This window comes from Thauera sp., from assembly GCF_035444905.1.
In the GTDB taxonomy this organism is placed as follows: domain Bacteria; phylum Pseudomonadota; class Gammaproteobacteria; order Burkholderiales; family Rhodocyclaceae; genus Thauera.
The window spans coordinates 26,474-138,294 of record NZ_DAOMPS010000002.1 but is presented as its reverse complement, the minus strand read 5'-3'; the positions used below and the strand labels follow the sequence as shown (position 1 = coordinate 138,294).

Annotated in this window: 106 protein-coding genes and 3 tRNA genes (1 of these 109 cut by a window edge); 21 read left to right on the top strand and 88 right to left on the bottom strand. The window is 67.7% G+C overall.

The genetic code is table 11. From position 1 onward, the window contains the following. From PLC66_RS01870 to flgB, 12 genes are all read right to left on the bottom strand, one after another. Nucleotides 1-449: the 5' portion of a hypothetical protein gene (locus PLC66_RS01870; RefSeq protein ID WP_324537336.1), read on the bottom strand. 52 nt of this gene lie to the left of the window's left edge; 449 of the gene's 501 nt are visible here — the first part of the coding sequence; the start codon lies at nucleotides 447-449; its stop codon lies beyond the left edge, outside the window. A 4-nt stretch (nucleotides 450-453) separates the two neighbouring features. Continuing rightward, nucleotides 454-1,377: a flagellar hook-associated protein FlgL gene (gene flgL / locus PLC66_RS01865; RefSeq protein ID WP_324537402.1), complete on the bottom strand. Its 924-nt coding sequence runs from the start codon at nucleotides 1,375-1,377 to the stop codon at nucleotides 454-456. 14 nt (nucleotides 1,378-1,391) lie between these two features. Then, the gene (gene flgK / locus PLC66_RS01860; protein WP_324537334.1) at nucleotides 1,392-3,419 is read right to left on the bottom strand and encodes a flagellar hook-associated protein FlgK; all 2,028 of its coding nucleotides are present in this window, start codon (nucleotides 3,417-3,419) and stop codon (nucleotides 1,392-1,394) included. 71 nt (nucleotides 3,420-3,490) lie between these two features. Next, a complete protein-coding gene (gene flgJ, locus PLC66_RS01855; RefSeq protein WP_324537332.1) occupies nucleotides 3,491-4,558 on the bottom strand; it encodes a flagellar assembly peptidoglycan hydrolase FlgJ in 1,068 nt (355 codons plus the stop codon). Between the two features lie 10 nt (nucleotides 4,559-4,568). Further along, complete coding sequence (locus PLC66_RS01850; RefSeq protein WP_324537330.1) at nucleotides 4,569-5,693, bottom strand: flagellar basal body P-ring protein FlgI; 1,125 nt, start codon at nucleotides 5,691-5,693, stop codon at nucleotides 4,569-4,571. A gap of 10 nt (nucleotides 5,694-5,703) precedes the next feature. Continuing rightward, on the bottom strand, nucleotides 5,704-6,369 hold the full coding sequence (locus tag PLC66_RS01845) for a flagellar basal body L-ring protein FlgH (protein ID WP_503012166.1): 666 nt from the start codon (nucleotides 6,367-6,369) through the stop codon (nucleotides 5,704-5,706). Between the two features lie 18 nt (nucleotides 6,370-6,387). Next, nucleotides 6,388-7,170 carry a flagellar basal-body rod protein FlgG gene (flgG, locus tag PLC66_RS01840; RefSeq protein WP_324537326.1) on the bottom strand — a complete coding sequence of 261 codons (783 nt, stop codon included), beginning with the start codon at nucleotides 7,168-7,170 and terminating at the stop codon, nucleotides 6,388-6,390. Between the two features lie 176 nt (nucleotides 7,171-7,346). Continuing rightward, entirely contained in the window at nucleotides 7,347-8,084 is a 738-nt protein-coding gene (gene flgF, locus PLC66_RS01835; RefSeq protein ID WP_324537324.1) for a flagellar basal-body rod protein FlgF, read from the bottom strand. Between the two features lie 29 nt (nucleotides 8,085-8,113). Beyond that, entirely contained in the window at nucleotides 8,114-9,508 is a 1,395-nt protein-coding gene (gene flgE / locus PLC66_RS01830; RefSeq protein ID WP_324537322.1) for a flagellar hook protein FlgE, read from the bottom strand. 15 nt (nucleotides 9,509-9,523) lie between these two features. Next, entirely contained in the window at nucleotides 9,524-10,195 is a 672-nt protein-coding gene (locus tag PLC66_RS01825) for a flagellar hook assembly protein FlgD (RefSeq protein WP_324537320.1), read from the bottom strand. Nucleotides 10,196-10,217: 22 nt separating this feature from the next. After that, a complete protein-coding gene (gene flgC / locus PLC66_RS01820) occupies nucleotides 10,218-10,622 on the bottom strand; it encodes a flagellar basal body rod protein FlgC (protein WP_324537318.1) in 405 nt (134 codons plus the stop codon). An 11-nt stretch (nucleotides 10,623-10,633) separates the two neighbouring features. Then, nucleotides 10,634-11,038, bottom strand: coding sequence for a flagellar basal body rod protein FlgB (flgB, locus tag PLC66_RS01815; protein ID WP_324537400.1), 405 nt, complete (start codon nucleotides 11,036-11,038; stop codon nucleotides 10,634-10,636). A 195-nt stretch (nucleotides 11,039-11,233) separates the two neighbouring features. On the opposite strand from flgB, the gene flgA reads away from it, so the two are divergent. The 5 genes from flgA (at nucleotide 11,234) to parC (ending at nucleotide 17,441) form a co-directional block, all read left to right on the top strand. Beyond that, nucleotides 11,234-11,974, top strand: a complete 741-nt coding sequence (gene flgA / locus PLC66_RS01810) for a flagellar basal body P-ring formation chaperone FlgA (RefSeq protein ID WP_324537316.1) — start codon at nucleotides 11,234-11,236, stop codon at nucleotides 11,972-11,974. 111 nt (nucleotides 11,975-12,085) lie between these two features. Next, nucleotides 12,086-12,385 (top strand): flagellar biosynthesis anti-sigma factor FlgM, encoded by a 300-nt coding sequence (flgM, locus tag PLC66_RS01805; protein ID WP_324537314.1) that lies wholly within the window; start codon nucleotides 12,086-12,088, stop codon nucleotides 12,383-12,385. Nucleotides 12,386-12,404: 19 nt separating this feature from the next. After that, complete coding sequence (locus tag PLC66_RS01800) at nucleotides 12,405-12,896, top strand: flagella synthesis protein FlgN (RefSeq protein WP_324537312.1); 492 nt, start codon at nucleotides 12,405-12,407, stop codon at nucleotides 12,894-12,896. Nucleotides 12,897-12,976: 80 nt separating this feature from the next. Then, a complete protein-coding gene (locus tag PLC66_RS01795; protein ID WP_324537310.1) occupies nucleotides 12,977-14,965 on the top strand; it encodes a DNA topoisomerase IV subunit B in 1,989 nt (662 codons plus the stop codon). 31 nt (nucleotides 14,966-14,996) lie between these two features. Continuing rightward, complete coding sequence (gene parC / locus PLC66_RS01790) at nucleotides 14,997-17,441, top strand: DNA topoisomerase IV subunit A (RefSeq protein ID WP_324537308.1); 2,445 nt, start codon at nucleotides 14,997-14,999, stop codon at nucleotides 17,439-17,441. Between the two features lie 64 nt (nucleotides 17,442-17,505). On the opposite strand, the gene motD is transcribed toward parC, so the two are convergent. The 9 genes from motD to PLC66_RS01745 form a co-directional block, all read right to left on the bottom strand. Continuing rightward, nucleotides 17,506-18,357 (bottom strand): flagellar motor protein MotD, encoded by an 852-nt coding sequence (gene motD / locus PLC66_RS01785; protein WP_324537306.1) that lies wholly within the window; start codon nucleotides 18,355-18,357, stop codon nucleotides 17,506-17,508. 39 nt (nucleotides 18,358-18,396) lie between these two features. Then, on the bottom strand, nucleotides 18,397-19,137 hold the full coding sequence (locus PLC66_RS01780; RefSeq protein ID WP_324537304.1) for a flagellar motor protein: 741 nt from the start codon (nucleotides 19,135-19,137) through the stop codon (nucleotides 18,397-18,399). Between the two features lie 32 nt (nucleotides 19,138-19,169). Continuing rightward, nucleotides 19,170-19,940 carry an RNA polymerase sigma factor FliA gene (locus tag PLC66_RS01775; protein WP_324537302.1) on the bottom strand — a complete coding sequence of 257 codons (771 nt, stop codon included), beginning with the start codon at nucleotides 19,938-19,940 and terminating at the stop codon, nucleotides 19,170-19,172. 125 nt (nucleotides 19,941-20,065) lie between these two features. Continuing rightward, on the bottom strand, nucleotides 20,066-20,854 hold the full coding sequence (locus tag PLC66_RS01770) for a MinD/ParA family ATP-binding protein (RefSeq protein ID WP_324537300.1): 789 nt from the start codon (nucleotides 20,852-20,854) through the stop codon (nucleotides 20,066-20,068). Between the two features lies 1 nt (nucleotide 20,855). After that, nucleotides 20,856-22,379 carry a flagellar biosynthesis GTPase FlhF gene (gene flhF, locus PLC66_RS01765; protein WP_324537298.1) on the bottom strand — a complete coding sequence of 508 codons (1,524 nt, stop codon included), beginning with the start codon at nucleotides 22,377-22,379 and terminating at the stop codon, nucleotides 20,856-20,858. Nucleotides 22,380-22,534: 155 nt separating this feature from the next. Then, entirely contained in the window at nucleotides 22,535-24,631 is a 2,097-nt protein-coding gene (flhA, locus tag PLC66_RS01760) for a flagellar biosynthesis protein FlhA (protein ID WP_324537296.1), read from the bottom strand. A 10-nt stretch (nucleotides 24,632-24,641) separates the two neighbouring features. Beyond that, entirely contained in the window at nucleotides 24,642-25,784 is a 1,143-nt protein-coding gene (gene flhB / locus PLC66_RS01755; protein ID WP_324537294.1) for a flagellar biosynthesis protein FlhB, read from the bottom strand. Nucleotides 25,785-25,927: 143 nt separating this feature from the next. Then, nucleotides 25,928-26,386 (bottom strand): DUF192 domain-containing protein, encoded by a 459-nt coding sequence (locus tag PLC66_RS01750; RefSeq protein ID WP_324537293.1) that lies wholly within the window; start codon nucleotides 26,384-26,386, stop codon nucleotides 25,928-25,930. Next, nucleotides 26,383-27,060, bottom strand: coding sequence for a pseudouridine synthase (locus tag PLC66_RS01745; RefSeq protein ID WP_324537291.1), 678 nt, complete (start codon nucleotides 27,058-27,060; stop codon nucleotides 26,383-26,385). Before PLC66_RS01745 ends, PLC66_RS01750 begins: the two co-directional genes overlap by 4 nt. A 145-nt stretch (nucleotides 27,061-27,205) precedes the next feature. On the opposite strand from PLC66_RS01745, the gene PLC66_RS01740 reads away from it, so the two are divergent. Beyond that, nucleotides 27,206-28,795: a methyl-accepting chemotaxis protein gene (locus PLC66_RS01740; RefSeq protein ID WP_324537289.1), complete on the top strand. Its 1,590-nt coding sequence runs from the start codon at nucleotides 27,206-27,208 to the stop codon at nucleotides 28,793-28,795. Between the two features lie 99 nt (nucleotides 28,796-28,894). Here the strand turns inward: PLC66_RS01740 and PLC66_RS01735 are convergent, their stop codons facing one another. From PLC66_RS01735 to rlmD, 10 genes are all read right to left on the bottom strand, one after another. Next, on the bottom strand, nucleotides 28,895-32,161 hold the full coding sequence (locus PLC66_RS01735) for an EAL domain-containing protein (RefSeq protein WP_324537287.1): 3,267 nt from the start codon (nucleotides 32,159-32,161) through the stop codon (nucleotides 28,895-28,897). 12 nt (nucleotides 32,162-32,173) lie between these two features. Next, a complete protein-coding gene (locus tag PLC66_RS01730; RefSeq protein WP_324537285.1) occupies nucleotides 32,174-32,578 on the bottom strand; it encodes a response regulator in 405 nt (134 codons plus the stop codon). Between the two features lie 2 nt (nucleotides 32,579-32,580). After that, the gene (locus PLC66_RS01725; protein WP_324537283.1) at nucleotides 32,581-34,425 is read right to left on the bottom strand and encodes a PAS domain-containing sensor histidine kinase; all 1,845 of its coding nucleotides are present in this window, start codon (nucleotides 34,423-34,425) and stop codon (nucleotides 32,581-32,583) included. Between the two features lie 373 nt (nucleotides 34,426-34,798). Continuing rightward, nucleotides 34,799-34,888: transfer RNA gene (locus PLC66_RS01720), tRNA-Ser, on the bottom strand. Between the two features lie 13 nt (nucleotides 34,889-34,901). Beyond that, the gene (locus PLC66_RS01715; protein WP_324537281.1) at nucleotides 34,902-36,272 is read right to left on the bottom strand and encodes a cytochrome P450; all 1,371 of its coding nucleotides are present in this window, start codon (nucleotides 36,270-36,272) and stop codon (nucleotides 34,902-34,904) included. Further along, entirely contained in the window at nucleotides 36,272-37,291 is a 1,020-nt protein-coding gene (gene bioB / locus PLC66_RS01710; RefSeq protein WP_324537278.1) for a biotin synthase BioB, read from the bottom strand. The genes PLC66_RS01715 and bioB overlap by 1 nt, the downstream gene beginning before the upstream one ends. Next, nucleotides 37,288-38,043, bottom strand: coding sequence for a dethiobiotin synthase (bioD, locus tag PLC66_RS01705; RefSeq protein WP_324537276.1), 756 nt, complete (start codon nucleotides 38,041-38,043; stop codon nucleotides 37,288-37,290). The genes bioB and bioD overlap by 4 nt, the downstream gene beginning before the upstream one ends. Further along, a complete protein-coding gene (bioF, locus tag PLC66_RS01700) occupies nucleotides 38,040-39,263 on the bottom strand; it encodes an 8-amino-7-oxononanoate synthase (protein WP_324537274.1) in 1,224 nt (407 codons plus the stop codon). Before bioF ends, bioD begins: the two co-directional genes overlap by 4 nt. Beyond that, nucleotides 39,229-40,677 (bottom strand): adenosylmethionine--8-amino-7-oxononanoate transaminase, encoded by a 1,449-nt coding sequence (gene bioA / locus PLC66_RS01695; RefSeq protein WP_503012164.1) that lies wholly within the window; start codon nucleotides 40,675-40,677, stop codon nucleotides 39,229-39,231. Before bioA ends, bioF begins: the two co-directional genes overlap by 35 nt. A gap of 129 nt (nucleotides 40,678-40,806) precedes the next feature. Then, nucleotides 40,807-42,120 carry a 23S rRNA (uracil(1939)-C(5))-methyltransferase RlmD gene (gene rlmD / locus PLC66_RS01690; protein ID WP_324537272.1) on the bottom strand — a complete coding sequence of 438 codons (1,314 nt, stop codon included), beginning with the start codon at nucleotides 42,118-42,120 and terminating at the stop codon, nucleotides 40,807-40,809. Nucleotides 42,121-42,431: 311 nt separating this feature from the next. Between rlmD and PLC66_RS01685 the strand changes: the two genes are divergently transcribed. Further along, the gene (locus PLC66_RS01685) at nucleotides 42,432-42,800 is read left to right on the top strand and encodes a hypothetical protein (RefSeq protein ID WP_324537270.1); all 369 of its coding nucleotides are present in this window, start codon (nucleotides 42,432-42,434) and stop codon (nucleotides 42,798-42,800) included. 84 nt (nucleotides 42,801-42,884) lie between these two features. On the opposite strand, the gene bamC is transcribed toward PLC66_RS01685, so the two are convergent. From bamC to PLC66_RS01670, 3 genes are all read right to left on the bottom strand, one after another. Beyond that, complete coding sequence (bamC, locus tag PLC66_RS01680; protein ID WP_324537268.1) at nucleotides 42,885-44,027, bottom strand: NlpB/DapX family lipoprotein; 1,143 nt, start codon at nucleotides 44,025-44,027, stop codon at nucleotides 42,885-42,887. Between the two features lie 25 nt (nucleotides 44,028-44,052). Further along, a complete protein-coding gene (dapA, locus tag PLC66_RS01675; protein WP_324537266.1) occupies nucleotides 44,053-44,931 on the bottom strand; it encodes a 4-hydroxy-tetrahydrodipicolinate synthase in 879 nt (292 codons plus the stop codon). Between the two features lie 116 nt (nucleotides 44,932-45,047). After that, nucleotides 45,048-45,974, bottom strand: a complete 927-nt coding sequence (locus PLC66_RS01670; RefSeq protein WP_324537265.1) for a histone deacetylase family protein — start codon at nucleotides 45,972-45,974, stop codon at nucleotides 45,048-45,050. Between the two features lie 165 nt (nucleotides 45,975-46,139). Between PLC66_RS01670 and PLC66_RS01665 the strand changes: the two genes are divergently transcribed. From PLC66_RS01665 to PLC66_RS01645, 5 genes are read left to right on the top strand one after another with little or no spacing between them, the layout of a single operon-like run. Beyond that, nucleotides 46,140-47,057 carry an AAA family ATPase gene (locus PLC66_RS01665; RefSeq protein ID WP_324537263.1) on the top strand — a complete coding sequence of 306 codons (918 nt, stop codon included), beginning with the start codon at nucleotides 46,140-46,142 and terminating at the stop codon, nucleotides 47,055-47,057. Next, complete coding sequence (locus PLC66_RS01660; protein ID WP_324537261.1) at nucleotides 47,057-48,058, top strand: DUF58 domain-containing protein; 1,002 nt, start codon at nucleotides 47,057-47,059, stop codon at nucleotides 48,056-48,058. Before PLC66_RS01665 ends, PLC66_RS01660 begins: the two co-directional genes overlap by 1 nt. Continuing rightward, nucleotides 48,055-50,058, top strand: coding sequence for a transglutaminase TgpA family protein (locus tag PLC66_RS01655; RefSeq protein ID WP_324537259.1), 2,004 nt, complete (start codon nucleotides 48,055-48,057; stop codon nucleotides 50,056-50,058). Before PLC66_RS01660 ends, PLC66_RS01655 begins: the two co-directional genes overlap by 4 nt. 11 nt (nucleotides 50,059-50,069) lie before the next feature. Then, complete coding sequence (gene mltB, locus PLC66_RS01650; RefSeq protein ID WP_324537257.1) at nucleotides 50,070-51,161, top strand: lytic murein transglycosylase B; 1,092 nt, start codon at nucleotides 50,070-50,072, stop codon at nucleotides 51,159-51,161. Nucleotides 51,162-51,174: 13 nt separating this feature from the next. Further along, nucleotides 51,175-51,966 carry a DUF2189 domain-containing protein gene (locus PLC66_RS01645; protein WP_324537256.1) on the top strand — a complete coding sequence of 264 codons (792 nt, stop codon included), beginning with the start codon at nucleotides 51,175-51,177 and terminating at the stop codon, nucleotides 51,964-51,966. A 3-nt stretch (nucleotides 51,967-51,969) separates the two neighbouring features. Here the strand turns inward: PLC66_RS01645 and rpoS are convergent, their stop codons facing one another. From rpoS to hmpA, 32 genes are all read right to left on the bottom strand, one after another. Beyond that, nucleotides 51,970-52,905: an RNA polymerase sigma factor RpoS gene (gene rpoS / locus PLC66_RS01640; protein WP_324537254.1), complete on the bottom strand. Its 936-nt coding sequence runs from the start codon at nucleotides 52,903-52,905 to the stop codon at nucleotides 51,970-51,972. 10 nt (nucleotides 52,906-52,915) lie between these two features. Continuing rightward, nucleotides 52,916-53,758, bottom strand: a complete 843-nt coding sequence (locus PLC66_RS01635; protein WP_324537252.1) for a peptidoglycan DD-metalloendopeptidase family protein — start codon at nucleotides 53,756-53,758, stop codon at nucleotides 52,916-52,918. Nucleotides 53,759-53,774: 16 nt separating this feature from the next. After that, nucleotides 53,775-54,428, bottom strand: a complete 654-nt coding sequence (locus PLC66_RS01630) for a protein-L-isoaspartate(D-aspartate) O-methyltransferase (RefSeq protein WP_324537250.1) — start codon at nucleotides 54,426-54,428, stop codon at nucleotides 53,775-53,777. After that, entirely contained in the window at nucleotides 54,425-55,168 is a 744-nt protein-coding gene (surE, locus tag PLC66_RS01625) for a 5'/3'-nucleotidase SurE (protein ID WP_324537248.1), read from the bottom strand. Before surE ends, PLC66_RS01630 begins: the two co-directional genes overlap by 4 nt. 120 nt (nucleotides 55,169-55,288) lie before the next feature. Next, nucleotides 55,289-55,365 (bottom strand) — tRNA-Pro (locus tag PLC66_RS01620). 61 nt (nucleotides 55,366-55,426) lie between these two features. Beyond that, nucleotides 55,427-55,807: a MerR family transcriptional regulator gene (locus tag PLC66_RS01615; protein ID WP_324537246.1), complete on the bottom strand. Its 381-nt coding sequence runs from the start codon at nucleotides 55,805-55,807 to the stop codon at nucleotides 55,427-55,429. Continuing rightward, complete coding sequence (locus tag PLC66_RS01610) at nucleotides 55,788-56,093, bottom strand: integration host factor subunit alpha (RefSeq protein ID WP_324537244.1); 306 nt, start codon at nucleotides 56,091-56,093, stop codon at nucleotides 55,788-55,790. Before PLC66_RS01610 ends, PLC66_RS01615 begins: the two co-directional genes overlap by 20 nt. Nucleotide 56,094: 1 nt before the next feature. After that, nucleotides 56,095-58,485: a phenylalanine--tRNA ligase subunit beta gene (gene pheT / locus PLC66_RS01605; protein WP_324537242.1), complete on the bottom strand. Its 2,391-nt coding sequence runs from the start codon at nucleotides 58,483-58,485 to the stop codon at nucleotides 56,095-56,097. 51 nt (nucleotides 58,486-58,536) lie between these two features. Further along, entirely contained in the window at nucleotides 58,537-59,568 is a 1,032-nt protein-coding gene (gene pheS, locus PLC66_RS01600; RefSeq protein WP_324537240.1) for a phenylalanine--tRNA ligase subunit alpha, read from the bottom strand. A gap of 95 nt (nucleotides 59,569-59,663) precedes the next feature. Beyond that, a complete protein-coding gene (gene rplT / locus PLC66_RS01595; RefSeq protein ID WP_324537238.1) occupies nucleotides 59,664-60,023 on the bottom strand; it encodes a 50S ribosomal protein L20 in 360 nt (119 codons plus the stop codon). 12 nt (nucleotides 60,024-60,035) lie between these two features. Beyond that, nucleotides 60,036-60,233 carry a 50S ribosomal protein L35 gene (rpmI, locus tag PLC66_RS01590; RefSeq protein WP_075148334.1) on the bottom strand — a complete coding sequence of 66 codons (198 nt, stop codon included), beginning with the start codon at nucleotides 60,231-60,233 and terminating at the stop codon, nucleotides 60,036-60,038. Between the two features lie 144 nt (nucleotides 60,234-60,377). Next, nucleotides 60,378-60,899 (bottom strand): translation initiation factor IF-3, encoded by a 522-nt coding sequence (gene infC, locus PLC66_RS01585; protein ID WP_324537396.1) that lies wholly within the window; start codon nucleotides 60,897-60,899, stop codon nucleotides 60,378-60,380. Nucleotides 60,900-60,925: 26 nt separating this feature from the next. Beyond that, nucleotides 60,926-62,842, bottom strand: coding sequence for a threonine--tRNA ligase (thrS, locus tag PLC66_RS01580; RefSeq protein ID WP_324537235.1), 1,917 nt, complete (start codon nucleotides 62,840-62,842; stop codon nucleotides 60,926-60,928). Nucleotides 62,843-63,023: 181 nt separating this feature from the next. Then, a tRNA-Val gene (locus PLC66_RS01575) sits at nucleotides 63,024-63,100 on the bottom strand. A 67-nt stretch (nucleotides 63,101-63,167) separates the two neighbouring features. Next, nucleotides 63,168-63,410, bottom strand: a complete 243-nt coding sequence (locus PLC66_RS01570; protein WP_324537233.1) for a GlsB/YeaQ/YmgE family stress response membrane protein — start codon at nucleotides 63,408-63,410, stop codon at nucleotides 63,168-63,170. A 27-nt stretch (nucleotides 63,411-63,437) separates the two neighbouring features. Continuing rightward, nucleotides 63,438-64,226, bottom strand: coding sequence for a 3'-5' exonuclease (locus tag PLC66_RS01565; protein ID WP_324537231.1), 789 nt, complete (start codon nucleotides 64,224-64,226; stop codon nucleotides 63,438-63,440). Then, on the bottom strand, nucleotides 64,226-64,654 hold the full coding sequence (locus tag PLC66_RS01560; protein WP_324537229.1) for a YdbL family probable chaperone protein: 429 nt from the start codon (nucleotides 64,652-64,654) through the stop codon (nucleotides 64,226-64,228). The genes PLC66_RS01565 and PLC66_RS01560 overlap by 1 nt, the downstream gene beginning before the upstream one ends. Beyond that, nucleotides 64,651-64,818 carry a hypothetical protein gene (locus PLC66_RS01555; RefSeq protein WP_324537227.1) on the bottom strand — a complete coding sequence of 56 codons (168 nt, stop codon included), beginning with the start codon at nucleotides 64,816-64,818 and terminating at the stop codon, nucleotides 64,651-64,653. The genes PLC66_RS01560 and PLC66_RS01555 overlap by 4 nt, the downstream gene beginning before the upstream one ends. An 80-nt stretch (nucleotides 64,819-64,898) precedes the next feature. Further along, on the bottom strand, nucleotides 64,899-66,995 hold the full coding sequence (locus PLC66_RS01550) for a hypothetical protein (protein ID WP_324537224.1): 2,097 nt from the start codon (nucleotides 66,993-66,995) through the stop codon (nucleotides 64,899-64,901). After that, entirely contained in the window at nucleotides 66,979-67,869 is an 891-nt protein-coding gene (gene cysM / locus PLC66_RS01545) for a cysteine synthase CysM (protein WP_324537222.1), read from the bottom strand. The genes PLC66_RS01550 and cysM overlap by 17 nt, the downstream gene beginning before the upstream one ends. Nucleotides 67,870-67,923: 54 nt before the next feature. After that, complete coding sequence (lapB, locus tag PLC66_RS01540; protein WP_324537220.1) at nucleotides 67,924-69,099, bottom strand: lipopolysaccharide assembly protein LapB; 1,176 nt, start codon at nucleotides 69,097-69,099, stop codon at nucleotides 67,924-67,926. Nucleotides 69,100-69,104: 5 nt separating this feature from the next. Next, nucleotides 69,105-69,413, bottom strand: coding sequence for a LapA family protein (locus PLC66_RS01535; RefSeq protein ID WP_324537218.1), 309 nt, complete (start codon nucleotides 69,411-69,413; stop codon nucleotides 69,105-69,107). Between the two features lie 87 nt (nucleotides 69,414-69,500). Continuing rightward, on the bottom strand, nucleotides 69,501-69,788 hold the full coding sequence (locus PLC66_RS01530; protein WP_324537216.1) for an integration host factor subunit beta: 288 nt from the start codon (nucleotides 69,786-69,788) through the stop codon (nucleotides 69,501-69,503). A gap of 11 nt (nucleotides 69,789-69,799) precedes the next feature. After that, the gene (gene rpsA / locus PLC66_RS01525; protein WP_324537214.1) at nucleotides 69,800-71,503 is read right to left on the bottom strand and encodes a 30S ribosomal protein S1; all 1,704 of its coding nucleotides are present in this window, start codon (nucleotides 71,501-71,503) and stop codon (nucleotides 69,800-69,802) included. Nucleotides 71,504-71,591: 88 nt separating this feature from the next. Continuing rightward, on the bottom strand, nucleotides 71,592-73,547 hold the full coding sequence (locus PLC66_RS01520; RefSeq protein WP_324537212.1) for a bifunctional 3-phosphoshikimate 1-carboxyvinyltransferase/cytidylate kinase: 1,956 nt from the start codon (nucleotides 73,545-73,547) through the stop codon (nucleotides 71,592-71,594). Between the two features lie 65 nt (nucleotides 73,548-73,612). Next, nucleotides 73,613-74,500, bottom strand: coding sequence for a prephenate dehydrogenase (locus PLC66_RS01515; protein WP_324537210.1), 888 nt, complete (start codon nucleotides 74,498-74,500; stop codon nucleotides 73,613-73,615). Between the two features lie 13 nt (nucleotides 74,501-74,513). Next, on the bottom strand, nucleotides 74,514-75,611 hold the full coding sequence (gene hisC, locus PLC66_RS01510) for a histidinol-phosphate transaminase (RefSeq protein WP_324537208.1): 1,098 nt from the start codon (nucleotides 75,609-75,611) through the stop codon (nucleotides 74,514-74,516). Between the two features lie 37 nt (nucleotides 75,612-75,648). Beyond that, entirely contained in the window at nucleotides 75,649-76,716 is a 1,068-nt protein-coding gene (pheA, locus tag PLC66_RS01505) for a prephenate dehydratase (RefSeq protein WP_324537206.1), read from the bottom strand. A 15-nt stretch (nucleotides 76,717-76,731) separates the two neighbouring features. After that, nucleotides 76,732-77,829 (bottom strand): 3-phosphoserine/phosphohydroxythreonine transaminase, encoded by a 1,098-nt coding sequence (gene serC, locus PLC66_RS01500; RefSeq protein WP_324537204.1) that lies wholly within the window; start codon nucleotides 77,827-77,829, stop codon nucleotides 76,732-76,734. Beyond that, nucleotides 77,829-80,489 carry a DNA gyrase subunit A gene (gyrA, locus tag PLC66_RS01495; RefSeq protein ID WP_324537202.1) on the bottom strand — a complete coding sequence of 887 codons (2,661 nt, stop codon included), beginning with the start codon at nucleotides 80,487-80,489 and terminating at the stop codon, nucleotides 77,829-77,831. Before gyrA ends, serC begins: the two co-directional genes overlap by 1 nt. Before the next feature lie 80 nt (nucleotides 80,490-80,569). After that, a complete protein-coding gene (locus tag PLC66_RS01490) occupies nucleotides 80,570-81,028 on the bottom strand; it encodes an Rrf2 family transcriptional regulator (protein ID WP_324537200.1) in 459 nt (152 codons plus the stop codon). A gap of 1 nt (nucleotide 81,029) precedes the next feature. Continuing rightward, nucleotides 81,030-82,238 carry an NO-inducible flavohemoprotein gene (hmpA, locus tag PLC66_RS01485; RefSeq protein ID WP_324537198.1) on the bottom strand — a complete coding sequence of 403 codons (1,209 nt, stop codon included), beginning with the start codon at nucleotides 82,236-82,238 and terminating at the stop codon, nucleotides 81,030-81,032. Between the two features lie 193 nt (nucleotides 82,239-82,431). Here hmpA and grpE point away from each other — a divergent pair, with 193 nt between their 5' ends. The 3 genes from grpE to dnaJ all read left to right on the top strand — a co-directional run bounded on the left by grpE (nucleotide 82,432) and on the right by dnaJ (nucleotide 86,258). Continuing rightward, the gene (gene grpE / locus PLC66_RS01480; protein WP_324537196.1) at nucleotides 82,432-83,007 is read left to right on the top strand and encodes a nucleotide exchange factor GrpE; all 576 of its coding nucleotides are present in this window, start codon (nucleotides 82,432-82,434) and stop codon (nucleotides 83,005-83,007) included. 107 nt (nucleotides 83,008-83,114) lie between these two features. Then, nucleotides 83,115-85,043, top strand: coding sequence for a molecular chaperone DnaK (gene dnaK / locus PLC66_RS01475; protein WP_324537194.1), 1,929 nt, complete (start codon nucleotides 83,115-83,117; stop codon nucleotides 85,041-85,043). Nucleotides 85,044-85,139: 96 nt separating this feature from the next. Further along, a complete protein-coding gene (dnaJ, locus tag PLC66_RS01470) occupies nucleotides 85,140-86,258 on the top strand; it encodes a molecular chaperone DnaJ (protein WP_324537192.1) in 1,119 nt (372 codons plus the stop codon). A gap of 162 nt (nucleotides 86,259-86,420) precedes the next feature. Here dnaJ and cysS read toward each other — a convergent pair whose 3' ends face one another. Then, nucleotides 86,421-87,806 carry a cysteine--tRNA ligase gene (gene cysS / locus PLC66_RS01465; RefSeq protein ID WP_324537190.1) on the bottom strand — a complete coding sequence of 462 codons (1,386 nt, stop codon included), beginning with the start codon at nucleotides 87,804-87,806 and terminating at the stop codon, nucleotides 86,421-86,423. A 253-nt stretch (nucleotides 87,807-88,059) separates the two neighbouring features. On the opposite strand from cysS, the gene PLC66_RS01460 reads away from it, so the two are divergent. From PLC66_RS01460 to PLC66_RS01440, 5 genes are all read left to right on the top strand, one after another. Beyond that, a complete protein-coding gene (locus PLC66_RS01460; RefSeq protein WP_324537188.1) occupies nucleotides 88,060-88,626 on the top strand; it encodes a peptidylprolyl isomerase in 567 nt (188 codons plus the stop codon). Between the two features lie 45 nt (nucleotides 88,627-88,671). Then, nucleotides 88,672-89,166 (top strand): peptidylprolyl isomerase, encoded by a 495-nt coding sequence (locus PLC66_RS01455; protein WP_324537186.1) that lies wholly within the window; start codon nucleotides 88,672-88,674, stop codon nucleotides 89,164-89,166. A gap of 49 nt (nucleotides 89,167-89,215) precedes the next feature. After that, a complete protein-coding gene (locus tag PLC66_RS01450; protein ID WP_324537394.1) occupies nucleotides 89,216-89,983 on the top strand; it encodes a UDP-2,3-diacylglucosamine diphosphatase in 768 nt (255 codons plus the stop codon). Nucleotides 89,984-90,142: 159 nt separating this feature from the next. Further along, a complete protein-coding gene (locus tag PLC66_RS01445) occupies nucleotides 90,143-91,312 on the top strand; it encodes a beta propeller repeat protein (protein WP_324537184.1) in 1,170 nt (389 codons plus the stop codon). A 5-nt stretch (nucleotides 91,313-91,317) separates the two neighbouring features. Continuing rightward, on the top strand, nucleotides 91,318-91,575 hold the full coding sequence (locus PLC66_RS01440) for a MoaD/ThiS family protein (RefSeq protein WP_324537392.1): 258 nt from the start codon (nucleotides 91,318-91,320) through the stop codon (nucleotides 91,573-91,575). 78 nt (nucleotides 91,576-91,653) lie between these two features. On the opposite strand, the gene mdcH is transcribed toward PLC66_RS01440, so the two are convergent. The 9 genes from mdcH to mdcA form a co-directional block, all read right to left on the bottom strand. Beyond that, nucleotides 91,654-92,592 carry a malonate decarboxylase subunit epsilon gene (mdcH, locus tag PLC66_RS01435; RefSeq protein ID WP_324537182.1) on the bottom strand — a complete coding sequence of 313 codons (939 nt, stop codon included), beginning with the start codon at nucleotides 92,590-92,592 and terminating at the stop codon, nucleotides 91,654-91,656. Beyond that, complete coding sequence (locus PLC66_RS01430; RefSeq protein ID WP_324537180.1) at nucleotides 92,589-93,212, bottom strand: malonate decarboxylase holo-ACP synthase; 624 nt, start codon at nucleotides 93,210-93,212, stop codon at nucleotides 92,589-92,591. The genes mdcH and PLC66_RS01430 overlap by 4 nt, the downstream gene beginning before the upstream one ends. A 19-nt stretch (nucleotides 93,213-93,231) precedes the next feature. After that, the gene (madM, locus tag PLC66_RS01425) at nucleotides 93,232-93,996 is read right to left on the bottom strand and encodes a malonate transporter subunit MadM (protein ID WP_324537179.1); all 765 of its coding nucleotides are present in this window, start codon (nucleotides 93,994-93,996) and stop codon (nucleotides 93,232-93,234) included. 6 nt (nucleotides 93,997-94,002) lie between these two features. Continuing rightward, the gene (gene madL / locus PLC66_RS01420) at nucleotides 94,003-94,392 is read right to left on the bottom strand and encodes a malonate transporter subunit MadL (protein WP_324537177.1); all 390 of its coding nucleotides are present in this window, start codon (nucleotides 94,390-94,392) and stop codon (nucleotides 94,003-94,005) included. A gap of 114 nt (nucleotides 94,393-94,506) precedes the next feature. Continuing rightward, entirely contained in the window at nucleotides 94,507-95,331 is an 825-nt protein-coding gene (gene mdcE / locus PLC66_RS01415) for a biotin-independent malonate decarboxylase subunit gamma (RefSeq protein WP_324537175.1), read from the bottom strand. 1 nt (nucleotide 95,332) lies between these two features. Continuing rightward, complete coding sequence (locus tag PLC66_RS01410; RefSeq protein WP_324537173.1) at nucleotides 95,333-96,178, bottom strand: biotin-independent malonate decarboxylase subunit beta; 846 nt, start codon at nucleotides 96,176-96,178, stop codon at nucleotides 95,333-95,335. Then, nucleotides 96,175-96,489 (bottom strand): malonate decarboxylase subunit delta, encoded by a 315-nt coding sequence (locus tag PLC66_RS01405; protein ID WP_324537171.1) that lies wholly within the window; start codon nucleotides 96,487-96,489, stop codon nucleotides 96,175-96,177. The genes PLC66_RS01410 and PLC66_RS01405 overlap by 4 nt, the downstream gene beginning before the upstream one ends. Before the next feature lies 1 nt (nucleotide 96,490). Further along, nucleotides 96,491-97,399, bottom strand: coding sequence for a triphosphoribosyl-dephospho-CoA synthase (locus PLC66_RS01400; RefSeq protein ID WP_324537169.1), 909 nt, complete (start codon nucleotides 97,397-97,399; stop codon nucleotides 96,491-96,493). Then, entirely contained in the window at nucleotides 97,399-99,060 is a 1,662-nt protein-coding gene (mdcA, locus tag PLC66_RS01395) for a malonate decarboxylase subunit alpha (protein ID WP_324537167.1), read from the bottom strand. The genes PLC66_RS01400 and mdcA overlap by 1 nt, the downstream gene beginning before the upstream one ends. A gap of 151 nt (nucleotides 99,061-99,211) precedes the next feature. Between mdcA and PLC66_RS01390 the strand changes: the two genes are divergently transcribed. Beyond that, the gene (locus tag PLC66_RS01390) at nucleotides 99,212-100,117 is read left to right on the top strand and encodes a LysR family transcriptional regulator (protein ID WP_324537165.1); all 906 of its coding nucleotides are present in this window, start codon (nucleotides 99,212-99,214) and stop codon (nucleotides 100,115-100,117) included. A 103-nt stretch (nucleotides 100,118-100,220) separates the two neighbouring features. Here PLC66_RS01390 and PLC66_RS01385 read toward each other — a convergent pair whose 3' ends face one another. The 12 genes from PLC66_RS01385 to PLC66_RS01330 all read right to left on the bottom strand — a co-directional run. Beyond that, nucleotides 100,221-101,408 (bottom strand): O-succinylhomoserine sulfhydrylase, encoded by a 1,188-nt coding sequence (locus PLC66_RS01385; protein ID WP_324537163.1) that lies wholly within the window; start codon nucleotides 101,406-101,408, stop codon nucleotides 100,221-100,223. Between the two features lie 65 nt (nucleotides 101,409-101,473). Next, a complete protein-coding gene (purF, locus tag PLC66_RS01380) occupies nucleotides 101,474-103,021 on the bottom strand; it encodes an amidophosphoribosyltransferase (RefSeq protein WP_324537161.1) in 1,548 nt (515 codons plus the stop codon). A 10-nt stretch (nucleotides 103,022-103,031) separates the two neighbouring features. Next, entirely contained in the window at nucleotides 103,032-103,523 is a 492-nt protein-coding gene (locus tag PLC66_RS01375) for a CvpA family protein (RefSeq protein WP_324537159.1), read from the bottom strand. A 9-nt stretch (nucleotides 103,524-103,532) separates the two neighbouring features. Further along, nucleotides 103,533-104,228 (bottom strand): SPOR domain-containing protein, encoded by a 696-nt coding sequence (locus PLC66_RS01370; protein ID WP_324537157.1) that lies wholly within the window; start codon nucleotides 104,226-104,228, stop codon nucleotides 103,533-103,535. A gap of 9 nt (nucleotides 104,229-104,237) precedes the next feature. After that, nucleotides 104,238-105,560: a bifunctional tetrahydrofolate synthase/dihydrofolate synthase gene (folC, locus tag PLC66_RS01365; protein WP_503012163.1), complete on the bottom strand. Its 1,323-nt coding sequence runs from the start codon at nucleotides 105,558-105,560 to the stop codon at nucleotides 104,238-104,240. Next, the gene (gene accD / locus PLC66_RS01360; protein WP_324537155.1) at nucleotides 105,560-106,438 is read right to left on the bottom strand and encodes an acetyl-CoA carboxylase, carboxyltransferase subunit beta; all 879 of its coding nucleotides are present in this window, start codon (nucleotides 106,436-106,438) and stop codon (nucleotides 105,560-105,562) included. Before accD ends, folC begins: the two co-directional genes overlap by 1 nt. Continuing rightward, nucleotides 106,435-107,256, bottom strand: a complete 822-nt coding sequence (trpA, locus tag PLC66_RS01355) for a tryptophan synthase subunit alpha (protein ID WP_324537153.1) — start codon at nucleotides 107,254-107,256, stop codon at nucleotides 106,435-106,437. The genes accD and trpA overlap by 4 nt, the downstream gene beginning before the upstream one ends. Before the next feature lie 43 nt (nucleotides 107,257-107,299). Then, nucleotides 107,300-108,511 carry a tryptophan synthase subunit beta gene (gene trpB / locus PLC66_RS01350; protein ID WP_324537151.1) on the bottom strand — a complete coding sequence of 404 codons (1,212 nt, stop codon included), beginning with the start codon at nucleotides 108,509-108,511 and terminating at the stop codon, nucleotides 107,300-107,302. Beyond that, nucleotides 108,498-109,121 carry a phosphoribosylanthranilate isomerase gene (locus PLC66_RS01345; RefSeq protein ID WP_324537149.1) on the bottom strand — a complete coding sequence of 208 codons (624 nt, stop codon included), beginning with the start codon at nucleotides 109,119-109,121 and terminating at the stop codon, nucleotides 108,498-108,500. The genes trpB and PLC66_RS01345 overlap by 14 nt, the downstream gene beginning before the upstream one ends. After that, a complete protein-coding gene (truA, locus tag PLC66_RS01340) occupies nucleotides 109,122-109,919 on the bottom strand; it encodes a tRNA pseudouridine(38-40) synthase TruA (protein WP_324537147.1) in 798 nt (265 codons plus the stop codon). Continuing rightward, entirely contained in the window at nucleotides 109,916-110,524 is a 609-nt protein-coding gene (locus PLC66_RS01335; protein WP_324537145.1) for a CbiQ family ECF transporter T component, read from the bottom strand. The genes truA and PLC66_RS01335 overlap by 4 nt, the downstream gene beginning before the upstream one ends. Nucleotides 110,525-110,590: 66 nt before the next feature. After that, nucleotides 110,591-111,821, bottom strand: a 1,231-nt coding sequence (locus PLC66_RS01330) for a FimV C-terminal domain-containing protein (RefSeq protein ID WP_324537143.1), incomplete at its 5' end; no start/stop codon positions are given.

The window sequence follows — 111,821 nt, the reverse complement described above, 5'->3', positions numbered from 1 at the left end:
TAGCGGCGGGCGAAAGGCCGGGTCGATTCGACACCTTCCTCGAAGCGCAGCACATCGAAGCCGGCAAATCCGCCGCGCTCCACCACCTGGCGCGCATTGCGCAGGAACACCCGCCGCGCCTCGCCCTCGCCGCCGGTGGCAAGCGCCTTCATGCGCAGGTCCATGCGCAGGCGATCGCCGCCGATGTCGGCAACGTCGATGCGCCAGGTGGGCGCAAGTGGATCGTAGATCGCAAAGGCAACCAGCGCCCCGGCGATGTATTCGGGCTCGAACAGATCGAGTTCGCTCGCCATCAGGGCGAGGCCGATCGCACCGGCGAGCGGGCCGCTCAGGCGCAGCGACTCGGCCCCCGCCTGGCCGGCTTCGCCGCGCCCGCTGGCGCAGCCGGCGGCAGCGGTGGCAAGCGCTGCGGCCAGCAGCGCAGTCACGAGGGGGCGGGTGGCACGCATGCGCTCAGCTCAGGTAGTTGAACAGCGACAGCCCGGTGATGCGCAGGAAGGATTGCTGCGCGGCCTGCAGGAAGGTCTGCTGTTGGGTCAGGCGCGAGATGGCCTCGTTGAAATCGAGGTCCTGCAGGTTCGACAGCGTGGTGGCGTACTGCAGGTCGAGATCGCTGCCGATGAAGCCGAGCTGCTCGACCTCGACGAGCTGCGAGCCGATCTGGGCACGCACCGTGAGCACGCGGTCGAGGCTGGCATCGAGGCTGTCGAGCGCATCGCCGACGGCAGTACCGGGGTTGCTGCCGCGCTCGAGCGCATTGATGAACTCGCCCAGCGCAGCAAACACGCCGCCGTTCTCCGAACCGAACACCTGCGTGCCGCCAAAACTGACCGGCATCAGCCGCGAGGACGACACCTGCATGGTGCGCGTGCCCTGATCACCGTCGTAGCGCACCGAGTCGAAGGCGGCCGGGTTGGTGGGATCGGCAGTCAGCTTTGCAAACGGAGACGTGTTCGACTTGTAGCCGGCAAACAGATAGTCGCCATTGGCGTCACGGGTGTTGGCAATCGCCAGCATGGCGTCGAACTGTGCGCGCAGGTCGGTGGCGATCGACTGCCGGTCGCTCTGCGACAGCGCGGGGTTGCCTGCGGCGAGCACCCGCTCGCGCGCGTACTGGATGATCTCGCCCGCACCGACGAGTTGGCCCTCAACCAGCGTCAGCGCATCTTCCGCATAACCCTGGTTGGTGATGAACTGCTGGTTGACGCTGCGCGACTGGGTGACGTCGAGCGCGCGTGCGGAGGCGATCGGATCATCGGCCGGGGTGAGGATCTTGCGCCCGGTGGCGATCTGCTGCCCGGTGTACAGCAGTGCTGCCGACTGGCGCTGCAGGGCGCTCACGCCCTGGTCGTAGATCATGCTGGTCGATACACGCATCATGGACTCCTGCTTCAACGGGCGATCGACAGCAATTCGTCGAACAGGCGCTGCGCCACCGACATCACCCGCCCCGCGGCCTGGTAGGTTTGCTGGTAGCGCACCAGGTTCGCCGCCTCCTCGTCGAGGTTCACCCCCGACACGGAATCGCGCGCCGCCCGCGCCTGCTCGAACAGCGAGTTCTGCGTGCGCTCGCCCGACTGCGCCTCGCGCGTCTTGTTGCCGACCTTGCTGACAAGTTGAGCATAGGCGTTATTGAGCGTCGCGGTGGGCTGCGTGCTGCCGCCCGTCGGGCCCGCCGCATACAGCAGTTTCTCGGTCTGCAGCGCGCCGAGCAGCACGGCGTTGCGATTGTCGGCGACGCCGCCCGCGTTCGGGCTCAGCTGGATGCTGTCACTGCCAGCAACCGGGTCTACGGCAGGGACACCGGATAACTTGAATGTCACGCTCAAGCCGTTGGGACCGGTCAGGGTGAATTCGGTCCTGCCGCTATCCGTCGAGGGCGTGTAAGTCGCAGGCGCAAGGCTGTATCCGCTGCTCGCGGTGTTGAGCGTGAACACGCCGGCGTTCTCGGTGAGGGTGATCGCAGCAGCGCCGAAGTTCACCTCACCCGTGGGCGTGATCGCTGGAGGAACAGCAAGAGACATCCCGGTGCTGCTGCCCAGCGGATTCAGCGTGATCGCGAACGAGGAGCCGGTTGGCGAAACGATGCTGGCGGCGACCGGATTGGCGGCGGCGACCCTGCGCGGATCGATGTCTGCACTGACGCCAATGCTGCCGGCCGCGAACCGCGTCGGGTAGAGGAAGGCGCGTTCGCCCGCCACCAGGCTCAATCCGCTGATGATCAATCCGTCCTGTCTGAGTCCCTGGCTACCGTCGGGAAGGGTCTCGAGAGCGGGTCGGGTGGAGTTCCCGGTCGCAAGGTCGGTGAGGATGTATTCATTCGTGACCGCGTCGTACTGCAGCGAGTAGCTTGCCCCCGTCAGCTCGCCCAGCCGCTCGGCGTCGATGCTTACGGACGCCGCAGTGGGGGGCTGGACCACCACTGGCGCCAGACTGAAGAAATCCTTCCCCAGCACACCATTCAGGTCCATGCCGAGCTTGTGCTGGCTGTTGAACGCGGTCGCCAGCGTGGTGGCGATCAGTCCGAGGCTGCCCTGAACGGCCTCGAGCCCGTCCCGCCGGAAGGCGAGCAGACCGCCCAGGCTTCCGCCCGTGATCAGTTGCTCGGCGAGCGGTGTGACCACCCCACCCGCCCCGCGCATCCCGATCATCTGCCGGCCGTCCTCGTCGACTTGCTGGGTCTTGACCATTTCCTTGGCGCGGTTGCCCATCACCAGGGCCTGACCGGAACCAATGAAGACCGACATCGACCCGTCACGCTGGGGCAGCGCCGTGACCTTGACCAGCGTGTTGAGCTCGAAGATGGCCTGCTGGCGCTGGTCGAGCAGGTCGTTGGCGGCCGCGCCCCCGCCCGCTGCCTGCGACACGATGATGCGCTGGTTGAGCTCGGCGATCGCCGCCGCGTAGCTGTTGATGGTGCCGAGGTTGGCGGTGATCTCGTCCTCGACCCCCTGCCCCACCTCGGTGATGCGGGCGTCGATCGACTGGAAGCGGGCGACCAGCGATTCGGCCGACGAGATCAGGGCCTGGCGCGCGGCGATGTTGGTGGGGTTGGCCGATACGCTCTGCATGGCCGCGAAGAAGTTGTTCATCCCGGGGGTGAGCCCCACATCCGGGTCGGCCAGCAGATTGTCGACCTGCGAGATGAACTGGTTGTACACCGCGAACTCGGCACGCCGGTTATCCGCGCTCATCACCTGGTTCTCCAGCAACTGGCTGTAGGAGCGCGTGACGCTGGTGATGGAGGTGCCCTGGCCGAACAGAAGCCCGGCGCTGAGGGTCGGGGTGCGCGCCTCCTGCGTCAGGCCCTGGCGGTGAAAGCCCGGCGTCGCCGCGTTGGCGATGTTGTGACTGGTCGTGTTGAGGTAGGCCTGGGAGGCGTTGAGACCGGTCAGCCCGATGTTGAGCAAGGACGACATGATGAGTACCTGGTGCGCTGGTGTCAGGCTATCTCAGCAAGATTCCTGCCAGGCCCTGCCCGCCGCCGGCCTCAGCCGGCCAGCGCGAGCGCGCCACGCAAGGTGCTGCCGCCGATGATGCGGGTGAGCTTGTCGGCATACATCGGGTCGGTGGCGTAGCCGGCGTCCTGCAGGCTGCGGGCAAAGCCCGTCGGGTCGGTCTGCCCGAGCACGCCGGCGTAGCGCGGGCTGCGCGTCATCAGGTTGGCGTAGTCGCGGAAGGACTCGGCGTACGAGCCGTAGGCGCGGAAGCGGGACGGTTCGCTGTAGGCACGGCCATTGGCGTATTCGGTGACGGCAAGATCGACCGTGGGCCCGGTCCACGCCGCGCCGGCCTTGATGTTGAACAGGTTGTGGCTGGGCGTGCCGTCGGCATGGCGCAACTGCTTCTGCCCCCAGCCGGTCTCGAGCGCGGCCTGCGCCACCATGAACTGGGGCGGAATGCCCGTCTTGCGGCTGGCCTCGAGCGCATGCGGCCACACCTCGCTGACGAAGTCCCGCGCCTGCTGCGACACCGCGCCGCCGGCGTCGCGCGCGCTGCGCACCGCGGCCCTGAGCTTGTTCTCGAGGATCGCCCGCTCGAGGATCGAGCCGCCCTCGAAACCACCCGTGCCCAGCCCCGCGCCCATGCCCGGCACGCCATGGGCGGGCGGCAAGGCGGCAAGGGCGGCGGCACTTTCCGCCGCGCGTGCCGAGGCGGCAGGAATTGCCGCCCGGCGAATCACGTTGGCGATGTCGAAGCCCTCGCGCGCGCCGGGATTGCCGGCATCGAGGGCGTCGATCGCGGAAGCCGGGTCGGACGTGCCGCCGAGCTGGCGGAAGATGACCTCCGACAGGCCGGTGCCGCGCGACTGGGCCATGTTCAGCGCCATCTGCTGGTCGAGCAGGCTCTGGTACATCTTGGTCTGCTCGCTGTCCATCAGGCTGCTGGCCGGCGTGGCGTCGCGCATCGACTTCATGACCATCTGCAGGAACAGCGCCTCGAACTGCCTGGCCGCGGCGCGCAGGGCCTGGTCGGACCGACCGTCGGTGTGCGCCAGGCGCTTCAGGTCGCCGAGCGCGTTGGGGTCGAAGGCGTTGAGCTGGAATCCGGCATTCATCGCGAGGTCCTCAGATGACCTCCAGTTCGGCACGCAGCGCGCCGGCGGCCTTCATCGCCTGCAGGATGCTGACGAGATCCATCGGCTTGGCACCGAGCGCGTTCAGCGCCCTGACCACATCGGCAAGATTGGCGCCGCCGCGCACGTTGAACAGCGCGCCACCCTCCTGCGCGATGTCGACCTGGCCGGTCTGGGTGACGACCGTCTGCCCGCCGGAGAAGGGCGCGGGCTGGCTGACCTGGGCCTCCGTACTGACGGTGACGGTCAGGTTGCCGTGGGCCACCGCGACGTTCTGCAGCGTGACGCGCTGGTTCATCACCACCGAGCCGGTACGCGAATTGACGATCACTTTCGCGGCCTGCTGCACCGGCGTCACCTCGAGGTTCTCGAGCTGGCCGAGGAAGGCCACGCGCGCGCTCGAATCGAGCGGCGCGCGCACCTGGATGCTGCGTCCGTCCAGCGCCCGCGCCGCGCCCGGATAGGACAGATTGATGGCGTCGACCACGCGGCGCGCGGTGCCGAAATCCGTGTCCCTGAGCTCGAAGGTCACCGACTCGCCCTCGCCCAGCATGGCCGGCACCGCGCGCTCCACGGTCGCCCCACCGGGAATGCGGCCGGCGGACAGATGATTGATGACCAGGGACGCGCCACCGCCCTGCGCGCCGGCACCGCCAACGGCCATGTTGCCCTGGGCGATCGCATAGACCTGGCCGTCGGCGCCCTTGAGCGGCGTCATCACCAGGGTGCCGCCGCGCAGGCTCTTGGCGTTGCCGATCGAGGACACGGTGACGTCGATGGCCTGCCCCGGGCGCGCGAACGCCGGCAGCGTGGCCGTGACCATGACCGCGGCGACGTTCTTCAACTGCAGGTTGGTGCCGGGCGGCAGGGTCACGCCCATGTTGCCCAGCATATTGACGATGCTCTGCACGGTGAAGGGCGTCTGCGTGGTCTGGTCGCCCGAGCCGTCGAGGCCGACCACCAGGCCGTAGCCGACGAGCTGGTTGTCGCGCACGCCGGCGATCGACGCGAGGTCCTTGATGCGCTCGGGCGCGGCATCGGCCGCGGCGCTGAAGAAGATGCCCGCCGCCACGAAGGCGACCAGGGCACGCAGCAGCAGGGAATGGAGGGCTTTCATGCGGGCCTCCTCAGAAGGGCATGATGGCGACGAAGAAGCGTTGCAGCCAGCCCATGGTGTTGGACTCGTCGATGAAGCCGCTGCCGCGGTACTCGATGCGCGCATCGGCGACCTGGGTGGACTGCACCGTATTGGCCGCGGTGACGTTGTTGGGGTTGATCACCCCAGAGAAACGGATGAACTCGTTGCCCTGGTTGATCGCCAGCATCTTCTCGCCCGACACCAGCAGGTTGCCGTTGGGATAGACGTCGATGACGGTCACCGTGATCGTGCCGTTGAACACGTTGTTGGCCGCGGCCGCGCCCTTGCCGGAGAAGTCGGTGTCGGCTCCCGCCTCGACGTTAAGCCCGGCAAGCCCCCCCAGCGGCAGGCGCGAAATGCCGGTGATACCGCCGGTGACGCTCGAATTGCGCGCCGCGGTGGCATTGGCGCTTTTCTGCGCGGTGGTGCGTTCCACCAGGTTGATGGTGATGGTGTCGCCGACATGGCGCGCCCGGCGGTCCTCGAACAAGGGCCGCGCCACCGCCGTCTGGTAGATCGCGCCATTGGCGGGCCCGGCCTGGGTGCGCGCCTCGGGACGCGCCGTCATCGGCTGATGCACGGCGGTGGGCGGCGTCGGGTAAATCGAAGCGCAGCCCGACAGCAGCGCGAACAAGGCGACGGCGAGCAACTGCATCGGTCTCATCGCGCCCTCTCAGAGCTGGGTGAGCCGGCCAAGCATCTGGTCGGAAGTGGAGATGGCGCGCGAATTGAGCTCGTAGGCACGCTGAGTGACGATCATGCTGACCAGTTCTTCAGCGACGTTGACGTTGGAGGTCTCGACATAGCCCTGGTTGAGCACCCCCGCGCCATTGGTGCCGGGCTGGTTGGGCGTGGCGACGCCGCTGGAGGCGGTCTCGTAGAACAGGTTCTCGCCCGCGCTCTGCAGGCCGCCGGCATTGACGAAGGTCGCGAGCTGGATGGCGCCGATCTCGACCGGTGCCACCTGCCCCGCCTGCAGCACGCTGACCGTGCCGTCCTTGCCCACGGTTACGGTAAGGGTGTCGGCCGGCACGTTGATGTTGTCGGCGAGCGGATAGCCGCTGGCGGTGACGACGTTACCCTGGTTGTCGAGCTGGAAGGCGCCGTCGCGGGTGTAGGCCGTGGTGCCGTCGGGCATGGCGATCTGGAAGAAGCCGTTGCCCTGCACCGCGACGTCGAGCGAGCCGCCGGTCTGCTGCAGCGTACCCTGGGTGAAGATGCGCTCGGTGGCGACCGGCTTCACCCCGGTGCCGATCTGCAGGCCGCTGGAGATCTGGGTCTGCTGGGTCGACTGCGCGCCGGGCTGGCGGATCGTCTGGTACAGCAGGTCCTCGAAGATCGCCCGCTGGCGCTTGAAGCCATTGGTCGAGACGTTGGCGAGGTTGTTGGAGATCACGTCCAGCGAGGTCTGCTGGGCGTCGAGGCCGGTACGGGCCGTCCACAATGAGCGGATCATGATGAAATCCTCGGGTTTGCGTTGCCGCTGCGGCAGGATTTGCCGCCGCGCTGCACTTTCTTGCCGGCAAGCGCTTTGCCGCCGGGCTTTTCTCGATGGAATCAGTCTAGAGGAGCGCTGTCACCGACCATCCCGAGATAAGCAACGCAAAAACCGTGCTAATCGGCTGGCGGGCCTCAGCGGGCCGCCAGCACCTGGGCGGCAGCGCGGTCGTTCTGCTCGGCCGTGCTCAGCATGCGGGTCTGCATCTCGAACTGGCGGGCGAGCGAGATCATCTGCACCATCTGATCGACCACGTTGACGTTGCTGCCCTCGAGGTAGCCCCCGGCCACCCGCACGTTGGCGTCGGCGGGCGCCGGTGCCCCGCCCTGCAAGCGGAACAGGCCGTCGTCGCCGCGCAGCAGTTGATCCTCGGGCGGATTCACCAGCTTGAGCTGGGCAACGACATTGACCACGCCGGGCAGGTCCGGCTGGGAGGCGGAGATCGAGCCGTCGGCGCCGATGCTGATCTCGTTGTCGGGCGGAATCGCGATCGGTCCGCCAGCGCCCAGCACCGGCCTGCCGTCGCGCGTCTGCAGAATGCCGTTGGCGCTGACCTCGAGGCTGCCATTGCGGGTGTAGGCCTCGCTGCCGTCGGGCATCTGCACCACCAGCCAGCCCTTGCCCGCCAGGGCAACATCGTAGGGGCGACCGGAGAACTGCATCGGCCCCTCACGGAAGTCGTTGGCGACGCTGGCATCGACCACGAAGGCGCGGGTAGGCAGGGCCTCGGTCTGGACCTCGACCGCACGCAGCTTGTGCAGCTCGGCGCGAAAACCGGTGGAGGTGGCGTTGGCCAGGTTGTGCGCGACCGCCGCCTGCTGGTCCATGGTGCCCTTGGCGCCGGTCATCGCGGTGTAGATCAGGCGGTCCATCGCTGGCCTCTCGTGTCAGTGCTTCAGGCTCAGCGCAGGTTCACCAGGGTCTGCAGGATCTGGTCCTGCGCCCGGATGGATTGCGCGTTGGCCTGGTAGTTGCGCTGCTGGATGATCAGCTGCACCAGTTCCTGGGTGAGCTCGACGTTGGCGTCCTCGACCATGCCGGCGGAGATCACGCCTCCCACGCCCTCGCCGGGCCTGATCGGCGCGGTCAACCCCGATTCGAGCGTCGCTTCCCAGTAGTTGTTGCCGATCGAGTTCAGCGCGTTGGGATTGCGGAAGGTCTGGATCGCAAGCTGGGCCAGCGCGACGGTCTCGCCATTGGTATAGCGCCCGGTGATGACGCCGTCACGCCCGACCGACAAGCCGGCGAGTTCGCCTCCGGTAAAGCCGTTCTGGGTGAGTTCGCTCACGAGGTAGGAACCGCCAATCTGGCGCATGTCGGTGAAGTCGACATAGAAGCGGATCGGTTCGGCGTCTGGCGCGTATTCCGCAGGAACCTGCAGCAGGTTGGTCGCAGAGGGTCCCGCAACCGGCGTCTTGAGCACCCCTTTCTCATCAAACTCAAGATCCCAGATCACCGGGCTGCCAGCCACTGGGGGATTTGGGTTCCCCGTTGCAGGATCGATCCCCAAGGGGTACTGCCCATCCACACTGGTGAACACCTGCCATGCGTTGAGGTCGATCAAGGTCCCGGGAGCGGCCGGGGGCGGTGCCGCGCTAGGCGTCTTCTTGACGAAGTAGAAGGTCAGCTCATGCGACTTGCCCAGACTGTCGAAGGCTTCTATCGACGTCGAGTAGTTATAGGTTCGAGTATCCCGCCACGCCTCGTCATCGGGGCTGGTCTTCGGACTGGGGAAGGTGTAGCCGGGCCCGAGCAGCTGCGGAAAGGTCTCGGCCGGACTCAAGGCGTTCGCATCGAGATTGCCACCGATGTCTACACGACTGGTGGCCTGGGGCAAGGAGCCAATGATCGGGATCTGCAGTTCCTTCAGTCCGCCGACCGGCGTCGGCAACTGGCCAGACCCGGCGGGGCTCTGGAAGCCTTTGAGTCTCTCCCCCGTAGAGGTGATGATGAAGCCGTCCTTGTCGAGCTCGAACTGTCCGTTGCGGCTATAGACGTCCGGCCCATCCGAGCGGCCGACGATGAAGAAGCCATCGCCATTGATCGCCAGATCGAGCGGATTGTTGGTCGTGGTCAGGTTGCCCTGGGTGAAACTCTGGCGCACTGCGCCCAGGGTGCTGCCCACACCGACCTGCTTGCCGGACACCGAGCCGGTCAGGGATGCCGCATAGACGTCGGCGAACACGGCCGAGCCACTCTTGAAGCCCACCGTATTGGTGTTGGCGACGTTGTTCGAGATGATGTCGAGGGCTTTCGAGGCGACATTGAGGCCGCTCAAACCTTGCTGGAAAGACATGATCGGGGCTCCGGATCAGAGAATCTGCTTGATGTCGTCGAACTTGAAGATGCCGAGCGCGCCCACCTGGAAGTCGGTGCCTGCCGGGCCGCGGATGACGCTGGTGACCGGGCCGAACTCGAGCGTGCGGCCGGCGACCTTCTCGCCGCGCAGGGTCGCGTTGAGCTCGAGGGTGTAGATGCCGTCGGCCGCGCGCGATCCATCACTCGCCGTGCCATCCCAGACGAAATTCTGGCTGCCGGCATCGACGTCGGTCAGCTCCATCTGGCCAACCGTGAGGCCCGCCGCATCCTTGATCGACAGCACCACCTTGTCTGCTGGCCCGTCGAGCTCGAAACCACCGACCGCGCCCGACTCCGTCAGGCCCAGCCGCTTGCCCTCGACCAGCACGCCACGGCCGACCAGGGCCGCAGCCTGCATCGAGTCGTTGGCGTTCTGACTGTCGACAAAGGCGCTGAACATCGTGTTCAGGCGCTCGATGCCGTCCACCGTGCTCATCTGCGCGAGCTGGGAGGTGATCTCGGCGTTCTCCAGCGGATTCATCGGGTCCTGGTTGCGCAACTGCGTCGTCAGCAGCGTCAGGAACCGGGCCTGGCTGTTCTCGTCGTCCTTCTTGCCCACAGGCTCGCTACGGCCCAGGCCGGCCAGCACGTTCTGCGCAGTCTGGGTGTTCGATACGGTGCTCATCTCAGCTTCTCCTGCACGGCCCTTACTGGCCGATCTGCAAGGTACGCTGAAGCAAGGTCCGTGCCGTGTTCATCACCTCGGCGTTGTTCTGGTAGGAACGCGAGGCCGAGATCATGTTCACCATCTCTTCCACCACATTGACGTTGGGCATCTCGACATAGCCTTCGGCGTTGGCCGCGGGATTGCCGGGCTCGAACACCATGCGCATCGGTGCAGCGCTCTCGACCACACCGGTGACCTGCACACCCACGGCTGCCGGCCCCGCCACCGGACGCGCAGCGAACACGACCTGCTTGGCGCGGTAGGGCTGGCCATCTTCCGAGGTGACGCTGTCGGCGTTGGCGAGGTTGGATGCGGTGGTGTTGAGTCGCAGCGACTGGGCGTTGAGCGCCGAGCCGGCGATCTGGAAGACATTGAGCATGCTCATGAAGATTCTCCCTACTGGCCGGTGATCGCCGTGTTCATCGAACGCAGCATGCCGTTGATGAAGGTGACGCTGGCCTCGTAGTGCAAGGCGTTTTCGGCGAAGGCAGCGCGTTCGACGTCCATGTTCACCGTGTTGCCGTCGACCGCCGACTGGATCTCGCTTCGGTAGCCGGTCAGGCCCTCCAGTGCCAGGCCGCCCCCCGCGCCGATATGGCCCGGGCGCGGCGCGGCGAGCTCGATACGGCCGCGCGACTGCTGCAGCGCCCCCTGCAGCGCGGTGCGAAAATCGACATCGCGCGCCTTGTAGTTGGGGGTATCGGCGTTGGCGATGTTCGATGCCAGCAACTGCTGGCGATGCGCCTGCAAGTTGAGCGCCGTCTGGTGGAACTGGATCGACCGGTCGAACAGGGTGCTCATCGTGGTCTTCATCGCATGTACTCCTCGGGGCGGGCGATCGGTCACTCCGGTCGCAGTTTCCATGCCAGGCATGCTAGCCCCTCAAGCGCTGCCGGCTGGCGCCGATAAGCCGGGTAAAGACCGGCCAATTTCGCCGCCGCCTGCCGGCAAGGATTGCCGGTTGCCTGAATGACTGGCCCATGGTGCAATCCCCGCATGAAGCAGACTTCAATCCCCGCACGCCGCCTGCAGCCGCGCGCGCGCCGCGCCTGGCGGCCGATCGCGAGCGTTGTGGCGCTCGGTATCGCCGCCCTTTCACCGCTGGTTCAGGCGCAGCAGGCGCCGGCAGCGATCGAAGCGCGGGTGCAGGACTTCCTGCGCGGGCAGACTGCGGGACTGCCCGGCGAGGTCAGTATCGTCGTCAGCCCCTTCGACCCCAACAACCAGCTGCCGGCCTGCGCCGCGCTCGAACCCTTCCTGCCCGCCGGCACGCGGGCCTGGGGGCGCATCAGCGTTGGCGTGCGCTGCGACTCGCCGGTGGCATGGACGGCCTACCTGCAGGCACAGGTCTCGGTGGTGGCCGACTATCTGGTCGCCGCCCTGCCCCTGCGCGCCGGACAGATCCTCGGGCCCGCCGACCTCACCCTGCGTCGCGGCGACCTCAGCACCCTGCCCGACAACACCCTGACCGACCCCACTCAGGCAAGCGGCCACCACACCCGCTTCGCCATTGCCGCGGGCAGCCCGCTGCGCGGCGACATGCTGCGCATCCCGCATGCCGTCCGCCAGGGGCAGAACGTCCAGGTGGTGAGTGCGGGGCCGGGCTTTCGCGTATCGAGCGAAGGTCGCGCGATGAACAACGCCGCGCCGGGTGACAGCGTGCGCGTACGACTGTCCAACGGCCAGGTCGTCACGGGCATCGCTCAGGCCAGCGGCACGGTCGAGGTCGGATTCTGAGCACCCGGCGACGTTGCGGTCGACCGTGACCCGTTTCATGAATTAATTGCTAAAGTTTTGGCTGACCGGGCCGACAAGACCGTTAGAGTCATTCTGTATTGGAACTGCGCCATGAAAATCGAAAGCACGGGCAAGTCGCTTGCCCCCAGCGCCACGGCCGATGTGCGCCCGCGCAGCCCGGCCAGCAACAACGGTCCGGTTGCCAGCGCCAGCGACAAGGTTCAGTTGTCCTCCCTGTCCTCCAGCCTGCAAAAGGCGGAGACCGCCATCGCGCAGACGCCGGTGGTCGACAAGCAGCGGGTCGATGAGATCAAGCAGGCCATCGCCAACGGCGAGTTCAAGGTCGACGCCAATCGCATCGCCGACGGCCTGATCGCCAGTGTCCGCGAGATGCTGGCCGGCCAGCGCTGAACGCGATCGCAGCGGTGCCATGAACCACGCGCCGGTCTTGCCCACGCCCGCAGATCAGCAGCGGCTCGCGCTACTGATCGAGGCCGAGGCGATCCAGCTCAGGGAGTTCATCGCCCTGCTCGAGCGCGAGGAGTCGCTGCTGGTTGCCGGTGACATCGACGCCCTGCTGGCGCTGACCCAGGACAAGAACGAGCGTTATCGCCGCCTGCAGCGCCTGTCCGACGACCGCGCCCTGCTACTGGGACGGCTTGGTCGCACGCCATCGGACGCGGCGATCCGTGAAATCTGTGCCAAGCTGCCACGCGTGCTGGCGCGCTGGGAAGAAGTCATCGAGCTCGCGGGCAAGGCACGCGACCGCAACGACCTCAATGGCAAGCTCATCGTCGAGCGCATGGCGCACAACCAGGCGGCCCTCTCGGTGCTGCTGACGGCCGCCGATCAGCCGCCGCTCTATGACGCCGAAGGCCACAGCCGCCCCATCGGCGGCGGTCGCATGCTCGGCAGCGCCTGATCGATCATCAAGCTGAACATACATACAGCCCACCGCTCTGCTATCCTTGCGCCCTTCGTGACACCCAACGGGCACGCAGCATGGCTGGCAAGCAAGACACCCCCAAGCAGTACGACGAATCCTCCTTCCGCGTCCTGAAAGGACTCGAGCCGGTGCGCGAGCGCCCCGGCATGTACACCCGCACCGACAGCCCGGCGCACATCATCCAGGAAGTGATCGACAACGCCGCCGACGAGGCGCTCGCCGGCTTTGCGAAGAAGATCCACGTCACCCTGCACCTCGACGGCTCCATCACGGTTGCCGACGACGGTCGCGGCATCCCGGTCGGCCTGCACCCGGAAGAGGGCGTGCCGGTGGTGGTGCTGGCCTACACGCGGCTGCATGCCGGCGGCAAGTTCGACAAGCGCGAGGGCAACTCGGCCTACGCCTTCTCGGGCGGCCTGCACGGCGTCGGCGTGTCGGTGACCAATGCGCTGTCCACCCGCATCGAGGTGGAAGTGAAGCGCGACGGCAAGATCCACCGCATCGACTTTGCCGATGGCGGCGAGACCATCAGCCCCGTGCGCATCGAGGGCGACTGCGGCCGCCAGACCGGCACCCGGGTGCGGGTGTGGCCGGACGGCAAGTATTTCGAGTCGCCGCGCGTACCGATGAACGAGCTCGAGCGCCTGCTGCGCTCGAAGGCGGTGCTGCTGTCGGGCGTCAATGTGCGGCTCGACATCGAGCAGGCCAGCGGCCCGGTGCTGACCAAGACCTGGTCCTATCCCGAAGGCCTCGCCGGCTACCTGAAGGAGCTCGCCGGCGACGTCGACGCGGTGGCGCCGATCTTCACCGCCGAGAAATATGCCGGCAAGGACGACGCCAGCTTCGCCCCCGGCGAAGGCGCGGCCTGGGCGCTGGCCTGGTTCGAATCAACCGTGCCGAGCGAGTCCTACGTCAACCTGATCCCCACGGTGAACGGCGGCACCCACGAATCCGGCCTGCGCGCCGGCGTGTTCGAGGCGATGAAGTCCTTCATCGACCACCACACCCTGCTGCCGCGCGGCGTCAAGCTGCAGCAGGAGGATGTGTGCGGGCGCATGAGCTTCGTGCTGTCGGCGCGCCTGCTCGATCCGCAGTTCCAGGGCCAGGTGAAGGAGAAGCTCAACTCACGCGAGGCGGTCAAGCTCGTCTCCGGCCAGCTGCGCGACCCCTTCGAGATCTGGCTCAACAACCACGTCGAGGCCGGCCGCGCGATCGCCGAACTGTCGATCAAGCAGGCGCTCGCACGCCAGAAGAGCGCGCAGAAGGTCGAGAAGAAGAAGACCTCGGGCGTGGCCGTGCTGCCGGGCAAGCTGTCCGACTGCGAGTCCGAGGACATCGCCGACAACGAGCTCTTCCTGGTCGAGGGCGACTCGGCCGGCGGCTCGGCCAAGATGGCGCGCAACAAGGAGACCCAGGCCATCCTGCCGCTGCGCGGCAAGGTTCAGAACGCCTGGGAGATCGACCCCGACCGCCTGTTCGCCAACGCCGAGATCCACGACATCGCGGTGGCGCTGGGCGTGGACGCGCACACTGCCGACAGCGAGCCGGACCTCTCCGGCCTGCGCTACGGCAAGGTCGTCATCATGTCCGACGCCGATGTGGACGGCGCCCACATCCAGACCCTGCTGCTCACACTGTTCTTCCGCCACTTCCCCAAGCTGATCGAGCGCGGCCATGTGTATGTGGCGCAACCGCCGCTGTACCGCGTGGACGTGCCCGCGCAGGGCAAGAAGCGCCCGCCGCGCCGGCTCTACGCGCTCGACGAGGGCGAGCTCACGGCGATCCGCGACCGCCTGGAGAAGGAGGGCTTCAAGCCCGACGCGATCGAGATCGGCCGTTTCAAGGGCCTGGGCGAGATGAACCCCGACCAGCTGCGCGAGACCACCATGGACCCCGCCACCCGACGCGTGCTGCCGGTCAAGGTGCGCAGCGGCGCGCTCAAGGACACGCTGAAGATGTTCACCCTGCTGATGGGCAAGGGCGAGGCTTCCGGCCGACGCGCGTGGATGGAAGAAAAGGGCGACAGCGTCGAAGCCGACGTCTGAGCTTTCCCACCGGATTCAAGAACGCAGTGCAATGACGACCGAAACCCCAGATCTGTTCGACATGCCCGAACCCGCCGCGGGCTCGCCCAAGCCCGCTCAGGCTGCCCCCTCCATTGCGGGCGCGGCGACAACTGCCAGCCCGACCGCCCCGACGCAGGCGGGCGAGGATCTGCCCCCGCCCCCCGCCCCGCCCGCCGAACCCGAGCCCGAGGACGAGGACGACGGCACGCTGGCGCTCGACCGCTACGCCGAGCGCGCCTACCTCGCCTACGCGATGAGCGTGGTGAAGTCGCGCGCGCTGCCGCAGGTGGAGGACGGTCTCAAGCCCGTGCAGCGACGGATCCTGTTCGCGATGAACGAGATGCGGCTGTCGTCCACCTCCAAGCATGTGAAGTCGGCGCGCGTGGTCGGCGACGTGATCGGCAAGTACCACCCGCACGGCGACACCAGCGTCTACGACGCGATGGTGCGGGTGGCACAGGACTTCTCGCTGCGCTATCCGCTGGTCGATGGCCAGGGCAACTTCGGCTCGCGCGACGGCGACTCGGCGGCAGCGATGCGCTACACCGAATGCCGGCTGACGCCGATCGCCGAACTGCTGCTGGCCGAGATCGACCGCGGCACGGTGGACTTCATCCCCAACTACGACGGCGCCTTCGAGGAGCCGCAGCTGATGCCGGCGCGCCTGCCCTTCGTGCTGCTCAACGGCGCCTCGGGCATTGCGGTCGGCATGGCGACCGAGATCCCGCCGCACAACCTGCGCGAGGTGGCCGAGGCCACCTGCCACCTGATCCGCCACCCCGAGGCGACGCTCGAGGACGTGTTGGGCATCATTCCCGGCCCGGACTTCCCCGGCGGCGGCCAGCTCATCTCCACCCCCGAGACCATCCGCGACGCCTACGCATCGGGCCGCGGCAGCCTGCGCCTGCGCGCGCGCTGGAGGATCGAGGAGCTCGCCCGCGGCCAGTGGCGCGCGATCGTCGACGAACTGCCGCACGGCGTGTCCGCCGCGCAGGTGCTGTCCGAGATCGAGACGCTGACCAACCCGCAGCCGCGCGCGGGCAAGAAGGAAGTCTCGCAGGAGCAGAAGAACCTCAAGCAGCTCGTGCTCGGCGTGCTCGACACGGTGCGCGACGAGTCCAGCGACAAGGCGCCGGTGCGCATCGTGCTGGAGCCCAAGTCCAGCCGTCAGAACCGCGATGAGTTCATGGCGGTGCTGCTCGCCCACACCAGCCTGGAGACCTCGGCCTCGGTCAACATGACGATGATCGGGCGTGATGGCCGGCCGCAGCAGAAGAACCTGGTGCAGATCCTGCGCGAGTGGATCGACTTCCGTTTTGTTACCGTCGAGCGCCGCACCCGCCATCGCCTGGACGAGGTCGATCGCCGCATCCACATCCTCGAAGGCCGCATGATTGCCTTCCTGCACATCGAGGAGGTGATCCGCGTCATCCGCGAGTCGGACGAGCCCAAGCCCGCGCTGATCGCCGCCTTCGGCCTGTCCGAGACGCAGGCCGAGGACATCCTCGAGATCCGCCTGCGTCAGTTGGCCCGCCTCGAAGGCTTCAAGATCGAGAAGGAGCTCGCCGAACTGAAGGACGAGCGCGCCGGCCTGCAGCACCTCCTCGACAGCCGCGCGGCGATGACCAGGCTGATCCTGAAGGAGATCCAGGACGACGCCAAGAAATACGGCGACGACCGCCGCACGCTGGTCGAGGCCGTGGCGGCGGTCGCGCCGGCCGAGATCAGCGTGCCCGACGAGCCGATCACCGTGATCGTGTCGAAGAACGGCTGGGTGCGTTCGCGCCAGGGCCACGGCATCGACCCGGCCGGCATCACCTACAAGGCCGGCGACTTCGGCTTCGCGGTGATCGAGACGCGCACCACCTGGCCGCTGATCGTCATCGACACCAGTGGCCGCGCGTACACGGTGAGGGTGTCCGACCTGCCCGGCGGGCGCGGTGACGGCGCGCCGATCACCACCCTGGTGGAGTTCCAGGACGGCGGCAAGCTCGCCCAGGTCGTCACCGACACCCCCGATTCGGTCTACTTCTTCGCCAACAGCGGCGGTTACGGCTTCCTGTGCAGCGTGATGGATGCCAGCAGCCGCCAGCGCGCCGGCAAGGCTTTCATGAGCCTGGAAAAGGGCGAGAAGGTGCTGGCGCCGGCGAAGGCCTTCGGCGACTGGATCGCCGCGGCGTCCGAGAACGGCCGCCTGCTTGTCTTCCCGCGGCCGGAAATGAAGACCCAGAGCGGCGGCCGTGGCGTGATCGTGATGGCGCTCGACGAAGGCGAGAGCCTCGCTGCGGTCGCCGTCCCCGCCGATGATGCGGTGCTGACGGTGGAAGGCACGGGCCGCGGCGGCAAGGCGGTGACGATCGAGCTCAAACCCGCCCAGCGCGAGCCGCTGCGCCACCGCCGCGCACGCAAGGGCGCGCCACTCACCCCCAGGGTGAAGCCCGAGCGCATGCGCTGACGCCCTGCGCGTCCGTGGGCGCGCAGGCTGCGCCTGCAGGTCGCTGCGGGAACGCCGCGCCTCCTCAATCTTCTGCTGAAGCCGGGGGCGGAGGAGGCAGGATGGAGCGGATCGGATCGTCCGCCGGGATGGAGGTCGGCCCAGCTGGCGTGGCGTCCGTGGCGCGCGACTCGATCAGGATGGTGACGCGCCGGTTGCGCCCCCGCCCCTCCTCGCTGGCGTTGTCCGCCACCGGGCGTTGGTCTGCATAGCCCGCAGCCGTGAGGCGATCGGCGCGCACACCGTTGTCGATGAAAAGGCGCGCCACGGTCGATGCCCGCACCGCCGACAGCTCCCAGTTCGACGGGAAGCGGAAGGTGCTGATCGGCAGGGCGTCGGTATGCCCCTCGACCGTAATCGGGAACTCGGCCGGCGCGAGCACCTGGGCCACCGCCTGCAGGGCGGCCACCGCGGGCGGGCCGAGGCTGGCCTCGCCCGGCGAGAACAACAGGCTGGCATTGATCTCGACGCTGACCCCGAACGCGCCCTCGGTGACATTGACCTGCCCCGCCTGCGTCAGCGGCGACAGCACGCGCCGGATCTCGTCGGCCATGCTGCGCATGCGCTGCGCGGTCGCGCGCCGCCGCGACTCTGCCTCTTCATCGACGGCAGGCGTCGCCGGCGGGCTGATCGGCCGCGGTGGCGTCACCACCGTGACCGGAGGCAGCACGATCTGCTCGCCGCTGTCGTTGATCGTCACGTTGCGAAAGGCCTGCACCAGCGAGTCGGACAGCACGCGGTACTTGCCCTCGTTGATCGAGGACAGGGAGTACATCACGACGAAGAAGGCGAACAGCAGCGTGATGAAGTCGGCATAGGACACGAGCCAGCGCTCCTGGTTGTCGTGTTCCTCGTCGAGCTTGCGCCTGCGCCGCATGATCTGCCCTTTCCTGGTCTGTCGCGCGTCTGCCTGCGCTCAGACCACGTAACCCTGCATGCGGCTGGCGATGATGCGCGGATTGTCGCCGTTGGCGATGCCCACCAGCCCATCGACGAACATCTCGCGCTGCGTGGTCAGGGTAATGATGTGGGCGGCGAGCTTCTTCGCAATCGGCAGGAAGACGAGGTTGGCAAAGCCGACACCGTAGATCGTGGCGACGAAGGCGACGGCGATGCCGGCGCCGAGCCGCGACGGGTCGGACAGGTTCTCCATGACATGGATGAGGCCCATCACCGCGCCCAGGATGCCGATCGTCGGCGCATAGCCGCCTGCGGCTTCCCAGATCCGCGCCGACTGGCGCATCTGGTTCTCCCACACGCCGATCTCCACCTCCAGCACCTCGCGCAGTCGGTTGGGCTCGACGCCGTCGACGAGCAACTGCAGTCCCTTGCGCATGAAGGGATCGGGCAGCGCGTCGATCTGGTTCTCCAGCGTCAGCAGGCCTTCCTTGCGCGCCACATGGCTCCAGCTCTCGACCTGGTCGATGAGACCCTGAGGGCTCATCGCCGGCGGCACGAACACCCAGCGCGCCATGCGCATTCCATCGACGAAGGTACGCAGCGGGCTCTGCAGCATCACCGCCCCCAGCGTCCCTCCCACGACGATCAGGAAGGCCGTGGGCTGCACCAGCGAGGAGATGTGGCCACCTTCGAGCACCTGACCGATGACGATGGCCGCGATGCCCAGGGTGAGGCCGACGAGGCTGATCTTATCCATGACGAGCGCCTGGCGCGGGCCTTGCCTTCATGTCAGTTGGGCGCCGGATTCTTGGGCGGGCGGCCGCGCCGGCGCGCCGGCGGCACCACCGTGCCGCCCTCGAACAGGCCGGCACGCAGGCGCGCCACCGCCTGGCTGTGCAGTTGGCACACGCGTGACTCGGTGACGCCCAGCACCTCGCCGATCTCGCGCAGGTTGAGTTCCTCGTCGTAGTACAGGGCCATCACCATCTGCTCGCGTTCGGGCAGGGAGCCGATCGCGGTCACCAGGCGCCGGCGCATGTCGGCGTCTTCGAGCAGGTCGAGCGGGTTCGCGCCCTCCTGCACCAGATGGCGCTCGAGATAGTCGTCGTCCTCGTCGCGGTTGAAATCTTCGAGATAGACGAGCTGGTGGCCGCGCGCCTCGTGCAGCATGTGCTGGTACTCCTCCAGCGCCACGCCGAGCGCCTCGGCGAGCTCGGTCTCCGAGGGCTGACGGCCGAAGCGCTGCTCGAGGGCGTGGATCGCCGCCTCGATGCGACGCATGTCGCGGCGCAGGCTGCGTGGCAGCCAGTCGTTCTCGCGCAGGCCGTCGAGCATCGCACCGCGGATGCGCTGCACCGCGTACGTCTCGAACTGCGCGCCCAAGCCCTCCTCGTACCGACCGAGGGCATCGAGCAGGCCCATCAATCCGTTCTGGATGAGGTCATCCACGTCCACGCTGGCCGGCAGCCTGGACATGAGCTGAAAGGCGATGCGCTTGACCAGCGGGGCGTAGGCTTCAACGAGGTTGCTCTTGTCGAGCGTGCCGTTCGCGTCATACATCCATTCGACCTGTATCTTCTGGCGACGCGAGCCGCTGCTCGCGCTGGCTCCGGGAATCGGAGTGCGCGATTTTCCCGCACCGGGGCCGGGATTACCAGCGGGATAATTCACGCCCGTGTCACGACTCATGGGCGCGGCGCCGGTGGCACGCGGGCGATGGCATCGATTCGCCGCATGAAGGCGGCGCCCACATCGCGCCCGGCGGACTGCAGCGGCTGCTGCAGGGCGCTGGCGATGTCGTCGCGCTCGAGCTCGCCCAGCCAGGCCAGTGGTACGCCGACATGGCGGCGCACGAGGGCCTCCAGGCTGGCGAAGAAGGCCTGCGCGTCGGCCCGCCCGCGCGCCCGGCACACGGCGACATGGACCGAGCCCGCCCCGGCCGCAGCCAGCCCCTTGATCGTCCGGTAGGCTTCGGTCGCGCCGCTCGCGCTGGCTTCGGCAAGCACCAGCCGACGTGGCGCCGCATGGACGAACGGCGACGGCTGGGCCGCGCCCTCGCGGGCGCTGTGGATCAGCACGAAACCGGCGTGCCTGTGCAGGATGCGCAAGGCCTCGACCAGGCAGGCGCGGCGGGCCTCGTCGAGCAGGGGCAAGGCGAGCGCGGCGGCGGCGGCCGGTACCCGGCCGAGCAGCCCCGGCGCCGGCTGCAGCACGCTGGCAAGCGTGGTGTGGCCGTCGAGCAGTTGCAGCAGATCCACCCCAGTGCCAACGCCCAGCGCCTCACCCAGCGCCTCGTCGCCCTGCGCTTCATCGAGGATCAGCACACGCTCGGCGCGACCGGCGAGGCGGTGGGCGGCGAGCACGGCGTTGCGACCGCGATGACGGCCGCAGGCATACAGCGCCACCACCAGCGGCGGCGCCCGGCGGAACAGGCGCCGCAGGCCTGCGGCCTGGTCTTCGCGTCCGTCGAGCATGTCAGGCTCCCGCGCCGGCCGCGGCCAGCAACATGCCCGCCTCGTCGCCATTCAGGTGCCAGGGCGACTCGCCCGCGTGCTCGCGCAGCGCGCGATGCAGCAGGTAGGCACGATTGGGCAGGTGCAGGTCCTCGGGCACGCGCTGGCCGTTGGTCAGGTAGCGGATGTCGAGGGCATGGCGCACGGCGACATCGAGCGCGGGCGCCAGGGCGGCGGCCTCGTCCACCTTGGTGAAGATGCAGCCGGCCAGATCCTGCCCGGCGTAGGCGCGCACCACGTCGTCGAGGGTGTCACCGCGTGCAGTGGCGTTGAGCAGCAGCAGGCGGCGCACGTCACCGGCGCCGGCGAGCATCGCGGCCTGCTCGCCGACCAGGCGGTCGCGCTGGCTCATGCCCATCGTGTCGATCAGCACCATGTGCTTGTTGCGCAGGCCGGCAAGGGTCTGGCGCAGGTCGGCGGCGTCGCGCACCGAGAACACCGGCACACCGAGGATGCGGCCATAGATGCGCAGCTGCTCCTGGGCGCCGATGCGGTAGCCGTCGGTGGTGATCAGCGCGAGCTTGCCCGCCCCGTGGCGCACCACGCAGCGCGCGGCGAGCTTGGCGGTGGTGGTGGTCTTGCCCACACCGGTGGGCCCGACCAGCGCATACACGCCGCCGCGGTCGAGCAGGTCCTCGTCCGAGGCGCAGGCGAGCATCATGCGGTCGAGTGCACTGCCCACCGCCTCGCGCGCCTCGGTGCGACTTGCGTCCTCGGCCACCGCCTCGGCGAGCTTGCGCGCGACCAGTGCGGAAAATCCCGCCTCGAGCAGTTCGCCCAGCATCGCCGCCCGTGCCGGTGCGTGGCGGCGGGTCTCGCCCCAGGCGAAGCCGGCGAGCTGGCGCTCGATCATGCCGCGAATACCCGATAGCTCGGCCATCAGGCGGGCATTGGTCTCCTGCAGCTCGCGCATGCGCGCGCTGCCGAACTCGTCGACGGCCGCGGCGGGATTCGCGCGCCCCGAGAACACCGCCGGCCCACCGACCCCCATGGGCTCGCGGCGTGTGCCCGAGGCTGCCGTGCGCAGTTCGGCGTCGCGACCGCGCATCGCATAGTCGGCGGTCTCGATGCGCGGCGGGTTGAAGGGACGCACCACCGGCCCAGGCGCAGCGGCAGCGGCGGCCGGACGCGCCAAGTTGCGCGCCGCGCTCGCCGCCAGCGCCGACAGGCTGACCTGGAAGTCGCTGTCGCCGGCGCCCGTCGTCGTCCGCCCGGCGGCGAAGGCATCCGCCACCGCCGCCTGCGACATCGGCCCTGCGGCTTCAGGGCGCGGCGCCGTCGGCGCGGCCTGGCCGCCCGCCCGCGCGTTGACAGCTGCGCGGTTGGCGGCCTGCAACGCACCCACCGCCTCACCCGGCAGGGCGAGGATCTCCACCCCGCCCTCGACCGCACGGTTCGACAGCACGATCGCATCGGGACCGAGCGCTTCCTTGAGCGCACGAAGCGCTTCGCGGGCGGTGGGGGCAAAGTAGCGTTTGACGTTCATGGCGATTCTCCCGGCGGTCACGATCGACCACTGCTTGATGGGAATTATCGCCACCGGCCGTCAATTGCCTGGGGCCGAATAACGTGCCTTTACCCCGCCTATTCACCCCTTGTGCTGCGACCGAACGCCCTCCCCGCTGCCCCCTGCCCCGGCCCTCAGCCCTGCGCGCCCACCATCGCAGTGACGCGGATGGTGCGCGTCTCGGGCACTTCGGAATTGGAGATCACCTTCAGGCTCGGCACCGCGCGGCGCAGGAAGCGCGACAGCAGCATGCGCAGCTGCGAGGGCACGAGCAGCACCGGCGGCAGGCCGATGTCCTCCTGGCGCTGGGCGATCTGCGCGGTCTGGCGCAGCAGGGTGTCGGCCAGGCCGGGCTCGATCGCCCCGCCCTCGCCGCCTGCGCTCATCGCCTGCATCAGGATGCGCTCCAGGCCGGGCTCGAGCGCCATGACCTGGACCTCGGCATTGCCCGGGAACAGGCTCTGGATGATTGCGCGCCCGAGCGCCTCGCGCACCTTGGTGGTGAGCTGCACCGGGTCCTGCGTGCGCGGCGCATGCTCGGCAAGCACCTCGATGATGCTGCGCATGTCGCGGATGTTGACGCCTTCCTCGAGCAGGCTCTGCAGCACCCGCTGCACCGTGCCGATCGGCAGCATCTTGGGCACGAGGTCCTCGACGAGCTTGGGCGACTCCTTGCCGACATGGTCGAGCAGCGCCTGCGTCTCCTGGCGGCCGAGGAGCTCGGCGGCATGGTTGAGGATGACGTGATTGAGATGGGTCGCCACCACCGTGCTGGCATCGACCACCGTATACCCGAGCGCATGGGCCTGCTCGCGCTGGCTGGCGTCGATCCATACCGCCGGCAGGCCGAAGGCGGGATCGGTGGTCTCGCGACCGGCGAGCGGCCCCGACACGCGCCCCGGATTGATGGCGAGGAACTGGCCCGGGTAGGCCTCGCCGCCGCCGATCTCCACCCCCTTGAGGGCGATCCGGTAGGCGTTGGGCTTGAGCTCGAGGTTGTCGCGAATGTGCACCGGCGAGGACAGGAAGCCCACCTCCTGCGCGAACTTCTTGCGCAAGCCGCGGATGCGCTTGAGCAATTCGCCATCCTGGCCCTTGTCGACCATCGGGATCAGGCGATAGCCGACTTCCAGGCCGAGGACGTCGACCTGCGACACGTCGTTCCAGCTCGCTTCCAGCGCATCGGTGGGGGGCGCCATGGCCGGCGCCTCGGCCTCCGGCAGCAGCGCCGCCGCCTCGGCGATGCGCTTGCGCCGCATCCAGGCGAGCGCCCCGAGGCTGGCGGCGATCAGCAGGAAGACCAGGTTCGGCATGCCGGGAATGAGGCCGAGCACGCCGATGATGGCCGCGGTCAGCGACAGCACCGTCGGATTGGAGAAGACCTGCGAAATCACCACCCCGCCGATGTCGCCCTCGTCACCGACGCGCGACACCACCAGGCCGGCGGCCACCGAGATGATCAGCGCCGGGATCTGCGCCACCAGGCCGTCGCCGATGGTGAGCAGAGTGTAGGTGCGGCCCGCCTCGCCCACCGCCATCTCGTGCTGCATGACGCCGACGAAGAGGCCGCCGAGGATGTTGATGACGAGGATGATGATGCCGGCGATGGCGTCGCCGCGCACGAACTTCGATGCACCGTCCATGGCGCCGTAGAAGTCCGACTCCTGCCCGATCTCCCGGCGCCGGCGCTTGGCTTCCTTTTCGTCGATGAGGCCGGCGTTGAGGTCGGCGTCGATCGCCATCTGCTTGCCCGGCATCGCGTCGAGGGTGAAGCGCGCGCTCACCTCGGCGATCCGGCCCGCGCCCTTGGTGATGACGACGAAGTTGATGATGGTGAGGATCACGAACACCACCAGGCCGACCGCGGTATTGCCGCCGACGAGGAAGCTGCCGAAGGCCTCGATGACCTTGCCCGCGGCATCACCGCCGGCGTGGCCCTCCAGGAGCACGATACGGGTCGACGCCACGTTGAGCGCCAGCCGCAGCAGCGTGGTGACGAGCAGGACGGTGGGGAACACCGAGAAGTCGAGCGGGCGCTTCGAGTACATCGCCACCAGCATCACCATCACCGACAGCGCGATGTTGAAGGTGAAGAACACGTCGAGCAGGAACACCGGCAGCGGCAGCACCATCATCGACAGGATCATGATGATGAGCACCGGCGCGGCGAGCTGGCGCAGGTTGGCGGGCGACAGGATGTGGCGCAGGTTCAGGGTGTCGTTCATGGCCATCGGTCAGGCTTCATTCATCGGGCACGCCCGGATCCATGCCGGCAGGGACCGGCAAGCGGGTGGGCGCCACGGGCGGCAGGCCGCCCTGCTTCATCCAGGCGTCGAGCTGGTATACATAGGCCATGACCTCGGCCACCGCCGTGTACAGCGCGGCCGGGATCGCCGCATCCAGCTCGCAATGCCTGTACAGGGCGCGCGCAAGCGGCGGCGCCTCGAGCAGCGGCACGTCGTTCTCGGCGGCGATCTCGCGAATCTTCAGTGCCGTCTCGCCGAGCCCCTTGGCCACCACGACCGGCGCCCCCATGCGTGCGGCATCGTACTTGAGCGCGACCGAGAAATGCGTCGGGTTGGTGACGACGACATCGGCCTTGGGCACCTCGGCCATCATCCGCTTGCGCGCCATTTCGCGCTGCAGCGCACGGATGCGGCCCTTGACCATCGGATCGCCCTCCTGCTCCTTGTTCTCGCGCTTGACCTCTTCCTTGGTCATGCGCAGCTTCTTCTGGTACTGCCAGAGCTGGAAGGGCACGTCCATCAGGGCCAGCAGGCCCAGGCTGAGCACGATCAGCAGCGCGGCGAAAGCCACCGTGTTGGAGAAGTCGGCCATGCCGCTCTCCAGCGGCTCGACCATCAGATCGAACAGGTGGTCCTTGTTCAGCCACAACACCAGCGCCGCCACCCCGCCCACCACTAGCGACTTCAGGATCGCCTTCACCATCTCGGCCAGGCCGTGCACCGAGAACATGCGGCCGATGCCCTGGATCGGGTTCATGCGGCCGAAGTTCGGCCCGAGCGCCTTGGGCGCGAACACCAGGCCGCCGAGCAGCACCGGCGCCGCGACCGCGGCGATCAGCAGGGCGAAGAACAAGGGCATCAGGGTCAGCAGCGCGCCGCTCAGCATGCGGTTAAGGACGTCGAGCATGAGCGCGTCGTCGAACACCGTGGCGCGGTCGAAGGCGAAGCCGTTTCGCACGATGCCGGCCATGCGCCCCGCCATCCAGTTGCCGAGCAGCCACAAGGTGGCGGCGCCGGTGACGGTGACGAGAAAGGTCGACAGCTCCCGCGACTGCGGGACCTGGCCTTCCTCGCGCGCCTGTTCCAGTCGTCGTGGCGAGGGGTCTTCTGTCTTCTCGAGGTCGCTTTCTTCGGCCACGGCCGGCTCCGTCCGCCGCCCGCTCCGCCCGGATGGGCCTGGACGCGGGACGACGTGTGCGGATTATGGGCGCTTGGGGGCCAGCGGCGCCGGCCGATAAACGCGGGGAAAACCGCCCTATTCGCCTGTTGGCGGGCGCGGTCTCAGCGCGGCGCCGGCAGGCCGTCGAAGCCGCGCAGCCGGTCGCCCGGCTTGATGCCACGCTCGGCAAACCAGCCGATGTTCATCTCAAGCGCATAGCGCGCCGGCGCGCGCGCGCAGTGATTGGACTCGGTCTGCGGCTGCATGTCCTCGATGTTGATGATCCTGGCCTCGGCATCGACAAAGGCGACCGAGAGCGGCAGGTAGGTGTTGCGCATCCACATGCAGTGCGTGGCGTCTTCCGGAAAGACGAACACCATGCCGCGGTGCACCGGCATCGAGCGGCGGTTCATCAGGCCGATCTGGCGCGTCTGGAAGGTGTGCGCGACCTCGGCCTCGATGCGGTACATGCCCGCCCCCAGTTCGGCCAGCGGCATGGCGGTCTGCGCCAGGGCCGCGCCGGCGAGCGCAAGCGTGGCGGTCATGGCCCAGGCACGGGCAGTCAGGCGGCGAATCTTCATCCTCGGGCTCCCGATCGAGACGATTGGCGGCGCATCTTACCCGCGCCGGACGGGCCGTGGCCAAGGGTGCCCTGCCCGCGCGCCGACGCCGGGCGACTGTCCGCTGCCGCTTCACGCAGCGCAGGCAGGTCGACCACCGCGCCCTCGCGCCACTGCCCGGGTGCCAGCCCGGCGAGCTGCCATGGCCCGATCGCCAGCCGGATCAGGCGCAGGGTCGGAAAACCCAGCTTCGCCGTCATGCGCCGCACCTGCCGGTTCTTGCCCTCGCGCAGCACGATCTCCACCCAGGTGGTGGGCACGCTCTTGCGAAAGCGCACCGGCGGATCGCGCGGCCACAGCCAGTCCGGCTCGCCGACAAGACGCGCCGCGCACGGCCGGGTATGGAAGTCGCCCAGGTCCACCCCGCGCCGCAGTTGCGCCAGCACAGTCTCATCCGGCTCGCCCTCGACCTGCACGAGGTAGGTCTTGGGCAGCTTGTGGCGCGGGTCGGCAATGCGGTGCTGCACGGCGCCATCGTCGGTCAGCAGCAGCAGGCCTTCGCTGTCGGTATCGAGACGGCCGGCCGCATAGACGCCAGGTACGGGAACGTAGTCCTTCAGCGTCGCGCGCCCGGCCAGATCGGTGAACTGGCACAGCACGCCGTAGGGTTTGTTGAGGAGGATGAGGCGGGGCATGGCATGAGATCCGAGGCGTGCGGGATGGCGGATTATCGCCCGATCCCCTCGTGCGCAGTTCCGAAGCATGGAACAAGGGTGACTCAGGGCTAAAGGATTGCGGAGCACAACCGTAATGGTCGTCTGTGTGCAAAAGGAGTTCCCCTTGAAGGTCAATCTTCCCGTAAGCCAGCGCGAGGTCTTCCTCCAGCCGGGCAAGCCGATCGTCACCAAGACCGACATGAAGGGCGCGATCACCTACGTCAATCAGTCCTTCGTCGACATCAGCGGCTTCACCCGCGACGAGTTGCTGGGCAAGAACCACAACGTCGTCCGCCACCCCGACATGCCGCCAGAGGCCTTCGAGGATCTGTGGAATACCGTCAAGCGTGGCGAGGCCTGGCGCGGGCTGGTGAAGAACCGGGCGAAGAACGGCGACCACTACTGGGTCGAGGCCTTCGTCACGCCCATCCTTGTGAACGGCCATTGCGTGGGATACCAGTCCGTCCGCAATCCGCCGCAGCGCGACGAGGTCGCCGCGGCCGAGGCGCTCTACACCGCAGTGCGCAACAAGCAGGCGACCTTCCCGCGGACACGCAATGCGAAGCCCAAACTCGATCCGGCCCTGGTGGTGTGGCTGGTGGCCCTCGCGCTGGCCGCGCTGGCGCTGGGTGCCGCGCTCGCCGGCGGGCGCACCGGCGTCGTGCTCGGCGTGCTGGCGGCACTGGCTGCGCTGCTCAGTGCCGTATACCTCCACGCTCAATGCCTGAGCCGCCTGAGCCAGTTGCAGCAGCGCATTCGCGACCTCGACGAAGGCCGGCTGGCACGCCGGATCGAGGCGCCGGGCGGCCCGCTGCGCGCGTTGTTCGCCGAGCTCGAGGTCATGCGCATCCACATGCGCGCGATGTTTGCCGACGTGCTGATCAACGCACACGAGGTGGAGCAGCGCTCGCACGAGCTCGACGAGGCGATGCGCAATCTGATGCGGGCCACCAGCATCCAGAGCGAGAACGTCGTCCAGGTTGCCAGTGCGATGGAGGAGATGAGCGCGGCCATCCGCGACGTCGCCACCAATACCGAACGCAGCATGAACTCGGTCAGGCGGACCGAGGAAAGCGCCAGCGGCGCCATGAAGACCATGGAGTCCGGCATCCAGCACAGCCACCAACTGGTGGATGTGGTGTCGCGCTCCCAGGCGAACATCATGGAGGTGAACGCCTCGGTCGAATTGATCAGCCGCGTCTCGCAGGCGATCAACGGCATCGCCCAGCAGACCAACCTGCTGGCGCTCAATGCAGCCATCGAGGCGGCGCGCGCGGGCGAACAGGGGCGCGGCTTCGCGGTCGTGGCCGACGAGGTGCGCGAACTGGCCGAGCGCACCCGGGTCAGCACCGATGACATCGGCCGCGCGGTGAGCGAGATCATCCGCCTGTCGAAGACGGCGGTCGACACCATGAACGCGACCGCCGGCGAGGTCCAGCGCGCCACCGGCGAGATCCAGGAAAGCAGCGTGGCGCTGCAGGGCATCTGGGATGCGAGCCGCGAGGCGACGACCTACTCCACCGAAGTGACGGAGATGCTGCGCCAGCAGTCGCTGGCATCAAACGAGGTCGCCTCGAGCATGGAGCGGATCTCGGCGTCCGTCGAGGAGACCACGAGCAGCGTGCAGTCGGTGGGCGAGGCGGCTTCGCGCCTGCACCAGACCTCGACCGAGTTGCGCGAACTGATCCGGCATCTGGAGGACACGCTGAAATGAGGCGTGGGGGGGCGAGGAGCGGAAAGCGGCGGCGCTCGCTGCCCTCGTCCCGTGCGCCGCTGCGATGCAGCGCCACGCGGCGGCCTACCGCACCCACTGCTACTGGCCCGGACTCAGCCTACGGCCGTCGCGCACCAAGCCGGCGAAGGCGTGCGCCTCGAGCGGACGGCTGAACAGGTAGCCCTGCATCTGGTCGCAGTGGTGGCGGCGCAGGAAGTCGAGCTGGGCCTGTGTCTCGACCCCTTCGGCCACCACCGTCTGGCCGAGACTGTGCGTGAGCGAGATCACCATCAGCGCGATTGCGGCGTCCTCGGGCGAGGTGGTGAGGTCGGTCACGAAGGCCCGGTCGATCTTGAGGCTGTCGATGGGAAAGCGCTTGAGGTAGTTCAGGCTCGAGTAGCCGGTGCCGAAGTCGTCCAGCGAGATCTGCACGCCGAGCGCCTTGAGGGCCCGTAGCGTCACGATGGTGGCCTCGGGACTGCGCATCACACTGCTCTCGGTGACCTCGACATGCAGCTGCTGCGGCGCAACGCCCGACGAGCACAGCGCCGCCTTGAGCACGCCGACGAGGTTCTCGTGCTGGAACTGGCGGGCCGACACATTCACCGCGACGCTCACCTCGCGCAAGCCCTGCTCGCGCCATTCGCTCAGTTGCCGGCAGGCCGTGGCGATGACCCACTCACCAATCGGTACGATCAGCCCGGTCTCCTCCGCAAGGGGGATGAAGTCGCCGGGCGGCATCAGCCCCAGCGACGGGTGGCGCCAACGGATCAGCGCTTCGGCGCCGACGACGCAGCCGGTCAGCAGCTCGACCTTGGGCTGGTAGTGCAGCTCCAGCTCGTCGTGTTCGAGCGCGTGGCGCAAACCGTTCTCGAGCTCGAGCCGCTCGAGCGTGCGCGCGTTCATCTCAGGGGCGTAGAACTGGAAGCGATTGCCGCCGAGATCCTTGGCGCGGTACATCGCGACATCCGCGTTCCGCACCAGGGTCGCGGCGATCGCACCGTCACGCGGGTAGAGCGACACGCCCAGGCTACCGTTGACGACCAGGTCATGCCCCGACAGCCGCATTGGTGCAGCCACGGCCACCAGCACCTTGGACGCGATGGTCGCCGCGTCATCTTCTGCGCTGAGTTCCGACAGCACGATCATGAACTCGTCCCCACCCAGCCGTGCCACCGTGTCGCCCTGGCGCACGCAAGCGGCGAGACGGCGCGCGACCTCGCAGATCAGCTCGTCGCCAACAGCATGGCCGAGGTTGTCGTTGACGAGCTTGAAGCGATCCAGGTCGAGCAGCATCACGGCCACCGCGCAGGCACTGCGCTCGCCATGGACGATCGCCTGGTGCAGGCGGTCGTTGAGGAGGTTGCGGTTGGCCAGGCCGGTCAGCGCGTCGTGATTGGCCTGCCGCTCGAGCTGTTCCTCGTAGCGCATGCGTTCGGTCAGATCATTCAGGATGGCGATGAAATGCGTCACCCGGCCACCGTGATCGCGCACCGAGGCGAGTGCGATCTCGTTCCAGAACAAGCTGCCGTCCTTGCGGTAGCAGCGCAGCGTCACGCGGGCATCGCGCCCCCAGCGCACGGCCTCGCGCAGGCGCTCGATGTCGGCTTGCGCCCAGTCGCGCGCGATCAGCAGGCGCGCATTGCGACCGATCGCCTCGTCGGACCCATAACCGGTCATCTGCGTGAAAGCGGGATTCACGTAGAGAATCGGATTGTCCGCCGCCGGGTCGGCCGCGCTGATGACAATCGCGTTGATGCTCTCCTCGATCGCACGATTGTGCAGTCTCAGCGTCGCCTCGGTGCACAGCTGCGCGGCGCGCGCGCGCAGGGTGTGGATGCCGTAGGCGATGTCATCGGCGAGCTCGACGAGGAGTTCGACCTCGTCGGCGTCGAAGGCCTCCTTCTCGGCCGCGACGATGCAGAGCACGCCAAAGGTGTCGGATTCGTAGGCCAGCGGCAGCGCAGCCGCGGCATTGAAGCCACGCTCGAGCGCCGCCGCCCGCCAGCGCAAGACACGCGGGTCGCTGACGATGTCATGCACGACCTGAGGTTTGCCGGTGCGCACCGCCTCGCCCGCCGGGCCGCGGCCGAACTCGTCGTCGGCCCACGAGAAGCGGAAGGCCTTCAGCAGGCCGGTGTGGTCCCCCGCGCTCGCGACGGTCTCGATCGTGCAGTCCGCATCATGCCGCGCCATCCCTATCCAGGCCGAGCCGTAGCTGCCCAGCGTGACGAGAAAACCGCACATTTCATCAAGCAGCTGACGCTCGTCGGTGACGCGCACCAGGGTACGGTTGCACTCGGCCATCACCCTGCGGGCACGTAACACGCGCCGCAGTTGTCCCTCGGCACGCTCACGGGTCGCGACCTCGCCGGCGAGGTCGGCCGCCCGCCGTTCGAGCTGGCCGTAGAGGCTCCAGTTCTCGTAGATGTGACCGGCCTGCGCCGCATGGGCGCTCGAGATCCACTCGTCCTCGGCGGTGAATTCCGAGGCCCCAAGCTTGTCCAGCAGGCAGACCCAGCCAAACACCGAGGTTGCCGAGGCGATCGGCGCTGCAACGCCGCAGTGCACGGCGGGAAAGTCGCTCGGCAGCCCCACGCCCTCGGGCCGACCGTCGGAATTGACGAAGCGCACGGGTCGGCGCTCGGCGAGCACGCGCTCGAAGGGCCCTTCGTCGAATCGGCGGCCCTGCAGCCGATGCGCGTGCTCGGGCGACAGCCCATAACCGAGCACGAATATCGATCGGCCGTTGCCACGGTGCTCGAAGCACAGAATCGCGTAGCGCGCGCCCGTCAGCTCGCGCGCGCCCTGGCATACCTTGTTGAGCAGCACCGCGGTGTCCCGCTCGGCCGACAGCTGCAGGTTCAGCTCGGTAAGGGCCGCGAGGCGCTGGTTGGCACGCTCGAGTTCGGTGGCCTTCTCGGCCAGCTTGTCAGTGAGCACGCGCAGATGCTCGCGCTCGAACGCCTCGTCGGCGCCCACGGGGGCGCCCTTGGTCTCGTGCGCGAGGGCCTCGTCGATGGCCGCAAGGATCGCCTCGGGGCCGGAGGGTTTGACCAGGATGCGCGACACGCCAAGAATCGTCGCCAGGTTGCGCGCCTCGCGTTCATGGTAGTTCGCGGTGTAGAACATCACGTGGGTGTCGGCAATCGCCGGATCCGCGCGCAGCTGACGCACGAATTCGTACCCGTCCATCGTCGGCATCAGGATGTCGCAGATCACCAGTTGCGGGCGCTCGGCACGCACGATGGCGAGTCCCTCGGCGCCGTCGCCAGCCTCGAAGGTGTCGTGACCATCGTAGCCGGCAAGGGTGGCGATCAGCTCGCGATTCGCCGGATGGTCATCGACGATCAGAATCTTCGCCATGGGCTTGCTCCTCTACGGCCCCGACGACGAACCCGCGGGGCGCCGCCCGGCCTGCAGGAAAGCGTCGACCTCGCCGAGGAAGGTCTCGGGCACGATGGGCTTGGAAAGGTAGCCGTCGAAGCCGGCATGCATCACGCGCGTGCGATCGGCCGCCATCGAGAAGGCGGTGACCGCGATCACCGGGAGCGCGTCCAGGGTCGCGTCCTGACGGATCCGGCTGAGCAGCTCGAAGCCGTCCATGACCGGCATCCGCAGGTCGCTGATGACGAGGTCCGGGCGGGGCAGCTGATGCACCAGCGCAAGCGCCTGCTCCCCGTCCTCGGCGCGCAGCACCGTGTGGCCACCGGCCGCCAGCAGATAGCCGACGAGTTCCAGGTTGGCGTCGTTGTCATCGACGATCACGATGCGGGCAGCCATGGTCATTGCTCCGGCAACAGGAGTGTGAAGCTGCTGCCCTGGCCCGGCAAGCTGTGCACCGTGATCCGGCCACCCAGCGCCTGCGCGAGTTTCTGGCTGAGGTGCAGGCCGAGCCCGGTGCCCTCTGCGCCCTTGCCGCGCTTCGCGCTGATGCGCGAGAAGGGCGCGAACAGGCGTGTCTGGTCCTCCTCGCTGATCCCCACGCCGGTGTCGCTCACGGTCACCGCGATGATCCCCGCCTCGCCCTCCCGCCGCCGCGCCAGGCGCAGGACCACGGAACCATTCTCGGTGAACTTGATGGCGTTCTGCACGAGGTTGATCACGATCTGGCTGAACGCGCGCCGGTCGGTGCTGAGCGGGCAGGCTCCGCGCGGCGTCTCGATGCGCAGGTCGAGGCCACGGCGCTCGGCCTCGGGGCGCAAGGTGCCGACGATGTCGTCGATGAGCGCCCGGCAGTCGATCATGTCGAGGCTCAGTTCGATCTTGCCCGCCTCGATTTTCGCGATGTCGAGCAGGTCGTTGATCAGCGCGAGCAGATGCTGCGCGCTCGATTGCACCGTGCGCAACTGCTTTTGCTGGGCCTCGTTGAGCGGCCCCGGCAGCTTCATCAGCAGCGTGCCGGTGAAGCCGATGATCGCATTGAGCGGCGTGCGCAGCTCGTGACTCATGTTGGCGAGGAAGTGGTCCTTGGCCGCGTTCGCCCGCGCCAGTTCGACGTTCTTCTGCTGCAATGCGCACTCGAAGCGCTTGCGCTCGGTGATGTCGCGGATGGCACTCGACACCAGCGTCCCGTCCTCGGTCTCGAGCGGGCTCAGGCTGATCTCGACCGGGAACTCGTCGCCGTTCTTGCGCCTGCCGTACAGCTCCAGCCCCACCCCCATAGGACGGACGCGCGGATCGGCGAAGAAGGCCTTGCGGTGGCCCGGGTGTTGTCCGCGGTAGCGCTCGGGTAGAAGCATCTCGATCGACTCGTCGGCAAGCTCCGTACGCGTGTAGCCGAACAGCCTCTCGGCCTGGGTGTTGACCAGCACGATGCGGCCGGCGCGATCGACGATGACCATCGCATCGGGGGCCGACTCGAGCAGACCGCGGAACTTCTGCTCGGCCTTCTTTCGCTCGCTGACATCGCGGATTGCGCTCATGACGAAGGCGCCCTCGTCGGTCGCGAGCGGACTCAGGCTGATCTCGACGGGGAACTCCGTTCCGTCCTGGCGCAGGCCGAACAGCTCCAGGCCGCTTCCCATCGTGCGCGTGCGCAGCTGGCTGAAATAGGTGACGCGATGCCGCACGTGCGCACTGCGGAAGCGATCGGGCAACAACATCTCGACCGTCCTGCCGTGCAGCGCGCCCGGGGCATAGCCGAACATGGCCTCGGCCTGACTGTTCGAGAACACGATATGCCCGGCCGCATTGATCATCACGATCCCGTCCGGCATGGATTCGAGCAGGTTGCTATAGCGCGCATCCATCAGCTTCGCGTCGCGGGCGACCTTGAGCTGGGTCACGTCCCTGTTGTTGACAACCACGTATTCGACCTGACCCGCGGCGTCCGGCACCGTCCGGCACAGGATGGAGACGTAGAGGAGCGAACCGTCCTTGCGCCGGCACAGCAATTCGACCGCGGCGTAGCCGTTCTCGAGCACCTCGCGCATCATCTCGCGCTCGTCGTCGAGGCCGTCGGCGGGCACCAGGATTTCGCTCAGCGCGCGTCCCACCACCTCGTCCGCGCGGTAGCCGAAGATCGCTTCGGCACGCTCGCCCCAGTACAGCACCGTCCCCTGCGGATCGACCACCAGGACGGCATCGGGGCCCTCGTCGAGAAAAAGTCCGCACGCATCGATCGCCACGCCCACCCCCTCCACGAACTGCTGCAACCGCTTGCCGACAAGCCAAAAGGGTGTGAAATCTGCCCGCACAGGTGGCTGCGGGTCGGGCGCTCAACGCAACGTTCAATGCAGTCTGCGTGTCATCGGCAGCCATGCGCATGACAAAGATATAGCAGCGCCGACCCCGATTTTCAAACCGCGAGCTGGGTTGATCACCCGCACCAATCGCGGCTGCGCGCCACCGTAACGCGGCCGCGCCCGCTTCACGCGGGCCGGCTGGCGAAGGGAGAAAGCTCGATTGCGGCGGTTTTGCCCGGCAAGGTAAAGGGCGATGGGTGCTTGCCGTACGCCCGACCGAAGGGCGCGCAGCAGCGACAAGCATGCGAATGGTGGCTGGCGGAGGCGGTGAGATTCGAACTCACGAGGGGCGCATACCCCTGACGGTTTTCAAGACCGTTGCATTCAACCGCTCTGCCACGCCTCCGCAAGGCCGCGGATTATAGCGCAAGCACTCCTGCCGCGCATTGCGCCGCGGCCGCCTGACCGACCGCGGTGTCGTCGCCCCTGGGGGATGGGTCGCGCGCCAGCGCGGCAGGCCCGGCCGGGTCGACGCACAGCGGCAGACTCGCCAGCCCGCGCAAGGCGGCGTTGCCGTTCCATTGCGGCGTCGCCCCCGTCAGCCGCAGCGCAGGCCAGCGCTGCATGACCTGGCGTAGCACGATCTCCGCCTCCAGCATCGACAGCCCGGCGCCGATGCACACGTGGGGTCCGCTGCCGAAGGACAGGTGGCTGCCGTCGCGGCGGGTGATGTCGAACACATCGGGATCGGCGTAGCGCGCGGGGTCGCGGTTGGCCGCGCCGGTCAGGGCGATGACGAGCTCGCCCCGGCGCAAGCTGTGCCCGTGCAGTTGCAGCTCGCGCGCAACACGGCGGCCGGTGTATTGCACCGGACTCTCGTAGCGCAGCAGCTCGCGCAGGGCCCCCGGCAGCAGCTCCGGCCTGGCGCGCAGCTGCGTCCACTGTGCCGGGTGCGACAAGAGCGTCTGGAGCCCGTTGCCAAGCAGGTTGCGCGTGGTTTCGTGGCCGGCGAACAGCAGCATCGCGCACTGGGCGAGCAGCTCGGCGTCGGTACGGATCAGCCCGGCCTGCTCCGCGAGCACCAGGCGGCTGACGAGGTCCTGCCCGGGCGCAGCGCGGCGCGCCGGCAGCAAGGCCTCGAAGTAGCGCACCAGCTCGAGCAGGCTGCGCTGGGCGCGCAACAGCGCATCGGACGAGGGCTGCGGCGCACCGATGAAGGCCGCCAGGTCCTCCGACCAGGCGATGAAGCGGGCCTCGTCCGCGCGCTCGACGCCGAGCAGCAGGGCGATGACCCGCGATGGCAGCGGGCGGGCGACCGCCTCGATGAAATCGAAGCCGTCGCGCCCAGCCAGGCCGTCGAGGATCTCGGCGGTGAGCGCCTCGATCTGCGGCGCCAGCGCGCGGATGGAGGCCGGATGGAAGCCTGCGGCCATGACGCGGCGGATGCGCGCATGGTCGGGCGCATCGAGGAACACCATCGCGCGCGCGAACAGGTGCTCGAACAGCCGCTCGCCAGCCAGGGCCCGCCTCGCTGCGCGGCCCGCGTCCGCAGCGTCGATGCGTTTCACCCAGCCGCCGGTGCGCTGTGCCGAGAAACAGGGGTCGCGCAGCGCGAACTCGACATCTGCATGGCGGCTGAGCAGCCACGCGCCCTGGAAGAAGTCCTCGCTCCAATGCACCGGTCCGGCCTCGCGCAAGGCGCGATAGGCCGGATACGGGTCTTGCAGGAAAGCTGCATCGATCATGCCCGCGGGCCAGATCGAAGCGGGCACGCAGGCGGCCGCCTGCATCAGGCGTCCTGGCCCTGGATGCGCATGTCGAGCCGCTCGAGCAGGCTGCGGTCGCGCCCGGTCTGGGGGTTGGGCGTGGTCAACAGGTGGTCGCCGTAGAAGATCGAGTTGGCACCGGCCATGAAGCACAGGGCCTGCAGCGCCTCGTCCATCTGCTCGCGCCCGGCCGACAGGCGCACGTAGCTGGTGGGCATGGTGATGCGGGCCACCGCGATCGTGCGCACGAATTCGAAGGGGTCGATGGGATCGACGCCGGCCAGCGGCGTGCCGGGGATGGGCACCAGGTTGTTGATCGGCACCGACTCCGGGCACGGCTCGAGCTTGGCCAGCTGGGCGATCAGGCCGGCGCGGTGGCTGCGCGTCTCGCCCATGCCGACGATGCCGCCGCTGCACACGTTGATGCCGGCCGAGCGCACGTTGTCGAGCGTGTCCAGGCGGTCCTGGTAGGTGCGCGTGCCGATGACCTTGCCGTAGTACTCGGGCGCGGTGTCGAGGTTGTGGTTGTAGTAGTCGAGGCCGGCCTCCTTGAGCGACTGCGCCTGGCCCTGGTCGAGCATGCCCAGGGTCATGCAGGTTTCCATGCCCAGCGCCTTCACCTCGCGCACCATGGTGGTCACACGCTCCATGTCGCGCGCCTTGGGCGAGCGCCAGGCCGCGCCCATGCAGAAGCGGCTGGCGCCCTGGGCCTTGGCCGCACGTGCGGCGGCGATCACCTCGTCGACCGCCATCAGCTTCTCGGCCTTGACCTCGGTGTCGAAATGGGCCGATTGCGAGCAGTAGCCGCAGTCCTCGGCGCAGCCGCCGGTCTTGATCGACAGCAGCGTGGACAGCTGCACCTCGCACGGGTCGAAGTGCTCGCGATGCACCTGCTGGGCGCGGAACACGAGATCCATGAAGGGCAGTGCGAACAAGGCCTCGACCGCCTCCACCGACCAGCGGACGGTCGCCGGCGCGGCAGGCTGCAGGGTCGTCGCGCTGCGACGCAGCGAATCGGGCGAAATGGTGGCGACAGTGCTCATGGGGTCTCCGTTACGTGGTCTTGTGTGTTGAAAATCGTGTGCAGCGCCGGCACGTTGAGATAGGGCGCGATCGCATCGGGGCTGGGCACCGGCAGGCGGGGCACCAGCCCCAGGCAGGGCGCATCGCCCAGCCCGCGGGCCAGGGCGTCGAGATTGTGGGCGACATGCGGCATGCCGGCATCGACCGTGTTCGCGACCCAGCCGCACAGGCGCAGGCCGCGGGCGCGGATCGACTCGGCGGTGAGCAGGGCATGGTTGATGCAGCCCAGGCGCAGGCCGACCACCAGCAGCACCGGCAGGCCGAGATCCGTGGCCAGGTCGGCGCTGTCCCAGTCGGCAGCGGCCGCACCCACCGCCTCTGCCCTGCCCAGCGGCACGCGAAAGCCCCCCACCCCCTCGACAACGATGCGATCGGCCCGCGCCGCCGCGGCCGCCACCGCGGTGAGTACGGTGGCGCGTTCGATCTGCCGTCCCTCGAGCAGGGCGGCGACATGGGGGGCGCAGGCGGCATCGAACTGGTAGGGGCAGATCTCGGCGGCGGACAGCGCCAGCGTGCTCGCCGCTCGCAGGGCGTGCACGTCCTCGTTGATGCGCTCGCCATCGATCAGCTCGGTGCCGGCCGCGATCGGCTTCAGCCCGGCCGCGCGCAGGCCGCACTTGCCGAGCAGGGCGACGATGGCCGCGCTGATGCGGGTCTTGCCGATCTCGGTGTCGGTGCCGGTGACGAAGATGCCATGCAGTGGCGCGCTCATGCGGGTACTCCTTCAGCGGCAAGCTGCGCGAGGGCAGCGCACAGTCGATCGACATCGGCCAGGCTGTGTGCCGCGCTGAGCGTGATGCGCAGGCGCGCACTGCCGACCGGCACGGTGGGCGGACGGATCGCCGGCACCCATAACCCGAGCTGCTCGAGGCGCGCCGCCAGCGCCAGCGCGGTCGCATTGTCGCCGACGATCAGGGGCTGGATGGGGGTGGTCGAGGGGGCCAGACGCCAGGCGCAGCCTGGATGGCTGGCGATGATCTGCGTCAGCCGCGTGCGCAGCGCATCGATCAGCCCGCCCAGGTGGCGGCGCCGCGCCGTCCCTTCTTCGCCTCGCAGCAGCTGCAGGCTCGCGTGCAGGACGTGGGCGAGCGCCGGCGGGGTGGCCGTGGTGTAGATGTAGCTGCGCGCGCCCTGCACCAGGGCCTCGATGACCAGCGGATGGGCTGCGACGAAGGCGCCGCTCACGCCGGCCGCCTTGCCCAGCGTGCCCATGTAGATGAGGCGCTCGCTGCGCAAGCCGAAATGCGACAGCGTACCCCGCCCGCCCTCGCCGAGTACGCCGAAGCCGTGGGCGTCGTCCACGATGAGCCAGGCGTCGTGACGCTCGGCCAGCGCCAGCAGCTCGGGCAGCGGCGCGATGTCGCCATCCATGCTGAACACCGCATCCGTGACGATGAGCTTGATCTCGGCCTCGCAGTCCGCCAGCAGGGCCTCGAGCCGATCGACCCGGCCATGCGGGTAGCGTCGCATCTTCGCCGCCGCCAGCAGGCCGCCGTCGATCAGTGAAGCGTGGTTGAGGCGGTCGGCGAAGATCGCCGCCCTGCCCTCGCTCAGCGTGGTCAGCAGGGCGATATTGGCCATATAGCCCGAGCAAAAGCCGAGCGCCGCAGCATCGGGAATGCACGGCGCCAGAAAGGCGGCCAGCGCGGCCTCGAGCGTATCGTGCGCCTCGCTGTGGCCACTCACCAGATGCGATGCGCCGCTGCCCACGCCCCAGCGCTGCGCGCCCTCGACCAGCGCCGCGACCAGTCCGGGATGGGACGCGAGCCCGAGGTAGTCGTTGCTGCAGAAGCCGAGCAGCGCGCGCTCGCCGCCCGCACCATCGGCAAGCCGCTGAGTCGGCGTGCAGGGCGAGCGGGCAACGCGCCTGCGCCGCCACAGGGCGGCCTGCCGGCGCTCACGCAGTCGGTGGTTCAGGTGTGCGAGCAGCATGGCCAATGGGGATACGGGCCGAGTCGGCCAGGGTCTGGTCGAGGGTGCGCAGGGTCCGCTCTGCGAGCCAGCTCGCCAGCTCGGCATCGAGGACGTAGGGCGGCATCAGATACACCGTGCGGCCAATCGGGCGGATCAGCAGCCCATTGCCACGACCGGCGAGGTGAAAGCGCTCGGCGAAGCGCTCGCCCGCATGGGCCTCGCGCACGTCGAACGCCCAGATCATGCCGCGCTGGCGCAGGTGCTCGATACGCGTATCGTCGGCAAGGGGGGCGAGCGCCGCGCTGAGCAGGGGCGCGAGCCCACGGTTGCGGGCGAGCACGTCATCGGTGGCGAAGCGGTCGAGCACGGCCAGTGCGGCGCGACAGGCCAGCGCGTTGCCGGTGTAGGAATGCGAATGCAGGAAGCCACGCGCCACGTCGTCGTCGAGAAAGCACGCGTAGATCGGATCCCGCGTCAGCACCAGCGACAACGGCAGGTAGCCGCCGCTGATGCCCTTGGACAGGCAGATGAAGTCGGGCCACAGCGGCGCCTCGCCCGGCTGGGCCGCCTGTTCGAAGGCGAAGAAGCTGCCCGTGCGGCCACAGCCGACCGCGATCTCGTCGGCGATCAGATGGACCTCGTATTCGTCGCACAAGGCGCGCAGACCGCGCAGATAGCTCGGGTCGTGCATCGCCATGCCGGCGGCGCACTGCACCAACGGCTCGACGATGAAGGCGGCGATGTGGGCGTGGCGCGCCTCGAACAGCGCGCGCACCTCGGCCAGGGCCTGCGCCGCCCGCTCGGCCGCCGATTCGCCCGCAAGGGCACGCCGCGCATCCGGCGACGCCACCAGGTGGGCGCGCATCAGCAGCGGATCGTAGGCGTCGCGAAACACGGCCACGTCGGTGACGGCGAGCGCCCCGAGCGTCTCGCCATGATAGCCCTGGCGCACGCAGACGAACTCGCGCTTGTCGCCATGACCGAGGTTGCGCCAGGCATGAAAGCTCATTTTGAGCGCGATCTCGACCGCCGAGGCGCCGTCGCTGGCATAGAAGGCATGACCGAGCACGCCCCCGGTGAGTGCGCGCAGGCGCTCGGCGAGCTCGACGGCCGGTGCGTGCGTGCACCCGGCCAGCATCACGTGCGGCAGGCTATCGAGCTGCGCGTGCAGGGCGGCATTGATGCGCGCATCCGCATGGCCGAAGAGGTTCACCCACCACGAGCTGTTGGCGTCGAAATACCGTGCCCCCGCGTAGTCCTGCAGCCAGGGGCCGCTCGCACGGGCGATGGGCAACGGCGGCACGCTCTGCGCGCGCTGCATCTGCGTGCAGGGATGCCAGACGCTCGCCAGACTGCGCTGTTGCCAGGCGCGATTGGGCGCTTCGGCGTCGCTGCGGGCGCGGCTCGGTTCGTTGGCAGTGTCGGGGTCCAAGGGAGACACAATATTTTTGTATTAATAATTATAGAAAACATCGCGCTGCATTCTCGCAGCGAGGGCGGCAAATGTGAACCCCCGCCGCCCTGCGGCCCGTCCTCCTCGCCATGGGCGGCCGTCCGGCTCTCAGGGGCGCTCTCCGGACCGCTCGAAGAGCGCGATCGACTCGACGTGCGAGGTCTGCGGGAACATGTTCGCAATCCCCACAGCGCGCAGCACGTAGTCCTTCTCGCGCACCAGAACGGCCGCATCGCGGGCAAGCGTGGCCGGGTTGCAGGACACGTAGACGATGCGCGCCGGCCCTTGCTGCCTGCCGAGCGCCTTTACCACCGCAATCGCCCCCTCGCGCGGCGGATCGATCAGCAGCTTGTCGAGCGGACCGAGCGCGGCAAGGCTGTCCTCGGTCGCGTCGAAGAGGTTGGCGGCGTGAAACTCGGTGAGCGCATCCAGGCCGTTGCGCCGGGCGTTGGCCAGCGCCCGCGCCACGAGCGCATCGCTGCCCTCGACGCCGACCACCCGCGCCCCGCGGCGGGCAATCGGCAGGCTGAAGTTGCCCAGCCCGCAGAACAGATCGGCGATGCGCTCGCCGGGCCGGGGATCGAGCAGCTGCAGCGAACGCCGGATCAGCAGGCGGTTGATGTGCACATTGACCTGGGTGAAGTCGGTCGGCCGGAAGTCCATCCGCACCCCGAACTCGGGCAAGGTGTAGTGCAGCGCAGGATCATCGGCCGGATCCAGCGGCGTCGCCGTATCCGGCCCGCCCGGCTGCTTCCATGCCTGGATGCCTTCGGCAGCGGCGAAGGCGGCGATGCGTTGTTCATCGCTGCCGCTGAACGGCAGCAGATTGCGGAACACGAACACCGTCGCCTCGTCGCCGATGGCGATCTCCACCTGGGGTACGCGATCGGCGATCGAGAGTCCGGCGATGAGCTCGCGCAGGCGCGGCAGCAGCGCCGAAACCCTCGCTGGCAGCACCGGGCATTCGCGCATGTCGACGATGTAGCTGGAGCGTCGCTCGTGAAAACCGATGCGCAGGCCGCCCTTGCTCGGCACCAGCCGCACGCCGAGCCGGGCGCGGTAACGATAGCCCCAGGCCGGGCCGTGGATCGCAGGAAGGATCAGCTCGGCGCGCAGTTTGCCGATGTGCCAAAGGGCGTCTTCCAGAATGCGCTGCTTGGCCGCGGCCTGGGCGAGCGGGTCGAGATGCTGCATCGAACAGCCGCCACAGAGGCCGTAATGCGCGCAACGCGGCACCACGCGCTGTGCGCTGGGGCGGACGATGCGCTCGGCAGTGGCCTGCTCATAGCTGGACCGGCTGCGGTGAACGCGGTACTCGACGCGCTCGCCCGGCAGCCCGCCCTCGATGAAGACGGTCTTGCCGTCGACATGGGCAACGCCACGGCCTTCGTGGTCGAGGGATTCGATGGTGGCGATGGTCATGGTACGGCGGCAGTGACGGGGTGCGCGATTCTACCGTGTGCAGCCCCCTTCCGCGCCTCCCCCCAACCTGCGCCTGTCTGCACCACCAATTCGGGATGGATAGACAAATTGAAACAATGCAGCAGACCCGGAGATTCACTCAATCCGTTGTTTTACTGATATTTTTGACTCGCCTTTGCCATTTGCTGCATCGCACCACCGAGCCGTTTATGGCGTTGCAGCATGTTAAGATTGCGCGGCTTCGCGCACTTGCATCCGTGCGCAGACGCCACGACAGACCAAGAATCCCCTAGCCGAAAGGAAGACACATCATGAAGCATCCCCTTCTCGTTGCCGCCCTCGTTGCCATCACCATCACCGCCTGCGGCAAGAAGGAAGAACCCGCGGTGCAGGCGCCCGCGTCGGCCCAGGAGCAGATGAAGGAAGCCGCCGAGCAGGCCGTGGAAGCAGCGAAGGAAAGCGCTGAAGCCGCTGGTGAGGCCGCCGCCGCCGCGACCGAAGCCGCCAAGGAAGAAGCCGCCGCCGCCGCCGAGGCAGCTGAAGAGGCCGCCGAAGACGCCAAGGCCGGCGCCAACGCCGCAGTTGAAGCCGTGAAGGAAGAAGCCGCCGATGCGGTGGACGCAGCCAAGGCGGCCGCCGAAGCGGCGGTCGAGTCCGCCAAGGACGCGGCCAAGGAGTAAGCCTTAGTAAGCCTCGTGCGCCCTTGCGGGCGCACCAAAGAAAAAAGCCGGCGATGCCGGCTTTTTTTCGTCGCAGCGCTGCGCTTAGCGCAGTTGTTCCTGCAGCAGGCCGAGCATGCGGCGCGCGGTATCCGAGGTATCGACACCGCCCTCGCGACTGAGCACGCTCACCCGCGACGCATCGCCCTGGCCCTCGACACGCAGTCGATACTCGCTGCCCCCCTCGGCCGGTTTGTCGCTGCTGCGCCAGAAGGCAAGGCGCGACAGGAAACCCCTGTTCGGGCTGCTGTTGTCCGCATCGGGGTCGACATAGCGCACGAAGTAAAGCCCCTGCGCCCGATCGCGGTCTTCCACCGTAAAGCCGATGCGGTCGAGCGCCAACCCGACCCGACGCCAGGCGCGATCGAAGGGCTCATCCATGGTCAGCACCACCTGCCCATCCGGCGCAGAGGCGATCTGAGCGCGCTGCGGCGCCTGCGGGGCGGCGATTGCCGCCTCGGCACGCGCTACCTCGGCCCCCAGGTGCACCATCAGCCGACGCAACATCTCGGCCTCGAGCTCGGGATCTGCCGGGCGCGGCTGCCAGATGGTGGAATCCTTGGCCTCGGTCGGGTAGATCTCCATCATGCCGCGATGGCTGACATAGACCTCGACCGTCCCGCCATCCTTGCCCTGCTCGAGGCGAGTGCGGAACTTGTCGCGCTCGGGGGTAGAGAACAGGCCGTCGAACACGCGGCCGATCGTCGAGCGCACGAAGTCCTGCGGAATTTTGGCCCGATCCTCGGCCCAGTCCGTCTCCATGACGCCGATCTCGGGGCTGTCGATGTTGAGGATGAAACCCATCTCGAGCCAGAAATCCTTGATCTGCGGCCACAGGTCGGCCGGCGTACCGGCGATCACCAGCCAACGCTGCGTGCCGGCGCGCTCGATGCGCATGGTGTCGGAGGCGGCCAGCACGTCGGCCGAGCCGCTGGCCACCGCGGGCTGGCCACTGCGGTCGGCGGCATAGGCCGAGTAAGTGGCGACTCCGCGCGGCGCCACGTCAGGCACGGCGAAGCGGTCGTCGCGGCGCGGCGCGGTGAGGTCGGGCGGGATCTCGAGCGGACGCTCGATCTGACGGGCGCTCTTGTAATCGATGCGCTTGGACTCGAGCAGGGATCCGGAACAACCACCGAGGGCGAGCGAAAGCGCGATCAGGGAAAAGGAGGTGCGCGTGGAGCGATTCATGTAATTCCCGGACAAAAGATTCGGTTCAGGCCTGAATGCCGGCCTTGCGCATGGCCTTCAGCACGCGCTCGTGATGGACTTCGGCCAGCGGCGTGAGCGGCAGGCGGATACCGTCGCCGATCAGGCCCATGCGCGCCACCGCCCACTTCACCGGGATCGGATTGGCCTCGCAGAACAGGTCACGATGCAGACCGGTAAGCCTTGCATTGGTTTCGCGCAAGGCCTTCATGTCGCCTGCAGCCGCGGCGGCGCACAACGCATGCATCGCGCGCGGGGCGACGTTGGCGGTGACCGAGATCACGCCGTGGCCGCCGAGCATCAGGAAGGCGGCCGAGCTCATGTCGTCGCCGCTGTAGAGCACGAAGTCGGCCGGCGCCCGCTCGATCAGGTCGCAGGCGCGATCGAGGTTGCCGGTCGCATCCTTGAGACCAATGATGTTCGGGATCTCGGCCAGGCGCAGCGTGGTGTCGTTGCTCAGGTCCGCGACCGTGCGGCCCGGCACGTTGTACAGGATCAGCGGCAGCTCGACCGACTCGGCGATGGTGCGGAAGTGACGATACAGACCCTCCTGCGAGGGCCTGTTGTAGTACGGCACGACCGACAGATGGGCCGCGGCGCCCGCCTGGCTGGCAAAGCGGGCAAGCTCGACCGCTTCCGCCGTCGAGTTTGCGCCCGTACCGGCGATCACCGGCACCCGACCGGCCACGTGCTCGACGCTGGCGCGAATCAGTTCGCAGTGTTCGTCGACGTCGACGGTGGGCGACTCACCCGTGGTGCCGACGACGACGATGCCATCGGTACCTTCGGCAATGTGCCAGTCGATGAGACTGCGCAGGCGGGGAAAATCCAGGCTCCCGTCGTCCTGCATGGGAGTGACGATGGCGACAAGCGATCCGGTAATCATGGGGTCGGGGCTTTCGATAAAAGATGCGATTCTAACCGATCGCCGAGGCAGGGCCAGCGCAAGCCATGCCTTCCGGCCGTTCGCACCGCCAGAAAGGGTATCGGCAAGTTACCTCGTCACAGGTCGGCGAGCGACTTGATGTGCGCCACCACCGAACGCGCCAGCGACGACAGTGAATAGCCGCCCTCGAGGATGGACACGATGCGCTTGTGGCCGCAATCCTCGGCCACGCCCTTGATCTGCTCGGTGGCCCAGACATAGTCGGCCTCGACCAGACCGAGCGAGCCCATGTCGTCTTCGTAGTGGGCGTCGAAGCCGGCCGAGATGAAGATCATCTGCGGATTGTGGCTGCGCAGGGCCGGAATGACGATGTCGCCGAACACCTGACGGAAGGCATCGCCGCGCGTGCCGGCCGGCAGCGGCACGTTGCACATGTGCGGCGGCGGATTGTCCGTGCCGCAGTATGGGTAGAAGGGGTGCTGGAAGATGCCCGCCATCATCACCCGGGGGTCGTTGCGGAAGATGTCCTCGGTACCGTTGCCATGGTGAACGTCGAAGTCCACGATCGCCACCCGCTCCAGGCCGTGGGCATCGAGCGCATGGCGCGCAGCGATGGCGACGTTGTTCATGAAGCAAAAGCCCATCGCCTTCGAGCGCTCCGCATGATGCCCGGGGGGACGCACGGCACAGAAGGCATTCTCGATCTCGCCCTGCATGACGAGGTCGGTCGCAAAAACCCCCGCCCCGGCCGAACGCAGCGCCGCCTTCATCGTGCCCGGGCTCATCGCGGTGTCGGGGTCGAGGTGGCGGATGCCGTGTTCGGGCACGTTGTCGATGAGACTGTCGAGATACTCCGGCGGATGGACACGGGTGATGTGCTCGCGCTCGGCAACCGGTGCGTCGTAGAAGGAGATGTACATGTCCAGGCCCGCCGCGATCAGCCGATCGTTGATCGCCGACAGCCGCTCGGAGCATTCAGGATGCATCGAGCCCATATCGTGCAGCCAGCAGTCACGGTGCGTTATGAATGCCGTAGTGGTCATACTCCTCCCTCGTCTCGAGAACAGTCTCGTGGGCAGCCGCCTGCGCCAGATCCGGCAGTCGCACGCACCCTTATCCACCGGCCATCGTGACGCACATCTTCCGGGCCAGCGCGCTTTGTCGTCTATTATCACCGCTTCCCCGCCAATTTCACAGTGCGCCCCGCAATGCCCCTGCACCATGCAAATCGCCTGCTCGAAACCTCAGGCCGGATCATCCTCGGCAAGGAACGCGAGCTGCGCCTGGCCCTCGCCTGCCTCGTCGCGCGTGGCCATCTGCTGATCGAGGACGTGCCCGGCGTGGGCAAGACCACGCTGGCGCACGTGCTGGCCCGACTGATGGGCCTGCAGTTCCAGCGCATCCAGTTCACCAGCGACCTGCTGCCCGCCGACATCCTCGGCGTCTCCGTGTTCGATCGCGACACGAGCGCCTTTCGCTTCCACCCCGGGCCCGTGTTCGCGCAGCTGATCCTCGCCGACGAGATCAACCGCGCCACCCCCAAGACCCAGAGCGCGCTGCTCGAGGCGATGGAGGAACGGCAGGTCACCGCCGACGGCAACACCTTCGCCCTGCCCGAGCCCTTCTTCGTCATCGCCACGCAGAACCCGGCGCACCAGATCGGCACCTTCCCGCTCCCCGAGAGCCAGCTCGACCGCTTCCTGCTGCGCATCCGGCTGGGTTATCCCGATCGCGACGCCGAGCGTGCGCTGCTGATGGGCGAGGACCGCCGCGAACTGCTCGAGCGCCAGTCCTCCGTCATCAACCCCGCAGCGCTGATCGAACTGCAGCAGGCCGCCGCGCGCGTGCATGTGGGCGACGCCCTGGTCGATTACGTCCAGGCTCTGCTCGGCGCGACGCGTAACAGCCCCGAGTTCGCTGGCGGTCTGAGTCCGCGCGCCGGACTCGGCCTGCTCGCCGCCGCCCGCGCCTGGGCCCTGATCGACGGCCGTGATCACGTCCTGCCCGACGACGTGCAGACCCTGTTCCCGCACGTCGCCGCGCACCGCCTGCATCTGGCCGGCGATGGCCGCCCGGCGCCGCCGGCCAGCATCACGCGCCTGCTGCAGGGCGTCGCCGTGCGCTGATGGCGGTGACGGCAACAGGGCTGCTGTCGACGCTGCGCGCGGCGGCCGATCGCTGGCTGTTTCGCATCGGCCCCGTCGAAACCGCACCGATCCGTCTCGTGCAGCGCCGCATCTACGTGCTGCCCACGGCTGCCGGGCTCGCCTTTGCCGGCGCCCTGCTGGCCATGCTGCTGGCCTCGATCAACTACAACCTGAGCCTGGGCTACGGCCTCGTCTTCCTGCTCGGCGGCGCCGCGGTGGCCAGCATCGTGCACGCCTTTCGCAACCTGCTGGGGCTCTCCATCCGTCCCGCCCGTTGCATGCCGGTGTTCTGTGGCGACACCGCCGGCTTCGTGCTGCAGATCGACAATCCGCGCCCGGGGCGACGCCCGGCCTTGCGCTTGCGCGCCCACGGTGAGCTGGCCGACTTCGACATCGGGCCGGCGCAGGCGGCGAGCGTGACCCTGCCCTGTCCGACCCACCACCGTGGCGAGTTGGCGCTGGGGCGCACGGTCCTCGAGACGACCTGGCCCCTGGGCCTGATTCGGGCCTGGAGCGTGTTCGTGCCGGAGCTGAACTGCCTGGTCTATCCCGCTCCCGAGCCAGCCCCCCCTGCGCCACCCGAAGATGGTGAGGGCGACGAGGGTCGGCATGGGCGGTTGCGCGACGGCGATGACGATTTCGCCGGACTGCGCGCCCACCGCAGCGCCGACTCGCCGCGCCATGTCGCCTGGAAGGTGCTGGCCCGCGGCGGCCCGATGCTCACCAAACAGTACGCCAACTGGAGCGGTCAGGACCTGCAGCTCGACTGGACGACGCTGCCTGCACACCTCGACGGCGAACAGCGACTGTCGCGCCTGGCCGCCTGGGTACTGCAGGCCGAACAGGGGGGACGACGCTACGCGCTGGCGCTGCCAGGCAGTGCGATCGAACTCGGGCAGGGACCGGCGCATCTGCAGCGCTGCCTGAGCGCACTGGCGCGCTTCGGATCGCCCACTGCGCCACGGGGACGCCAGCCATGATCGCCCGCCTCTGGCGGATGCGTCCTCGTCTGCCTGGCGCCTCGCCACGCCCCGCGGCGGCCAGCGCCGCGCTTGACCGCCGCCAGGGGGCATGGTTGCTCGCGGCCGCGGCGCTCACGCTCGCGCCCCATGGACTCTGGCTGCCGGCGTGGATTGCGGTGCTGGGTGCGGCCCTGCTGGGCTGGCGGGCAGTGCTGCTGTGGCGCGGCCACAGGCCGCCGCCCCACCTCGTGCTGCTCGTGCTCGCGATCGCGGCAGGTGTGGGCGTGCGTCTCGAGTTCGGCCATTTCTTTGGCAAGGCCCCGGGCGTCGCCCTCCTTGCCCTGCTGCTCGGGCTCAAGCTGCTCGAAACCCGCGCAGCGCGCGACATCCGCGCCGGGGTGCTGTTGTGCCTGTTCCTGCAACTGGCCGTCTTCCTAGAGGACCAGTCCTTGCCGATCGCCGCGCTGGCGCTGGGCGGCACCCTGCTCGCCCTCGCCGCCCTGGTCGCCCTCGCCGACCCGCGCGGCGGTCACCGCGAGCCGCTGCGCACCGCCGCCGTGGTGCTGGCCCAGGGCCTGCCCTTCATGCTCCTGCTGTTCCTCCTCTTTCCCCGCATCCAGGGTCCGCTGTGGGGACTCCCGGCAGACGCCTACAGCGCGCGCACCGGGTTGTCGGACACGATGGCCCCGGGGTCGATCAGCGAGCTCAGCAACTCGAGTGCGATCGTGCTGCGCGCCGCCTTCAGCGGTCCCCCACCACCGCCCGCCCAGCGCTACTGGCGCGGCCCGGTGCTGACCCAGTTCGACGGTCGCACCTGGCGCGCCCTGCCCTTTGCCGAGGCTGCAGCGCCCTTCTACACGGCAGCCGGACCCGCGCTCGACTACCAGCTCACGCTCGAGCCGCACAACCGGCGCTGGCTGCTGGCCCTTGACTACCCGGGTGCGTCCGCGCCGGCGATCCGGTATGCGAGCGACTACCACGCCCTCGCCGCCCAGCCGGTCCGCAACCGCAGCCGCTACGCGCTCACCGCCCACCCCGAAGCCGCCGTCGGCGAGAGCGAATCAAGCGCCGTGCTGGCGGCCTCGCTGCGGCTGCCGGCGGACAGCAATCCGCGCACGCGCGCCCTGGCCCAGCAGTTGGCGGCCGGCACCGATTCGCACGCCGAGATCCTGCGCCGCGTCATCGCGCATCTGCGCGACGCTCGCCTCCGCTACACGCTGCGCCCCCCCCTCCTCGGTCGCCACGCCGCCGACGAGTTCCTGTTCGACACCCAGCGGGGCTTCTGCGAGCACTTCGCATCGGCTTTTGCCGTGTTGATGCGCGCGGCCGGCGTACCCACGCGGATCGTGACCGGCTACCAGGGTGGCGAGATCAACCCGATCGACGCCCACCTCGTGGTGCGCCAGTCGGACGCCCACGCCTGGGCGGAGGTGTGGCTGGAGGAGAAAGGCTGGATCCGTGTCGACCCCACTGCGCTCACCGCGCCGCAGCGCATCGACGACGGGCTGGCGGCAGCGCTGTCGGAGTTCGAGGGCCTGCCGCTGATGCGGCGTGCGGACATGGCCTGGCTGCGCGATCTGCGCCACCAGTGGGAGGCGCTCTCGAATGCCTGGAATCAGCGCGTTCTTGGCTACAATCCAGAACGCCAGCGCGAACTTCTCGCCCGCCTCGGCCTCAAGCGGGTGGACGCGGCCACGATGGCCGGTGTGCTGTCGATCGCGAGTGCGCTGCTTTTTGCCGGGCTCTATCTGTGGGCAAGCCGCCCGCGCGTGCGGCACGACCCGCTGCAGCGCCAGTGGGACCGCTTCAGCGCACGCCTGGCCAAGGTCGGCCTCGCCCGCGAGCCCTGGGAGGGGCCGCTGGCCTATGGCGAACGAATCGCCGCGGCGCGACCCGAGCAGGCGGCGGAACTCCGCGCCATCAGCGCCAGCTACGCGCGGCTGCGCTACGGCCCCGGCACCGCCACGGACGAGCTGCAGGTCCTGCGCAAACGTATCGACGCCCTCAAACTCTCATGAACCGGAGCGACATGGCCCACCCTGCCCCTTCCCCAAGAACCTCCGCGCCGGTCGCCCCCACTGGCAGCAAGCTCGCCTCTGTCGCTTGCCCGCGGGCGCGCCGCATCCTTGCCACCGTGCTCGCCTGCGTGTTCCCCGCCGTGGGCATCGCCTCCTACGCCGAGCGCGAGGATGCGCAGGCCTTCGTCGCCGAGGTCGCCGCACGCCATGGCTTCGATCCCGCCGAGCTCGACCGCGCGCTGGCGCGCGCGCGTCACGACGCCACCGTCATCCGTCTCATCACGCCACCCGCCAGGCGCGGCGCACGATCCTGGCAGGACTATCGCGCGCGTTTCCTCGACCGCAGCCGCATCAATGGCGGCATCGCCTTCTGGCAGGAGCACGAAGCCGAGCTCGCGCGCGCGGAGCGCCAGTTCGGCGTGCCTGCGGAGGTGATCGTTGCCATCATCGGCGTCGAGACCGTGTATGGGCGCCATACCGGCAACTTCGAGACCTTGTCCGCGCTCGCCACCCTCGCCTTCGACTACCCACCGCGCGCCGAGCTGTTCCGCCGCGAGCTCGAGTCCTTGTTCCTGCTCGCCCGCGAGCAGGGCCGCGCGCCGGACAGCTACAGCGGCTCGTTTGCCGGCGCGCTCGGCTACCCGCAGTTCCTTCCCAGCAGCGTGCGCGCCTACGCGGTCGATTTCGACGGCAACGGCCGCATCGACTTCGACACCGATGCGATCGATGCCATCGGCAGCGTGGCCAACTATCTGCACGTGCATGGCTGGCAGCCCGGCGCGCCGGTCGCCGAACGCGCCCTGCTGGGCAGCGGAACCGACGCTGCCGCCCTGGTCGGCGCGGGCATCGAGCCGGTGCTCGAGCCCGAGGCGCTCACCGCGGCCGGCGTCAGCACCCTCGACGGCCGCAGCGCGGCCGCCACCGCCACCCTGGTCGACCTCGAGACGCCTGGCGCCGACACCGAGTACTGGCTCGGCTACCGTAATTTCTATGTCATCACGCGCTACAATCGCAGCAGTTTCTACGCGATGTCGGTCTTCGAGCTTGCCGAGGCCCTGCGCCTTCGCCGGCTGGTGGATCAGATGCGCGCCGAGCGCCGCTGAGGAGCCACGACGCATGAACGCCACGCCGGACACGCCAGCCCAGAACGCCGCCACGCTGCGGCCCGCCCCGCTTGCGCTGTCCGACGTGGTGGCGTCGGTCGCCATCGGCGTCCGCCAGTTCCGGGCGATTCCGGTGCTCAGCATGGCCTTCGCCGCGCTGTTCGTGGCGATCGGCCTGCTGCTCTTCGCCGCCCTCGATCTGGCCGCGATTGCGCCGATGAGCCTGTCACTCGCCGGCGGCTTCCTGCTCGTCGGCCCCATTTTGCTGGCTGGCTTCTTCTCGGTCGCGGACAAGCTGCGCCAAGGTCGCCGACCGCATTTCGGCGACATCCTCGATGGTTTTCGGCGCATGCCGCGCGGCGGCTGGGTCGTGTCCTTCGTGTGCGGGCTGCTGTTCCTGATCTGGATCACCGATGCCGGTATCCTGTACGGCTTCATGGTCGGGCGCGAACCGATCGGCTTCGCGCGGCTGCTGCGCATCGAGCGCATCGTGGTGGACTACGCCGCCTACAGCGCGATCATGGGTGCCGTGCTCGCCTTCATCCTGTTTTCGGTCTGCGCCTTCTCGATCCCGCTCATCTTCGACCGCCGCGCACAGCTGGTGTCGGGTGTGGTGGCGAGCGTGCGCGCGGTGTTTGGCCGCTTCGGCGTGATGATGTGCTGGGCCTTGCTGCTCTCGGCCGTCATCATGGTCAGCGCCCTACTGCTGCCGCTGCTGCTGTTCACGCTGCCGGTGATGGCTTATGCCAGCAGGGAGCTGTACTTCCGCACCTTTCCATTGCACGAGGCCGGCCGCGCAGGCTGAGATCTACAGCAGCGCGTCACGCGAGATGCCGTGGCGCTTGAGGATGCGACGCAGCTGCCCGAGCGCCTCGAGCTGGATCTGGCGCACGCGTTCGCGCGTGAGTTCGAGCCGCCCCGCCAGTTCTTCCAGGGTCAGCAGCTCACACTCGTCGATGCCATAGCGGTGACGGATGACCATGCGCTGCTTGTCGCCGAGCATCTTGATCCATTCGCGCACGAGATCCTCGATCTCGGTGCAGTGGATCTGCACTTCCGGCGTCAGCTGGTGCTCATCGGCGAGGGACTCACCGATGGAGAGTGTCGGATCGATGTCGAGCGGCGCATCGAGCGACGCCGTGTGCTCGCTCAGCGCCAAGGTACTGCGCACGTCCTCGATCGACTTGCCGAGTCGGCTGGCGATGTCCTCGAGCGAGGACTCGCCATTCGAGCTGGCCTCGATGCTGCGCTGGGCACGCAGGACCTGGTTCAGCTCCTTGACCACATGCACCGGCAGGCGGATGGTGCGCGACTGGTTCATGATCGCGCGTTCGATGTTCTGCCTGATCCACCAGGTCGCATAGGTGGAGAAGCGGAAGCCGCGCTCGGGATCGAACTTCTCGAGCGCGTGCATCAAGCCCAGGTTGCCTTCCTCGACGAGGTCCAGCAGCGGGATGCCACGATTGAGGTAGTGCTTGGCAATATTGACGACGAGTCGCAGGTTGCGCTCGATCATCATCTGCCGTGCGCCGAAGTCGCCTTCGCGTACCAGACGCGACAAACGCAACTCCTCCTCGGCCGACAGCAGCGGATTGGCACCGATCTCGTTCAGGTAAAGCTGGGTGACATCGCTGAAGAAATCGCTCTCGACGACTGGAGTCTGGTTGCTGGCGAATACTTCCACCTCGGGCGGAAGATCCGGTTCATGACTTTCGAGGTCGTCAAGACTCGCCGGTTCTTCCATGCTCCCCCCTTTAACGTGCAGGCAGATATCTCATCGGGTCGACCGCCTTGCCCTGCTTGCGGATCTCGAAGTGCAGCTTCGGTTTGTCCGCTTCCGAGCTGCCCAGCTCGGCGATCTTCTGTCCCTGTGCGACCTGGTCGTCTTCCTTGACCAGCAACTTGTCGTTGTGAGCATACACGGAGTTGTACTCCTGGTTATGCTTGATGACGATGAGCTTGCCGTAGCCGCGCAGGCCGCTGCCCGCATAAACGACCTTGCCCGCCGAAGCGGCATACACCGGGTCGCCGACGCGGCCGCCGATGTCCACGCCCTTGTTGGAAGCCTCGTTGAAGCCAGCAATCAGGGTGCCGCTCGCTGGCCACTGCCACTGCCCGCTTGCCGCGCTCGGCGCCGGCTCGACGGCGGCCGGCGCAGGCGGGGTGGGCGTCGGCTCGACAGCCGGCGCGCGGCCGCCTAGCGGCTCCTGCATGAGCGGGACGACACCGGTTTCGGTGCCGGTCGGCGGCACCGGCGACGTCACCGCCGTACCGCCGATGGGCGTGGCTACGGCGACCGAACCCGGCACCGTGCCGGGAGGGGCAACGAGCAGGGTCTGGCCGACGTGAATCTGGTTGGGGTCGGTGATCGCGTTCCAGCTGACCAGATCGGGCAGGGTCACCCCGTACTGACGGGCGATACCCAGCAGCGTTTCACCCGGGCGTACGGTATGCATGCCGGCGGGTGCAGCCGGCTGGGTGACAGGCGCTGGCGCAACGCCGCTGCCGTCGCGTACCGGCGCGGTGACCTGTGAGGCGCAGCCGGCAACGAGGCCTACCGCAAGCGCGAGCGCAATCGATCTTAAAGGTGTGTGCATCGGAAAATACCGTCTCTCATTCTGTACCACCGAGAAGCGGGACGAAGCGCACGGCCTCGTGCCAGCTTTCCCGGAAAACGTTGCCTTGGCGCTCGACGAGGAGCAGACGCTGCTCGCCACCGCCCACCGGCACGATGAGACGCCCACCGGGCGCCAGTTGTTCCTTCAGCGCAGGCGGCAAGCCAATCGCCCCCGCAGCAACGATGATGCTGTCGTAGGGCGCAGCCTCGGGAAGCCCCAGACTGCCATCTGCAAGTTTCAGTCGTACATTGGGCAGCCGCAGCGGACGCAGGTTCGCGCGGGCGCGGTCGAGCAGCGCACGGATGCGCTCGACGGCATACACCTCGGTCGCCAGCAGCGACAGCACCGCAGCCTGGTAGCCGCACCCGGCGCCGACCTCGAGCGTACGCCCCAGCTCGCGCCCTGCACGCAAGAGTTCGATCATGCGCGCGACAACGAAGGGCTGGGAAATCGTCTGCTGATAGCCGATGGGCAATGGGGTGTCGTCGTAGGCACTGAACGCCAGCCCCTCGTCGACAAAGGCATGACGCGGCACGGCCTGCATCGCCGCCAGCACGCGCTCGTCGCGGATGCCCTGGGTGCGCAGACGCTCGACCATGCGCGCGCGCGCGCGGCCGGCCTGACCTGCATCGATGACCCGGCTGTTCACTGCTTCAACCAGTCGAAGACCGGCGATATGAGACCGGTGTGCGTGAGATCGATCTGCAGCGGGGTCACGGACACGAACCCGTTTGCAACAGCGTGGAAGTCGGTGCCCTCGCCCGCATCGGCGGCCCCGCCTGCGGCGCCGATCCAGTACACCGTGTCCCCGCGCGGCGTGATGCTGCGCACGACGGGTTCGGCCTTGTGCCGCTTGCCCAGTCGGGTGACGCGCACGCCCTGCAGGCGGTCATAGCCGACGTCGGGCACATTGACGTTGAGCAGAACCGGATGCGGGAAAGGCTTGCGCATGAAGCGCTCGGCGAGATCGCGCGCAACCCGCGCGGCGGCGGTGAAGTCGGTCGCCGACTTACTCACCAGCGACACCGCAATCGACGGCACACCGAGCAGGTAGCCCTCGGTAGCGGCCGCGACGGTGCCCGAATAGACCGTGTCGTCGCCCATGTTCGCACCATGATTGACCCCGGACACGACCATGTCGGGCAGGTGCTCGAGCATGCCCGTGACTGCCAGGTGAACACAATCGGTCGGCGTGCCGTTGACATGATAGAAACCGTTGGCGGTACGCTTCAGCGACAACGGACGGTCGAGCGTGAGCGAGTTACTCGCACCACTGCGGTCGCGCTCGGGCGCCACCACGGTGACGTCGCCCAGGGTACTCAAGGCTTCGGCAAGCGCCGCAATCCCCGGAGCAAAATAACCATCGTCGTTGCTGACCAGGATACGCATCTGTAATCCGTGCGAGTTGCCGCAGAACGCGGCCGGGAGCGAAATGTTAGCACAGCGTGCTGGCGCTGCCGGCGACGGCAGGGCGAAAACAAAAAACCGGCCAAGGCCGGTTTATTTGATTGGTCGGGGCGGCGGGATTCGAACTCGCGACCCCTTGCACCCCATGCAAGTGCGCTACCAGGCTGCGCTACGCCCCGACACAAGCCGCCATTATAGCAGCGGTTTTGATCTTTGCCAGAATTTTTGCATCCAGCCGGCTCAGCCCCGCAGACCTTTCAACACCTCGTCGAGTTCGCTGCGGATATTGCTCACCAGCGCCTTGTAGCGCTCGACCTCGACCTCGTTCTCCTGCTCGTGGATGGCGGACTCACCGAGCCGGTTGCGCGCGCCCGAGATGGTGAATCCCTCCTGGTAAAGCAGTTGCCGGATGCGCCGGATCAGCAGCACCTCGTGGTGCTGGTAGTAGCGCCGGTTGCCACCGCGCTTGACCGGCTTGAGCTGGGTGAACTCCTGCTCCCAGTAGCGCAGCACGTGCGGTTTCACGCAGCACAGGTCGCTGACCTCGCCAATGGTGAAATATCGCTTCGCCGGGATCGGCGGCAGGGTCTCTGCACCGATTTCAGGGCTGCTTGCTTGCATCGCTGAGTTGCTCCACCGCGGCCTTCAGTTTCTGGCTGGCGTGGAAAGTGACCACCCGCCGCGCGGTGATCGGGATTTCCTCGCCGGTCTTGGGATTGCGCCCGGGGCGCTGAGGCTTGTCGCGCAACTGGAAGTTGCCGAAGCCCGACAGCTTGACGCTGTCGCCCCGCTCGAGCGCCATCCGGATTTCCTCGAAGAAGCCCTCGACCATGTCCTTGGCTTCACGCTTGTTGAGCCCGACCTGCTCGAACAGCAGATCGGCCAGCTCGGCCTTGGTCAGCGTCATGTCAGTCCCCCGCGCCGCGCAAGCGGGCACCGAGGACGGTCTCGGCCTGCCTGACCAACGTGGAGACCGCGGCATCGACCTCGGCGTCCTCGAGTGTGCGCTGAGTATCTTGCATCGATACCCTGAAGGCAAGACTCTTCTTGTCGGGGTCGATGCCCTTGCCGTGGTAGACGTCGAACAGCGCGATCTCGCGCACGATCGCCGGCGCCGCCGCCTGCAGCACGTCGATGACCTTGGCCACGGCCACCTCGGTACCGACCACGAGCGCGAGGTCGCGCGTCACCGCGGGCATGCGCGAGATCTCCGCATACGCAGGCATGCGCGCGGCCAGCGCGGCATCGAGCTCGACCTCGAAGATCACCGGCGCTGTCCCCAGTTCGTAGCGCTGCACCCACACCGGGTGCAGCTCGCCGAGCAGGCCGATGATGCGTCCATCCAGACGCACGCTCGCCGCACGCCCTGGATGCAGGGCCGGATGGGACAGGCGCTCGAACTCGAGCCGGCGCGGCGCAAATAGCGCTTCGAGATCGCCCTTGACGTCGTAGAAGTCGACGTTGCGGCTACGCTCGCCCCACTGCTCGGGCAGCGCCGGACCGGCGGCGAGCGCTGCAAGCATCATGACCTGGTGGAAGCCGGGCACGGGCTCGCCGTCGGCCTTGCGTTCGAACACGCGCGCGACCTCGAATACCCGCACGCGATCGAGCTGGCGCTTGCGATTCGTCGCCAGGTTGGCGGTCAGCCCGCCGATGAGGCTCGAGCGCATCACGCTGAGCTGGCTGGCAATCGGATTGGCGAGCCGGATGGGCTCTTCGTTAGCGCAGAAATCGCGCTCCCATGCCTCTTCGACGAAGGCGAAATTGACCACTTCCTGGTAGCCACGCGCCGCCATCAGGTGGCGCAGCGCCCACACCGGCCGACTGTGCTCAGAGCTCGGCAGCATCATCAGGCTGCCCTGCGGCGCGACCGCGGGAATGTTGTCGTAGCCGTGCAGGCGTGCAAGCTCCTCGATCAGATCCTCTTCGATCTGGATGTCGAAGCGCCACGACGGCGGCGTGACGAGAAGATCCTCGCCCATGTGCTCGACGCCCAGGTGTACGCGCTGCAGCAGCGCCAGCATGGCGTCGTCGTCAAGCGTGATGCCGAGCACGCGGCGGGCGCGAGCCGGGCGCAGGCGAACCGGCGCCCGTGCCGGCAGGGCGTCGGCGGCGAGCGCCTCCTCCACCGGCCCGGCCTCGCCGCCACAGATCTCGAGGATCAGCTGCGTGGCGCGCTCGAGCGCGCTGCGCGCCAGTTCGAAGTCCACCCCACGCTCGAAGCGGTGCGAGGCATCGGAACCAAAGCCATGGCTGCGCGCGCGACCGGCGATCGCATCGGGGGCGAAGAAGGCACTCTCGAGGAAGACCTCCGTGGTCTCCAGGGTCACGCCGCTGTCCTCGCCACCCATGATCCCGGCAAGGGCAAGCGCCCGCGCTTCATCGGCAATCAGCAAGGTGTCCGCTGCGGGCGTGACGGTCTGCTCGTTGAGCAACAGCACCTGCTCGCCCGGGCGCGGCAGGCGCACGTGGATCGCGCCCTGCAGGCGGGTGTTGTCGAAGGCGTGCAGCGGCTGGCCGAGCTCGAGCATGACGTAGTTGGTGACGTCGACCAGCGCACTGATCGAGCGGATGCCGCTGCGGGCGAGGCGTCGCACCATCCAGGCCGGGGTGCTTGCCCGCGCATCCACGCCACGCAGGATGCGGCCGCAATAGCGCGGGCAGGCCTGCGGGGCGTCGAGCACGATCGCGCGGCGGGCATCGCAAGCGGGCGCGACGGCCTCGACCACGGTCTGCTTCAGCGCTGCCCCGGTGATCGCCGCGACCTCGCGCGCCACTCCGGTAAGACTCAGGCAGTCGGCACGATTGGGGGTGAGCTTGATCGTGAACAGGGTGTCGTCGAGCTCGAGGTAGGCGCGAATGTCCATGCCGATCGGCGCGTCTTCGGGCAGCGCGTAAAGGCCGGCATGATCCTCCGACAGCCCCAGCTCACGTGCCGAGCACAGCATGCCGAAGGACTCCACCCCACGCAGCTTGGCCGCCTTGATCACGAATTCGCCCGGCAGCACGGCACCGACGCGCGCGCACGGCACCTTCATGCCGACGGCCGCATTCGGAGCGCCGCACACGATCTGCAAGAGCTCACCGCTCCCGGCATCGACCTTGCACAGCTTGAGCTTGTCGGCGTTGGGATGCCTTTCCGCTTCGACGATCTGCGCCACCACCACCCCGCTGAACGCCGGTGCGGCGGGGTCGGCCTCTTCCACCTCGAGACCCGCCATGGTCAGCAGATGGCCGAGTTCGGCGCTGTCGAGTTGCGGATCGACAAAGGTCCGCAGCCACTGTTCTGAGAATTGCATGATTCGATAACCCGGAATGCGAGGAGTCGGCAGTAGTTGGGCGATGGGCGCTCAGCGGAACTGGCCCAGGAAGCGGAGGTCGCCCTCGAAGAACAGGCGCAGGTCATTGACCCCGTAGCGCAGCATGGTGAGCCGATCGGGGCCCATGCCAAAGGCGAAGCCGGTGTAGCGCTCGGGGTCGATGCCGCCGAAGCGCAGCACGTTCGGGTGCACCACGCCGCAGCCGGCGATCTCCAGCCAGCGTCCCTCGAGCGCACCGCTCATGAAAGCAACATCGATCTCGGCCGACGGTTCGGTAAAGGGGAAGAAGGAGGGGCGGAAGCGCACCTGCAGATCGTCGGTCTCGAAGAAGCGGCGCAGGAAATCGGCGATCACGCCCTTGAGGTCGGCGAAGCTCACCTTCTCTCCGACCCACAGCCCCTCGACCTGATGGAACATTGGCGAGTGGGTGGCATCGGAGTCGACGCGGAATACCCGTCCCGGCGCGATGATGCGCAGGTCAGGCATCGCGTCCGCGTCGCGGTGACGCTCGACGTGCGCCTGCATGGCGCGGATCTGCACCGGGCTGGTGTGGGTGCGCAGCAGGACGTCGTCGTGACCTTCCAGATAGAAGGTGTCGTGCATCGAGCGCGCCGGGTGATTCTCGGGCGTGTTGAGCGCGGTGAAGTTGTGCCAGTCGGTCTCGATCTCGGGACCATCGGCCACCACGAAGCCGATGGAAGCGAACAGCTGCTCGACGCGCTCGAGCGTGCGACTGACCGGATGCAGGCCGCCCTGCGCACCACCCCGCCCAGGGAGCGTGACATCGAGCGCCTCCTCGGCGAGCTGCGCCAGCAACGCGGCCTCGCGCAGCGCGTTGCGGCGCGCCTCGAGCGCGCCTTCGATCGCGACCTTGGCCGCGTTGATCGCTGCACCCGCCTCACGGCGTGCCTCGGGCTCGAGCTTGCCGAGCGACTTCAGGCGCTCGGTGAGGGAGCCGGCCTTGCCCAGGTAACGCGCCTTCGCCTGTTCGAGTTGCACGCTGTCCGTGGCGGCGGCGAAGTCGCCTGCGGCCTGTTGTACCAGTTGATCGAGCTGTTCCATGTTCCTGCCCTGGCGGATGCGGTATTGCGGTGACGGTGGTCCGGAATTCAGAAAAAAAAAGGAGGCCAGGCCTCCTTTTTTCGGGCTGCGGTCGATTACGCAGCGAGTTTGGCCCTGGCTTGATCGGCAATCGCGGCAAAAGCCGGCTTGTCGAACACGGCCAGGTCGGCCAGCACCTTGCGGTCGATCTCGATCGCGGCCTTCTTGAGGCCGTTCATGAAGGTGCTGTAAGTCAGGCCCAGTTCACGTGCGGCGGCGTTGATACGGGCGATCCACAGGGTGCGGAACTGGCGCTTGCGCTGACGACGGTCGCGGTAGGCGTACTGACCCGCCTTCATCACCGCCTGCTTGGCGATGCGATAGACGTTCTTGCGACGGCCGCGATAACCCTTGGCCTGAACGAGGACTTTCTTGTGACGAGCGCGGGCGGTTACACCACGTTTAACGCGAGGCATTGCGGTCTCCTATCAAGCGTACGGAAGCATGGCGCGGATCAGCTTTTCATCGGCCGCATGAACTTCGGTCATGCCGCGCAGCTGACGCTTCGCCTTAGTCGTTTTCTTGGTCAGGATGTGGCGCTTGAACGCCTGGGACCGCTTGATCCCACCGCTGGAGCGGACCTTGAACCGCTTGGCGGCTCCGCTCTTGGTCTTCATCTTGGGCATTGCTGAGACTCCATGTTTTTGGATGACACCAGGTAGCGCCGATGAGCCCCGACGCATTTCATTACCCGGCACCACTTGTTTTCCGCCGGACAGGTCTCCCTGCCCCACGGTCTTGCCCCTGAAGGGGCAAATCTCACGAACCGATCAACGGTTCTTCTTCGGCGCGATGACCATGATCATCTGACGCCCTTCCATCTTGGGCATCTGCTCGACCTGACCCAGTTCTTCGAGGTCGGCCTTCACCCGCTCGAGCTGGCGCAAACCGAACTCCTGGTGAGCCATCTCGCGGCCGCGAAAGCGCAGGGTCACCTTGCACTTGTCGCCTTCCTCCAGGAAGCGCTTGAGATTGCGCAGCTTGATCTGGTAGTCGTTCTCGTCGGTACCCGGGCGAAGCTTGACTTCCTTCACCTGCACCTGCTTCTGCTTGAGTCGGGCTTCGTGGGCCTTCTTCTGTTCCTGATACTTGAACTTGCCGAAATCCATCAGCTTGCACACCGGCGGCGCAGCCATCGGGGCGATTTCGACAAGGTCCAGCCCGGCCTCTTCGGCCATATTGAGGGCTGTGTTCAGGGACACGATGCCGAGCTGTTCGCCTTCTTCGCCAACCAGCCGGACCTCGGGCGCGTTGATCTCCCTATTTACGCGCTGCTTCTTATCTTGAGCGATGGTTCAACTCTCCACGAAAACCAAAATCAGACCGAACCGGCTTTCGCTTCAACTTCGCGACGCCAGCGTTCGATCAGCGAATCGAGGGACATTTGGCCAAGATCCTGGCCACCCCGGGCACGTACGGCTACCAGGCCGGCCGCCTTTTCCTTGTCGCCGATGACGATCTGGTAAGGCAGCTTCTGCACGCTATGTTCGCGAATTTTATAGTTAATCTTCTCGTTGCGCAAATCCGCCTCGACGCGAAAGCCCGCCTTCTTCAACTTTGCAAGCGCCTCGACCGTGTAGTCGGCCTGCCCCTCCGAGATGTTCATCACCACCGCCTGCACCGGCGCCAGCCACAAGGGCATCGCCCCGGCGTGGTTCTCGATCAGGATGCCGATGAAGCGCTCGAGCGAGCCCAGGATGGCGCGGTGCAGCATGACTGGCACCTTCTTGGTATTGTCCTCGTCGACGTACTCCGCCCCGAGCCGCACCGGCAGGTTGAAGTCGAGCTGCAACGTGCCACACTGCCACACGCGGCCCAGGCTGTCCTTCAGCGAGAATTCGATCTTCGGGCCGTAGAAAGCGCCCTCACCCGGCTGCAGATCATACTGCAGCCCCTGGGCGTCGAGCGCGGCGGCGAGCGCCGCTTCGGCCGCATCCCACTGCTCGTCCGTGCCGACACGCTTTTCCGGTCGAGTGGAGAGCTTCACCAGCACATCGGTGAAGCCGAAATCGGTGTAGACCTTCTGCAGCAGACGGATGAACTCAGCCGACTCGGACTGCACCTGGTTCTCGGCGCAGAAGATGTGCGCGTCGTCCTGCACGAAGTTGCGCACCCGCATGATGCCGTGGAGCGAACCCGAAGGCTCGTTGCGGTGACAGGAACCGAACTCGGCCATGCGCAGGGGCAGGTCGCGGTAGCTCTTCAACCCCTGGTTGAAGATCTGGATGTGGCAGGGGCAGTTCATTGGCTTGACCGCGTAGTCGCGCTTCTCGGACTGCGTGGTGAACATCAGGTCGGAATACATCCCCCAGTGACCGGACTTTTCCCACAGCGAACGGTCGACGATCTGCGGCGTCTTGACCTCCTGGTAGCCATGCTCGCCGATCGTCTTGCGCAGGTACTGCTCGACCTGCTGCCACAGCGTCCAGCCCTTGGCATGCCAGAACACCATGCCCGGCGCCTCGTCCTGCAGATGAAAGAGGTCAAGCTGGCGGCCGAGCTTGCGGTGATCGCGCTTCTCCGCCTCCTCGATCATGTGCAGATAAGCGTCAAGCTCGTCCTTCTTGGCCCAGGCGGTGCCATACACCCGCTGCAGCATCTCGTTCTTGGAGTCGCCGCGCCAATAGGCGCCTGCCAGCTTGGTGAGCTTGAAGACCTTGAGCTTGCCGGTCGAGGGCACATGCGGACCGCGGCACAAGTCGATGAAGTCACCCTGGCGATACAGGGAAACGTCCTCGTTGGCCGGAATCGAAGCAATGATCTCGGCCTTGTAGTGTTCGCCGATACCCTTGAAAAAATCCACCGCCTTGTCGCGCTGCCAGACCTCCCGGTGCACCGGGACATCACGCCTGGCGATCTCGTTCATGCGCGCCTCGATCGCCGCGATATCCTCGGGCGTGAATGGGCGCTTGTACGAGAAATCGTAGTAGAAACCGTTTTCGATTACCGGCCCGATCGTCACCTGCGCCTCAGGAAAGAGCTCCTTCACCGCATGGGCGAGCAGATGCGCAGTCGAGTGACGGATCACGTCCAGACCTTCGGCCGAGCGGTCGGTGACGATCGCCAGATCGGTGTCGCTGTCCAGCAGATGGGACAGATCGACGAGGCGCTCGCCGATCCGGCCTGCAAGCGCAGCCTTGGCAAGCCCGGCACCAATGGAAGCTGCCACCTCGGCCACCGTCACCGGATGGTCGAAGCTGCGTACGGAGCCGTCAGGGAGCGTGATGTTGGGCATGACTTGAGCCTCGAGCTGAGTTCGATCCCGGCAGTCTCGCAGGACACGACACGATGCCGAAATTGTGGACGAAAAAAAAGCGCGGTCTTGGCGCGCTTTTTTCCCTAGCAGACAAGCGGAGCCGACCTGTTCAGTTTCCCGCCTGAGTGGTAGTTCGGAACATGAATCGACTCCTGAATCCTGGTAGGCGCGATTGGATTCGAACCAACGACCCCCACCATGTCAAGGTGGTGCTCTAACCAACTGAGCTACGCGCCTGCTGAAGTCCCGCATTATAGACAAGCAGAGATTCTTGTCAAAGATTTTTTGACGAATCGCGCTCAGCTCATTTGCGCAGTCGATTCACCACGAACAGGATCACCACGGCGCCCACCACGGCGCCGATGAAGCCCGCCGTCTCACCCACATGGTAGATGCCGAGGAACTGCCCGCCATAGGTGGCGAGCATCGAGCCGGCGATGCCGAGCAGCGCGGTGAAGATCAGGCCGAGGCCGTCCTTGCCCGGATGCAGCAGGCGCGCAACGAGACCGACGATCAGGCCGATCAGGATTGTTCCGATGATGCCCATACCCCCTCCCAGAAAAAATGACTGCCTTCAGCTTCCCGGCCAGGCCTGAAGGAACTGCGCCCAATGCGGCGCCTCGAGGCGACCGAGCGCATCGCGCACGACCTGCACCTCCTCCGCCCAGGCCTTGGCATCGAGATGCCCGCGCAGGCGCTCGAAGCACAGGTAAACAAGATAGGTGTTGACCACGTCGGTCTCACAGTAGTCGCGGATCTCGGCAATTCGGCCATCCTGCCAGGCCTGCCACACGGCCGAGCCGTCCATGCCGAGCTTGCCGGGGTAACCCATCAGCTTGGCGAGGTCGTCGAGCGGCGCACTGGCGCGCGCCTGGTACATCGCCAGCAAGTCCATCAGGTCAAGGTGGCGGCTATGATAGCGGCCGATGTAGTTGTTCCATTTGAAGTCGCGCGAGTCGTGGTAATCGCCCTCGCCCTGGTCCCAGTAGCGGGGTGCGCTCACGCCGTGCAGCATGCCGCGGTAGTGCAGCACGGGCAGATCGAATCCGCCGCCGTTCCAGGACACGATCTGCGGCGTATAGCGCTCGATCCCGTCGAAGAAGCGCTGGATGATCTCGCCCTCTCCCGCATCCGGCTCGGACAGCGAGAACACGCGGAACTGCTGGGCGTCACGCAGCGCACAGGAAATCGTCACCACGCGCTGCAGGTGGTGCGGCAGGAAGTCATGGCCGTGACTCGCGCGGCGCTGCTGGAAGGCCCACTCGGCGACTTCGAAATCCGACAACTCGTCGGGCAGGTCGCCGAGCCGACGGATGCCGGCCACGTCGGGAATCGTCTCGATGTCGAAAATCAGGACCGGCATTACTTGCGCGCCCAGCTTCCGCCCTGCTGCACCCACCAGCCCGGCTGCGCACGCTCGATCCAGCGCTGTGCAAAGGTGCGGCGCACATCGGCCTCCCACTCGGGATGGCCGTTGGCGCGCGCGATCTCGCGGTAGAGGGCGGCACGGTCGGCGTTCTCGGCGGCAATCAGGCTGTTGGCCTGCGCACGCTGGGCGAGCGGCACCGCCCCCGCATCGCGCAGGGCGACGCTGCCATCGGCTGCCAGACCGACCGCGCCCGAGGCATACAGCGGTGCAAGCTGCGCATGACGCTGCTGCATCGACTGCCTGAGCGCCGAGATGGTCGGCGTGTCGATCTCGAGGTTGCCCTGAGCCTGGGCGGCGCTGATGCACGCCAGCCCGACGCACAGCGCCAGCAGCCAGCGTGAAAAGGCGATCGGCAAGGTCATTGCGCTTCTCCTTCGCTTGCAGGCGCTGCAGCCGGCGCGTTTTCGCGCAACTGCCACACCTCGCCGATGATGCGATCGGCCGCCTTCTCCGCAGCAGCGGCGGGAAAGTAGATGTTGATGGTGACGCAGGACGCGGCAGTGAGCGCAAGCAGCGCGGCGAGCACACGGCCCGCCGCACGCGGATGCATTGAATTCGGGCGGGGCAATGGCAGTGCCACGGGGCCTCCTGCAGGTTGTCGGGGAATCAGCGCAGTTCGGGCGACACGTTCTCGGCAATCACCCGCTGCAGGCGATCCACGAGTTCATTCCAGTCCACGCGCCGATTGTAGCCGATGACATCCAGGGCCGGGACGCCGCCGCCGCGCACGATCACGAAGCCGCCATCGGCACGCGTGCCGCCGTCGACACCACTCATCAGGCATACACCGGCGCGCAGCCGGCAGCCCAGTCCGAGTTCGCGATAACCAAAGGTGTCGAAGATGGCCAGCAGGCTGCGCTGGATCGCCGCCACCGCGCCACCGCCACCCAGCGCACTGATGTTCTGCACCGCGCGCTGGCTGATGCGGCGCGGATAGCGCCCGGGACTGCTGGCGATCCGCGCATCGAACGCGACGGGCTTCCAGCGCGCCAGCTCAAGCCCACGCAGTGAGAGGTCCACGAAACCGGAGACGCTGCCGAAACTGAAGGTATCGGTAAGCTGGGCGAGGTCGAGGTGACGCCCCTCGATGTCCCCACTCAGGTGCGAGGCGACGCCGAAGGGCTCGATCAGACGCAGCCCGGTGGCCTGCAGGTAGCCGTCGAAGACGGATACGACGAGGGCACCGTCGAGCGTGATCTCACCCGGACTCACGCGCACCCCCGGCAGCGAGGCCGACAGCACGCCCGCCATCTGCGGCAGCTCGAGTGCCGCCGTCAGCTCGGGCATGGACACGGGTTCGATCACCGCGCTGGCGCTGCCCTGCCAGCCAGCCGGCGTCAGCGTCAGCGCCAGGCCATCGACGACGAGCGCACCGTCGAGCACCGGCACCCGTGTGTGCGCCAGCCGTAACGAATCGCCCTCGAGCACGGCCGACAGCTCGAATGCCCCCAGGGCAAGCTTTTCCCATCGCCCACCGCCGACGCTAAGGCTGCTCACACTGGGGGCGTCGGGGCGCCACGCGATGCGCCCATCGACTGGCCCCAGCGCCACGCCGGCGCCGCCGGCAGCCCCGACGAAACTGAAACCGGCCTCCTCCAGTACAGCCTCGACATGGCTCGCCCGACCGTCGCGAAAGTGCACATCGGCGCTGAAATGACCGGCGAAGCGCATGCGCTCGGCGCTCGCCGGCGAGATCAGCGGCGCCAGCCAGCGCGGGCCGATCACCGCGAGATCGGCAGCCGCAACGCGCAGCGCGAGGGCGTGCAGGCGCTGGGTGTCGACGCCGAAACTCGCACTGGCGGCGAGTTCGCCAACCCCCTCGAGCCGCGCCCGACTGCGGTCAACGCTCAGGACTCCGCCCTGCAGCCGCCCTTCGGCCTCCACGGTCGGTCCGGACTCGATGTAGAGCGGATGCAGGTAGGCTGCGCCTTCCTGCCACTGCAGACGCGCCTGCCAGTTCCAGCCGAGGGCTTCGGCCTGTGCATCGAGCGACAGCGCCAGCTGGAGCTGCTCGGCCGCCTGCAATCCGTCGCTGGTGCCGAACCCGCCATCACACAATGCAGCATGCAGCTCGAGGCGGGCGGGCGCCTGCGTCGCCGGCGTCCAGACCAGCGTGAGCTCGAGGGTCCCCGTCGGGCTGTAGCGCTCGAACACGGCTTCGATGTCGCGCCCCCGGGAGCCCAGCACCGCCGCCAGGTTGGGGAGCGCGCGTCGCAGGTCGGCCAGCGCAAGCCGATCGGCCCGCATCCGTACCCGCCCATCCGGTTCAAGCGCCAGCGCGACAAGGCTGCTCTGACCGAGGCGCAGGTCCAGATTGGCAGAGCCACGTGCCGGGTCCGCCGTCAGGTCGGCGACAAACGGCAGCGCCCTGCCCCCGACACGCAGGCGCGCGTCTCGACAAACGATCGCGTCGAGCGCCAGCGCCGCCCGTGCGCAATGCAGCTCGAGCGCCCGCCAGTCGTGCTGGCCGACCCGCAATCGACCGATGCCGAGCACGGCCGTGCCGAGTCCAGCCTGGTAATCGAACGTGAGCTGCTGCAGCGCGAACGCCGGGTTGGCGACGTCGCCCAGGCGCAGGCTCAGACGGTCGAGCGCAAGGGCGGGCACCAGCACCAATGCAGCGCCGCACAGCAGCAGCAGCGGCAGGAGCCGCCAACGCCAGGAGCGCCCCCGGCAGCGCTCGCGCTCAGGCCGGGAAGACACCCGTGGACAGGTAGCGATCGCCGCGATCGCAGACGATGGACACGATGACGGCATTCTCCACCTGCGCGGCGATACGCAGCGCCACGTGCATCGAACCGCCCGAGGAGATGCCGGCGAAGATCCCTTCCTCCCGCGCCAGGCGGCGCGTCATCTCTTCGGCCTCGGCCTGGCTGACGCGCTCCACCCTATCCACCCGCGGGCGCTCGAAGATCTTGGGCAGATAGGCCTCCGGCCACTTGCGGATGCCCGGGATCTGCGAGCCCTCCTCCGGTTCACAGCCGATGATGCACACCGCCGGGTTCTTCTCCTTGAGGAAGCGCGAGGTGCCCATGATGGTGCCGGTGGTTCCCATGGAGCTGACGAAATGCGTCACGCTCCCGCCCGTCTGCTCCCAGATCTCCGGCCCCGTACCCTCGAAGTGGGCGAGCGGGTTGTCCGGGTTGGCGAACTGGTCGAGGATGAGGCCCTTGCCCTCGTCGCGCATGCGCTCGGCGATGTCGCGCGCCATCTCCATGCCGCCGGAGGTGGGCGTCAGCACCAGCTCGGCGCCAAAGGCACGCATGGTCTGGCGCCGCTCCACGCTCTGGTTCTCCGGCATCACCAAGATCATGCGGTAGCCGCGCATCGCCGCCGCCATGGCGAGCGCGATGCCGGTGTTGCCGCTGGTGGCCTCGATCAGCGTGTCGCCGGGCTTGATGTCGCCGCGCGCTTCGGCATGCATCACCATCGACAAGGCCGGACGGTCCTTGACCGAGCCGGCCGGGTTGTTGCCCTCGAGCTTGGCGAGGATGACGTTTTTGCGGCCGGCAGTGATGCGCTTGAGTCGAACCAGCGGGGTGTGGCCGACGTAATCTTCGAGCGTCCTGAATTCCATGGGTGTGCTTGTTCGCGTTGGGTCGGGTTCGTTACCGCGGCGAGGCCGCGGCGTTCACGGCATCAGGTCGAATTCTTCGGTGCGGCGCGGCGGATAGGTCTCCCAGCCGCCACAGGCCGGACAGCGCCAGTGGAACTGGCGTGCCTTGAAGCCGCAGGCGTCGCAGCGATAGCGCGCGACGCGCCGGGTGTGACCATGAATCAGCTGTTTGACCAGCTCGATGTCACTGCGTTGCTCGGCTGGCGCCGCAAGCAGGGCTGCCTCCAGCAGTTTGTCCAGACCGAGCAGGGTCGGGTTGCGGCGCAACTCCTCGCGCACCAGCTCATAGGCGGCCTTCGGCCCTTCGCGCTCCATCTCCCAGTGGAAGAGCTCGTCCAGGAGGTCGAGCGAGGCATGCGATGCGAGCCAGGCACGCAGCAGCTGGTGGCCCTGCTCGACCTTGCCCAGGCGACCGTAGGCTTCCATGATGCGCTCGGCCGCCAGTGCCAGATAGACCGGATCCTGGTTCTCGATGCGTTTCCACGCCTCGAGTGCGGCCTCGTCGTTGCCGCGCGCCAGATGGACATCGCCAAGCAGCAGGCTCGCGCGCACGCTGCGCGGATTGACCGCGAAAGCCTGCTCCAGGTGCCGCGCGGCTTCGTCCGGGCGGGAATTGGCGAGCGCGCTGGCGGCCAGCTCGCAATGGAAGTTGGCGACTTCGGTGCGCCACATGTGGCTTTCGTGCTGCGGCAGCGCCTGCGCCACCTCGATGGCCTTCGCCCAGTCCTTCTCCTGCTGATAGATCTCGAGCAGGTAGCGCAGGGCGACGTCGTTCGCCCGCGTGCTGCGCAGGCGCACGAACACCTCCTCGGCGCGGTCGAGCAGGCCGGCCTTGAGGAAATCCTGACCAAGTTCGCCCAGTGCCTGCAGTCGCTGCTCCTCGCTGATGTCCTCACGGTCGACCAGCATCTGGTGCATGCGAATGGCACGGTCGGTCTCGCCCCGGCGGCGGAACAGGCTGCCCAGGGCGAAGTGCAGCTCGACCGTCTGGGGGTCGATCCGGACCGCCTCGACAAAGGCGTCGATCGCCTTGTCAGGCTGTTCGTTGAGGAGAAAATTGAGCCCGCTGAGGTAGGAGCGCGGCAGCGCACGCGACTCCTGAACGACCTGACGGATGTCGATACGCGCAGCAAGCCAGCCGAGCGCGAAGAACAGCGGCAGCGCCAGCAGCCACCAGAATTCGATTTCCATGGAGCTCAGGGCATCGGCAGCTGAGCTTCAGCCGCGGCCGGGGTGACCGTTGCCAGGGCCTTGTCCCGCTCGGCCTGCTCTAGTTGCCGACGCAAACGGGAGATCTCCCGACGCTGACCGATGAGCGAGGCGAGCGTCGCCGTCACGCCAAGCAGGGCGCCGGCGGCGAAGGTGAGCAGGATCACGAAGACGAGGGGAAGCTGCCACTGGCTGCCGAAGAAGAAGCTCAAGGTCACCAGGTGATCGTTCTTGATGGCGAACCCGAAAAGCAGGAAGAACAGCAGCAGGCGGATGAACCAGATGATTGCGCGCATGGCCGGCATTATCCCCGAGCAATGAACAAAAAAGAAGGCGGCCGCAGCCGCCTTCCATTATTGCCTGTAAAACCGATCGCCGCGCGGTCAAATGCCGCTGAGATCCACCCGCTCGCGCAACTCCTTGCCCGCCTTGAAATGCGGAACGTATTTTTCCGGCACATGCACTTTGTCACCGGATTTCGGATTGCGCCCCACACGAGGCGGACGATAGTTCAGCGCAAAGCTTCCAAACCCGCGGATCTCGATACGATCACCGCGCGCAAGCGCCTCGGTCATCGCATCGAGAATCATCTTGACCGCGTAATCGGCGTCCTTTGCGACCAGCTGCGGGAAACGCTCCGCCAGCTGGGCGATCAGCTCCGATTTGGTCATGATCGGTCAGGTTATTGCTTCTGCTCGTTCAGCTTGGCCTTGAGCAGCGCGCCGAGGTTGGTCGTGCCGGCCGAGGCGGCGCTTTCCGAGGCCAACTTGTTCATCGCTTCGGACTGCTCGACCTGATCCTTGGCACGGATCGACAGGCTGATCGAACGCGTCTTGCGATCGACGTTGATCACCAGCGCCTCGATCTCGTCGCCTTCCTTGAGCATGGTGGTCAGGTCGTCGACACGATGCGGAGCCGCTTCCGAAGCGCGCAGGTAAGCCTCGACCTCATCACCCAGCGAGATCACCGCGCCGCGGGCCTCGACCGACTTCACGGTGCCGCGCACGAGGCTGTTCTTCTCGTGGGTGGCGATGAAGTTGGTGTAGGGGTCGCCCTCGAGCTGCTTGATGCCGAGCGAGATGCGCTCGCGCTCGACGTCGATCGCCAGCACCACGGCCTCGACCTCGTCGCCCTTCTTGAACTTGCGCACGGCGTCTTCGCCGGACTCGCTCCAGGACAGGTCGGACAGGTGCACCAAGCCGTCGATGCCGCCTTCCAGGCCGATGAACACGCCGAAGTCGGTGATCGACTTGATCTGGCCACGGACCTTGTCGCCCTTCTTGTGGTTGATGGCGAAATCATCCCACGGGTTGGACATGCACTGCTTCATGCCGAGCGAGATGCGGCGACGGTCTTCGTCGATCTCGAGGATCATCACCTCGACTTCATCGCCCAGCTGGACAACCTTGGTCGGATGGATGTTCTTGTTGGTCCAGTCCATCTCGGACACGTGGACCAGGCCCTCGATGCCCTGCTCGACTTCGACGAAGGCGCCGTAGTCGGTGATGTTGGTGACCTTGCCGAACAGGCGGGTGCCCTGCGGGTAGCGGCGCGAGATGCCCACCCACGGGTCTTCGCCGAGCTGCTTGAGGCCGAGCGAGACGCGGTTCTTTTCCTGGTCGAACTTGAGCACCTTGGCTTCGATCTCGTCACCGACGTTGAGCACCTCGCTCGGGTGACGGACACGGCGCCAGGCCAGGTCGGTGATGTGCAGCAGGCCATCGATGCCACCCAGGTCGACGAACGCACCGTAGTCGGTGATGTTCTTGACGATACCCTTGATGACGGTGCCTTCCTTGAGGTTGGAGAGCAGCTTCTCGCGCTCTTCGCCCATCGACTCTTCCAGCACGGCACGACGCGACACCACGACGTTGTTGCGCTTGCGGTCGAGCTTGATGACCTTGAACTCGTATTCCTTGCCTTCGTACGGCGTGGTGTCCTTGACCGGACGCATGTCGACCAGCGAGCCCGGCAGGAAGGCGCGGATGCTGTTGGTCATGACGGTCAGGCCACCCTTGACGCGGCCGGTGATCACCCCCTTGACCAGGGAGCCTTCGTTGAGCGCCTTCTCGAGGTCGTTCCAGGCGGCGATGCGCTTGGCCTTGTCACGCGACAGGCGGGTTTCGCCGTAACCGTCTTCGAGGGCATCGATGGCGACATGGACGAAATCGCCCACATTGGCCTCGAGCTCACCGCGGTCGTTGCGGAACTCCTCGATGGGCACATAGCTTTCGGACTTCAGGCCGGCGTTGACGACGACGAAGTTCTGGTCGATGCGCACGACTTCTGCGGTGATGACTTCACCGGTGCGCATTTCCTGGAGGGCAAGGCTTTCCTCGAAGAGATCGGCAAAGCTTTCTTCGAAGGAGGGGGTGGCGTTGGACATAGATGGAAGAATTCCGGCACCGTCGTGGGACGGCAAACAAGGTTGGTTCAAGAAAAAACGCGCTGGAGCCCACGCTCCCGCGCGATTGCTATCGACCGGTGACCTCGCGGCCTGCCTCGACGAGGTCGAGCACGAAGGCGACGGCCTCATCGACGTTCCGTTCTGTGGTGTCGAGCAAGGCCGCATCCGGCATCTTCACAAGCGGCGCGACGGGCCGGGCCGCGTCACGCGCGTCCCGTTCCTGAAGGTCCTTCAGAAGACTTTGAATGTTAGCAGGCAAACCCTTTTCGATCAACTGCTTATGACGCCGTTGCGCACGCGACTCGGCCGAGGCGGTCAGGAAGACCTTGATCGCCGCATCGGGGAAGATCACCGAGCCCATGTCCCGCCCTTCGGCAACCAGCCCGGGGGCTTCGCGGTAGTCGCGCTGGCGATCGAGCAGCGCCTCACGGACACGCGGCAGCACGGCCACCTTCGAGGCGCCGACCGAGCATGGCTCGGAACGAATCTCGTCACTCACGTCGCGCTCGCCCAGCAGCACCCGCCCGCCCTCGAAGCGCGCCGGAAGGCTGGCCGCCAGCGCGGCCACGCCGGCCTCGTCGTCGAGCGCCACCCCGGCCTGCATCGCGGCGAGCGCGACCAGCCGGTAGAGCGAACCGCTGTCGAGACAATGCCAGCCCAGCGCCTCGGCGACGCGCGCGGCCACGGTGCCCTTGCCGGAGGCGGACGGGCCGTCGATCGCCACCACTGGCACCGGACGCGCGACCTGCCCGAAGGCGTCGAAATAGCCCGGAAAGGTCTTGTTCACACACTTCGGGTCGTTGATGCGGACCCGACAGCCGCCCAGGCTGACCAGCGAGAAGCACATCGCCATGCGGTGGTCGTCGTAGGTGTCGATCGCGGCCGGACGCAGCCGTGGCGGCCGGCTGACGACCAGGTAGTCGGCGCCCTCCTCGACCTCGGCGCCGACCTTGCGCAGTTCGATTGCCATCGCCGCGATGCGGTCGGTTTCCTTGACCCGCCAGCTCGCGATGTTGCGCAGCCGGCACGGACCGTCGGCGAACAGGGCCGCCACCGCCAGCGTCATCGCCGCATCGGGGATATGGTTGAGGTCGAGGTCGAAGGCCTTCAGCACACCCCCTGCCGGCGCCGCCGCCTCGATCCAGTTGTCGCCCATGGTGATGCGGGCGCCGAGTTGCTCGAGCGCCTCGGCAAAGCGCACATCACCCTGGATGCTGGCGCTGCCCACGCCCTCCACGCGCAGCGGCCCGCCGCCGATCGCCCCGGCGGCGAGGAAGTAGGACGCCGACGAGGCATCGCCCTCGACGAACACCGTGCCCGGGCTGCGGTAGCGCGCGCCACCCGGCACGACGAAGCGTTCCCAGCCCTGCTGCTGCACCTGCACGCCGAAGCGCGCCATCAGTTCGAGCGTGATGCGGATGTAAGGCTTGGAGATCAGTTCGCCGACGACCTCGACCGTGGTCTCGACCCCGGTCAGCGGCAGCGCCATCAGCAGCGCAGTCAGGAACTGGCTGGACACGTCGCCCCGCACCCGGACCACGCCGCCGGGACGGATCGTCGCCGGCTTCAGGTGCAGCGGCGGATACCCCTCGTTGGCGATGCAGCTGATGTCGGCGCCAAGCTGACGCAGCGCGTCGACCAGGTCACCGATGGGGCGCTCGTGCATGCGCGGCACGCCCGACAGCCGGTACTCGCCGCCCGACAGCGCCAGCGCCGCGGTGAGCGGGCGAAAGGCGGTGCCGGCGTTGCCGAGGAAGAGTTCGCCGGTCTTCACCGGGAACGGGCCACCCACGCCGCGCACGCGATAGTTCAGGCTGTCGCCCTCGCGCCGCCAATCGACGCCGAGCGCACGCAAGGCCTCGAGCATGCGCTCGACGTCGTCCGACATCAGCAGGTCGCGGATGTCGGTCTCGCCCTCGGCGAGCGCGGCGAGCAACAACACGCGATTGGAGATGCTCTTCGAGCCGGGCAGCCGGACCCGGCCGGCGGCGCCGAGCATCGGGGGCAGATCGAGAAATTCCATCATGACCTCAAGACAAGGGGGCCTGCCGCGCAGGCCCCGAGATTCGTGCCGACTCTGCGTGTCGACTATTCGGCGGTGCGCACCGGCAGGCCCTCGGCCCAGGCGTTGCGCGCACGGCGGGCGCGCTCGAACACGGCCTCGAGCGCGTCGCCGTCGGCCTCGACCAGCAGGGTGCGCAGGCGGCCGAGCTCGGCCAGGTAGGCGTCGAGCTCCTCAAGCAGCGCCACCCGGTTGGCCACGCAGATGTCCCGCCACATCTCGGGGTGGCTGCCAGCGATACGGGTGAAGTCGCGGAAACCGCTGGCGGCGTGCGAGAACAGCAGCGGCGCGTTGCTGCGCCCGGCCAGATCGTCGACGAGGCCGAAGGCGAGCAGGTGCGGCAGGTGGCTCACGGCGGCGAAGACGCGGTCGTGCTCCTGCGGCGTCATGCCCACCACCACCGCGCCGCAGGCCTCCCAGGCGGCACGGACCTGCTGCACCGCCTCGGGTCGGCTCTCCGGCAGCGGCGTCAGCACCACCTTGCGCCCCATGTAGAGCTCGGCGAAGGCAGCCTCGACACCGCTCCGCTCCGCGCCCGCGATCGGGTGGGCCGGCACCACGTCGGGCAGCAGGGCACCGAAGTGCCGATGCACCGCGTCGACCACATCGCGCTTGGTGCTGCCAGCGTCGGTGACGATCGTGCCGGGCTGAAGGTGCGGCGCCATCGCCGCCATGATCGCGTCCATCTGCCCCACGGGGGCGGCCAGCAACACCATGTCCGCGCCATCGAGCGCGCTCGCCCAGTCCTCGGCGATCTCGTCGATCACGCCCAGCGCGCGCGCGCGCTCGAGCGGCTCGCGCCGGCGGCCGACGCCGACGATGCGGCCCACGGCCTGCGCCCGCCGCAGGGCCAGGGCGAAGGAGCCGCCGATCAGCCCCACGCCGCACACCACCAGTTTGCCGATCAGGGCCATCGCAGGCTCCCGCTCAGGCCAGCGCCTGCTTGAGCGCCGCGATGAAACGGGCGTTCTCTTCGGGCAGGCCGATCGACACCCGCAGCCAGTGCGGCATGCCGTAGGCGGCGATCGGGCGCACGATCACGCCCTGCCTCAGCAAGGCCTGATTGACACCGACCGCATCGCCGACCTTGAAGGTGACGAAGTTGCCCGCCGAGGGGATCCACTCGAGGCCGAGCTCCGCGAAGGCTCGCGTCAGCTGCGCCATGCCACGCCGATTCACCTCGGCGCTACGCGCGATGAACTCGTCGTCGCCGAGCGCCGCCTCGGCCGCCGCCAGGCCCACGCTGGACACATTGAACGGCTGTCGCACGCGATTCATCAGGTCGGCGACCGATGCATGCGTCACCCCGTAGCCGACCCGCAGGCCGGCCAGCCCATAGGCCTTGGAGAAGGTGCGCGACACCAGCAGGTTGGGGAAGCGCGCCAACCAGGTGATCGAGTCGTAGCGCTGCTCGGGCGCGAGATACTCGGTGTAGGCCTCGTCGAGCACCACCAGCACATGCCTGGGCACGGCATCGAGGAAGGCCTCGAGCGCCGCGCCGGGGACGAAGGTGCCGGTCGGATTGTTCGGATTGGCGATGAAGACGACGCGGGTCTGCGGCTCGGTGGCCGCCGCCATGGCGTCGAGGTCGTGGCCGAAGTTCTTCGCCGGCACCTCGATGCCGCGCGCGCCGCGCGCATTCGTGGCGAGCGGATACACGGCGAAGGCGTGCTGCGAATACACCGCCGACAGGCCCGGGGCGAGAAAGGCCTGGGACACCAGCTCGAGGATGTCGTTCGAACCGTTACCGATCACGAGCTGGTCCGCCGCCACGCCGAACTTGCGGCATAGCGCGGCCTTCAGCGCGAAGGCGCCGCCGTCGGGGTAGCGCGCCATGTCGGCGATCGCCGCGTGGGCGGCGTCGCGCGCATGCGAACTCATGCCGAGCGGATTCTCGTTGGAGGCGAGCTTGACGATGCTCGATTCCACCAAGCCCATCTCGCGCGCCAGCTCGGAGATCGGCTTGCCGGGCTGATAGGCCATGATGGAACGGATGTAGTCGGGTGCGAGCGTGGCGATGCTCATTGTCTTCTCCTCATTCGATGACGCCGCCCGCGGGGCGTCAGATCGCGGCAACCGGATAGGAACCGATGACCTTCACGAAGGCTGCGCGCTGGTTGAGTTCGTGCAGCGCGGCCGCGACCGCTGCGTCTTCACGGTGGCCGATGATGTCGGCGTAGAACACGTATTCCCACAAGCCCGAGCGCGCCGGCCGCGACTGCAGCTTCGTCATGTCGACGCCGTGCGTGGCCAGCGGCTCGAGCAGGCCATGGATGGCGCCGGGCCGGTTGGGTGCCGAGAATACGAGCGAGGTGCGATCCTGCCCCGAAGGCCCGGCGTCGTGGTCGGCGATGACGAGAAAGCGCGTCGTGTTGTTGGGGTCGTCCTCGATGTTCGGCGCCAGGATGTTGAGCCCATAGAGCTGGGCCGCCGCCTCGCCGGCGATGGCGCAGGACTCGGGGTCCTCGGACGCCATGCGCGCGGCCTCGGCATTGCTCGCCACCGGGATGCGCGGCAGATGCGGCAGGTTGCGGTTGAGCCACTCGTGGCACTGGGCAAGCGACTGCGCGTGCGAATAGATGCGCCGCGCCGCGCCGATGCCCTCGGCGCGCGACATCAACTGCTGGTGAATGCGCAGGCGAACCTCGCCGCACACCTTGAGCGGATTGGCGAGCAGCAGGTCGAGCGTGCCGCCGACCGCACCCTCGGTGGAGTTCTCCACCGGCACCACGCCGTAGTCGGCATTGCCGGCCTCGACCGCGCGGAAGACGTCATCGATGGCGGCCATCGGCAGGAAGTTGGGCGCCGAGCCGAAGTGCTTGCGGCTGGCACTCTCCGAAAAGGTGCCGGCCGGGCCCAGGTAGGCCACGCGCAAGGGCTGCTCCAGCCCGAGGCAGGCCGACATGACCTCGCGGAAGATGGTCTTCACCGCATCGGCCGACAGCGGTCCGGGGTTAAGCTCGGCCAGCCGGCGCAGCACCTGAGCCTCACGCTCGGGACGGTAGTACATGACGCCGCGCTTGATCTCGCCCACCCGCTGCGCACAGCGCGCGCGCTCGGAAAGCCGGGCCAGGATCTCCTCGTCGAGGCGGTCGATCTCGTTGCGAAGTTTCAGCAGTTCGTCGCTCATGCTCGCTCTGTCCACTCAAGCCCTGCGCGCCGCGAAGTCGCGCATGAAATCCACCAGTGCCTGCACGCCTGCCAGCGGCATGGCGTTGTAGATCGACGCGCGCATGCCGCCGACCGACTTGTGCCCCTTCAGCTGCACCAGGCCTGCGGCCTTCGATTCGGCGAGGAAAGCCTCGTTGAGCGCTTCGTCCCTGAGGAAGAAGGGCACGTTCATGCGCGAGCGGCAGGCCGGATCGACGCGATTCTCGTAGAAATCGCTGGCATCGAGGAAGTCGTACAGCAGCTTCGCCTTGGCCACGTTCTGCGCCTCGATCGCGGCCACGCCGCCCAGGCGCTTGAGCCACTGGAAGACCAGGCCGGCGATGTAGATCGAATAGGTGGGCGGGGTGTTGTACATCGACGCGTTGTCGGCCACCACCTTGTAGTCGAAGGCGCTCGGGCAGTGGGGCATCGCACGGCCGAGCAGGTCCTCGCGCACGATGACGATGGTCAGGCCCGCCGGGCCGATGTTCTTCTGCGCGCCGCCGAAGATCAGGCCGTACTTCGACACGTCGATCGCGCGCGACAGGATGTGCGAGGACATGTCGGCCACCACCGGCAGCTCGCCGCGGCCGATCTGCGCCAGGTCGGGCTCGAAGGGGTACTCGACGCCGCCGATGGTCTCGTTGGTGCAGGTGAACACATAGGCCGGATCGGCCGACAGCTGCCACTCGGCCATCGGCGGCACGCGGGTGAAGCCACTGGCCTCGGACGTGGCGGCGATGTTCACCTCAGCGTACTTGCGCGCTTCCTTCTGCGACTTCTGCGACCACGAACCGGTGACGATGTAGTCGGCCACGCGCCTGTCGCCCATCAGGTTCATCGGGATGATCGCGTTCTCGGCGATCGCCCCGCCCTGCATGAAGAGGATGCGGTAGTTGGCAGGCACCGCCAGCAGTTCGCGCAGGTCGGCCTCGGCCTGCGCGGCGATGGCGGTGAATTCCTTGCCGCGATGGCTCATCTCCATCACGCCCATGCCCGCGCCCTGCCAGTCGAGCATCTCGTCGGCGGCCTGGCGCAGCACGTCCTCGGGCAGCACCGCCGGGCCGGCGCTGAAGTTCCACACGCGACTCATCAGGCCTCTCCTTCCTCGCCGGCCTCATCGGCCCGGGGCGCCTCGCCCTCGCCCGGCGTCGCCTGCGCGCCACCGTCGGATTCGCTGCCCTCGGCGCCCTCGCCATTGGTCCGCATGCTCTCGTCCGACTCGGACTCCGCCACCTTCTCGATGCTGGCGAGCCAGGTGCCCTCGTCGAGGTTGATCAGGGTCACGCCCTGGGTCGAGCGGCCCATCTCGCGGATGCTCTCGACGCTGGTGCGGATCAGCACGCCGCCGGTGGAGATCAGCATGATCTCGTCGCTCGGCTCGACCAGCACCGCCGCCACCAGCTTGCCGTTGCGGTCGCTGGTCTGGATCGCGATCATGCCCTTGGTGCCGCGACCGTGGCGGGTGTACTCGGGGACCGGAGTGCGCTTGCCGTAGCCGTTCTCGGTCGCCGTCAGCACCGACTGCGACTCGTCCTTGGCCACCAGCATGGCGATCACCGACTGGCCGTCCTCCAGCGTCATGCCGCGCACACCACGCGCGTCACGCCCCATCGGGCGCACATCGGTCTCGGCGAAGCGCACCGCCTTGCCGGCGTCGGAGAACAGCATCACGTCGCACTGCCCGTCGGTGATCGCCACCCCGATCAGGTGGTCGCCGTCGTCCAGGTTGACCGCGATGATGCCGGCCTTGCGCGGGTTGGAGAACGCGCTGAGCGCGGTCTTCTTGACCGTGCCTTCCGAGGTCGCCATGAACACGAAATGCTCTTCGTCGAACTCCTTGATCGGCAGCACCGCGGTGATCTTCTCGCCCTCGAGCAGCGGGAACAGGTTCACGATCGGCTTGCCGCGCGAGTTGCGCGTGCCTTCGGGCACCTCGTATACCTTCAGCCAGTAGCAGCGACCACGGTTCGAGAAGCACAGCACGGTGTCGTGGGTGTTGGCGACGAAGAGTCGATCGATGAAGTCCTCGTCCTTCATCGAGGTCGCCTGCTTGCCGCGGCCGCCGCGGCGCTGGGCGCGGTAGTCGGCCAGCGGCTGGCGCTTGAAGTAGCCGGTGTGGGACAGGGTCACGACCATGTCCTCAGGCGTGATCAGGTCCTCGATGTTGATCTCGGCGGTGTTCATCACCAGCTCGGAGCGACGCGGGTCGCCGAACTGGTTACGGATCGCGCTGAGCTCCTCGACGATGATCGCCGTGATGCGCTCGGGCCGCGCCAGGATGTCGAGCAGGTCGGTGATGACATCCATCACCTCGCGGTACTCGCCGACGATCTTGTCCTGCTCGAGGCCCGTCAGGCGCTGCAGGCGCAGTTCGAGGATGGCCTGGGCCTGGGTTTCGGACAGGCGGTAGCCCTGCGCCTGCAGGCCATACTGCGGATCCAGCCCTTCCGGCCGGTAGCTGTCGGCCATCGCGCGCGACAGCATCTCCTCGACCAGCGCCGAGCGCCATTCGCGCGCCATCAGCTCGCGCTTGGCATCCGACGGCGTGGGCGCAGCCTTGATCAGCGCGATGATCTCATCCACGTTGGACAGCGCCACCGCCAGGCCTTCGAGGATGTGGCCGCGGTCGCGCGCCTTCCTCAGCTCGAAGATGGTGCGGCGGGTGACGACCTCGCGCCGGTGCTCGAGGAAGCACACCAGCATCTGCTTGAGGTTGAGCAGGCGCGGCTTGCCGTCGACCAGCGCCACCATGTTCATGCCGAAGCTGTCCTGCAGCTGGGTGTGCTTGAACAGCTTGTTGAGCACCACCTCGGGCATCTCGCCGCGCTTGAGCTCGATGACCAGGCGCATGCCCGACTTGTCGGACTCGTCGCGGATCTCGCTGATGCCCTCGATCTTCTTCTCGTTGACCAGCTCGGCCATGCGCTCCTGCAGGGTGCGCTTGTTCACCTGGTAGGGCAGCTCGTCGACGATGATGGCTTGACGGTCGGTCTTGCCGATCGGCTCGAAGTGGGTGCGCGCGCGCATGATCACGCGGCCGCGGCCGGTGCGATAGCCCTCGTGCACACCATGCAGGCCGTAGATCAGGCCCGCGGTCGGAAAATCGGGCGCCTTGACGATGTCGATCAGCGCCTCGATGTCGGTGTCGGGCTCAGCCAGCAGCTTCAGGCAGGCATCGACGATCTCGCCCAGGTTGTGCGGCGGGATGTTGGTCGCCATGCCGACCGCGATGCCCGAGGAGCCGTTGATCAGCAGGTTGGGGATGCGCGCCGGCATCACCAGCGGCTCTTTCTCGGAGCCGTCGTAGTTCGGGCCGAAGTCGACCGTTTCCTTGTCGATGTCGGCCAGCAGCTCGTGGCCGATGCGCGCCATGCGGATTTCGGTGTAACGCATCGCCGCGGCGTTGTCGCCGTCGACCGAGCCGAAGTTGCCCTGGCCATCGACCAGCATGTAGCGCAGCGAGAAGTCCTGCGCCATGCGGACGATGGTGTCATAGACCGCGATGTCGCCGTGCGGGTGGTACTTACCGATCACGTCGCCGACGATACGCGCGGACTTCTTGTAGGCGCGGTTCCAGTCGTTGGACAGTTCGTGCATGGCGAACAGCACGCGCCGATGCACCGGCTTGAGGCCATCGCGCGCATCGGGGAGGGCGCGCCCCACGATCACGCTCATCGCGTAGTCGAGGTAGGAGTGGCGCATCTCCTCTTCGAGGCTGATCGGCAGTGTTTCCTTGGCGAACTGAGTCATGCTCGAATGTGGCGGAACCCGCGCGAGTAAGAAAAACGGGCAATGTTACCACGCTCACCTTGCACACGCCCGCCAGCGACTCAGCGCGCCACAGGCTCCACACGATGAAGATGCAGCCGCGCCAGCCCCGCGGCCGAGGTGCCCGCCACCACGTCGGCCAGGGTGTGACGATCGAGCGCCGCGAAGAAGGCCTGCTGCGCCTCGTCGAGCACGCCCCGCAGGCGGCACACGCCGCGCAGCGAACACGCCGGCCGGTCGCAGTCGACCAACCCGCCCTCGCCCTCCAGCACACGCACGACTTCGCCCACGCGGATCTGCTCCGGCGGACGCGCCAGCCGCAACCCGCCGCCGCGACCCCGCATGGCTTTCACCCAGCCGGTCTGGGCGAGGAGATTGGCGACCTTCACCAGATGGTGATGCGACACCTCGAAGCGCTCACCAACCTCGGCGATCGTCACTGGCTGGTCATGCTCGGGCCGCGCGCTGGCCAGATACATCAGCAAGCGCAAGCCGAGATCGGCAAAGCGCGTCAGCTGCACCTCAGCTGCCCACTTGCTGCTGATCGGGGCCGAAGACCTCGTAATGGATGCGGTCGCGCGCCACCCCCCAGCCGATCAGGATGTCGCGCTGCTTGAGCATGAAGGGCAAGGGGCCACACAGGTAGTAGTCGGCATCGGGCAGCTCGACCCGTCCGCGGATGCGCTCGAGGTCGACCATGCCCTCGAACTCGTAGTCGCGCCCCTGCACGTCGCCGGCCGCCGGCGCGTCGTAGAACACGATGCTGTCGACATGGGCGCGCGAGGCGGCGAGCTCTTCCACATGCCCCTTCAGCGCATGGACACGTCCGTCGCGCGCGCCATGCACGAAGACGACGCGGCGCGTGGTGTCCTGCAGCGCGTTGAGCATGCTCACCATCGGTGTCAGGCCGACACCGCCGCTGACCAGCACCACCGGCGTATCGCGGTCCTCGTGCAGGTAGAAGTCGCCGAAGGGCGGCGCCAGGCGCACGCTGTCGCCCACCCCGACGTTGTCGTGCAGCCGGTTGGAGACAATGCCCGCCGGGTCCCTGCCCTCGCGCTTGACCGAGATGCGGAAATAGGACGGATTGGGCGCCTCGGACAGGCTGTACTGGCGAATCTGCTCCACCCCCAGCTCCGGCACATAGAGCACCACGCTGACGAACTGTCCGGGCACGAAAGGCGGCAGCGAACCACCATCGGCCGGACGCAGATAGAAGGACGTGACGAGCTCGCTCTCCACCTCCTTGCGCTCGACGACGAACTCCCGCCAGCCCTTCCAGCCGCCCTTTGCGGCGGCCGCAGCACGGTACAGCTCGGCCTCGGCGGCGATCAGGATGTCGGCCAGCGCCTGGTAGGCCGCGGCCCAGGCGTCGATGATCTCGTCGGTCGCGGCCTCGCCCATGACCTCGCGGATCGACGCCAGCAGATGCCGGCCTACGATCGGGTAGTGATCCGCCCGGATGCCGATGCTGGCGTGCTTGTGGGCGATGCGCGACGCGACCGGCGCGAGCGCCCCCGGATTGTCGATGTTCTGCGCGTAGGCGAGCACGGCCGCGGCGAGCGCATGCTGCTGCTTTCCGCCGGCCTGGTTGCCGAGGTTGAAGATGTTCTTCAGCTCGGGCTCGTGCTCGAACAGGCGCGCGTAGAAGTGCGTCGTGAGCGTCAGGCCGTGGGCCTGCAGGGCGGGAACAGTGGCCTTGACCAATTCGATCGTGCGGGGTGAAAGCATGACGGGATCCTTTCGTTTTAAAGTTGCATTCACCATACCACTTATAAAGCCCTTCCCACAAGCCTCCTCACCCCCAACGTCCGCCCACCGGGTCGCGATCTCCCCGCCGCGCAGAAAAGTTCCACGCTCGCTCTTGAAACCGCCCCTTTCGCCCCAACATCTGCAGCCGTCGAAAGAAAACGGAGAGTCACCCATGCAGGACCAGAAGCCGACGCCGGACATCACGCCCGAACTTGAGCAGATGCCGGCCGATCCATTGGCCACGCCGGAGCCCGACGCCGCCACCGCACCCGCGATCGACACCATGCCGAGCCTGGAAGAGGCCCTGCGTCAGGCCGAGCTCAAGGCCGCCGAGCACCACGACGCCTGGCTGCGCGCGAAGGCCGAGACCGAGAACGTGCGCCGCCGGGCCCAGGATGACATCGCGAAGGCCGCCAAGTTTGCCGCCGAGAAATTTGCCAGCGCGATGCTGCCGGTCAAGGACAGCCTCGAGGCGGCGCTCGCGATCGAGAACCAGTCGGTCGAAAAGATGCGCGAAGGTGTCGAGCTGACCCTGAAGCAGCTCGTCTCCGCCTTCGACGGCGCCCACCTCGCCGAAGAAAACCCGCTCGGCCAGAAGTTCGACCCCAACAGGCACCAGGCAATCAGCACGATCGAGGCCGACGCCGAACCCAACACGGTCGTCACCGTGCTGCAGAAGGGCTACCTCCTCAACGAGCGCGTCATCCGCCCGGCGCTGGTGATGGTCGCCAAGGCCAAGGGCCAGTGAGAAATCTGCACTCAGCCGCTTGAAAGCGGTGCGCACCACCCCATATTCGAACCAGATTGGACGGCAAGGCCGCTCCGCCATCGAATTCAGACTGAAGAGGAACTCAAATGGGCAAGATCATCGGCATCGACCTCGGCACCACCAATAGCTGCGTCTCCGTGATGGAAGGCGGCAAGCCGAAGGTCATCGAGAACTCCGAAGGCGCACGCACCACCCCGTCGGTGGTCGCCTACGCCGAAGACGGCGAGATCCTGGTCGGCGCGCCGGCCAAGCGCCAGGCGGTCACCAACGCCAAGAACACGCTGTTCGCGATCAAGCGCCTGATCGGCCGTCGCTTCGAAGAGAAGGAAGTGCAGAAGGACATCGCCATGATGCCCTTCACCATCACCAAGGCCGACAACGGCGACGCCTGGGTCGAAGTGCGCGGCAAGAAGATCGCGCCGCCGCAGGTGTCCGCCGAAATCCTGCGCAAGATGAAGAAGACCGCCGAGGACTACCTCGGCGAGGAAGTGACCGAGGCGGTGATCACCGTGCCGGCCTACTTCAACGACAGCCAGCGCCAGGCCACCAAGGACGCCGGCCGCATCGCCGGCCTCGAAGTCAAGCGCATCATCAACGAGCCGACCGCGGCCGCGCTCGCCTTCGGCATGGACAAGAAGCCGGGCGACTCCAAGATCGCCGTTTATGACCTCGGCGGCGGGACCTTCGACATCTCCATCATCGAGATCGCCGACCTCGACGGCGAGCACCAGTTCGAAGTGCTGGCCACCAACGGCGACACCTTCCTGGGCGGCGAGGACTTCGACCAGCGCATCATCGACTACATCGTCACCGAGTTCAAAAAGGAACAGGGCGTCGACCTCAAGAACGACGTGCTCGCGCTGCAGCGCCTGAAGGAAGCCGCCGAGAAGGCCAAGATCGAGCTGTCCTCCGGCCAGCAGACCGAGATCAACCTGCCCTACATCACCGCCGACGCCTCGGGCCCGAAGCACCTGGCGATCAAGATCACCCGCGCCAAGTTCGAGGCCCTGGTCGAAGACCTCATCGAGCGCTCGATCGAGCCCTGCCGCATCGCGCTGAAGGATGCCGGCGTCAAGGTTTCGGACATCGACGACGTGATCCTGGTCGGCGGCCAGACCCGCATGCCCAAGGTCATCGACAAGGTGAAGGAGTTCTTCGGCAAGGAGCCGCGCCGTGACGTGAACCCGGACGAAGCCGTGGCAGTGGGCGCCTCGATCCAGGGCGGCGTGCTGCAGGGCGAGGTCAAGGACGTGCTGCTGCTCGACGTCACCCCGCTGTCGCTGGGCATCGAAACCCTGGGCGGCGTGATGACCAAGCTGATCCAGAAGAACACCACGATTCCGACCAAGGCCAGCCAGGTGTTCTCCACCGCCGACGACAACCAGTCGGCCGTGACCATCCACGTGCTGCAGGGCGAGCGCGAGATGGCTTCGGGCAACAAGAGCCTGGGTCAGTTCAACCTCTCCGACATCCCGCCGGCGCCGCGCGGCATGCCGCAGATCGAGGTCACCTTCGACATCGACGCCAACGGCATCCTGCACGTGTCGGCCAAGGACAAGGCCACCGGCAAGGAGAACAAGATCAAGATCCAGGCCAACTCCGGCCTGTCGGATGCGGAAGTCGAGCGCATGGTGCGTGACGCCGAGGCGCATGCCGAGGAAGACAAGAAGGCGCATGAGCTGGTCGACGCCCGCAACCAGTGCGACGCGCTGATCCACTCGACGAAGAAGGCGCTCGGCGAGTACGGCGACAAGCTGTCGGATGACGAGAAGGCCAAGATCGAAGCCGCGATGAAGGAGGCCGAAGAGGCCATCAAGAGCGGTGACAAGGACAGCATCGAAGCCAAGAGCCAGGCTCTGGCAATGGCTGCGCAAAAGCTCGGCGAGCAGATGTATGCCCAGGCTCAGGCCGAGGGCGGCGCCCAGGGCGCAGCCGGTGCTCAGCAAGCCGGTGGCAAGGCCGAGGACGCCGACGTGGTGGATGCCGAGTTCACCGAAGTGAAGGACAAGAAGTAATCGTCACTCTGGCGAATCCTTCGCGGCCGAGCCCCGCCGGAGCCCTGCTCCGGCGCCGGCTCGGCCTTTGCTTGAGACCAGACTGAGCGAAGCACCATGTCCAAAAGGGATTACTACGATGTCCTCGGCGTCAACCGCGACGCCAGCGACGACGAGATCAAGAAGGCCTACCGCAAGCTGGCCATGAAGCACCATCCGGACCGCAATCCGGACAACACGGCCGCGGAAGAGAAGTTCAAGGAGGCCAAGGAGGCCTACGAGATGCTCTCCGACCCGCAGAAGAAGGCGGCCTACGACCGCTACGGCCACGCCGGGGTCGACCCGTCGATGGGCGCCGGCGGCCAGGGCTTCGAGGGCGGCTTTGCCGATGCCTTCGGCGACATCTTCGGCGACCTCTTTGGCGGTGGCCGCGGTGGGCGCTCGAACGTCTACCGTGGCGCCGATCTGCGCTACAACCTCGAGATCACGCTCGAGGAAGCCGCGCGCGGCGCCGACAAGACCATCCGCATCCCCACCGTCGAGGAGTGCGGCACCTGCCACGGCAGCGGCGCCAAGCCCGGTACCCAGCCCAAGACCTGCCCCACCTGTAACGGCCACGGCCAGGTACGCGTGCAGCAGGGCTTCTTCTCGATCCAGCAGACCTGCCCCAAGTGCCACGGCAGCGGCAAGATCATCCCCGACCCCTGCCGCGACTGCGGCGGCGCCGGCCGGGTCAAGAAGCAGAAGACGCTGGAGGTGAAGATTCCCGCCGGTATCGACGAAGGCATGCGCCTGCGCCACGCCGGCCATGGCGAGCCGGGCGTCAACGGCGGGCCGCCGGGCGACCTCTACGTCGAGATCCACATCCGCAAGCATTCGGTGTTCGAGCGCGACCACGACGACCTGCACTGCGAGATGCCGATCAGCATCACCACCGCGGCGCTCGGCGGCGAGATCGAGATCCCGACGCTGGAAGGCATGGCGCGACTGAAGATCCCGGCCGAGACGCAGAGCGGCAAGGTCTTCCGCCTGCGCGGCAAGGGCATCAAGAACGTGCGCAGCCATGTGCATGGCGACCTGATGTGCCACGTGGTGGTCGAGACGCCGGTGAACCTCACCGAGCGCCAGCGCGAATTGCTGCGCGAGTTCGAGGAGATCTCCAGCGGCAACGCCGACCGTCACAACCCGAAGGCCAAGGGCTGGATGGACAAGGTGCGCGACTTCTTCGGCAACTGAAACCCGGGGGCGAGCTGCGGTCCGTGCGCGCGGTCCGCCCCCACACCAAAACGCCCGCTCCTGCATCGCAGGGCGGGCGTTTTCACATTCATCTCGATTCGCCCGGCAAGCGCTGCCGGGGCGCTGCCGCCATCACGGACGCGGGGCAGTTTCCCTCGGCGCTCAGGCGCGGCGCCAGGTGGTGCCGCCGGCGCCGTCCTCGAGGATCACGCCGGCCGCCGTCAGCTCGGCGCGGATGCGGTCGGCCTCGGCGAAATCCTTCGCCTTCTTGGCCGCGGCGCGTTCGGCGATCCTCGCCTCGATCACTGCCGCTTCGAGCCCACCCGCATCCGGCGTACCGGCCTGCAGGAAGGCCTGCGGCGCGCGTCCAAGCAGGCCGAGCACCCCGCCGAGCGCCTTCAACTGCCCCGCCAGCGCGGGTGAGGCATTGCGGTTGACCTCGTTGGCCAGCTCGAACAGCACCGCCACCGCCTCGGCGGTATTGAAGTCGTCGTCCATCGCCGCGCGGAAGCGCTGGGCGTGCGCTTCGTGCCAATCCACCTGCGCATCGCCCGCGACCGGCACGCTCTTGAGCGCGGTGTAGAGGCGGGTCAGGGCGTTGCGCGCGTCTTCCAGGTGGGCGTCGGAGTAGTTCAGCGCGCTGCGGTAGTGCGCGCGCAGGATGAAGAAGCGCACCACCTCGGGGTCGTACTTCTGCAGCACCTCGCGGATGGTGAAGAAGTTGCCGAGCGACTTCGACATCTTCTCGTCATCCACCCGCACGAAGCCGTTGTGCATCCACACATTGACGAAGGTATGGCCATGCGCGCCCTCTGACTGGGCGATCTCGTTCTCGTGGTGGGGGAACTGCAGGTCCATGCCGCCGCCATGGATGTCGAAGTGCTCGCCGAGCAGCTCCGAGCTCATCGCGGAGCACTCGATATGCCAGCCCGGCCGGCCCTCGCCCCAGGGCGAAGCCCACTTCACCTCGCCCGGCTCCTCCGTCTTGGCGTGCTTCCACAGCACGAAGTCGAGCGGGTCGTGCTTGTCCTGCGCCACGTCGACGCGCTCGCCGGCGCGCAACTCGTCGAGCGACTTGCCCGACAGCTTGCCGTAGCCGTCGAACTTGCGCACCGCATAGCACACGTCGCGGTTGGCGGCGACATAGGCCAGGCCCTTCTGCTCGAGGCGCGAGATCAGCGACTGCATCTGCGCGACATAGTCGGTGGCGCGCGGCTCGTGGTCGGGGCGCAGCACGCCGAGCGCGTCGGCGTCCTCGTGCATCGCGGCGATGAAGCGGTCGGTGAGCTGGCGGATGGTCTCGCCGTTGTCCTGCGCGCGGCGGATGATCTTGTCGTCGATGTCGGTGATGTTGCGCACGTAGGTCACGGCCAGCCCGCTCGCGCGCAGCCAGCGCGCCACCATGTCGAACACGACCATCACGCGTGCGTGGCCAAGGTGGCAATAGTCATACACGGTCATGCCACAGACATACATGCGGACCTTGCCGGGTTCGATGGGCGTGAAGACTTCCTTGTTGCGCGACAGGGTGTTGTAGATCGAAAGCATCGTGGGTGGGCGGCGAGAGAGGTGACGAAAGGTGGCGAAGCGGCGCAAACGCGGCGGCGCGATTGTGAGGGGTGGGGCTTGTTGCTAGAATCTCGCGTCGTCAGCGGCGCGGGGCCAGTCGAAAGGCGCGTGAGTATACCATGCACGCCGCGCCCCCCTTTTCTGCCGCCGCGGGACTGCCGCCCGGCGCCGGGACGGCTTCCGGGCACCCTCGCCGCAAGAGGCCTGCGCCTCACCCCTCACCGGAGACCCCATGAAGAAACATCTCGCCGCCCTCGCCTCACTGGCCGTCTTCGCCCTGCCCGCCACACCGGTTTTCGCGGCCAACCCCATGGTCGAGATGAAGACCAGCCAGGGCGAGATCGTCGTCGAGCTCTTTGCCGACAAGGCGCCCAAATCGGCCGAAAACTTCGTCCAGTACGTCAGGGACGGCCACTACGACGGCACCATCTTCCACCGTGTCATCGACGGCTTCATGATCCAGGGCGGTGGCTTCGACGCCGAGATGAAGCAGAAGAGCACGCGCGCCCCGATCGAGAACGAGGCAAAAAACGGTCTCAAGAATGAGCCCGGCACGCTCGCCATGGCCCGCACCGCAGATCCGCACTCGGCCTCGGCGCAGTTCTTCATCAACCTCGTGCCAAATACCTTCCTCGACTACCCCTCGCGCGACGGCTGGGGCTACGCGGTGTTCGGCAAGGTCGTCAAGGGCATGGACGTGGTCGAGAAGATCGGCAAGCTCCCCACCGCAAACCGCGGCTTCCACCAGAACGTGCCGGTCGATCCGATCGTCATCGAAAGCGCCCGCGTCGTCGAGTAAGGCGCCCTCCCCCCACAAGAATCCGATTCCCCAGGAGAACCCCACATGGCTGTCAAGCTGCACACCAACCACGGCGTCATCACCCTCGAACTCGATGCCGACAAGGCGCCGGTGACGGTCGCCAACTTCCTCGCCTACGTCGAGGCCGGCCACTACAACAACACCCTCTTCCACCGCGTCATCGACGGCTTCATGATCCAGGGCGGCGGCTTCGAGCCCGGCATGAACCAGAAGCCGACCGGCGAGCAGATCAAGAACGAGGCCGACAACGGCCTCAAGAACGAGCGCGGCACCATCGCCATGGCGCGCACCCAGGCCCCGCACTCGGCCACCGCCCAGTTTTTCATCAACGTCGCCGACAACGACTTCCTCAACCACCGCTCGCCCGACCTGCAGGGCTGGGGCTACTGCGTGTTCGGCCGCGTCAGCGAAGGCATGGACGTGGTGGACGCGATCCGCAAGGTGAAGACCGGCTCCAGCGGCTTCCACCAGGACGTGCCGAAGGAAGACGTGATCATCGAGCGCGCCGAAGTTGTCTGACCGCGTGACGCAGCCCGCCCAGTCCGTGGCCGGCGGGCTGCTCAGCACCTTGCCGGAGGCTGCCTGTGCGCGGCTACCGGCATTGTTCATTTCCGACCTGCACCTCAGCGAAGACGAGCCGACCAACGTCGATGCCTTCCTCGCCTTCCTGCAGGGGCCGGCGCGCGAGGCAGCGAGCCTCTTCATCCTCGGCGACCTGTTCGAATACTGGGCCGGTGACGACGACCTCGCCACGCCCTTCAACGCCCGCATCGCCGCCGCCATCCGGGCCCAGGCCGACGCCGGCACCGCGGTCTACTTCATGACCGGCAATCGCGACCTGCTTGCCGGCCCTGCCTTTGCCAAGGCCATCGGCGCGACGCTGCTCGATGACCCGGCCTGCGTGCGCTTCGGCGACAGCGCGACTGCGCCAACCCTGCTGCTCGCGCACGGCGACGCCCTGTGCACCGACGACCTCGCCTACCAGGCCTATCGCCGCCAGGTGCGCGACCCCGCCTGGCAGGCCGGCTTCCTGGCCCAGCCGCTGGCCGCGCGCAAGGCCTTCATCGCCAGCCTGCGCCAGAAGAGCGAGGCAGCCAAGGCCGGGAAGACGATGGAGATCATGGACGTCAATGCCGATGCCGTCGCCGCGCTGCTGCGCGAACATGGTTATCCGACGCTGATCCATGGCCATACCCATCGCCCCGACTGCCACCAGTTGCAGGTCGACGGGCGCGACTGCGTCCGCCACGTGCTCGCCGACTGGCACGGCGAAGCGCGCTGGCTCGCCTTCGACGGCAAGCGTCTGACGACCGGCGGCGCGCCCACCGAGGCCTGATCCCTCCCCGAAGGCAGGCCTAACCACCCTCCGCGCGCTGCGCACGCTGCATTTCTGGTCTATAGAACAGGAATTGCCCCCGCCGGACTGCCCGGCACGGCGGCTACGGCTGCGCGCCAGCCCTGCACGGGGCGCCAGCCCCCCGCACGGAGAGCGAGAATGAACACACCCGATAACGTCGCCTCGGCCACCGAGGCTGTGAAGGCCATCGTCGTACTGGTGGCGACGCGCAAGGGCGCCTGGCTGTTCCATGGCGACACCCACCGCCAGCAATGGCGGGTGAGCGGCCCGCACCTGCTCGGTCACATCATCAGCCACCTGGTGCTCGATCCGCGTGATGGACGCACCCTGCTCGCGGCAGCGAAGACAGGGCACCTCGGCCCCACCCTGTACCGCTCGACCGACCTCGGCGACACCTGGGCCGAGGTCCCGCAGCCGCCCGCCTTCGCCCCCGCACCGGACGGTGAGCAAGGGCGGGTCGTCGACCACAGTTTCTGGCTCACCCCGGGTCTTGCCATCGAGCCCGATTGCTGGCTCGCCGGCACCTCGCCGCAGGGCCTGTTCCGGTCCACCGACGGCGGCCTGCACTGGTCACCCTTTTCCTGCCTCAACGACGATCCCGACTATCGGCGCTGGATGGGCAGCGTTCAGGACGGCACGCCCGATGGTCCCAAGCTGCACTCGATCAACATCGACCCCCGCAACCCGCAGCATCTCTATATCGGGATGTCGGGTGGCGGCGTGCATGAATCGCGCGACGGCGGCAGAAGCTTCACACCGATCCTGAAGGGCCTCGAGGTCGTCGAGGGTTTCGACGTGTCCGACCCGACCTTCCACGACCCGCATTGCGTGCGCCTCTGCCCGAGTGCACCCGACCGCCTCTACCAGCAGAATCACTGCGGGGTTTATCGCCTCGACCGTCCTGACGACACCTGGGTCCGCATCGGCCGCAACATGCCCGAGGAGGTCGGCGACATCGGCTTTCCGCTCGTCGTGCATCCGCGCGATGCCGACCGTGCCTGGATCTTCCCGATGGACGGCAGCGACGTCTGGCCGCGCACCAGTCCCGGCGGTCGGCCGGCAGTCTATGGCACGCGCGACGCCGGCGCGAGCTGGGAGCGCCTCGATCGCGGCCTGCCCGCGGAACAGGCGTGGTGGACCGTCAAGCGCCAGGCGATGAGCGCCGATGCCTGCGATCCGCTCGGCCTCTACTTCGGCACCACCAGCGGTGAACTCTGGATGAGTGCTGACGAGGGCGCGTCCTGGCGTTGCATCGCGCGCCATCTGCCCGAGATCTTCGCGGTGGAGGTCGGCGTCCCGGCGGCGTGATCAAGATGAAGGTGATGATCCCGACCCCGCTGCGCTCGTACACCGGCGCACGCGAAGTGGAGGCCGAAGGCGAAACGCTGGCGACCCTGCTGGCCGATCTCGACCGGCGCTTTCCGGGCATCCGCTTTCGCGTCGTGGACGAACAAGGCCGGCTGCGCCCCCACATCCGCTTCTTCGTCACCGAAGGCCAGATCTTCAGCCTGGCGCAGCCCTTGCGCGCCAACGACACGCTCGTCATCGTGCAAGCGCTCAGCGGCGGCTGAGGCCCCTGCTTCGCCCAATCGGACACGAACCGTAAGCGCTGTCCTGGATCGTTTCTTCGATCCCTTATCGCCGAAAGCTCATCCAAGACGGCCTTGCTGCTCGCGCCGAATGAGCGCGCAGATCGTATCAACTCGGCTAGTCTCGCAACAGAGCGCAAGCCCCTCGGAAAAGGCCGCATGTGTGAGTCCGGTAAGAACCTCACGACTCGGCATCTCGACTGCCACTCGGGCGCCGCGCTCCCACGCGAGCTTGACGGTGTCGAGCCAGTTCACGCGTTGGGCGACGTTGCCGGCGAGGTCGTCGGTGATGCGTGCGGGATCCGCCATCGCGCGCGCGGCGGTGCTGCTCAGGAAAGCGACGCGTGGGCGCGTCCAGCGCACCGCAGCCATCGCCCGTCTCATGTCGTGCGCGACCGGGGCCAGAAGTGCGCAGTGCGACGGGACGCCCACCGTCAGGCGTTCGCAACGCGTCGCCCCCTGCTCGAGCGCAAGCTCAGCAACCGCTTCCATGGCTGCATCTGCACCCGCGACGATGATCTGCTGCTCCGCATTGATATTTGCAATGAAGACCGGCCGAGATGGCGTGTGGACCCGGGCGACGATCAGCTCCAGGCGGAAGGCATCGATGCCGATCAACGCCGTCATGCCGTAACCGGCCGGAAACGCCTCTTCCATCAGACGACCGCGCAGGTCGACCAGGCGCAGCGCGTCCTCGTAGTCGAGCACGCCGGCGATGACCGCGGCCGGATAGGCGCCCACCGACATGCCCGCGACCATGTCCGGTGCCGCGTCGCGCGCAATCAGGGTACGCGCCATCGCCACGCCGGCGATCAGCAGGGCAAGCTGCACGGCCACCGTGGACTGGAGCGCCTGCTCGGTGTCGAGCTCGAACGGATCGCGCCCAAGCACCGCGCGAGTCTGCGCGAACGTCCGGTCGACCTCGGCGTCGGCCGGCAGCCGCGACAGCATCCCTGGCGACTGTGAGCCCTGGCCCGGAAAGGTGAACAGCACGCTCATGCCGGACACTCCTGCTTCTGCGGCTGCCACGGGTCGCTCACCAGACGTGGGCCGTTGGCCGTCTTCAACAACACGGTGCGACGCCCAGCCAGCCACTCGTCGAGGGCAAAGCCGCCGCACCCGGTGTCGATCTGCACATCGAGGCGGCAGCCTGCATGCGATCTCAATGTGCGCAGCAGCCCGAGTTCGCGCTCCGCGAACGGGCGCGGCGCCCGCACGAGCAGGTCGAGGTCGCTTCCCTGATGGAGCACCGCCGCCCCGCTCGCGAGGGCGAAACCGACGCCGCCTGTCGGCCCCCACGTCAGCCCGGCCGCATCGAGCATGGGGGCAATCCGCGCGAGGGCATCGAGGCAAGCCAGCCCGCTGCCGGGGCAGCGCGCCCAGCCGCGCTCGCGCGCGAGCGCCTCGGGCGTGCAGCGGCGCATAACCTGCGCGAGCGCCACCCAGGCCGCGTGGCGCTGGTTGCGCGCCCGCCCGCGCAAGCCGACCGCAACCAGCCCCTGCCTGCCCGGCTCCGCACGGCGGACAACGACGGGCCAGGCCGCTTCGGCCCAGTCGGGCAGGGGCGCCCCGGCCGCAATGGCCGTCGTCCGCAACCACAGCAGATCGTGAGCCCGCATGGCGTGTCCCTCCGCGGCCTCAGCCGACCAGGGCCTGGGTGGCGAGGAACAGCACCGAGGGCCCAAGCAGGCAACCCAGACCGGTGTAGAAGGTCGAAGTCATCGCACCGTAGGGAACGAGCTTGGGATCGATCGCCGCGAGCGCACCGCACACCCCGCTGGTCGTGCCCATCATGCCGCCGAACACCATGGCCGTGCGCGGATTGTCCAGCCCGATGCGCGGCGCGAAGAAGGGCGAGGCGACCATGACCAGGATGGCCTTCACCAGCCCGGCAGCGATGGACAACGCGATCACGTCTGAACTCGCGCCAATCGCCGCCCCTGTGACCGGCCCCACGATGTAGGTCACCGCCCCGGCGCCGATCGTCGCCATGCTCACGGCGTCGGTGTAGCCGAACGCGGCCGCCACCGCAGCACCGATCACGAAGGACAGAACGACGCCCACCAGCAGCGACACGACCCCGCTCAGGCCCGCCTTGCGGATCTCCTGGAAATTCACCCCGAACGCGGTTGCGGTGATGGCGAAGTCGCGAATCATCGCCCCGCCGAGCAGGCCGACGCCGGTGAGCAGCGGTATGTCGGCCACGCCCTTCTGGCCACCGGTGAAGAGCCCGCTGACGTAAGCCAGCGCCAGCCCGAGCATGATCGCGATCGCCGAGCCGTGCAGCTTGCCGCGGGTGAAGCGGCTCGACAGCCAGTACGAGACCAGCATGGTGAGCCCGATCACGGCGAAGCCGGTGAGGAGCCCGTTCTTGGTGAGGACGTCGACAAGGATCTTTTCCATGCTGGCTTACTCCGCTTGGACTTTCGCATCGGCGATCGGCGCCTTGGTGCCGATGCGTGCGATGACAGGGATGAGGGCGTAACAGACGGCGGTGGCGAGCGCGCCGGCGAGGATCGCCGCCGGGCCGCCCTTCACGGCCGCCACGACGTTCTGCTGCGCAGCCATCGCGACGACGACGGGGATGTAGATCGCGCTCCAGAAGTGCACGCCTTCCTTGGTCGGGGTGGGCAGCAGGTCGCGCTTGCGCAGGTATTCCGAGGCGAAGATCAGCAGGATCATCGAGAAGCCCACGCCGCCGACGTTGGCTTTGACGCCGATCGCGGTGCCGAGGACATCGCCGATGAAAAGTCCGATGAGGACGCAGGCCGCCAGCAAGGCGGTTCCATAGATGGTCATGATGTTGTCTCCTTGGGTGTTGCGGCTGCCGCTGCAGCCGTGCATGCATCAGTGGGCGGGTGGCCTGGCGTCTCCTCCGGCCATCCCGGCCCGGGCAGATCGCTCAGATCCTCGTCATCGACGCTCCTCCCAGCCTGTGCGCAGGCGTTCCCGCACTTCGCACGAAAGACGGCGCGCCGGCTGCCCCAGCCGACCCGACAAGTCGCCGCGCGCATCCGCGCGGATGTCGGCAAGGGCTTCGACGAGGCAGCTTTCGACCCGGTCGAGGTCGGCCCCGGCGGGCGCGTCCGGCTGCGCCACCGGCAGCAGTCGCCACAGCAGCCCGAGCTTGGCGAAACTGGCGATGTCGTAGGCCATCGGCGGAATCTTCTCGGCCAGCGCCTCGAGCTGCTCGACCGAGCGCAGGGTCACGCGTGCCGCAGCCGCCTTGCCCATGGCGTGGACCATGACCTGCGGATCGTCGAGCGCGATCAAGCGGTTGGCCTGGTAGCCATGGGCCAGCAGCGCCCCGGACATTGCCTTGCCGACGATGAGGCCGATCACCGGATGGCCGGCCAGGCGCGCATCGGCATAGGCGGCGGCCGCACCGGCAAGCGCCTGGTGGATGCCGTAGGCCTCTTCGCGCCGACCGTAGGCCTGGCTCGTGACGTCGATGACGGCGACGATCGGGCGACGCTTGGACGCCTGGGCATCGGCCGCGATCACCTCGCGGACCGCACGCGCCAGTGCCCAGCCTTCGACCAGGCCGACCTCGCCCGTGCGTGCGCGCGGGAAGGGATTCTCCGGATCGGGCACCACGGCGATGAAGCGCGCCAGTTCGCCGCCGAGGGCGGCATCCACCACCCGCAGCGAGAGGGGGTAGCCGGCAACGGTCTCACCATCGCGCGCGAGTGCAGCAAGCCAGATCGCGCCGCGGCTGATCTTGGTTTCTCGTGCCATGTCAGAGTCCCTCCTGGTAGATCGCGCGCACCGCCTCGGGCCGCGCCTGTTCGGTGGCATCGACGCGCGCCAGGCAGGCGAGGAAATCGGCCTCGCGGTCGCTGCGGTGCTGCGCCGGAACGCCCTGGCGCATGAACTCGCGCACGCTGGTGCGCATGGCCTCGACGTCATCCTCGAGGTAGGCGTCGACCAGCCTTGACGCGTAGCGCTGCTCGCCGCCCGTCATGCTCCAGATGAAGGGACGATCGCGGGCGTCGTATTCCTCGATGCCGGCTTCCTGCTCGATCACCTGCGGCCCGTTCAGCCCCAGACGGGCTTCCCGGGTAACGACGAGGTAGCTGCACAGACCGGCCGCGATCGACATGCCGCCGAAGCAGCCGACCGTGCCCGCGGTGATGCCGACCACCGGCTGGTAGCGGCGCAGGTCGGCGATCGCGGCATGGATCTCGGCGATCGCAGCGAGGCCGAGGTTGGCCTCCTGCAGACGCACGCCGCCGGTCTCGAACAGGATCACGGCGCAGGTCGGGATGCCGCGACGGTTGTCCTCGGCGGCGAGTTCCAGCGCGCCGGCGATCTTCGCGCCACCCACCTCGCCCATGCTGCCGCCCTGGTAGGCGCCCTCGATGGCAAGCACCACGGCGGACTGGCCGTCGATGCGACCGCAGGCAACCACCACGCCATCGTCGGCCTGAGTCACCACGCCCTGCGCGGCGAGCCAGGGCGAGGCGAGGCGGTCGAAGGGACCGATCAGTTCGCGCATCGTGCCCGCATCGAGCAGCGCACGGGCCCGTTCGCGGGCGCCGAGCTCGATGAAGCTCTCGCGAGTAAGCAGTTCGTCGGTGTTCATGGCGCCGTCCTCCCGTTCGCGGCCAGTTCCTCGAAGGCCTGCTCGATGCGCATGCGCACCACGCCAGGCGTGGCGCCGAAGTCGTTGATCTCGATCTTCGTCGCCGGCAGCGGCGCCGCCGTCAGGATGCGGCTGAGCACCGCCTCCCACACCCGGCCCATACCGACCACCGAGGTCGCGACCGAAACAGTCGTCGTGCCGGCGACGTTGGGTTCGACGAGTACCTCCAGGTCGCCCGAGCCGACCACACCGGCGAGCGCCCTGCCCGCGGCCGGCTGCAGCGCCGGGAACGCAAACTTCAGTTGTTCCATCCTAGTTCTCCCTCTGATGAATGGGGTCTTCGGCCTCGAAGCGATCGAGGAACAGCGCCGCAGCGAGCAGGTCGGCCGCACCGCCGGGCGAAACGTTGCGGGCGATGAGCGCGCGCTCGAGGGCGTGAAGCGCCGCGCGCCCGGCCCGCGTCCCTGCCCCGCCGGACGCCAGCACGCCCTGGGCGCCCGCCTGCACGCAGGCGAGTGCCGCCGCGCCGCCACGCGACAGCACGCAGGTGTCGTCGAGCTCGGCCATGACGGCGAGCAGCGCATTGAGGCGGGCGGCATCTTCCGCATCGCCGCTGGCGCGCGCGCGCCGCAGGGTCGGCAAGGCGACCTGCACGACGTGCGGAAAGCCGGCTTGCGCCTGCCCGCGCGCGCCGCCGACACCGTAGGTGAGGCAGGCGCGCTCGCCCTTGTTACCGGTGACACCCGGCGCATGACGGTCCGGCAATCCGGCAAGGACGCCGGCACGCGACGCGACCCGGACGGGCGCCCGATCTGCCGGGCACATGGCCGCCGCGGTCACCAGCAGCCCCAGCGCCCAGATCGCGCCACGATGCGTATTCACGCCGCCGGTTGCCTGCAGCATCGCCGCCTCGCCGTCGCGGCCGATGGCGCCGATGGCTTCACGCAGGCTCAGGGGCTCGCCGGCCAGGTTCCCGCCAACCTCGAGGCCGGCACCGGCCAGTGCGGCGAAGGTCGGCCGCAGCGTGCGCGCCGAATGGCACATCAGCGACCAGTCGAGGTCACGGTGCGAGCCCCGGCTGCGGATATCCACCAGCCCCGGCTTGGGGGTCAGGGTGACCTCGTCGATCAGCGCGCTCACCGCCAGCTCGGCCAGGCCGTCGGCCATGGCGGGACGGCGCACTGCCGGCGTGACGACATCGAATTCGAGCGTCGCATTCATCACCAGCTCCTGAACTTGGCCGGCGGGTTGTAGAGCCCGCCCGACCAGGTGACCAGGTCGGCGACGCTCTTGGCCGCGAGCAGTGAGCGGGTGGCCTCGGCGCGATGCACGCCGAGGTCCTCGGGCAGCGCCACCAGCCCATCGCGACGCAGCGCCTCGGTCTGGCGCGGATCGTGGGTCAGCCCGACCGGGGTCACGCCGGAGACGGCGGCGATCATCGCCTTGCGCTCCTCGAGCGAGCGCGCCTTGTACAGATAGGCGATGCCCTCCTCGGTGAGCACGTGGGTGACGTCGTCGCCGTAGATCATCACCGGCGCCAGCGGCATGCCGGTTTCGCGGCCGACCTCGACCGCATCGAGCGACTCGACGATGCATGGCTTGCCGCCCGCCTGGAAGGTCTCGACGATCTGCACGACGAGCTTGCGACCGCGGTCGAGCGGATCGTCCGTCTCCACCAGGTCGAGCCATGCCGGCGTCGGATGCCGACGCCCGCCCGGATCGTGACCCATGTTGGGGGCGCCGCCGAAACCGGTGAGCCGGCCGCGGGTGACGGTGGAGGAATTGCCCAGTCCGTCCATCTGCAGCGTCGAGCCGATGAACAGATCCACCGCATACTGCCCGGCGAGCTGACAAAGTGCGCGATTCGAGCGCATCGAGCCGTCGCGACCGGTGAAGAACACGTCGGGCCGGGCGGCGACGTAGTCTTCCATGCCGAGCTCGCCGCCGAAGCAATGCACGCTCTCGACCCAGCCCGACTCGATCGCCGGAATCAGGGTCGGGTGCGGGTTGAGCGTCCAGTTGCGGCAGATCTTTCCCTTCAGGCCGAGGCGTTCGCCGTAGGTCGGCAGGATCAGCTCGATCGCCGCGGTGTTGAAGCCGATGCCGTGGTTGAGCGACTGCACCTGGTGGCGCTCGTACACGCCGCGGATCGCCATCATCGCCATCAGCACCTGCATCGGCGTGATCAGGCGCGGGTCGCGGGTGAACAGCGGCTCGATGAAGAAGGGCTTGTCGGCGCGCACGACGAAGTCGATCCACGAGCCGGGGATATCCACCCGCGGCAGATCGCGCGCGTCATCGACGATCTCGTTGACCTGGGCGATCACGATGCCATCGTGGAAGGCTGCCGCCTCGACCAGGGTAGGCGTGTCCTCGGTGCTCGGACCGGTGTAGAGATTGCCCTGGCGATCGGCGGTGAAGCCTGCCACCAGCACGACGTTGGGAATCAGATCGACGAACAGCCGGGCATAGAGCTCGATGTAGGTGTGGATGGCACCGACCTCGAGCAGGCCGTCCTGCAGGAACTGCGAGATGCGCAGGCTCTGTCCCCCGGCATAGGCGAAGTCTAGCCTGCGCGCGATGCCACGCTCGAAGAGGTCGAGGTGCTCCGGGAGACTCACGCTCGGCATGATCAGGTTGAGGTCATGGACGCGCGCGGGGTCGACCTGGGCGAGTGCGCGGGCGAGAAAGTCGGCCTGCTTCTGGTTGTTGCCTTCGAGCACGACGCGGTCGCCGGGGCCGATCAGTCGTTCCAGCACCTCGACAATCGAATCGGTCCTGAGCACGGTCCCGTCGGCAAATTCGCTCACCTGGGCGAGACGGCGCTGCTTCTCGGTCCGGCGTCGGGTCCAGCGCGGGTCGGGTTGAGCCTTGGCTTGCATGTTCACTCCGTCAGTTGAGACTTGGTGACGGCAAGATAGGCCTGCATCCAGGACGCTTCAATCAAGCAAAGCGCGCGTTTATTACTCCATGAGTAATAATGATGAGCACCGTAGCGACAGCCGCGGGCCACCGATCGCCAGGAGGAAGGGCATGCAGATCGACGAGCAGATCACGTTCCGCAAGTTGGAGGTCTTCCTCAGCTTCATCGAGCTGGGCAGCATGGCGCGGGTCGCCGAGGCGCTCGACCAGAGCACGGTCAGCGTGCATCGCGCCCTGCACTCCCTCGAGGAAGGGCTGCGCTGTCCATTGTTCCGCCGTGACGGTCGCAAGCTGATCCCGCTCGCCGCCGCCTATGTGTTCGCCGAACATGCGACGCGCTCCGTAGCGGAATGCACCGTCGGCATCCAGCGGGCCCGCGAGGCGGCGGGATTCGGCGCAGCGCGTCTGCGCATCGGCGCCCTGTACTCGCTCACCGTGCGCACCATCCCGCGCCTGCTGATCGGGCTCAAGACCCGTCGCTCAGAACTCGACGTGGACCTGACCCTGAGCTCCAATCGCGACTTGCTGCACAAGCTCGAGGACGGGCGCCTCGATGCGATCGTGATCGCGGTCGACAAGGACGCACCCCACCCGGAACTGATCACGATCCCGATGTTCACCGACGAGATCTTTTTCGCCGCCCCCCTCAACTCGCCTTATGCGGGCCGCCCGGTGATCGATCTGCGGGATCTGAAGGACGAGAACTTCGTCAGCCTGAGCGAGGACTTTGCGACATATCGCGACTTCAGCCAGGCATTCGAGCTGGCCGGTTTCAAGCCGCGCATCGCGATGCGGGTCGGAGACATCTTCTCCCTGACGAATCTGGTCAGCGGCGGTGTCGGTTACTCGCTCCTGCCCGGCCGCGTTGCCGATTTCAGCCCGCAGGTTCAACTGATACCGATCGCGAAGCCCTTCGTTGTCAGTCAGCGGATCGCGCTGCTCCTGCCTCGCAACCGCGAGCGCGACCCGAATCTGCTTGCGCTGATGGCTGAGTGCAGGATGTTCAGGCGGTCGTGACGACGGGGCAAAAAAGGACCCACTCGAAGCGGTACGCGGCGGGCAGGTCTCGGATCGAGCCACCCTCCCCCTGCAACGATCCCGGCCGCTGTGTGCGGCGCGCTCAGCGCCGCGCCAATCCCCGCGCCAGGTCTTCCTTCAGATCCTCGACATCCTCCAGGCCGACGGCGATTCGCAGCAGGCCGTCGCCGATCCCCGCGGTGGCACGCGCCTCGGCAGTGATGCGGCCGTGGGTGGTGGTGGCCGGGTGGGTGATCGTGGTCTTGGTGTCGCCCAGATTGGCCGTGATCGACATCAGGCGCGTCGCATCGACCACCTTCCACGCCGCATCGCGCCCGCCTTCGACATCGAAGCTCAGGATTGCGCCGCCGCTCTTTTGCTGGCGCATGGCCAGCGCGTGCTGCGGATGCGAGGCAAGGCCGGGGTAGTACACCCGCGCCACACCGGGCTGCCCCTCCAGCCAGCGTGCCAGCGCCAGCGCGCTCGCCGACTGCGCCTCCATGCGGATGCGCAAGGTCTCCAGACCCTTGAAGATCACCCAGGCGTTGAACGGTGACAGCGTCGGGCCGGCGGTGCGCAGGAACTTGAACACTTCGTCGGTGACCGCCTTGCGGCCTGCCACCGCGCCGCCCAGCACCCTGCCCTGGCCGTCCAGGTACTTGGTCGCCGAATGCACGACCACGTCCGCACCGAGATCGAGCGGGCGCTGCAAGGCCGGCGAGCAGAAGCAGTTGTCCACCGCGAACAGCACCCCTGCCTCGCGCGCGATCGCCGCGACGCCGGCGATGTCGATCACCTCGGTGAGCGGGTTGGACGGCGTCTCGGTGAAGAACAGCTTCGTCTGCGGCGTGATCGCATCACGCCAGGCATCGAGGTCGGTGGCGGCGACGAAGCTCGTGCTGATGCCGAACTTCGACAGGATGCCGCCGAACAACTGCTGGGTCGCACCGAAGAGGCCGTTGGAGGCCACCACGTGGTCGCCCGCCTGCATGGTCGCCATCGCCAGGGACAGGATCGCCGACATGCCCGAGGAGGTGGCGATGCAGGCCTCCGCCCCTTCGAGGGCGGCGAGCCGCGTCTGCATCGCGGTCACCGTGGGATTGGAGAAGCGGGCATAGACATAGCCCTCTTCCTCCCCCGAGAAGCGCGCCGCTGCCTGCGCCGCGCTGTCGAAGACGAAGCTCGAGGTCAGGTACATCGCCTCGCCGTGCTCGCCGAACTGCGTGCGCTCGATGCCGGCACGGATGGCGAGCGTATCGAGGTGGAGATCCTGCGAATCGGGAATGCTCATGGTCGGGACTCAGGCGGCTTCAATCAAAGGTCATGACGCAATGGAGGACCGCGGCGATACCGCGCTCAGCGCTCGCCGCTGGAGGCGAGATTGAGGTCGAGCTGCCCGTCGCCGTTGTCATCGCCATGATCACCGTGGCCGACCCTGCCCGGTCGGGCCTCGCTGCGCTGGTTCTCGACGCCGTTGAGGTACTCCGTCGTGATGTCACCGGTGATGTAGCTGCCGTCGAAACAGGAGGTCTCGAAGAAGCTCAGCGCGGGATTGAGCGCCCGGACGGAAGCCTTGAGGTCGTCCAGATCCTGATAGATCAGGCCGTCGGCGCCGATCTCGCGGCAGATCTCGTCCTCGCTGCGGTCCGATGCGATCAGCTCACCGCGCGTCGGCATGTCGATGCCATAGACGTTGGCGTAGCGCACCGGCGGCGCCGCCGAGGCGAGATAGACCTTGGTGGCACCGGCCTCGCGCGCCATGTTCACGATTTCGCGACTGGTCGTGCCGCGCACGATCGAGTCGTCCACCAGCAGCACGCTCTTGCCCTTGAACTCCTGGTGGATGGTGTTCAGCTTCTGGCGAACGGATTTCTTGCGCGTCGCCTGACCGGGCATGATGAAGGTGCGCCCGATGTAGCGGTTCTTGACGAAGCCTTCGCGGAACGGCAACCCGAGGCGCTGCGCCATCTGCATCGCCGACGGACGGCTCGAGTCGGGAATCGGGATGACGACATCGATTTCGACCTTGGGCATGGTGCGCTTCATTTTGTCGGCCAGGAACTCGCCCATCTTCATGCGCGATTCGTACACCGACACGCCATCGATGATCGAATCCGGCCGTGCCAGGTAGACGAACTCGAACATGCAGGGCGCGTGCACCGTCTTCGCCGCACACTGGCGGCTGTGGAAACGGCCCTCGACGTCGACCAGCACGGCCTCGCCCGGCGCCACGTCGCGCAGCAGGCGGAAGCCGAGCACATCGAGCGCTACCGACTCGGATGCCACCAGCCACTCGGTGCCGCTGTCGACCTCGTTGCGGCCGATCACCAGCGGACGAATGCCGTAGGGGTCGCGAAAGGCAAGCAGGCCGTAGCCGGCGATCATCACCACCACGGCGTAAGCACCCCGGCAGCGCCGATGCACACCGGCCACCGCGGTGAAGATCGCCTCCTCGTCGAGCTTGAGGCCCTTGCTCGCCGCCTGCAGCTCGTGCGCCAGCACATTGAGCAGGACTTCGGAGTCGCTGCTGGTGTTGATGTGGCGCAGGTCGGACAGGTACATCTCGCGCTTGAGCGCTTCGGAGTTGGTCAGGTTGCCGTTGTGCGCGAGCAGCAGACCGAAGGGCGAATTGACGTAGAAGGGCTGTGCCTCGGCCGCGTTGTAGGCCGAACCGGCGGTCGGGTACCGCACGTGGCCGATGCCCCAGTTGCCGGTGAGGTCGCGCATGTTGCGCGTCCGGAACACGTCCCGCACCAGGCCCGGCCCCTTGTGCATATGGAAGCGCCCGCCTTCCGAGGTGGCGATCCCCGCTGCATCCTGTCCGCGGTGCTGCAGGACCTGCAGCCCGTCGTAGAGGAGCTGGTTGACCGGAGAAGTGGCGACGACACCGAGAATTCCACACATGGGAGTAGGCCTATCTGAATCGAATCTTGTCGGCTACCTCGTCAGGTAGCCAGGGTTTGGCGGCGATGACCGCCGATTCCATCGGCGGCGCAAAAAGGGCCTGGGACCACCAGGGCTCGCGCGAGATGCCGGCAATACCGCCGATCAACACGACGACGAAGGCGATCGCCAGCCCACGTGCAATACCGAACAGCGCTCCGAAGAATCGATCGGTCGCACCCAGCCCTGCCGCGCGCAGCAACTCCCGCAGCAGGTAACGCAGCAGCGCAGCGAGCAGCAGCACGCCCACCACCACCAGGGCAGCGCCTGCCACCTGTCGCCACACCGGCTCGACGATGATGCCGTCGAAAAAAGCCGCCGCCTGTTCGTTATAGCGCCATGCGGCAAAAAGTGCTGCCACCCAGGCCAGCACCGCCATCACCTCGCTGACCAGGCCGCGCCACATTCCGATTGCGGCCGACAGCCCGAGCACACCGAGAAACACGTAATCAAAGAGGGTCATTGCCGACAGTCAGCGTGGTTGCAGCACGGCCTGGTGGCCACCCGCCTTCAGCCGCGCGGCGACGGCGTCCGCAGCGGCACGCCCCGCGATCGGCCCCACCCGCACGCGCGTCACGCTGCCGGCACGCTCGGTATAGGCCTGAAAGCCCTGCGCCTTGAGCTCGTCGGCAAGACGGCCCGCCTTGGCGGCGTCGCTGAACGCGCCCACCTGCACGACGAAGGCCTCGCCGCGCGGGGGTACCGGCTGGCCGCTGAGGATCGCCCGTACCCGCGCCTCTTCGTCCACCGCGGCGACCGGTGGGCGCGGCTCGGGCGTCGCCGCCGGCCGCGCCGGAGGCTCCTGCCGCGGGGGGGCCGGCGTGCTCGCCGGACGCGGGGTCACGGCCGGGGATGGCGCAGGTTCGGCTGCAGGCGGCTCGGCCGCCGGCGCTTGCGGCTCCGGCGCCGCCGTCAGCCTGTCGTTGGGCGCTGCGTCCTCGTCTTCGGGAATCGGTAGCGGAGCAGGCGTGGCCGCCGGCTCGGCACTGGCGAGCGGGCGCCGCGCATCACGGTCGGGAATCGTGACCTGGATGTCCTGCACGGCGGGATGCGGCTCCTGGTCCATCATCATGGGCAGCACGATCGCCGCCAGCAGGGCGAGCGCACTGGCGCCGACGAGTCGCCGCCGCGCCCGCTTCTTGATTTCCAGGTTGTCTGCGTCACTCACCGGAGAACCTCATCGCTGCCGCGCAGCCTTGATCGCCGCGAGCACGTCCGCCACCGTCAGGAAGGAACCGAAGACGACGATTCTATCACCCTCGAGAGCAGCTTTTTGCGCCGCAGCAAAGGCCTCGGCCGGCGAACTGAAACAGTGCATGTCGCCCTTGCCGCCGGCCGCGCGCACCCGCCCGACGAGCGACTCGGCCGCCAGCCCGCGCGGACCGGGCAGGTCGGCGAGCAGCCAGTGGTCCACCCTGCCGGCCATCAGCGCGCACACCCCTTCGACGTCCTTGTCGGCGAGCATGCCGAGCACTGCCCAGGTCTCGGGGTAGAAACCCATGCTGCCGAGGTTCTCGGCCAGCACGCCGGCCGCCTGCGGATTGTGCGCGACGTCGAGGACCACGGCGGGTCGGCCCGGCAGCACCTGGAAGCGCCCCGGCACCTCGACCAGCATCAGCCCCTGGCGCACGTGCTGCATCGAGACCGGCAGACGCGTACGCAGGCACTCGAGCGCCGTGATCACTGCAGAGGCGTTGAGCAACTGGTTGGTGCCGCGCAAGGCCGGATAGGCCAGCCCACCGCGCTTGACCAAGGCGCCCTGCGCCGGCGGCTCGGCATAGCGCCAGTAGCCCCACTGCTGGCGATCGCCGCCGAAGCCGAAGTCGCGCCCGCTGATCCAGAGCTCGGCGCCGATCGTCAAGGCATGTTCGACCAGGCTGGCGGGCGGCTGGGGGTCGCCGCAGACCGCCGGTCGCCCGGCGCGGAAGATGCCGGCTTTCTCGAAGCCGATGGCCTCGCGGGTATCGCCGAGGAAGTCCATGTGATCCATCGCCACACTGGTGACGATCGAACAATCGGCGTCGAACAGATTGACCGCGTCGAGGCGCCCGCCAAGGCCCACCTCGAGGATGATGACGTCAAGCCGCGCGGCGGCGAACACCGCCCACGCGGCCAGCGTGCCATGCTCGAAGTAGGTCAGCGGCGTGTCGCCACGCACCGCCTCCACCGCCTCAAAGCCGACGACCAGCTGCGCGTCGCTGGCGTCCTGGCCGTCGATGCGCACGCGCTCGTTGTAGCGCATCAGGTGCGGCGAGGTGTAGCAACCGACGCGATACCCGGCCGCGAGCAAGATGCCCTCGAGCATAGCGCAGCAAGAACCCTTGCCATTGGTGCCGCCGATGGTGATCACCGCCGCATCCGAGCTGACCGCCATCGCGTCCTTGACCTTGCGCACCCGCTCGAGGCCCAGCTCGATGCGCTGCCCGTGGCGCTGCTCCAGCAGGGCGAGCCAGCCCTCGAGCGTGGCCGGAAGCCCCGCATTCAAACCCACGGCAGACATCAATCGCTCACCGCGTCGGCAGGTTGACGCGTCAGCATGGCGAGCACGCCCGCAAGCTGGTCGCGCAGCTCGCGACGGTCGACGATCAGGTCGACCGCGCCCTTCTCGAGCAGGAACTCGGCGCGCTGGAAGCCTTCGGGCAGCTTCTCGCGCACGGTCTGCTCGATCACCCGCGGGCCAGCAAAGCCGATCAGCGCACCGGGTTCGGCAATCACCACGTCGCCCATGAAGGCAAAGCTGGCGGACACGCCGCCCATGGTCGGGTCGGTAAGCACAGTGACGAAGGGCAACCTGCGCTCGGTCAGGCGTGTAATCGACGCGGTGGTCTTGGCCATCTGCATCAGCGACAGCAGGCCCTCCTGCATGCGCGCCCCGCCCGAGGCGGTGATGCAGATGAAGGGCACGCGCTGTTCGAAGGCGCGCTTGGCGCCGCGGACGAAGCGCTCACCGACGACCGAGCCCATCGAGCCGCCGAGGAACTCGAACTCGAAGCAGGCAACGACCACCGGCAGGCTCTTGATCGCGCCCTGCATGACGACCATGGCATCGGCCTCGCCGGTATCGGCCGTGGCAGCCGACAGGCGCTCCGGGTACTTGCGCGAATCCTTGAACTTGAGTGCATCGACCGGCGTGACCTCGGCGCCGATCTCGACCCGGCCTTCGGCATCGAGCAGCACGTCGAGGCGACGGCGGGCACGCAGGCGATGATGATGCCCGCACTTGGGACACACGCCGAGGTTGCTGTCGAGGTCGGCGCGGTAGAGCACGGCCTCGCAGCCGTCGCATTTGCTCCACAGGCCTTCGGGGATCGACTTGTTGCGCGCCGAGGTCTCGCCGCGCTTGATCCTCGGCGGCAGCAGCTTCTCCAACCAGCTCATTGAATTGCTCCTTTGCCGGCAGCGAGTTCGTCGAGCGCCACGCGGATGTCGCGCATGAATGCAGCGACCCGCGGCACTTCCTCGCCCGGACTGTGTTCGATTTCCTCGATGATCCGGCTGCCGATCACCACCGCATCGGCGACCGCACCGATGGCGCGCGCGCTGGCCGCATCGCGGATGCCGAAGCCCACGCCCACCGGCATCCCGACCGCGGCGCGGATCTGCGGAATGCGGCGCGCCACCTCCTCGACATCGAGCTTGGCGCTGCCGGTGACCCCCTTCAGCGACACGTAATAGATGTAGCCACTACCCGCGCGCGCCACGTCGGCATAGCGCTGCTCGGACGAGGTCGGCGCCAGCAGGAAGATCGGATCGAGGCCGCCGGCCTTGGCCGTGGCGGCAAAGCCGACGCACTCCTCGGGCGGATAATCGACCACCAGCACGCCATCGACACCGGCGCCATGCGCATCGGCGACAAAGCGCTCGGCCCCCATGGCCTCGATCGGGTTGGCGTAGCCCATCAACACCACCGGCGTGTCGGCATTGGTCGCACGGAAGGCGCGCACCAGCTCGAGCACCTTGCGCAGGCTCATGCCCTGCGCCAGGGCGCGCTCGGAGGCACGCTGGATGGTCGGGCCGTCGGCCATCGGGTCGGAGAACGGCACGCCGAGCTCGATGATGTCGGCGCCGCCCTCGACCAGCGCATGCATCAGCGGCAGGCTCAGCTCGGGGGTGGGAAAGCCAGCGGTAACGAAGGGGATCAGCGCCTTGCGGCCTTCGGCCTGCAGGCGCTGGAAAACGGTCTGAATTCTTGACATGTCTCGATCACACTGCGGGCCGCAGATGCGGCCCGGGGCAGGTTCAGAACTGGATGCCGGAACGTTCGGCGACGGTGTGCATGTCCTTGTCGCCGCGGCCGGAGAGATTGACCAGCAGGATCTTGTCCTTGGGCAGCGTCGGTGCCAGCTTGGCCGCGTAGGCGAGCGCGTGCGCGGACTCGAGCGCCGGAATGATGCCTTCGAGCCGGCACAGGTCGTGGAAGCCCTGCAGCGCTTCGGCGTCGGTGATGCCGACGTATTCGGCGCGCGACGTGTCCTTGAGCCAGGCGTGCTCGGGGCCGACGCCCGGGTAGTCGAGGCCGGCGGACACCGAATGGGTCTCGATGATCTGGCCGTCCTCGTCCTGCAGCAGGTAGGTGCGGTTGCCGTGCAGCACGCCGGGGCGCCCGGCCGTCAGCGACGCCGAGTGGCGCCCGGTATCCAGGCCGTCACCCGCGGCCTCGACACCGATCAGTTTCACGCCGGGCACGCCGATATAGGGGTGGAAGATCCCCATCGCGTTCGAACCGCCACCGACGCAGGCGAGCACGTAGTCCGGCTGGCGCCCGGCCATCTCGGGCATCTGCTCGATGCACTCCTTGCCGATCACCGACTGGAAGTCGCGCACCATCATCGGGTAGGGGTGCGGCCCGGCCACGGTGCCGATGATGTAGAAGGTGTCGGCGACGTTGGTGACCCAGTCGCGCATCGCCTCGTTGAGTGCGTCCTTGAGTGTCTTCGAGCCCGACTCGACCGGCACCACGGTGGCACCGAGCAGCTTCATGCGATAGACGTTGGCCGCCTGGCGCTTGACGTCCTCCGAGCCCATGTACACCACGCACTCCATGCCGTAGCGCGCGGCCACGGTGGCGGTGGCGACGCCGTGCTGGCCGGCGCCGGTCTCGGCGATCACGCGCGGCTTGCCCATGCGGCGGGCCACCAAGGCCTGGCCGATGCAGTTGTTCACCTTGTGCGCGCCGGTATGGTTGAGGTCCTCGCGCTTGAGGTAGATCTGCGCCCCGCCGAGCAGTCCCGACCAGCGCTTGGCGTGGTAGATCGGGCTCGGACGGCCGACATAGTGCTTGAGCTCGTATTCGAACTCGGCGATGAATTCCGGATCAGCCTGGCAGGCTGCGTAGGCTTCGCGCAGCTCGGCAAGTGCGGGCATCAGCGTCTCGGAAACGAAGACGCCCCCGTACGGGCCGAAATGCCCGCTCGCATCGGGAAACTGGTAAGGCGTGTCAGCCATCTGCATGTCGAACTCCGGCTATGAAGGCGGCGATCTTCGCCGCATCCTTGATTCCCTTGGCACTTTCCACGCCGCTTGACACATCGACCGCCCACGGGCGGACGCGGCGCACGGCCTCGGTCACGTTGTCTGCATCGAGCCCGCCGGAAAGCACGAGCGGCCGCCCGAACCCGTCCGGGATCAGCGACCAATCGAAGGTCTTGCCGCCCCCGCCATAGCCCTCGACGAAGGCGTCGACGAGAATGCCGCTGGCGCGCGGGTGGAAACTCGAGAATTCTAACAGATCGACCCCGGGGCGCATCCGCGCCGCCTTGATCCAGGGCCGTCCGTGGCGGGCGCAATCAGACTCCGCTTCGTCACCATGGAACTGCAGAAGTTGCAGGGGCACGCGCGCGAGCACCGCGTCGACCTCGTCCTGCCTGGCATTGACGAAGAGGCCGACCGAGCTCACGAAGGGAGGCAGCAGGGCGGCAAGCTCGGCTGCCTGCTCGATGTCGACGGCGCGCGGGCTGGGCGGATAGAAGACGAAACCGATTGCATCGGCCCCCGCCTCGACGGCCGCGCGCACATCTTCGGGCCGGGTCAGGCCACAGATCTTGATTCGGGTACGGGACATTCAGACGAGGGGTAGCTGGGGCAGCGCGATGATACGCCCATCGTTGGGCAGCGGCCAGCGCGGCGGGTAGCTGACCCCGCACAGGTACAGGCCATCGGGCGCAAACGTGGGCGCCGCGCGGGTGCGATCGCGCGCCTCCAGCAACTCGCGCATCCACCCAACCGGGTAACGCCCCTTGCCCACGTAGACGAGCGCACCGACGAGGTTGCGGATCATGTGATGCAGGAAGCCGTTGGCGCGGAAATCGAACAACAGGTAATCGCCCTGGCGGCGCACGCTCGCCTCGTGCATCAGCCGCACCGGCGTCTTCGACTGACAGCCCGCCGCCCGGAACGACGAGAAGTCGTGCCAGCCCAGCAGGCAGTCGACCGCCTGCGCCATGCGCGCTTCGTCGAGCGGAGGGTGGAACCAGCCCACCCTGCCGGCCAGCATCGCCGGCCGCGTCGGCGCGTTGTGCAGGATGTAACGGTAGCGCCGCTCGGTGGCAAGAAAACGGGCGTGAAAATCATCGTCGACTTCGGTCGCCCAACGCACCACCACCGCGGCCGGCAGCAGGGCGTTGACGCCGCGTACCCAGGCGGTGGTCGGGCGCCGCGCGTTGGTGTCAAAGTGCACCACCTGTGCGCTGGCATGGACCCCCGCGTCGGTCCGCCCGGCGCAGTGCAGGCGCACGCGTTCGGCCGCGATCGTACCCAGGGCGGCCTCGAGGACGTCCTGCACGGTGCGGCCATGGGCCTGGCTCTGCCAGCCGCAGAAGGCATCGCCCGCGTATTCGAGACCCAGGGCAATGCGCGTCATGCGAGGCTCCACCACAGCAGGGCGGCAAACAACGCGAGCGCAAACACCGCATCGGCCCGACTCAGACGTTCGCGCTGCAGTCTCACTGGCTCGACCTTGCCCTCCTCGTCCTCATCGAGCAACCACGCCTTCCAGTGCCCGGGACCGCTGCCGCGCGGCGTGGCCTCGACCAGGCGCAGGACCAGCAGCAGGCGCAGCGCAAGCCGCTCGGGCGGCACCCCGATCAGGCGCAGCGGTCGTGCCAGCGCGTGCAGACCGCTGACCAGCCGGTCGAGCGACAGGCGCTCGAGCAGCAGCGCCACCGCACACACCACCGCCAGCAGCCGGCCCGCATGCAGCGCCGCCAGGGCAGCACCTTCACGCGTGGGTCCGAGCCGTGGCCAGTCGACGAGCAAGGCCTCGCCCGGCGTGAACCAGGCAAAGAGGATCACGATCGCCAGCAGCAGCACTCGCACACGGCGCACCAGGCGCCGCGCCCGTGCAGGCGCGAGCAGCAGCGCGACAAGCGCGCAGCCGAGCACCGCAATGGCCAGCGCAGACGGGGGCAGCAACTGGATCGAGGCGACCGCGGCCAGCCACAGGAGAAGTATGAGTCCGGAGTGCATGGGGTGAACGCACGGGGCCGCCACGAGTACGGGCTCGTGGCGGCCCCGCTGCAAGGGCGTCCTGGGTCAGCTCAGGCGACCGATCATCTCGCGCGCGACCCCCTTCTGCCGCGCCGAACCTTCGCCGAGCACTTCCTGCAACAACTCGAGCGCGCCCTCGTTGTCGCCCATTTCCTCATAGGCCCGCGCCAGTTCCAGTTTGGTGTCGGCCTCCTCGTTATCGACCTCACCCCCGCTTGCCGCTTGAGCAGGCGCATCGGCATCAAAGCCCGCATCGCCACCCGCTCGCTGTACCTGGCCAAGGTCGGTCGCCTCGGCCTCGAAGGGAACGACTTCGATCTCGGGAACGCCCTGATCGTCGAAGTTCTCCAGATCAAGATCGATGGAGGTCAGGTCGAGGCCTGCCGGGCCAATGGTGGCTGGCGTTTCGGGTGCCGACGGGGTGTCGATGTCGAAATCGAAGTCGAGCAGGCTGCTGTCGAAGCTGGTCTTCTCGAGGTCGACCAAGGGTTCGTCGGCCTTCGCCGCCGGCGCCGAACGGTCGCCATCAGGCGCCGGCGAACCCTCTTCATCCATGTCCTCTACCATCGCGTCGCTGCTCACCACGGTGGCGTTGAGGTCGACGGCATCGGTCGGGGCCGTCGCGGTGTCGAGATCGGGCAATTCGAACTCGAGCGGGGCGGCGAAATCTGCGACGTTGTCCAGCATGGTCATCGAGTTCGCGGCATCCGAAGCAATGCCCGCCTCCGCCGCGGTGGGGGCGGCCGCGCCAGCGGGTGTGCTCGGCTCGTCGAAGTCGCCAATGTCGAGATCGAACACCAGACCGCCGTCGTCTTCCTGACCGGCCGGCGGCGCAGCGCCTTCGGCCGCCTCGTCGGCCACCGACAGGTCGATACCGCCGCTGGCCGGCTCGTCGCCGAGGTCGAGCTCGAAATCGATCACGCCGCTATCGGCGGGCAATTCGGGCGCCATGTCCGCCGGCTCCGGCTCGGGCGAGGCCTCGCCATTGCCGCTGGTCAGCTTGCTCAGATCACCCGGCACCGTCCATGTATCGCGCATCTGCGACAGGCTCGGTTCGATCTGGGCACTGGTGGTGAAGTCGAGCGACGACAGCTCATGCAGCGCGGCCTCGGCGCTGTCCTCGGTCTCCGGCGTGACAGCCGGCTCGCTCTGGGCCGGCGGCGGCGCCTGCGCGAGCTCGACGGCCGTCAGGGCCGACGCACCGGCACCGGCGGCGGCGGTGGCGGTGGCGGTGGCGGTGGCGGTGGCGGTGGCGGTGGCGGTGGCGGTGGCGGTG

What these genes read in the sequence shown, in the direction of transcription:
- flgC (WP_324537318.1), bottom strand. Translation starts at nt 10,622, where the DNA reads ATGAGCATGCTCAATGTCTTCCAGATCGCCGGCTCGGCGCTCAACGCC.
- PLC66_RS01660 (WP_324537261.1), top strand. Translation starts at nt 47,057, where the DNA reads ATGGCGGTGACGGCAACAGGGCTGCTGTCGACGCTGCGCGCGGCGGCC.
- bioB (WP_324537278.1), bottom strand. Translation starts at nt 37,291, where the DNA reads ATGAGCACTGTCGCCACCATTTCGCCCGATTCGCTGCGTCGCAGCGCG.
- surE (WP_324537248.1), bottom strand. Translation starts at nt 55,168, where the DNA reads ATGCGTATCCTGGTCAGCAACGACGATGGTTATTTTGCTCCGGGGATT.
- rplT (WP_324537238.1), bottom strand. Translation starts at nt 60,023, where the DNA reads ATGCCTCGCGTTAAACGTGGTGTAACCGCCCGCGCTCGTCACAAGAAA.
- parC (WP_324537308.1), top strand. Translation starts at nt 14,997, where the DNA reads ATGACGACCGAAACCCCAGATCTGTTCGACATGCCCGAACCCGCCGCG.
- PLC66_RS01385 (WP_324537163.1), bottom strand. Translation starts at nt 101,408, where the DNA reads ATGAGCATTCCCGATTCGCAGGATCTCCACCTCGATACGCTCGCCATC.
- flgK (WP_324537334.1), bottom strand. Translation starts at nt 3,419, where the DNA reads ATGTCGTCCTTGCTCAACATCGGGCTGACCGGTCTCAACGCCTCCCAG.
- PLC66_RS01635 (WP_324537252.1), bottom strand. Translation starts at nt 53,758, where the DNA reads ATGCACACACCTTTAAGATCGATTGCGCTCGCGCTTGCGGTAGGCCTC.
- PLC66_RS01445 (WP_324537184.1), top strand. Translation starts at nt 90,143, where the DNA reads ATGAACACACCCGATAACGTCGCCTCGGCCACCGAGGCTGTGAAGGCC.
- bioD (WP_324537276.1), bottom strand. Translation starts at nt 38,043, where the DNA reads ATGAGCGCGCCACTGCATGGCATCTTCGTCACCGGCACCGACACCGAG.
- PLC66_RS01655 (WP_324537259.1), top strand. Translation starts at nt 48,055, where the DNA reads ATGATCGCCCGCCTCTGGCGGATGCGTCCTCGTCTGCCTGGCGCCTCG.
- bamC (WP_324537268.1), bottom strand. Translation starts at nt 44,027, where the DNA reads ATGAATCGCTCCACGCGCACCTCCTTTTCCCTGATCGCGCTTTCGCTC.
- madM (WP_324537179.1), bottom strand. Translation starts at nt 93,996, where the DNA reads ATGGAAAAGATCCTTGTCGACGTCCTCACCAAGAACGGGCTCCTCACC.
- pheA (WP_324537206.1), bottom strand. Translation starts at nt 76,716, where the DNA reads ATGAGCGACGAACTGCTGAAACTTCGCAACGAGATCGACCGCCTCGAC.
- folC (WP_503012163.1), bottom strand. Translation starts at nt 105,560, where the DNA reads ATGTCTGCCGTGGGTTTGAATGCGGGGCTTCCGGCCACGCTCGAGGGC.
- grpE (WP_324537196.1), top strand. Translation starts at nt 82,432, where the DNA reads ATGCAGGACCAGAAGCCGACGCCGGACATCACGCCCGAACTTGAGCAG.
- PLC66_RS01825 (WP_324537320.1), bottom strand. Translation starts at nt 10,195, where the DNA reads ATGAGCACCGTATCGAACACCCAGACTGCGCAGAACGTGCTGGCCGGC.
- gyrA (WP_324537202.1), bottom strand. Translation starts at nt 80,489, where the DNA reads ATGACTCAGTTCGCCAAGGAAACACTGCCGATCAGCCTCGAAGAGGAG.
- PLC66_RS01745 (WP_324537291.1), bottom strand. Translation starts at nt 27,060, where the DNA reads ATGCCCCGCCTCATCCTCCTCAACAAACCCTACGGCGTGCTGTGCCAG.
- PLC66_RS01770 (WP_324537300.1), bottom strand. Translation starts at nt 20,854, where the DNA reads ATGCTCGACGGACGCGAAGACCAGGCCGCAGGCCTGCGGCGCCTGTTC.
- PLC66_RS01530 (WP_324537216.1), bottom strand. Translation starts at nt 69,788, where the DNA reads ATGACCAAATCGGAGCTGATCGCCCAGCTGGCGGAGCGTTTCCCGCAG.
- PLC66_RS01405 (WP_324537171.1), bottom strand. Translation starts at nt 96,489, where the DNA reads ATGGAACAACTGAAGTTTGCGTTCCCGGCGCTGCAGCCGGCCGCGGGC.
- PLC66_RS01570 (WP_324537233.1), bottom strand. Translation starts at nt 63,410, where the DNA reads ATGGGCATCATCGGAACAATCCTGATCGGCCTGATCGTCGGTCTCGTT.
- PLC66_RS01615 (WP_324537246.1), bottom strand. Translation starts at nt 55,807, where the DNA reads ATGCAAGCAAGCAGCCCTGAAATCGGTGCAGAGACCCTGCCGCCGATC.
- PLC66_RS01400 (WP_324537169.1), bottom strand. Translation starts at nt 97,399, where the DNA reads ATGAATGCGACGCTCGAATTCGATGTCGTCACGCCGGCAGTGCGCCGT.
- flhF (WP_324537298.1), bottom strand. Translation starts at nt 22,379, where the DNA reads ATGAACGTCAAACGCTACTTTGCCCCCACCGCCCGCGAAGCGCTTCGT.
- mdcA (WP_324537167.1), bottom strand. Translation starts at nt 99,060, where the DNA reads ATGCAAGCCAAGGCTCAACCCGACCCGCGCTGGACCCGACGCCGGACC.
- serC (WP_324537204.1), bottom strand. Translation starts at nt 77,829, where the DNA reads ATGAGTCGCGTGTGGAACTTCAGCGCCGGCCCGGCGGTGCTGCCCGAG.
- PLC66_RS01535 (WP_324537218.1), bottom strand. Translation starts at nt 69,413, where the DNA reads ATGCGCGCAATCATCTGGTTCATCCGCCTGCTGCTGTTCTTCCTGCTT.
- rpsA (WP_324537214.1), bottom strand. Translation starts at nt 71,503, where the DNA reads ATGTCCAACGCCACCCCCTCCTTCGAAGAAAGCTTTGCCGATCTCTTC.
- PLC66_RS01780 (WP_324537304.1), bottom strand. Translation starts at nt 19,137, where the DNA reads ATGGATAAGATCAGCCTCGTCGGCCTCACCCTGGGCATCGCGGCCATC.
- hisC (WP_324537208.1), bottom strand. Translation starts at nt 75,611, where the DNA reads ATGAGCATCGCCACGCTCGCACCCGACTACATCCGTTCCATCATGGCC.
- PLC66_RS01845 (WP_503012166.1), bottom strand. Translation starts at nt 6,369, where the DNA reads ATGCAGTTGCTCGCCGTCGCCTTGTTCGCGCTGCTGTCGGGCTGCGCT.
- purF (WP_324537161.1), bottom strand. Translation starts at nt 103,021, where the DNA reads ATGTGTGGAATTCTCGGTGTCGTCGCCACTTCTCCGGTCAACCAGCTC.
- flgM (WP_324537314.1), top strand. Translation starts at nt 12,086, where the DNA reads ATGAAAATCGAAAGCACGGGCAAGTCGCTTGCCCCCAGCGCCACGGCC.
- PLC66_RS01515 (WP_324537210.1), bottom strand. Translation starts at nt 74,500, where the DNA reads ATGGCCCTGATCGGCAAACTGGTGGTGTGCGGCGTGGGGCTGATCGGC.
- PLC66_RS01685 (WP_324537270.1), top strand. Translation starts at nt 42,432, where the DNA reads ATGAAGCATCCCCTTCTCGTTGCCGCCCTCGTTGCCATCACCATCACC.
- PLC66_RS01750 (WP_324537293.1), bottom strand. Translation starts at nt 26,386, where the DNA reads ATGAAGATTCGCCGCCTGACTGCCCGTGCCTGGGCCATGACCGCCACG.
- PLC66_RS01795 (WP_324537310.1), top strand. Translation starts at nt 12,977, where the DNA reads ATGGCTGGCAAGCAAGACACCCCCAAGCAGTACGACGAATCCTCCTTC.
- PLC66_RS01850 (WP_324537330.1), bottom strand. Translation starts at nt 5,693, where the DNA reads ATGAAAGCCCTCCATTCCCTGCTGCTGCGTGCCCTGGTCGCCTTCGTG.
- PLC66_RS01455 (WP_324537186.1), top strand. Translation starts at nt 88,672, where the DNA reads ATGGCTGTCAAGCTGCACACCAACCACGGCGTCATCACCCTCGAACTC.
- PLC66_RS01670 (WP_324537265.1), bottom strand. Translation starts at nt 45,974, where the DNA reads ATGACCACTACGGCATTCATAACGCACCGTGACTGCTGGCTGCACGAT.
- rpmI (WP_075148334.1), bottom strand. Translation starts at nt 60,233, where the DNA reads ATGCCCAAGATGAAGACCAAGAGCGGAGCCGCCAAGCGGTTCAAGGTC.
- PLC66_RS01560 (WP_324537229.1), bottom strand. Translation starts at nt 64,654, where the DNA reads ATGACCTTGCCGATCGCCTTTTCACGCTGGCTGCTGGCGCTGTGCGTC.
- mltB (WP_324537257.1), top strand. Translation starts at nt 50,070, where the DNA reads ATGGCCCACCCTGCCCCTTCCCCAAGAACCTCCGCGCCGGTCGCCCCC.
- trpB (WP_324537151.1), bottom strand. Translation starts at nt 108,511, where the DNA reads ATGCAGATGGCTGACACGCCTTACCAGTTTCCCGATGCGAGCGGGCAT.
- PLC66_RS01410 (WP_324537173.1), bottom strand. Translation starts at nt 96,178, where the DNA reads ATGAACACCGACGAACTGCTTACTCGCGAGAGCTTCATCGAGCTCGGC.
- flgE (WP_324537322.1), bottom strand. Translation starts at nt 9,508, where the DNA reads ATGTCTTTCCAGCAAGGTTTGAGCGGCCTCAATGTCGCCTCGAAAGCC.
- flhA (WP_324537296.1), bottom strand. Translation starts at nt 24,631, where the DNA reads ATGGCCATGAACGACACCCTGAACCTGCGCCACATCCTGTCGCCCGCC.
- flgB (WP_324537400.1), bottom strand. Translation starts at nt 11,038, where the DNA reads ATGAGCACCCTGTTCGACCGGTCGATCCAGTTCCACCAGACGGCGCTC.
- rlmD (WP_324537272.1), bottom strand. Translation starts at nt 42,120, where the DNA reads ATGACCATCGCCACCATCGAATCCCTCGACCACGAAGGCCGTGGCGTT.
- PLC66_RS01345 (WP_324537149.1), bottom strand. Translation starts at nt 109,121, where the DNA reads ATGTCCCGTACCCGAATCAAGATCTGTGGCCTGACCCGGCCCGAAGAT.
- dnaK (WP_324537194.1), top strand. Translation starts at nt 83,115, where the DNA reads ATGGGCAAGATCATCGGCATCGACCTCGGCACCACCAATAGCTGCGTC.
- pheT (WP_324537242.1), bottom strand. Translation starts at nt 58,485, where the DNA reads ATGCAATTCTCAGAACAGTGGCTGCGGACCTTTGTCGATCCGCAACTC.
- truA (WP_324537147.1), bottom strand. Translation starts at nt 109,919, where the DNA reads ATGACGCGCATTGCCCTGGGTCTCGAATACGCGGGCGATGCCTTCTGC.
- PLC66_RS01800 (WP_324537312.1), top strand. Translation starts at nt 12,405, where the DNA reads ATGAACCACGCGCCGGTCTTGCCCACGCCCGCAGATCAGCAGCGGCTC.
- rpoS (WP_324537254.1), bottom strand. Translation starts at nt 52,905, where the DNA reads ATGGAAGAACCGGCGAGTCTTGACGACCTCGAAAGTCATGAACCGGAT.
- dnaJ (WP_324537192.1), top strand. Translation starts at nt 85,140, where the DNA reads ATGTCCAAAAGGGATTACTACGATGTCCTCGGCGTCAACCGCGACGCC.
- motD (WP_324537306.1), bottom strand. Translation starts at nt 18,357, where the DNA reads ATGCGGCGCAGGCGCAAGCTCGACGAGGAACACGACAACCAGGAGCGC.
- PLC66_RS01430 (WP_324537180.1), bottom strand. Translation starts at nt 93,212, where the DNA reads ATGCGGGCTCACGATCTGCTGTGGTTGCGGACGACGGCCATTGCGGCC.
- PLC66_RS01565 (WP_324537231.1), bottom strand. Translation starts at nt 64,226, where the DNA reads ATGCCGGTCCTGATTTTCGACATCGAGACGATTCCCGACGTGGCCGGC.
- cysS (WP_324537190.1), bottom strand. Translation starts at nt 87,806, where the DNA reads ATGCTTTCGATCTACAACACCCTGTCGCGCAACAAGGAAGTCTTCACG.
- dapA (WP_324537266.1), bottom strand. Translation starts at nt 44,931, where the DNA reads ATGATTACCGGATCGCTTGTCGCCATCGTCACTCCCATGCAGGACGAC.
- PLC66_RS01665 (WP_324537263.1), top strand. Translation starts at nt 46,140, where the DNA reads ATGCCCCTGCACCATGCAAATCGCCTGCTCGAAACCTCAGGCCGGATC.
- lapB (WP_324537220.1), bottom strand. Translation starts at nt 69,099, where the DNA reads ATGGAAATCGAATTCTGGTGGCTGCTGGCGCTGCCGCTGTTCTTCGCG.
- PLC66_RS01715 (WP_324537281.1), bottom strand. Translation starts at nt 36,272, where the DNA reads ATGCAGGCGGCCGCCTGCGTGCCCGCTTCGATCTGGCCCGCGGGCATG.
- PLC66_RS01335 (WP_324537145.1), bottom strand. Translation starts at nt 110,524, where the DNA reads ATGCACTCCGGACTCATACTTCTCCTGTGGCTGGCCGCGGTCGCCTCG.
- bioF (WP_324537274.1), bottom strand. Translation starts at nt 39,263, where the DNA reads ATGCTGCTCGCACACCTGAACCACCGACTGCGTGAGCGCCGGCAGGCC.
- flgL (WP_324537402.1), bottom strand. Translation starts at nt 1,377, where the DNA reads ATGCGTGTATCGACCAGCATGATCTACGACCAGGGCGTGAGCGCCCTG.
- cysM (WP_324537222.1), bottom strand. Translation starts at nt 67,869, where the DNA reads ATGGAATTCAGGACGCTCGAAGATTACGTCGGCCACACCCCGCTGGTT.
- madL (WP_324537177.1), bottom strand. Translation starts at nt 94,392, where the DNA reads ATGACCATCTATGGAACCGCCTTGCTGGCGGCCTGCGTCCTCATCGGA.
- PLC66_RS01520 (WP_324537212.1), bottom strand. Translation starts at nt 73,547, where the DNA reads ATGGAATTTCTCGATCTGCCCCCGATGCTCGGCGCCGCCGGCCGGGTC.
- PLC66_RS01610 (WP_324537244.1), bottom strand. Translation starts at nt 56,093, where the DNA reads ATGACGCTGACCAAGGCCGAGCTGGCCGATCTGCTGTTCGAGCAGGTC.
- PLC66_RS01440 (WP_324537392.1), top strand. Translation starts at nt 91,318, where the DNA reads ATGAAGGTGATGATCCCGACCCCGCTGCGCTCGTACACCGGCGCACGC.
- PLC66_RS01390 (WP_324537165.1), top strand. Translation starts at nt 99,212, where the DNA reads ATGCAGATCGACGAGCAGATCACGTTCCGCAAGTTGGAGGTCTTCCTC.
- mdcE (WP_324537175.1), bottom strand. Translation starts at nt 95,331, where the DNA reads ATGGCACGAGAAACCAAGATCAGCCGCGGCGCGATCTGGCTTGCTGCA.
- flgF (WP_324537324.1), bottom strand. Translation starts at nt 8,084, where the DNA reads ATGGACCGCCTGATCTACACCGCGATGACCGGCGCCAAGGGCACCATG.
- flgG (WP_324537326.1), bottom strand. Translation starts at nt 7,170, where the DNA reads ATGATCCGCTCATTGTGGACGGCCCGTACCGGCCTCGACGCCCAGCAG.
- PLC66_RS01460 (WP_324537188.1), top strand. Translation starts at nt 88,060, where the DNA reads ATGAAGAAACATCTCGCCGCCCTCGCCTCACTGGCCGTCTTCGCCCTG.
- flgA (WP_324537316.1), top strand. Translation starts at nt 11,234, where the DNA reads ATGAAGCAGACTTCAATCCCCGCACGCCGCCTGCAGCCGCGCGCGCGC.
- flgJ (WP_324537332.1), bottom strand. Translation starts at nt 4,558, where the DNA reads ATGAATGCCGGATTCCAGCTCAACGCCTTCGACCCCAACGCGCTCGGC.
- hmpA (WP_324537198.1), bottom strand. Translation starts at nt 82,238, where the DNA reads ATGCTTTCACCCCGCACGATCGAATTGGTCAAGGCCACTGTTCCCGCC.
- PLC66_RS01775 (WP_324537302.1), bottom strand. Translation starts at nt 19,940, where the DNA reads ATGTATGACGCGAACGGCACGCTCGACAAGAGCAACCTCGTTGAAGCC.
- PLC66_RS01375 (WP_324537159.1), bottom strand. Translation starts at nt 103,523, where the DNA reads ATGACCCTCTTTGATTACGTGTTTCTCGGTGTGCTCGGGCTGTCGGCC.
- PLC66_RS01730 (WP_324537285.1), bottom strand. Translation starts at nt 32,578, where the DNA reads ATGGCTGCCCGCATCGTGATCGTCGATGACAACGACGCCAACCTGGAA.
- thrS (WP_324537235.1), bottom strand. Translation starts at nt 62,842, where the DNA reads ATGCCCAACATCACGCTCCCTGACGGCTCCGTACGCAGCTTCGACCAT.
- PLC66_RS01735 (WP_324537287.1), bottom strand. Translation starts at nt 32,161, where the DNA reads ATGGCGAAGATTCTGATCGTCGATGACCATCCGGCGAATCGCGAGCTG.
- PLC66_RS01645 (WP_324537256.1), top strand. Translation starts at nt 51,175, where the DNA reads ATGAACGCCACGCCGGACACGCCAGCCCAGAACGCCGCCACGCTGCGG.
- mdcH (WP_324537182.1), bottom strand. Translation starts at nt 92,592, where the DNA reads ATGAGCGTGCTGTTCACCTTTCCGGGCCAGGGCTCACAGTCGCCAGGG.
- accD (WP_324537155.1), bottom strand. Translation starts at nt 106,438, where the DNA reads ATGAGCTGGTTGGAGAAGCTGCTGCCGCCGAGGATCAAGCGCGGCGAG.
- trpA (WP_324537153.1), bottom strand. Translation starts at nt 107,256, where the DNA reads ATGTCAAGAATTCAGACCGTTTTCCAGCGCCTGCAGGCCGAAGGCCGC.
- pheS (WP_324537240.1), bottom strand. Translation starts at nt 59,568, where the DNA reads ATGGAACAGCTCGATCAACTGGTACAACAGGCCGCAGGCGACTTCGCC.